The sequence below is a fragment of the Arthrobacter paludis genome (genome assembly GCF_056782315.1).
Map to the genome: position 1 here is coordinate 1 of NZ_JBXAEW010000002.1, position 111,948 is coordinate 111,948.

The window sequence follows — 111,948 nt, forward strand, 5'->3', positions numbered from 1 at the left end:
TGTTAGCGGCCATGGAAAACTGCCCGTAGGTGGCCAGGGAATTGCCCGCTGACGGCCACGGGGACTGCCCGCGTATGGCCACGGAAACTGCCCATTTGTGGCCGGCTGGTTTGCCCGCATTGCTCGTTAGCCCTGCCGTGTTCTGAGGACGGCGGGGGCCTCTTCCCGGTTGGATGTCGGTGTCGAATCGAATCCGCAGCAGGAAGAGGCCCTGAATGAAGGATGCCCTAGAAACCGTGAATATTCTTGCCACCTACGACCTCACCAGGTCCCTACGCAGCACCGCGGAGATCCACGGGTGCTCCCACCACACCGTCGACCGGCTCGTGAGGGCCCGCGATGCCGGCCGTGCCCCCGGCGCGGGTCCGGAACGGCCCAAGGTCACCGACGACTGGGACGCGAAGATCGAGGAATGGGTCGACAAGTCCCGGGGCCGGATCCGCGCCGACGTCGTGCACGACAAGCTCGTGTCGATGGGCTACGCCGGTTCGGAGCGCTCGACCCGCCGTGCCGTGGCGACCGCGAAGGACGCCTACCGCCGCGGGAGGCGGCGGGTGCACCGGCCCTGGATCACCGAGCCCGGCGGCTGGCTGCAGTACGACTTCGGCGACGGACCGGTCATCGGCGGGGTCAAGACGGTGCTGTTCGTGGCCTGGCTCGCATGGTCGCGGTACCGGATCGTGCTCGCGCTGCGCGACCGGACCGCCCCGAGCGTCTTCGCCGCCCTGGACCGCACCTTCAGGATCATCGGCGGGGCCCCGACGTACGTGCTGACGGACAACGAGAAGACGGTGACCACGATGCACGTGGCCGGGGTGCCGGTGCGCAACGAGGCGACCGTCGCGTTCGCGAAGCACTACTCGGTCGAGGTCCTCACCTGCCAGCCTGCCGACCCGGCGTCGAAGGGCGGGGTGGAGAACGCGGTCAAGGTCTCCAAGGCCGACCTCGTGCCCAAGGACACCAACCTGCGCGGCTCCTACGCCTCGTTCGCCGAGCTCGAGGCGGCCTGCCAGGCGTTCATGGACCTGGTGAACTCCCGCGAGCACCGCACCACCCGCCGCCGGCCCGTGGATATGCTCGCCGACGAGGCCCCCGCCCTGCACCGGGTCCCCGACGCCGCGCACACGATCGCCTACGGGACGGGCCGGAAGGTGCCGCCGAACACGCCGATGGTCTCCTACGAGAACGCCCAGTACTCCGTCCCGGCCCACCTGCTCGGCGCCGAGGTCTTCATCCGCCAACACGGCACCGGCGCCGACGCGAGGGTCGTGATCGTCCACGCCGGCCCCGACGGTGCCCTCGAGGTCGCCCGGCATCCGGTGGCCGCGCCCGGGTCCCCGGCGATCGACGACTCCCACTTCCCCGACCACGACCCGGCCAAGGTCCCTGGGGACCACACCCCGGTGCCGCGCTCGAAGGCCGAGGCCGAGTTCCTGGGCATCGGCGCGGGCGCGAGGTCCTGGCTGCTCGAGGCCGCCGCCGCGGGCGCGCACCGCATCAACGCCAAGATGGCCGAGGCCGTCGCCCTGGCCAAGATCGCCGGGACCAACGAGGTCGACAAGGCCCTCGGCCTCGCCGCGGTCCACCACCGCTTCGCCCACGGGGACCTAGCCTCCCTGCTCACCGCCGCCGGGCACCGGCCCGGGCTGCGCACCGCCGACGAGGGGACGTCCCTGACCCAGGGCACCGCCGGCTGGGCGGGCCTGGGCGCCACCACCTCCGGGAAGGAGCACCCCTGATGGGCATCGCCACCCCGAACACCACCGCCCCGGCCCTGCCCGAGGACCTCGCGGCGCTGATGCGCCAGCTGAAGATGCCCCACGCCCGCGCCGTCGCCCCCGAGGTGCTGGCCACCGCCCGCGCCCAGCGCTGGGAACCGGCCGAGACCGTCAAGGCCCTGCTGGCCGAGGAAACCGCGGGCCGGGCCCGCTCCATGCTCGCCACCCGGCGCAAGGCCGCCGGGTTCCCCACCGGCAAGACCTTCGCCCTCTGGGACGAGACAGCCTCCTCGATCCCGGCCCCGACCCAGCAGGCCCTGCGGACCCTGGAATGGATCCACCGCAAGGAGAACCTCGTCGTCTGCGGACCCTCCGGCACCGGCAAGACCTTCTTCCTCGAGGCCCTGGGCCAACAGGCCGTCGAGGAAGGCAAGCGGGTCGCCTGGTTCACCCTCGAGGACCTCGGCGCGCTCATCCGCGCCCACCGGGCCGACGACACCGTGACCAAGGCCGTGGCCCGGATCCTGCGCGCCGACCTCGTCGTGATCGACGACATCGGCCTGCTTGCAGTGGCCACCGACGCCGCCGAGGGCCTCTACCGGGTCGTGGACGCCGCCTACGAGAAACGCTCCGTGGCCGTGTCCTCGAACCTGCACCCCGCCGGCTTCGACGAGCTCATGCCCAAGACCCTGGCCACCGCCACCGTGGACCGGCTCCTCCACCACGCCCACGTCTGCCAAACCACCGGCGACTCCGTCCGACTCACCCAGGCCCTGGCCGGAAAGGGAGTCATGCCACTGACCTAGACACCACCAGTGGCCGGCACCAACCACCCGTCCCGCGGGCAAACCAGCCGGCCACCAGTGGGCACTTTCCCTGGCCACCAGCGGGCAGAACCGCTGGCCGCCCACGGGCAATTCCTACTGGCCGTTGACAATCGTGGCCGTGCTCGTGGCGACCGGGTGGTTCGGACCCGACGCGGAGGTGCGGGGTCTGGCCTACCGGGCCCTGGCCGAGTTCGTGGTGGGCCCGATGCTGGTGGCGGGCCTCGCCAGCCTGGCCACCGGGATCCTGCTGGGGCTCGGCACGTCGTGGGGCCTGCTGCGGTACTGGTGGGTGGCCACCAAACTCATCCTGAACGTCGGCCTGTGCATCGCCATCGTCGCCGTCCTCGCCCCCGGCATGGCCGAGGTCGGACGGTATGGCGAGGCCCTGCCGACTCCGGACCCGGTGGACAACCCGCGCATCGCCACACTGTTCTTCCCGCCGGCGGTCTCGCTGACGGCCCTCGCGTTCGCCGTCGTCCTGGCCGTCGCGAAGCCGTGGGGCCGGATCCGACGGGCCGGGCCAGGACGCTGACCAAGGAGAGTGGAACGACCATGGCCACGTACACCTACGACGTGTTCTGCAGCCTCGACGGCTTCGGGGTCGCCACCGGCGACTGGGGCGGCTACTGGGGCAAGCAGGGGCCCGAGCTGCTCGAACGCCGCGCCGGCCTCTACGCCGGCGACCAGCGCATCGTCTTCGGCCCCGCGACCTACCGCCTGATGGCGGGATTCGCCCGCACCGTGGAACTCGATCCGTGGGTGGAGCGCATGCTCGCGCTCCCCAAGACGGTCGTCTCGACGTCGATGGGGGCGGGCGACGAGCCGCTCCTGCCCGGCACGACCGTCGTCGCCGGCGACGCCGTGGAGGTCGTCGCCCGGCTCAAGGAGGAGTCGGAGGTTCCCTTGCGGTCCCACGGCAGCCTGTCGATGAACCGGGCCCTCCTGGCCGCCGGGCTCGTCGACCGGCTCCAGGTGACGATCTTCCCGGCCATCACGGGATCCACCGGCCGGGAACCGGTTTTCCGGGGTGCCGCCGACTTCGACCTGGAGCTCGTCGACTCCCGGGTTCTCGACGGGCGCACCCAGGAGCTGACGTACATCCCGACCCTGCACCGCGCCGGCGCCGGGTGAGCGGACTAGGCCGGGCTGCCCGCGCTGTCCGGGCTGTCCCCGGCCCCGGCGCGGGCGGACTCGAGCCGCCGCCGGGCCCCCTCGAGCCACTGCTCGCAGCGGGTGGCCAGCGCCTCGCCCCGCTCCCACAGGGCCAGCGACTGCTCCAGGCTCGCCCCGCCGGCCTCGAGGCGGCCGACGACCTCCACGAGCTCCTCGCGGGCCTGCTCGTAGCCCATGGCCTCGACGTCGGCATTGGCGTCGGATCCGGGCACCGGCGCGGCGGCCTGTTCGGACGGGTTGCTGCTCATCGGGTGGTCCCTTCGGTCGTGGCGCCCTCGTCGGCGCGCTGGGTCTTCGCGCCCCGCTCGGGCGCGGCGGGATGTTCGGTGTCGGCGGCTCGTCCGTCGGCGGTCGCGGACAGGCGTCCGCGGGCCACGCGGATGGCCAGGGCGGTCCCTGTGGGAGCTTCGTCCGGGGCGCGGACGACCGCGCCGTCGTCCGCGCGCTGGACCACCGCGTAGCCGCGGTCCAGGGTCTGCTGCGGCGAGAGCGCCCGCACCTGCGCGCGGAGGTGGGCGACCTGGTCGGTGCCGCGCGCGACCGCGGAACGGATCGCGTGCAGCGCCCGCCCGCGCAGCCGCTCCAGGTCCTCGGCGCGCCCCGCCACCATCGTTTCCGGCTGCGCCAGCACCGGCCGGCTGCGCAGGGACTCGAGGCGGTGGCGCTCCCGCTCGAGGTAGTTCAGCACGGCGCGGTCCAGCCGGATGCGGGCCTGTCCGATGCGGTGCAGCTCCTCGTTGACGTCGGGCACGATCCGCTTCGCCGCGTCCGTCGGCGTCGACGCGCGCAGGTCGGCGACGTCGTCCAGGATCGGGCGGTCGGCCTCGTGCCCGATCGCGCTGACCACCGGGGTCGTGGCGGCGGAGACGGCCCGGACCAGTTCCTCCGAGCTGAACGGCAGCAGGTCCTCCAGGGCCCCGCCGCCGCGGGCGATGACGATGACGTCCACCTCCGGGTGTCCGTCCAGCTCCCGCAGGGCCCGCACCACCTCCGGGACGGCGTTGACGCCCTGGACGGCCGTGTTGCGCACCTCGAACCGCACGCCCGGCCAGCGCAGGGCCGCATTGCGCAGCACGTCCTTCTCCGCGTCGGAGTCGCGGCCCGTGATGAGGCCGACGAGCTGGGGAAGCACCGGCAGCGGCCGCTTCCGCGCGGGGTCGAAGAGCCCCTCCTCGCCCAGGGCCCGGCGCAGCCGCTCCAGCCGCGCCAGCAGGTCGCCCAGCCCCACGGGCCGCAGGTCGGAGGCGTTCATGGACAGCCGCCCGGTCTTCAGGTAGAGGTTCGGCTTCACCCGGGCCACGACCCGCGAGCCCACCTCAGGCCGCGAATCCAGCCGGCGCATGACGGACGCCCAGACCGTCACGGACAGCGAGTACTCGACGTCGACGTCCCGCATCGTGAGGTAGGCGTGGCCGTTGCGCACGTTGGCCTCGAGCAGCTGGCCCTCGATCCAGGCCTCCGGGGACCGCTCGATGTGCCGCTTGAGGTTGTCCGAGTACAGCCGCAGCGGCCAGGGGGACTCCGGTGAGGTCTGCGCGGCCGTCGGTGGCAGGGACGACGGCCCGCCCTGTGCCCCTTCGCTCGGCTCCACGTGTGCCCCTTCCCGGGCCGGTGCCTCCGGCCACCCTTCATTGTTACCAGTCCGATGGGACACTTGAGGCGAGGCGCCCCGGAGGGGGACAACCGACACGCGGAGAGGGGCTGTGGATGGCCGGACGCGACGCCCGCACCGGGCCGGTGCGGCTGCTGCGGGCCGGGGCCGCCGCCGTCGTCGTCATCGCCGCCGCGCTGCTGGCGGGACTGGCCACCGCCGGCCACGCCGTCGACCGCCTTGCCCACACCGACGGCCCCGCGCGGCGGATCGCCGCGCCCGTCGCGGAGGACCCCGCCGCCCGCCGCGCGCTCTCGGCGACGCTCACGGACGCCGCCCTGGACCGCCTCCCGGAGCGCCTGCCCGTGCCCGGCTTCCTGCGCGGGATGGTCCAGGACGCGGTTGGCGGCGCCGTCGCCGGCGTCCTCGACGCCCCCGGCTTCTCCGCCGCGTGGGGCGAGTCCGTCGACGCGACGCGCGAGGGCTATGTCCGGCAACTGGCCGCCGTGCACGACGGTCGGGCGTCCGGCGCGACGGTTGTCCTCGAACTGGCCCCGCTCGCGGACCTGGGGCGGGAGCGGGTGCGCGAGGCCGCGGACCGCCTGGGGCTCGGCGCCGCCGCCGACGCCCTGCCGGAGCCCGGCGCCACGCGCGTCGAGTTGGGGGTGCCCGACCCGGCCGCCGTCCCGCCGCGGGCGGCCGCGGTGGCCGTCCACGAGTCGGCCCGTTGGGAGGCCTACGCGGCCGGCGCCGCCGTCCTGGCGCTCGCCGCGTTCCTGCTGGCCGGCCGGGCCCGGTGGCCCGTGCTGGCCCTCGGCGGGGGAGCCGCCGCCGTGCTCGGGGCCGCGGGCTGGGCCGCGGCGCGCTCGCTGGCGGCGGGGGACGACGGCGGCGCCGGCGCCGGGCCCGGCCCGGGCGGGGGAGGCGCCCCGCTGGACGTGCTTGCCGACGTGGCGGCGCGCGTCGTCGCCCGCGGGATGTCCGCGTACTTCGCCCCCTACGGGCTCTGGTTCGCCGTCGGCGGACTGGCCGTCTGCGTGGCCGCCGCTGTGATCGGCGTCCTCAGCCGATTCGCGGCCCGCCGGTAGACTGGCCATATGCCTTCCACCTCCACCGTTCCGGTTTCCGTGCCCATGCCGCGCGTCCCGCGGACCCGCCGCACTCCGGAGGAGGTCGCCGCGGCCATCCCCGTCGAGGGCGAGCGCAAGGTCCTGCTCGCCGCCCCGCGGGGCTACTGCGCCGGCGTGGACCGGGCCGTCATCGCCGTCGAGAAGGCCCTGGAGCACTACGGGGCCCCCGTCTACGTCCGCAAGCAGATCGTGCACAACAAGCACGTGGTCTCCACCCTCGAGGAGCGTGGCGCCATCTTCGTCGAGGAGACGGACGAGGTGCCCGAGGGCGCCCTCGTCGTGTTCTCGGCCCACGGCGTGAGCCCCGCCGTCGTCCAGTCCGCGGCGGACCGCAACCTGCAGACCATCGACGCCACCTGCCCGCTCGTGACCAAGGTCCACCGCGAGGCGGTCCGCTTCGCCAAGGCGGAGAACGAGATCCTGCTCATCGGCCACGAGGGCCACGAGGAGGTCGAGGGCACGTACGGCGAGGCGCCCGAGCACACCACCATCGTCAATAACCCGGAGGAGGCGCGCACCGTCCAGGTCCGCGACCCCGAGCGGCTGATCTGGCTGTCCCAGACGACGCTGTCCGTGGACGAGACCATGGAGATCGTCTCGATCCTGCGCGAGCGCTTCCCGAACCTGCAGGACCCGCCCAGCGACGACATCTGCTACGCGACCTCCAACCGGCAGGCGGCGATCAAGAAGATCTCCCCGCAGGCCGACCTGGTCATCGTGGTCGGCTCCGCGAACTCGTCGAACTCCGTGCGCCTCGTCGAGGTGGCGCTCGAGTACGGGGCCAAGGCCGCCCACCGGGTCGACTACGCGAACGAGATCGACGAGACGTGGTTCGAGGGCGTCGCCTCCATCGGCGTGACCTCCGGCGCGTCGGTCCCCGAGGTCCTGGTCCGCGAGGTCCTGGCCCTGCTGGCCGAGTACGGCTACGGCTCGGTCGAGGAGATCGTCACGGCCGAGGAGGACATCCTCTTCTCGCTGCCCAAGGAGCTGCGCGCCAAGCTGCGCGAGGACGGGGACGCGTCCCGGGCCCTCGGCGGGCGCGGCGCCCGGCCCGCGAACTAGCGCGGGCCGCGGCCGGGCTTCCGCCTGCGACGCGTCTCACTTTCGTGATCTTTTTGTGACATTTGGAGGGCGTTCGGACTAGGCTGGCTCCCCGATGCCTGACTCTTTGACTCACACGCCTGCCCGTCCGTCCCCCGCCGCGACTGCCGATCCCGTGTTCGTCGATGGGACCGGCCGACGCCTCCGGCGGGTGAAGCGGGCCGGGTTTGCGGTCCTCGGTCTGGTGGCGGCGTACGTGCTGCTCATGTCCTTCGCCTTCCTCGGCCGGTCCTCGGTCGCCGCACCGGACCTTCCTGCCGCGGCCGAGGCAGCCGCCGCCCAGGCCGGGCAGGACGACGCCGAGGAGGGCGGTGGCAAGGCCGCGCCCGGCGACGGAGGTTTCGACCTGGCCCCCGAGCCCGTGGACCCCGACTCGGTGGAGCCCGGCGCCAAGCAGGGGGCGTCGGCCGACGACGTGGCTCCGGCGCCGGCCGCCGACCCCGCGAAGGACGGCGGCAACACCGCGACCGGGAGTCGTGCGGACCGCTCGGGGGATGACGCCACGGAGCGCGGCGGCGCCGTGGACGGCTCCGCCGACGGCGCGGGGACCTCCGGGGACACCGGCGCCGTCGACACCGGCCCGTCTGCGGAGGCCCCTGAGGCGGTCGATGGCACTGGGGGTTCCGACGCCGGCGCCGCGGATGGTGTGGTGGCCGGCGGGGACTCCACCGACATCGTCCCGGCGGCCAGTGTTGTCGGGCCCACGCACGGGAAGCGGGACGCGGCGCCGGGCTGGAACGACACCGCCTCCGGCCGTGCCCTCGCGGGTCCGGCCGATCCATCCGCCCCGGGGCGCCCGTGAGCAGGGGCCGCCGTCGGGCCAACGTCGGCGGCGTGGGGGCCCACTGGTTCCTCATGCTGGCGATCCTGTTGACCCTCGGGATGGCGTTGGCGGTCCAGGGCTACACGACCCACATGGCCAGCATCGAGGATCCCCCCGCCCCGACGGACACCTCCGCGGAACGCGTCCCGCGCGAGGTCACGGACGGCGGACCGATCGTCGACCCGCGGGGCGACCGGGCCAGCACCGCGGCCCCGGCGGGAGGCGCCGTCGCCTTGACCTTCGACGACGGACCGGATCCGCTGTGGACGCCGCGGATCCTGGATGTCCTGCGCGAGCATGACGTGAAGGCCACGTTCTTCGTGACCGGGACCGCAGCGATCGAGCATCCGGATCTGGTGCGTCGGATGGCCGCGGAGGGCCACGAGATCGGGATCCAGACGCTGACGCACGCGGAGCTGTCCGAGGCGCCGCCGTGGCGGCGGCAACTGGAGATCCGCGGGGCCCAGAAGGTGGTCGCGGGACTGACGGGGCAGTCGCCGAGCCTCCTGCGCCCGCCGAACGTCACCGACAACGAGTCCGTGACGGACGGGCAGTGGTCCGCGATGCAGGCCGCCGCCGACGAGGGCTACCTGACCGTGCTCAGCAGCCTGGACAGCGGCGACGAGATCCGTCCCGGCGCGGACGCGATCGCGCACCAGCTGACGAAGCCGGACGCCAAGGGCAAGGTCGTCCTCATGCACGACGGCGGCGCCCACCGGTCCCAGACCGTCGAGGCGTTGGAGACCGCGCTGTCGGGCCCGGCCGAGGCCGCGCAGCGCTTCACCACGGTCGGGGACGCCATCGGCGTGGACAGCACGACGCCCGCACCGTTCGGCGACGTCCTCACCGGCCAGGCCTTCGTCGTGGGCATCAAGTTCACGGATGCCGTGGTCACCGCCATCTCCTGGGCGCTGGTGATCGCGGGTGCCGTGACGCTGATGCGCGCGCTCCTCGTGGTCGGGGTCGCCGCGCGGCACGCCCTGGCCGTGCGCCGCCGACGCGCCGCCGAGATCGAGCGCGGCTGGTTCGAGCTCCCGCTCCGTCCGGAGGTGGCCGAGCCCGTCAGCGTCATCGTCCCCGCCTACAACGAGGCCGCGGGCGTCGAGGCGACCGTCAGGTCGATCGCGGCGTCGACCCACCCCGTGGAGGTCATCGTCGTCGACGACGGATCGACCGACGACACCGCCGAGATCGTGGAACGACTTCAGCTGCCGTCGGTCCGGCTCGTGCGCCAGGAGAACGGCGGGAAGCCATCCGCGCTGAACACCGGACTCGGCATGGCCCGGCACGACATCATCGTGATGGTCGACGGCGACACCGTCTTCGAACCGGACACCGTCAACGCCCTGGTCCAGCACTTCACGGACCCGCGGGTGGGCGCCGTCTCCGGCAACACGAAGGTCCTCAACCGCGGGGGCATCCTCGGCGCCTGGCAGCACATCGAGTACGTCGTCGGGTTCAACCTGGACCGCCGCCTCTTCGACGTGGCCGAGTGCATGCCGACCGTCCCCGGGGCGATCGGCGGGTTCCGCCGCGAGGCCCTGGAACGTGTCGGCGGGGTCAGCGACGACACGCTCGCCGAGGACACCGACCTGACCATGGCCCTGTGCCGGTACGGCTGGCGGGTCGTCTACGAGGACAGCGCCATCGCCTGGACGGAGGCCCCGGCCAGCCTCGCGGCGCTGTGGAAGCAGCGCTACCGGTGGTGCTACGGCACGCTGCAGGCGATGTGGAAGCACCGCGGAGCGGTCGCGCAATCCGGCGCGGCAGGCAAGCTCGGCCGCCGGGGGCTCGGCTACCTGCTGGTTCTGCAGGTGCTGCTTCCGCTGTTCGCCCCGGTCGTGGACGTCTTCGCCCTGTATGGGCTGTTCTTCCTGGACCCGGTGCGGATCGCCGTGATTTGGATTGGGTTCCTGCTGGTCCAGCTCGGGATGGCGGCCTACGCGTTCCGGCTCGACCGCGAGCCGTACCGCGCGCTCTGGACCCTGCCGCTGCAGCAGTTCGTGTACCGCCAGCTCATGTACCTCGTGGTCATCCAGTCCATGGTCACGGCGCTCGCCGGAGTGCGGCTGCGGTGGCACCGGACGGAACGCTACGGCACGCTCAGCGTCCCGGCCGCGGCCCGAGGCGGGAGGCAGCCGGAACGCCTGCCCGCCGGTTCCCGGTAGCCCGGCCCGCCGGCGCCTCCGCGACGACCCGCTGACCCGCGGCCCGGCGCCGGCGGTCGTCGCCGGCGCGAGTGGCCTGCCTTGCGCCAGCGGCGGTTCCAGCACCGCCTATCCGACTCCGCACCGCCGCTCCGGCGGGGCCCCGCTTTCCCGACTCCGCACCGTCGGTCCTACGCGGACCTGTCGTCCGACCGATGACGAATGGATGGGGCCGGCCGCGACGGTGCCTCCACAGTCGTCGGACTGCGGGATCGATGCACACACGGGACGCATCCTGCCCACGAATCTGCCTCCTCGCGCCACGCTGTCTCCGTGAGATATGCGGAGTGGAACGGACACGTCCTCGTGACAGGCAACGACCAGCGGTGGGTCCGGGCCCACCAGCGGGGAGAACTCGTCAGGCTGCGGCCCGGCTGCTACTTCCCGGCCTCCCAGTGGGGAGCGCTTCCGCCGTGGGATCGCTACGGACTCTGCATCGCGGCATTGTCGAACGCCCGCCCCGAAATCGTCTACTGCCGGGAGACTTCGCTCTTCCTCCGGGGCTTGCCCACAATGGGCGTCCCGAGGGAGATCCACGTGGTTGCCACAAGCCGGGGGCGCGTCGGGACGACTCCCCCCGCGGGACGCAGGTGCGCACCCGGCCGCCAGACGGAGGCCATCGGATATCCCGTGCGGCGCCATCTCGACCCGGGAATCCCACCGGAGCGGCTGGGGCGCTACGGTGTCTTGCCGGCGGAAGTCAGCGCACTGGACGTCGCCGCTGGAAGGGATCTCCGTGCGGGGGTTGTGGCGCTGGATGGAGTCCTGCGCGCTGGTGCTTCTTCCTCCGCCACCGCGGAAGGCCTCCGTGCGGGCCTCGGCCTGCTCGCTACACGCGCCGCGCGTGACCGTGCGATGAACGCCCTCGATCTTGCCGATGCCCGGTCGGAGAGTGCGGGCGAGTCGCTCAGCAGGATCGGCATGCACGTGCTCGGGTACGCGCCTCCCGACCTGCAAGTGGAGTTTGGTTCCGCTGGCCGGTGGTACCGTGCCGACTTCTACTGGCGTGGGGCCAACCTCATCGGGGAGTTCGACGGGGCGGCCAAGTATCGCGCCGCAGAGTTCCGCAACGGCCGGACCGAGCTCGACGTCCGCCGTGACGAGAAATGGCGCGAGGAGTGGCTGAAGCGTTCGGGGTGCAGGGTTTTCCGTTGGCGCTGGTCCGAAGCGTTGGACCTCGGCACCTTCGACACGGTCCTCGCCGGGAACGGGGTGCCCCGACGGAGCGTGGCTTGAGCCGCTGCTGGTTCGTCCGCGTCCCGTGGGCCACGATGGGGCCCATGACGACGGACATGACCAAGCGGATCCCGCACTCCTACCTCCAGGAGGCGCGCGATGCGATCGTCTGGAAGCTCGACGGCCCGGGGGAGCGGGAGGCACGGTAGTCGGTGACTCCGACCGGGACGGACTTCCTGGGCCTGGTGAAGCACCTGGCCTACATCGAGCTCGGCTACTTCGGCGAAGTGTTCCAGCGGGAGACCACAGACGATGTTTCGTGGCTGGACGACGCCGAGGACAACGCGGACCTGTGGGCCACAGCCGAGGAGACCCGCGAGGAGATCCTCGCGCTGTACCGGCGCGCGTGGGCCCACGCCGACGCTGCCATCAGCGACTTGCCCCTCGACGCCCCGGGCACGGTGCCGTGGTGGTCCGAGGAGAAACGCCGCGTGTCCTTGAAACGCATCATCATCCACGTGCTCGGCGAGACGTGCCGGCATGCCGGCCACGCGGACGTCGTCCGCGAGATGCTGGACGGACGGGGCGGCCTCAACCCCCAGAACCCGAACCTTCCCGGGAACGACGCCGAGTGGTGGTCGGCGTACAGCACCCGGCTCGAATGCGCTGCGGAGAAGGCCGTGGATCGGTCCGACACCCCGTGGTAGTGGGCGCCCGGTTCAAACCGCATCGCTTGTCCGACCGATCCCCGTCGGTCCGGCGCGATCCTGTCGTTTGACCGAGGACGAATCGGAGGCAGGGGAGGGGCCGGACCCGCCGAGCGACGGGCGGGGGCGCGGTCAGACCGTGCGACGGGCGGGGGCGCGGTCAGGCCGTGCGACGGGCGGAGGGGCGGTCAGGCCGTGCGACGGGCGGGGGCGCGGTCAGGCCGAGCGGCGGGCGGAGCCGGAGCCGGAGCCGGAAGCGTCGGCGTCCTCGCCGCCGGCGGCCGCGAGGTCTTCGGGGGAGGGGTGCCGGCCCGCCCCGACCTCCGGGGCCGCGTCGACGAGCTCCGGCCGCGACGGCGTCGCCGCGTCCAGCAGCTCGGTCGCGGAGAGGACCCGCGGCGTGGACTCCAAGGCGGATGCGGCGAGCGGCTCGCGGCCCCCGTCGGAGCCCAGACCCGGGTCGAGGTCGCGGATCCGGCGCGCCGAGGGCAGCACGCGGGACTCGAGGGCCCCGACGAACGAGTTGTACTTCTCCACCGAGGACTTCAGGGAGCTGCCCAGCTTCGTGATGTGCCCGCCCATGGTTCCGAGCCGCTGGTAGAGCTCGCGGGACTCGTCGAACAGGGCCCGGGCGTTCTCGGTGAGCAGCTCCTGCCGCCACGCGTACGCCAGGCCCTTGAGGATCGACAGCAGCGTGGACGGCGACGCCAGGGCCACGTTCTTCGAGAACGCGTGGTCCAGCAGCCCCGGGTCCGCGACCAGGGCCTCCGCCAGGAACGACTCGGCCGGCAGGAAGCACACCACCAGCTCCGGACTCCCGGGCAGGGCCGACCAGTACGCCTTCGACCCGAGGGCGTCCACGTGCGAACGCAGCGCCTTGGCGTGTGCCGCCAGCAGCTCCCTGCGCCGGTCCAACAGGTCGGGCTCGGCCTGGACGTCCAGCTCGTGGGCGCGCAGGTAGGAGTCCAGCGGGACCTTGGAGTCCACGGCCACGGTCTTCTGTCCGGGAAGGGACACCACGAGGTCCGGGCGCTGGCCCGTGGACGTCGTGGCCTGCTCCGCGAAGTCGACGCGGTCCAGCATGCCGGCGGCCTCCACGACCCGACGCAGCTGGACCTCGCCCCAGGTCCCGCGGGACGCCGTGTTCCGCAGGGCCCCGGCCAGCGTCGACGTGGTCCGCAGCAGGGCCGCGTCCTGCTCGGCGGCGGCGGCGAGCTGCTGGCTCAGCTGGCCGAACTGCTCCACGCGGTCGCGCTCCAGGACCGCGACCTGGCCCTGGACCTGCCGCAGCCGCTCCGCCACCGGGGCCAGCGCCTGCAGCACCGACGCGTCCTCGCGCGCCCGCTCGGTTCCCTCGGCGATCCGCTCGTGCAGGACCCGGTTCTCCGCGCGGGCGGCCGACAGCTCCGCCGCCGTCCGGGCCAGTTCGCGGGCGCCGCCGTCGTACTCCTCCCGCACCTGCGCGAGCCGGTGCCGCACCCCGTACCACCACGCCGCCGCCGCGCCCGCCAGGGCGCCGAGCGCCAACGCCAGAACCGCGACCAACCACACCGAAGCATCCATGCCCCCACTGTGCCAGCGGCCCCCGACGGTTTGGGGCAGCGCGCGCCGTGGCCCGTGCCACGGCGGGATGAACCGGGAGCCGCCGCGGCGGTAGACTCGTCTCCCGTGGCTCTTACTATCGGAATCGTCGGTCTGCCCAACGTCGGCAAATCCACCCTCTTCAACGCCCTGACGCGCGCCCAGGTGCTCGCCGCGAACTACCCGTTCGCGACCATCGAGCCGAACGTGGGCGTCGTCCCGCTGCCGGACGAGCGGCTCAAGGTGCTGGCGGGGATCTTCGGCTCCGAGCGCATCCTGCCCGCGACCGTGTCCTTCGTGGACATCGCCGGCATCGTCAAGGGCGCCTCCGAGGGCGAGGGCCTGGGCAACAAGTTCCTCGCCAACATCCGCGAGGCCGACGCGATCTGCCAGGTCACCCGCGCATTCGATGACCCGGACGTCGTGCACGTCAACGGCGCCGTGAACCCGGCCGACGACATCGAGACCATCGCCACCGAGCTGATCCTCGCCGACCTGCAGACGATCGAGAACCAGATGCCCCGGCTCGAGAAGGAGCTGCGTGGCAAGAAGATCGAGCAGTCCTTCATCGACGAGGTCCGCAAGGCCCAGAAGGTGCTCGAGAACGGCAAGACCCTGTACGCGGGCGCCGCGGAGGCCGGCGTGGACCTGGCCGAGATCGCGCCCCTGCAGCTGATGACGACCAAGCCGTTCATCTACGTCTTCAACATGGACGAGGCCGGGCTGGCCGACGAGGCCCTGCGCGCGCGGCTGTCCGAGATGGTGGCCCCGGCCGACGCGATCTTCCTGGACGCCCAGTTCGAGTCCGAGCTGGTGGAGCTGGAGGAGGACGAGGCCGCGGAGATGCTCGCCGAGGCCGGGTACGAGGAATCCGGCCTGGACAAGCTGGCCCGCGCCGGGTTCCACACTCTGGGTCTGCAGACGTACCTCACGGCGGGCCCGAAGGAGGCGCGCGCCTGGACGATCCCGCAGGGCGCCACGGCCCCGCAGGCCGCCGGCGTCATCCACACCGACTTCCAGCGCGGGTTCATCAAGGCCGAGGTCGTCGGCTACGAGGACCTCGTCGAGGCCGGCTCGATCGCCGCGGCCAAGGCCGCGGGCAAGGCGCGCATCGAGGGCAAGGAGTATGTGATGCGCGACGGCGACGTGGTGGAGTTCAGATTCAATGTGTAGTCGCGTTCCGGGTCAATCTCTGGGGTGACCTCTGCGGCCCGCGAGGGCATGCGCGAACGTTGCGTACAACTTGTACAAGTCGTACGATAGACGCATGACTTCAGTGACTCTTTCCCAGTTCCGTAGCCAGCAGAGCGACTACATCGCCGCTGCGCAGCGTGAGCCTGTCGAGATTACCTCCCGTGGTGCGGGTCGTCGTGCTGTCGTCGTGTCGCCCGAGTTTTTCGACCGTGCCGTGCAGGCGCTGGAGGACCAGGCCGACATCCGCGCGGCAGCGGAAGCCCGCGAGGAGCCCCGTATTCCCTTCGAAGATCTGATGGAAGAGCTTGGGCTTTGATCCCGGGCTGACGTGACGTACCGGATTATCATCGCGCGGGGAGCCGCGAAGACTTTTCGTGGGCTTCATCCGCAGGTTGCCGCACGCCTGAAGGTTGCGATTAGAGAGCTCGCAGAAGATCCACGCCCGCCCGGAAGTCTGCAGCTGAGCGGCGGTGACGGCGAGCTCCGCATTCGCGTCGGCGACTACCGGATCGTCTATGACGTCCAGGATGATGAGCTTGTGGTCCTGGTGCTGCGAGTCGGTCACCGTCGGGAGGTGTATCGATGACGCGTCGAAGCGAGCCCGCCGAAGGCAAGCTGGCTGAGATGGTGATAGACGTCGTTGCGCACACGGATCTGACAGCAGGCGACGTCGCGAGGCTTCGCCGATTCTGGCCGCACCGTTCTGGACGAAGCTCGGCTATGAGCCCACGGGTGAAGCGGTGCCGTACGTTTCTGCGAGTGTGGAGTCGACCGCTCGAATCTGGGCGCGGCCAGGGGCCGAAGAAACCCGGGCAGTAACGCACGCCCACTCGTGCGGCGGTGGCGGCGAACGGTGAGGTGAGCTCGTCCATCGTTCGTCCGTAGCGACCTTTTGGCACGTAGTCGTGGGTTCGCGACCAACGTCGCCGTCATCAATCCGTGGGGCGACGAGGTCGCTTCCTGAGTACGGGACCTGAGATGCAGAACGCGACCGGCGACTCACGCAGGTGAGTTGCGATGACCGATTTCGTCGAATACCGGCCCGGTCCGGAGCCGCCATTCCGTGCGTCGCGCTCGCCGCTCCCGGTGCGGAGTGCCGCGATCAGTGACGCCCGGGCCTCGCTGCCGTGCTGGCCGCACGCGGTGGCGGGCGGTCCGGGATGCGGAGCCGGGCACCTCGATCTCCAGCGTGCTCAACGCCCGCCGGGCCGGACGTCAGACGTGCGTGCCGACGTTGACCACCCGCCCGGACGAATCGCGGTAGAAGAACCGGTGCACGCCCCACTCCTCCCTGGACAGGGGGTGCACGATCTCGAGGCCCGACGCGACGGCGGCGGCGTGGGCCGCCTCGACGTCGTCGACGAAGACCGTGACGTCCGGGTTGACCGGGGCCGTCGCGTCCCTGGTCATTAGCCCGATCTGCCGGCTGCCGTCGTCCACCAGAAACGCGACCCAGCCCAGGTCCATCGCCACGCGCATCCCGAGCACGCCCGCGTGCTCGTTGAGGGCGGCGGCGAGGTCGTCGACGGTCAGGATGGGGGCGATGCGTTCGATCCTCATGCGGCGACCCGACCATCCCGGGGGCGCCCGGTCAAGGGCGCGCCCCGGTCTCGATCCACCGGCGGACGCTCGCTACCATCGGGCGCATGGGCATCAAACTGGAGAACGTCGGCATCGCCGTGGGCGACCTCGAGGCGGCAATCGCGTTCTTCACCGACCTCGGGCTGACGGTCATCGGCCGCGACACGGTCAGCGGCGAGTGGACGGACACCGTCGTCGGCCTCGACGGCAACCACGCCAGGATCGCGATGCTCCAGACCCCCGACGGGAACGGCCGGCTGGAGCTCTTCGAGTACCTCCACCCCGAGGCGATCGAGACGGAGCCGACCCGCCCGAACGAGATCGGCATGCACCGGGTCGCCTTCTCCGTCGACGACCTCGACCGGGCCCTCGAGACCGCCGCCAGGCACGGGTGCCGGCCCCTGCGCGGGGTGGCCACGTACCGGGACCTCTACCGGCTCACCTACCTGCGCGGCCCCAGCGGGATCCTGGTGATGCTCGCCGAGGAACTGAAGAACGCCTGACGCCGGTCGCCGCCGTCGACCCCGCGCGCCGCCGTCCACGGCTCCCCGGCACCGCACCCTTGTGCCCGCGCCCCGGGCTTGGTAGACGGGGACCATGCGACTGGAGAACATCATCTGGGACGCGCGCGACCCCCGCCGGCTCGGGACCTTTTGGGCGGAGGCGCTCGGCGCGCAGCCCATGACGGACGAGCCGGCCGGGTTCGAAGCGCGGCTGGAGCTGGGCGGGGACGCCTTCCTGGACCTCGGCTTCCAAGCGGTGGCTGAGCCGTCGGACGCGCCCGCCCGGCTGCACCTGGACCTGGCGGGAGGGGAGCGTCAGGCGGAGGTCGTCGAGCGCCTGCTCGGGCTCGGCGCCACGCACGCGGACATCGGGCAGGGCGACGTGCCGTGGGTAGTGCTGGCGGACCCGGAGGGCAACGCGTTCTGCGTGATGGAGGACCGGCCCGCGTACCGGGGCAGGGCGCCGATCGCGGCCCTGCCGCTGGACAGCGCGGACCCGGCCCGCGACGCCGCCTTCTGGGCGGAGGCCACCGGGTGGGTCCTGGCGGACGACGGCGGCGGCGGCTTCGCCGCGCTGCGCCACCCGGCCGGCGTCGGTCCGCTGCTGGAGCTGTGCCCGGAGCCGGAGCCCAAGCGCGGCAAGAACCGCATGCATCTGGACGTCCGGCCGGGGCCCGGCGACACCGGCGCGCCGGCGCGGGTCCGGGCCGCCGGCGCCACGCTTGTCGCCGACGACCCGGACCTGCCGTGGACGGTCTTCACCGACCCTTCCGGCAACGAGTTCTGCGTCCTCGCCCCGGAGCGGTAGGGCCCGCATCGGCAGGCCGGCGTCGGACGGTCAGTGCGCCGGGGGAGGCCCGAGGAGGGAGGACGACGGCATCCAGCCCGTGACGCCCTCCCCGTCGACCGTGCCGTACGTCCACGTGCTGTACCGCCCCCGGACCAGGACCCTCGAGTCGTGGGGCACGGTGGCGAGGACGGGGTGCCCGGTGGAGGCGCCGGAGCGGACCTCGACGCCCGTGGTGGTGTACTCGATGGACTCGAAGGGGACCTCGTCGAGGTAGTACGTGGGGAGCCAGCCGTACCGGCCCTCGAACCAGACCTTGGAGAACTTCGAGTACCGGCCCACGGCCTTCACGTGGGACTCCGCGGGGACCGAGGCGATGACCGCGGAGTCCCACGACCCGCCGTCGCGCAGGTTCAGGGTCCGTGCCGTGAAGTGGTCGACGGCCTCGGGGTAGGGCGGGCCGAAGCCGACACCCGCCGTCGTGAGTCCGCTGGTCGAGACCCAGCCGACGAGGCCGAAGTGGTCGATCTTGCTCCAGGTCGATTACTTGCCGAGCAGGACCGCCTCTTCGTAGACCTCGATCTCGCCGATGACCTCGTCCTGCTGGCTGGCGCGCGCCAGCACGGCGAGATCGAAGGTGTCGGTGCGGACGGTGTCGCCGACGGCCGCAGCGGGCGGCGGGGCGGTGACGTGGCTGGCCGGCGCTCCGGCTCCGGACGCCGGCACACGCCCGATTGGAGCCCCGCCGTCGGCGATGGTTCACTGAGGCCCATGACGGACACCACCGAGCCCCGCGTCGTCAGCGCCTCCCGCGAGGTCGCCGCCGACGCCGCCGCCATCTTCGAACTCATCGCCGACCCCGCCCGCCAGCCCGAGTGGGACGGCAACGACAACCTCGCCGCGGCCCCGGCCGGCCAGCGCGTCACGGGGGCGGGACAGTCGTTCACCATGACCCTGACCAGCGGGCAGGACCGCGAGAACCACGTGGTGGGGTTCGAGGAGGCCCGGCGCATCGCCTGGCGCCCCTCGGAGCCGGGCGGGGAGCCGTTCGGCCAGGAGTGGGCCTGGGACCTCGAGCCACTGGACGGCGGCCGCACCCGGGTGACGCACACCTACGACTGGACGCACCTGGCCGACGAGAAGCGCCTGCGCCGGGCCCGCGCCACGACGTGCGAGATGCTGCGGGAGTCGATCGACCGCCTGGCCGCCGTCGTCGAGCGTGGCTAGCGCCCGCCGCGGCGGCGCGGGGGAGGGCGACGGCGGCGCCGCAGCGGGGCCGCCCGAAGGCGGCGTGGACGCTCCCGCGGGGCCGTCCCGGCTCGCCCGACAGGTGCGGGAGTTCCACGGGCGCGTCGGCGCCGACGTGCGCACGGTTCCCGAGCCCGCCCCCGAGGGCGCCGTCCGCCGGTGCGAGTTCATCGAGGAGGAGGCCCGGGAGCTGCGCGAGGCCGTGGAGGCCGGCGACCTCGTCGGGATCGCCGACGCGCTGGGCGACCTGGCCTACGTCGTCTACGGCTCGGCCCTGCACTTCGGGATCGACCTCGACCGCGTGACCGACGCGATCCACGCGTCCAACATGACCAAGGAGCCCGCCGGGAACGGGAAGGCCGTGAAGGGACCGGACTATCGGCCGCCGGACCTCGACGCCCTGTTTGGGGCCCACCGCGCCCCGGGGGAAGGTCGTCGGCGCGACACGCCCAAGACGGAGAATATTTCTTCGGACTGCTCGGTGAATACCAATCGGTAACGTGGTGCCGCCCTGCCGCCCCTCCGGCGTGAAAGAAACCCTTGATTTCCGCGGATCCGCGCCATCGCGGTCATCGAGCGGCGGAAAGTGACCTACCTCACCTAAAGTTTCGACTCAGTAACGACGTGATCTGAAACGTGATTTTTATATCCAAGCGCGGGATCGCCCGATAAGGTGAATGTGAAGCGCGCCACTCCCGGTGGTGTCGCCGACCCGGCCCACACCGGGTGCCATCCAAGAGAAACCCACACTTGCTTTTGAGGAGGCGGAATGCGTTTCAAGCGTGTTTCGAAGGCCGTGGCGCTCGGCGCCGCACTGACGCTGGCCGTGAGCGCGTGCTCACCCGGCGGACCGGGGGAGACGCAGCAGTCCGAGCAGGGCCAGGACCAGGCCCAGGGCCAGGGCCGGTTCACGGTGGAGCCGGAGAACTCCGGTTACGCGGACCTCGGCGACGTCCAGACCAAGGACGACACCATCAGCTACTCGGTCGGCGAGGACGAATTCACCAGCTACAACGGCTTCACGCCCGAGGCGTACAGCACGTACAACTCGATCGTCGTCGACCGGATGCAGCAGAACTTCTCCTACTTCGGGACGGACGGCGAGGTCCACACGAACGAGGAGGTGGGCTCCTACGAGGTCACCTCGGAGGACCCGCTGACGATCAAGTACACGATCAACCCGGACGCCAAGTGGTCCGACGGCACCCCGGTCACCACCGCCGACGCGGTGCTGGCGTGGGCCCATCAGAACGCCAACCTGGCAGTCGGCGGCAAGCCCATCTTCAACTCCGTGTCCGCGGACCTGGGCGACGACATCCCGAAGGGGCCGGAGGGGGCGCCCGACTCCAAGGAGTTCACGGTCACCTACGCGGAGCCCAACCCGGACTGGGAGCTCCAGACGCTCCTGCTGCACCCGGCCCACGTGGTGGCCGAGCAGGGCGGCCTCAGTGTCGAGGAGTTCGTGCAGGCGGCCCGCGAGGGCGACGCCCAGGCCCTGAAGAAGGCCGCGGACTTCTGGAACACCGGCTGGGACACCGCGCCCGGCAAGCTGCCCGACCCGGAGCTCGCGCTGTCCAACGGCCCCTACGTCTTCAAGTCGTGGGAGCCGGGCCAGTCCATCACGCTGACCGCCAACGAGGAGTACTGGGGCACGCCGCCGGCCACGAAGCAGATCACGATCCGCTTCGCCGCGGCCGACACGCACGTCCAGGCGCTCGAGAACGGCGACCTCGACGTCGTCGACCCGCAGGCGACGGTCGATACCGTCTCGCAGCTCGAGGGGCTGGGCGACCAGGTCCAGCTGCTTCGGGGCGACACCCTGACGTGGGAGCACCTGGACTTCAACTTCGCCGAGGGCAACGCGTTCGGCGAGAGCCGGGAGCTCCGCGAGGCCGTGGCCAAGTGCATTCCGCGCCAGCTGATCGTGGACAACCTCATCAAGCCGGTGAACCCGGAGGCGGAGGTCATGAACCTGCGCGAGGTCTTCCCGTTCCACGACAACTACGACGAGATCGCCGAGGCCGCCTACGACGGCAGCTACGACGAGGCCGACGTCGAGGGCGCGAAGCAGATCCTCGAGGAGCAGGACGCGGTGGGCCAGGAGCTGCGGATCGGCTACAACTCGCCGAACCCGCGCCGCGCCCAGGAGGTCTCCCTGATCACCTCCTCGTGCGAGGAGGCCGGCTTCAAGGTCACCGACGTCGGCAGCGGCGAGTTCTTCACCAAGACGCTGCCCAACGGCGACTACGACCTCGCCCTGTTCGCGTGGGCCGGCTCCGGCCAGATCACGTCCGGCGAGAACATCTACGGCACCGGCAAGCCGCAGAACTACGGGCAGTACTCCAACCCGGAGGTGGACGCCGCGTGGCAGAAGCTGGTGACCAGCATGGATCCGGAAGTCCACAAGGAGCAGCAGAAGGAGATCGAGCGGCTGCTCTGGGAGGACCTCGCCGTCATCCCGCTGTTCGCGCACCCGGGCGTCACGGGGGCCGGGTCGGACATCATGAACGTCCGGCAGACCGCGACCCAGAACCAGAGCATCTGGAACGCGCACCAGTGGGTCCGCGCCGAGTAGCGGCCCCCTGACCCGTCCTCGCGACGGCCTGTCCGACCGCGGGGGCCCGGGCTAGACCCGGGCCCCCGCGGCGCGACAGGCGGCCGCCAGCTCGAAAGGCAAGACCCACAGTGCTGAGATTCATCCTCCGCCGACTCGGGGCCTCCGTCATCATCCTGTTCGGGGCCTCACTCCTCCTGTACGTCCTCGTGGTGAACTCCGGGGACCCGCTGCAGGACCTGCGCGAAAGCAACGCCGAAAACCGCGACGAGCTGATCCGCAGGCGCATCGACTTCATGAACCTGGACCAGCCGTGGTACCAGCGCTACTGGACGTGGCTCACGGGCGTCGGCCAGTGCTTCGTCCTCCGCTGCGACCTTGGGACCAACCGCTCGGGCCAGGAGGTCACCGACCTGCTCGCCAACGCCGCATCCTCCACACTGCGGCTGGTCTTCCTCGCCACCGTGCTCGCCGCCATCTTCGGCATCCTGATCGGGCTGCTCACGGCCATCCGGCAGTACTCCGGGCTCGACTACTCGGTGACGTTCCTGACCTTCCTCTTCTTCTCGCTCCCGGTGTTCTGGGCCGCCGTGCTCTTCAAGGAGTACCTGGCGATCGGATACAACGACTGGCTCCGGGAACCCGGCTTCCCGCCGGGCCAGATCGTCCTCATCGCGTTGCTGGCGGGGTTCCTCGTCCAGGTGTTCCTGGCCGGGAGCCTCCGGCGCCGCCTGATCACGTTCGCCGCGACCGCCGCCTTCGTCGGCGTGGCGCTGCCGTACCTCGACTGGCTCAACTTCTACCGCTTCCCGCAGTTGGGCTACGGACCCATCCTCGTGCTGGGCGCGGCCGTCGGCCTGTCCGCCACGATCATGACGGCGGGCCTGCGCGAGCGCCGGGTGCTGATTCCCGTCGGCGTCACGTGGGCCATCGGCGCCATCGCCTACTGGGCGGTGTTCGGGCCACTGCAGGACCCGTCGTGGTGGCTCCTGCTCGTGCTCGTCATCCCCGTCGTCGGCGTTCCGATCGCGGCGGCACGGATCTGGGGCGGACACGTGCGGACGCGGGCCCTGATCGCCTCCACCGTGACGTCGCTGACCATTGCCTTCCTGACGGTCCTCGACCACCTGTTCCGGGCCTGGCCCGGGTTCCTGGAGCTGAAGCCGCGGCCGATCTCCACCATCGGGTCCGAGACGCCGAACTTCGACGGCACGTTCTGGGAGCAGTTCCTGGACAAGGGCGCGCAGCTGCTGCTGCCCACGCTCCTGCTCGCGGTGATCTCCCTGGCCAGCTACTCGCGGTACACGCGGTCCTCGATGCTCGAGGTCGGGCAGCAGGACTACATCCGCACCGCGCGGTCCAAGGGCCTGTCGGAGCGCACCGTGATCCTCAAGCACGCGTTCCGCAACGCGCTGATCCCCATCGCGACGATTGCCGCGTTCGACTTCGCCAACCTCATCGGCGGCGCCGTCATCACGGAGCAGGTCTTCGGCTGGAAGGGCATGGGCGAGCTGTTCCTCACGGGCCTGCGGGCGGTCGACCCCGCCCCGGTGATGGCCTTCTTCCTGGTGACCGGGACAGCGGCCGTGCTGTTCAACATGCTGGCCGACATCTTCTACGCCATTCTCGACCCAAGGATCAGGGTATGACGCACATCATGCAGACCGGGCGGCACGCGGAGCCCGACGATCCGCGTCTCCACAACGACATGGAACTCGCGTCGCTGGCCGAGGTCGAGGACGCCAAACTCCGCTCCACCACCGAGAGGTCCCTGAGCCAGGGGCAGCTGGTCCGGCGCCGCTTCTTCGCGCACCGCGGCGCCATGGTCTCCACCGGCGTGCTCGCGGTGATCACCATCCTCGCCTTCTCCTCGATCGGCTTCGCCGGGATCCCCGGCTGGTGGGACCAGGAGTACACGCAGGCCGGGCTCGTCGTGGACGGCGGCGTCCCGACCCTCAGCGTCGTTCCCACCTGGCTCGGGGGAGCGGGCCTCGTCTGGGGCGAGCATCCGTTCGGGCAGGACTCCGTCGGCAAGGACTACTTCGCGCTGGTCATGCGCGGCACGCAGCAGTCCCTGATCATCGCGCTGCTCGTGGGCCTGGTGGCCACGGCCATCGGCTCCGTGATCGGCGCCGTGTCGGGCTACTACCGGGGATGGATCGACGCCGTCCTGATGCGCGTGACGGACCTGTTCATCGTGATCCCGCTGCTCGTCCTGGCGGCCGTTCTCGGCCGTATCGCGGGGGGCTCGAACGTCGTGGCCCTGGGCGTCGTGCTGGGCCTGGTCACCTGGACCGGCCTCGCCCGGCTCGTCCGCGGCGAGATCCTCTCGCTGCGGGAGCGGGACTTCGTGGCGGCCGCGCAGGCCATGGGGGCGGGACCCGGACGCATCATCTTCCGGCACCTGCTGCCGAACACGGTCGGCGTGATCGTGGTGAACGCGACGTTCGCCATCGCCGCGGCGATCCTGCTCGAGACGTCACTGAGCTTCCTCGGCTTCGGCGTGCAGCCCCCGGACTCCTCCCTGGGCCTGCTCATCAGCCAGTACCAGAACGCGTTCACCAACCGGCCGTGGCTGTTCTGGTGGCCGGGCGTCATCATCCTGGCGATCGCCCTCAGCGTGAACTTCATCGGCGACGGCCTGCGCGACGCGTTCGACCCCCGGCAGGGCGGGCGCAAGAAGCGGCGCATGGCCACCCTCAAGGACAGGAAGGCCAAGCGATGAGCCTGGAATGCGAAGTGCACACGGACGCCCCGGCGGCCGCGGCGCCGGCCCTGCGGTTCGAGGACCTCGACGTCGTCTTCCAGACCGAGTTCGAGGACGTCCACGCGGTCAAGGGGCTGTCGCTGGAGGTCCGGCCCGGGGAGGTCGTCGCGCTGGTCGGAGAGTCCGGGTCCGGCAAGTCGGTTACCTCGACCGCGGCCATGGGGCTGCTGCCCGGCAACGCGCGGGTGACCGGGCGGGCCGAGGTCGACGGCGTCGACGTCGTCACGCTGGCCCCCGCCAAGGTGCGCGCCATGCGCGCGACGAAGATCGCCATGGTCTTCCAGGAGCCGATGACGGCGCTGAACCCGGTGCTGACCGTGGAGGACCAGCTCACCGAGTCGCTCGAGCTGCACGGCATCGCGTACGGCGACGACGCGCGGCGGCGGGCCGTCGGGCTGCTCGAGACGGTGGGCATCCCCGACGCGGCCCGGCGCATCAAGCAGTACCCGCACCAGTTCTCGGGGGGACAGCGCCAGCGCATCGTCATCGCCATGGCGATCTCCTGCGACCCGACCGTCATCATCGCCGACGAGCCGACGACGGCCCTGGACGTCACCGTGCAGGCCGAGATCCTGGACCTGTTGCGCGAGCTGCGGGACCGCCTCGATGCGGGCATCCTGCTGATCACGCACAACATGGGCGTCGTCGCCGACATCGCGGACCGGGTCGCCGTCATGCTCCAGGGCCGCCTGGTCGAAACGGGCACCGCCGACCAGGTGATGAACCACCCACAGCACCCCTATACGCAGAAGCTCCTCGCCGCCGTCCCCCACCTGGGCAAGGGCCGCCACGACGACGAAGCCGGGGAGGCGCCCGAGGCCACTCCAGAGGCCGACCGCCGGCCCGTGCTCGAGGCCCGCGACCTGGTCATCGAGTACTCCATGCGGGGCAAGACGTTCCGCGCGGTGGAGGGGGTCTCCTTCCAGGCCTTCCCCGGGGAGATCCTCGGGATCGTCGGCGAGTCCGGCTCCGGCAAGTCCACGGTCGCGAAGGCCGTGCTCGGGCTGCTGCCGGTCGCGTCCGGCGAACTGCGGGTCCACGGGCAGAACCTGGCTGCCCTCCGGGGCAGGGCCGCCCGGACGGCCCGCGAGCGGATCGGCGTCGTTTTCCAGGACCCGGCGGCGTCGCTGAACCCCCGCTTCCCGATCGGCGACTGCATCGTCGAGCCGCTCGTCGTGCACCGGCGCGGCAACCGGCGCACGCAGCTGCGGCGGGCCGAGGAGCTGCTGGACGCGGTGCGGCTGCCCCGCAGCGTCGTCAACCGCTATCCGCACGAGCTCTCCGGCGGCCAGCGCCAGCGCGTCAGCATCGCCCGCGCGCTCAGCCTGGAACCGGAACTGCTCATCGCCGACGAGCCCACGTCCGCGCTGGACGTCTCCGTCCAGGCGGCCGTGCTGGAGATGCTCGCCGACCTGCAGGAGCGCTTCGAGTTCGCGTGCCTGTTCGTCAGCCACGACCTGGCCGTCGTCGACCAGCTGGCGCACTCGGTGCTGGTCATGAAGGACGGACAGATGGTCGAGTTCGGTCCGACCCGCCGCGTGCTCCACGCGCCGGAGGACCCCTACACCCAGCGCCTGCTGGCGGCGGCCCCCGTTCCGGAGCCGGGCGAGCAGCGCCAGCGCCGGGAGGAGCGGCGCCGCCTCCTGGATGAGGCGGGCGCCTCCTAGGAGGGCCCGGCGGCGGGGTTCCGGCCCCGCGCCCACAGACGGCCGGGGCGCCCTGTCGCCCCGGCGGCCTCGGGGGAGGAGGCGGCACCGGGTTCGGTCCCGGTGCCGCTTCCTGGCATCCGGCCGCCGCGCCGCGGAGGCGGCGCCGCCGTCGCCTGCGCGCCCTGTGTCCAGCGCCACGTCGCGCGCGAGTTGACGCTGGCGGTAGAATTGATTCTTGGGCCCAGCGTCGGCCCCGGCGCGTCCGCGCCAGACTGCCCCCACGGAAGCGAGTCCCAATCCTCCCATGACTGAGATCACCACCGCCCTGCGCGAAGACCTCCGCAACGTCGCCATCGTGGCGCACGTCGACCACGGCAAGACGACCCTGGTCGACGCGATGCTCTCGCAGACCGGTGCGTTCTCCACCCACGGGGACACCGGCGAACGCGTCATGGACTCGGGCGAGCTCGAGCGCGAGAAGGGCATCACCATCCTCGCCAAGAACACCACCGTGTTCTACTCCGGCCCCGCCGCCCAGGGCAAGACCATCACCATCAACGTCATCGACACCCCCGGCCACGCCGACTTCGGCGGCGAGGTCGAGCGCGGCCTGTCGATGGTCGACGGCGTCGTGCTGCTCGTCGACGCCTCCGAGGGCCCGCTGCCGCAGACGCGCTTCGTGCTGCGCAAGGCCCTCGCCGCGAAGCTGCCCGTCGTGCTGGTCGTGAACAAGACCGACCGCCCGGACGCGCGCATCGACGGCGTCGTCTCCGACGCCATGGACCTGCTCCTGGGCCTCGCCTCCGACCTGTCCGACGAGGTCCCGGACCTGGACCTGGACTCCGTGCTGAACGTGCCGGTGGTCTACGCCTCCGGCAAGGCCGGGCGCGCGTCGCTCACGCAGCCGGGCGACGGCGCGCTGCCGGACTCCGAGGACCTGGAGCCGCTGTTCGCCACGATCATGGAGCACGTCCCGGCCCCCTCCTACAACCCGGAGGAGGTCCTGCAGGCGCACGTGACCAACCTCGACGCCTCCCCGTTCCTGGGCCGCCTCGCGCTGCTGCGCATCTTCAACGGCACCCTGCGCAAGGGCCAGCAGGTCGCGTGGGCCCGCCGCGACGGCGAGCTGAAGCAGGTCAAGATCACCGAGCTGCTCGCCACCAAGGGCCTGGAGCGCGTCCCGGCCGAGTCCGCCGGCCCGGGCGAGATCGTCGCCGTCGCCGGCATCGAGGACATCATGATCGGCGAGACGCTCACCGACCTCGAGAACCCGCGGCCGCTGCCCCTGATCACCGTCGACGACCCGGCCATCTCGATGACCATCGGCATCAACACCTCCCCGCTGGCCGGCAAGGTCAAGGGCGCCAAGGTCACCGCCCGCCAGGTCAAGGACCGCCTCGACAAGGAGCTCATCGGCAACGTGTCCCTGCGCGTGCTGCCGACCGAGCGCCCGGACGCGTGGGAGGTCCAGGGCCGCGGCGAGCTGGCGCTGGCGATCCTCGTGGAGCAGATGCGCCGCGAGGGCTTCGAGCTCACCGTGGGCAAGCCGCAGGTCGTCACCCGCACCGTCGACGGCAAGGTCCACGAGCCGATGGAGCGCATGACCATCGACGTGCCCGAGGAGTACCTCGGCTCCGTCACCCAGCTCATGGCCGCCCGCAAGGGCCGCATGGTCAACATGACCAACCACGGCACCGGCTGGGTCCGCATGGAGTTCACGGTCCCGGCCCGCGGCCTGATCGGCTTCCGCACGCGCTTCCTCACCGAGACCCGCGGGTCCGGCATCGCGGCCTCCCTCGCCGACGGCTACGAGCCGTGGGCCGGGGAGATCGAGTACCGCACCAACGGCTCCATGGTGGCCGACCGTGCCGGCGTCGTGACGCCGTTCGCGATGATCAACCTCCAGGAGCGCGGCACGTTCTTCGTGCAGCCGACCTCCGAGGTGTACGAGGGCATGATCGTCGGCGAGAACTCGCGCGCCGACGACATGGACGTCAACATCACCAAGGAGAAGAAGCTCACCAACATGCGCTCCTCCACGGCGGACTCCTTCGAGAACCTCACGCCGCCGCGCACGCTCACGCTCGAGGAGTCCCTCGAGTTCGCGCGCGAGGACGAGTGCGTGGAGATCACCCCGGAGGCCATCCGCATCCGCAAGGTGATCCTCAACTCGAGCGACCGCCTCAAGGCCGCCCGGGCCCGGGCGCGCGCCTAGCCCCATGGCCGACGACGGCGGCGTCCTGGCCGTTCTCACGGGGCTCATCGCGGCCGTGCTGGCCGGCCTGCTGGCGGCGGTCCTCGGGACGATGCTGCACGGGCAGCTGCTCTACGTCGGGACGACCCCCGTGCCGTGGGGCGCGGTGTTCGCGCTCGTGCTCGCCGGGGCCCTGTGCACGCTGGCGGCCCTCTACGCCGAACGGGTCTGGGTCGCCGGGGCGGCCGGGATCGTCGCCTACGCGGCCGTCGCGGCGGTGTCCCTCGACGAGTTCAACCGGATGGTCGTCGGCCTGGGCCGGTTCGGCGCGCTGCCCGGCCCGGCCCTCGCCGGGGCGATCTGGACGTACGGGATCGTCGTCACCACGCTCGTCGCCCTCGTCCTCGCGGCCCGGACGCTGCGCCGGTAGCACCGCCCCCGAGCGCCGCGGCGGGCGCCGCGGCCCGGACGCCGCCGCGGGCCGCGGCGTCAGCCCGCGGTCTGGTCCAGGTGGTGCGCGATGAACAGGCTCGTGGCGACGCCGCCGTCGCCGGCCGGGCGCAGCGCGTATTCCGACACGACCTCGCGGATCCGCCCCAACATCTCCTTCTGGTCCGCCTCGGTGAGCTTCAATCCCACGCGCAGGACCTGGATCTCGTTGGGCGCGAGGCCGTCGATCTCCTGCAGGAACGTCTCGAGCAGGACCGGCGCGGCGTCGGGCAGGCGCGTGTTCCAGGACATCCGGGTCGCCTTGTAGGGCACCTCCTTGGCGCCGCGGTTGCCGCGCCGGGCCGGTTCGGCCTCCAGGAAGCCGGTGGCGAGGAGCGTCCGGACGTGGTGCAGGGAGGTGGCCGGATTCAGGCCCAGGACGTCCGCGATCTCCTTGTTGGTGCGCGGCTTGTGCAGGCAGAGCCGCAGGATCCGCAGCCGCAGTGGCGAGCTCAGGGCGCGCGCGCGTGCTTGCAGCTCCTCGTCCGTTGCCATATGTTCAGCATACGGTAAAAAACCGGACTGATTGACGAAGTCAAATCGCATCGCAAGGAATCCATGGCCGCTTCCGGGTCCCGCACGTTCCCGGGGGGCCGGGAGCCCGCCGGGGGCGGGCCCCGGACCCACCGCACCGCGCCCCGCTGGCGCGTGCCCGGGGGCCGGAACTTCCTGGTCTTCTGGACGGGGCAGACCCTGAGCCAGTTCGGCGCCCAGCTGGGCGCCGTGGCCCTGCCCGTCCTGGCCGTCGTGCTGCTGGGCGCGACCGAGTGGGAGGTCGGGCTGCTCACGGCGGCCAACACGGCCGCGTTCCTGCTGATCGGGCTGCCGGCCGGCGCCTGGGTGGACCGCTGGATGAAGCGCCCCGTGATGATGCAGGCGGACCTGGTCCGCGCCGCGGCGATGCTGGCCGTTCCCGTCCTCTGGTTCACGGGCGCCATGGAGCTGTGGCACCTGGTGCTGGTCGCGTTCGTGGTCGGGCTGTCCAACGTGTTCTTCGACGTCTCCTACCAGTCCTACATCCCGCACCTGGTGGACCGGGACCGGATCTCGGACGCGAACGCCCGCCTCGAGGCCACCGGCCAGGTGTCGCGCCTGGCCGGCCCCGCCGTCGGCGGCGCGCTGCTGGCCGTCCTGGCCGCCCCGGTCCTGTTCATCGGGCAGGCCATCGGCTACCTGGTCTCGGCCGCGTGCCTGTGGCGGGTCCGCGACCGCGAGGTCCCGGCGGCGCGCGAGCGCGGACACCTGGTCGCCGACATCCGCGAGGGCCTGGCCTACGTCCTCCGGCACCGCCTCATCCGGCCGATCGCCCTGAGCACGGCCATCGTGAACTTCTTCTCGACGATCGTCTTCACGCTCCTGCCGGTCCTGGCCCTGCGCACGCTCGACCTCGAGGGGCTGCACCTCGGCCTCGTCTACTCCACGGGCGCGGTGGGCGGCCTGATCGCCGCGGCCGTGACCCCCTGGTTCGCGGAGCGCGTCGGCGAGGGGCCGTCGCTTCCGATCGGCATCGCGCTGACGGTGGCCGGCATGGCGGGCTTCCCGCTGTCCCTGCTGGCCGGCGGCACGCTGGACGGCTTCCTGGTCCTGGCCGGGGCGATGTTCGTGATGACCGTCGGCGTGCTGGTCTACAACATCATCCAGGTGAGCATGCGCCAGCGGATCTGCCCGCCGCGGCTCATGGGGCGGATGAACGCCTCCATCCGGTTCCTGGTCTGGGGCGTGCTCCCGCTGGCCTCGCTGCTGGGCGGCCTCCTGGGCGAGGTGGCCGGGCTCGGCCCGGCCCTGTGGATCGGCGTCGCGGGCGCGGGCGCCGCCGTCGTGCCGCTCATGCTCTCGCCGCTGCCGCGGCTGCGCCGCCTCCCGGACTCCGTCGAGGAGCCCGCGCCCGGGGGCGGCGACGGGGACGCCGCGGCGGCCCGCCGCCCCGGACCGGCCGGGCACCGCGCGGAAGGTGGCCGAGCCGGGGCCGGCCGGAGGCCCGCGGGCGCGCCGCACGGCGGGGACGGGCGGCGCCTGGACCGGCTGCCCACGCCGCCGGTGCACGAGCAGGACACCGTCCGGTACGTCACCGGGCGCATCGCGGAGGACCTGAGGCGCGGGCCGCGCACGGCGTTCGAGGCCGGCCCGCACGCCGCCGACGTCCCGGAGGGGACCGTTCCCGGGCAGCACCTGCCGGAGGCCACCGCCCCCGTGGCCGACACCGACCGCATCCCGACCGTGCGCAAGGCCGGGCCGGACGCGGCCCGCCGGGCCCGCGGGGGCACCGCGACGGGGGAGCGGCAGGGCGGGGCCGGGCGCCGGGGCCCGGACGGCGGCCCCGACCGGGAGGGCTAGCGGGCCCGGCGCGCCGGGGGCGGCGGCACGCGCTTGGCGTGCGTGACGTCCGCTACGGGCACGCGGACCAGGCCGGAGCGCGTCCGGATGGCTACCTCGGGGCCGTCGCGGCCCTCGAATTCGCCGAGGGCGTCGGTCAGCGGGGCGCCGCCGTCGTCCGCCCGGCGCCGGTAGCGCACCACGATCCGCGTCCCGTGCGGCAGCCCCGCGAAGAAGTCCCCGGCCATGCGCCGATCGTAGCGCGGCGCCAGCCGGGGCCCGGCACCGGCCCGGAAAGGACTAAGCTGGTGCGGAAGGACAGGGCCCCGCCCCGGGGCGCGAACCACCCAGCGAAGGAAGGCACCGGGTACCGTGACGTACATCATCGCCCAGCCGTGCGTAGACGTGAAGGACAAGGCCTGCGTCGAGGAATGCCCGGTCGACTGCATCTACGAGGGTGAACGCTCGCTGTACATCCACCCGGACGAGTGCGTCGACTGCGGCGCGTGCGAGCCCGTGTGTCCGGTGGAGGCGATCTACTACGAGGACGACGTCCCCGACGAGTGGGCCGACTACTACAAGGCCAACGTGGAGTTCTTCGACGAGCTCGGCTCGCCCGGCGGCGCCGCGAAGGTCGGCAACACGCACACCGACCACCCGCTGGTCTCCGTGCTGCCCCCGCAGAACCAGGACTAGCGGCGCGCATGCTGACGCTGCCCGACTACCCCTGGGAATCGCTGCGCCCGTACCGCGAGCGGGCCGCCGCCCACCCCGGCGGGACGGTGGACCTGTCCATCGGCACCCCGGTGGACCCGACGCCCGACGTCGTCCGGCGCGCGCTGCGCGACGCCGCGGACGCCCCCGGCTACCCGACCACGCACGGGACGCCGGCGCTGCGCGAGGCGATCGCCGACTGGTACGCGCGGCGGCGCAACACGCCCGGCCTGGACCCCGAGCACATCATGCCGACCGTCGGGTCCAAGGAGCTGGTCGCGTGGCTGCCGCTGCTGCTGGGGCTCGGCCCGGGCGACGTCGTCGTGCGCCCGGTCGTCGCCTACCCGACCTACGACATCGGCGCCCGGCTGGCCGGCGCCCAGGCCGTCGCGGCGGACAGCCTCGACGAGCTGCCCGAGACGGTGCGCTCGCGCGTCCGGCTCGTGTGGACCAACTCGCCCGGCAACCCCACGGGGATCGTGCGGACGACGGCGGAGCTCGCGGCGCTGGTCGCCGACGCGCGCGCCATCGGCGCCGTCGTGGCCTCCGACGAGTGCTACGCCGAGCTCGGCTGGGGCCCGTGGGAGTCCGGCGTGCCCGGCATCCTGGAGGACGCCGTCTCCGGCGGCGACCACCACGGCCTGCTGAGCGTGTACTCGCTGTCCAAGCAGTCCAACGTGGCCGGCTACCGGGCCGCGTTCGTCGCCGGCGCCCCGGACCTGATGCCGAACCTCGTCAACAACCGCAAGCACGCGGGGATGATCGTGCCCCGGCCCGTCCAGGAGGCCATGCGCGCCGCCCTGGGCGACGAGGCTCACGTGGCGGCGCAGAAGGACCTGTACCGCTCCCGGCGGGAGCGCCTGCTGCCCGCCCTGGCCGCGTTCGGGCTCGACGTGCGGCACTCGGAGGCCGGGCTCTACCTGTGGGCGACGGCCGGGGAGGACACGTGGTCCACCGTGGGCCGGCTCGCCGGGCTCGGCATCGTCGTCGGGCCGGGAAGCTTCTACGGGGAGGCCGGCGAGGGCTTCGTCCGCGTGGCGCTGACGGCCGCCGACGAGCGGGTCGACGCCGCCGTGGAGCGGCTCGCGGGCGTCACATCCGCCTGAGCCGGGTTCCCCGGATTAGTGGCGGGCCCCGCGCTGGCGGTAGCGTGGCCTTGATTATTGCTTTGTAGGAAGAGCATCCGTCCACGGGTGAGGAGAAAACATGACGGCTCCCCAGTCTGCCCGGCTCGCGTATAACGGCACCGAGCTCGAGCTTCCGGTCGTCCCGGCCGTCGAAGGCAACAACGGCTTCGACGTCGCCAAGCTGCTGAAGTCCACGGGGACGGTCACCTACGACCCCGGCTTCATGAACACCGCGGCCACCAAGTCCGCGATCACCTATATCGACGGCGACGCCGGGATCCTCCGCTACCGCGGGTACCCGATCGAGCAGCTGGCGCAGAACTCCTCGTTCCTGGAGACCTCCTACCTGCTGATCTACGGCGAGTTGCCGACCCCGAGCCAGCTGGAGGAATTCGACCAGAAGATCCGCCGGCACACGCTCCTGCACGAGGAGCTCAAGGGCTTCTTCGACGGGTTCCCGCGCGACGCGCACCCGATGCCCGTGCTGTCCTCGGCCGTGTCGGCCCTCTCGACCTGGTACCAGGACTCCCTGGACCCGTTCAACGAGGAGCAGGTGGAGCTGTCCACCATCCGCCTGCTGGCCAAGATGCCGGTCATCGCCGCCTACGCGCACAAGAAGTCCGTCGGGCAGGCCCTGCTGTACCCGGACAACTCCATGAACCTCGTGGAGAACTTCATGCGGCTGAACTTCGGCATCGCCGCCGAGCCGTACGAGCTGGACGAGGACATGGTCCGCGCCCTGGACCTGCTGCTGATCCTGCACGCGGACCACGAGCAGAACTGCTCGACCTCGACGGTCCGCCTCGTCGGCTCGTCGAACGCCAACATGTTCGCCTCCGTCTCCGCCGGCATCAACGCCCTGTTCGGCCCCGCCCACGGCGGCGCCAACGAGGCCGTCCTGAAGATGCTGCGCACCATCCAGGCCCAGGGCATCAAGCCCGAGGACTTCATGGAGAAGGTGAAGAACAAGGAGGACGGCGTCCGCCTGATGGGCTTCGGCCACCGCGTCTACAAGAACTACGACCCGCGCGCCAAGATCATCAAGCAGACCGCGCACGACATCCTCGGCAAGGTCGGCGGCAACGACGAGCTGCTCGAGATCGCCATGCGCCTCGAGGAGAAGGCCCTCGCGGACGACTACTTCATCGAGCGCAAGCTGTACCCGAACGTCGACTTCTACACCGGCCTGATCTACAAGGCCATGGGCTTCCCGGAGAAGATGTTCACGGTGCTGTTCGCCATCGGCCGCCTCCCCGGCTGGATCGCGCAGTGGCGCGAGATGATCCAGGACCCGGGGCTGAAGATCGGCCGCCCGCGCCAGGTGTACGTGGGCGAGGGCGAGCGCCGGTACCCGCAGAACTAGGTCCGGACCCCGCGGTCCTCCTCCGGGCCCGCCCGGGCACCGCGGTGCCGCACCCGCCGTCGGCGGCCGTCCCCCGTGGGGCGGCCGCCGACGGCGTTAAAAGGGGGACGGGACGGACGGGTGCGCCGGGGCGGGGACGGGTTTACCCTTGAGGAGGGGGCCCGGCGTCCCGCACCGGCGCCGGAGACACCACGCTGACGAGGAGGGGCCGGCGGATGTATGTGCGCACCGGAGACGGCTGGAAGGTCTCGGCCGGGACCCACGGACAGATGCTCATGGCCCTGTACCTTCGGGACCTCGCGGACATCCAGCACCCCGTGCCGCCCGTGGTGTGCCCGCTGGCGCCGCACGTGAAGCCCGCGGCCGCCGCCGAGATCCCGCACTCGGCCCAGGCGGAGCTGCGCCAGGAGTGGCACGACTGGTGGCAGCGGCTGATCCGGCAGGGGCCCGCCGACGACGGCGAGGTCGAGCCCCCGCCGTTCGCCTCGTTCGACGACTCGCCCACGCTCCAGCGCCTGATGCGCGCCCACTACGGCAGCGCGACTGCGTGGGCGCGGCAGCGCGCGTTCGAGTACGGCGCCCTGGCCCGCTCGGAGGAGGCCCACGAGAACCTCCAGGTGCTGGAGGAGATGCTCGCCGAGCGCCGGTTCGCGCCCGAGCGGGACGGGGAGCGGCCCGTGGAACTGACCCTGATCGAGCTGCCGCTGGCCGAGCCGCGGGCCTGGTTCGTCGAGCCGCACACGGTGATCCTCGACCAGTCGCTCAACGGCGACCGCGACCTGTTCCTCAGCTACATGGGCCCGATCGTGGAGATGCTCTAGCCCTCGCCGGAGGCCCGGGCGAGGGTCACGACGACGGAGCGCGGCTCGGTCGGGCCCGGCACCCACTGGTCCTCGGCCCGGCTCCAGACCAGCCCGGAGTGGCCCACGGACGCGATCCGCTGCTCGGCCGCGCTGGCGACGGCCCACTGGGCGACCGCCCACCCGAGCGTGCCGTCGGCGGGCACGGTGACGGTGTTCCCGTCCACGCTGGTCCCGAGGTCCCCGAAGGCGGCCTCGAGGGCCGCCGCCGTGGCCGCGGGGTCGCCGGGCGCGTCCGCCCGGCGCAGCGTGCAGTTCAGGGCGGCGGGGGAGTGGCCGGTCAGGGCGGAGGCGTAGGCGCGGCCCTCGGGCTCGTGGTCGGCGTAGGCGTCGGGGTAGGCGCTGCGCTGGACCTTCTGGGCCGCCTCGGTCACGGGCATGGACCGGTAGTCGAACTTTGCGAGCTCCTGGTAGAAGCGGTTGGCCGCGTAGAGCGGGTCCATGACCTGCTCCTGCGTGCCCCAGCCCTGGGACGGGCGCTGCTGGAACAGCCCGCGCGAGTCCGGGCCGGCGTCGTCGCCGTAGTCGATGTTGCGCAGCTTCGACTCCTGCACGGCGGTCGCGATGGCGATCGTCGCCGCGCGGGCCGGCATGCCCCGGCGGACCGACACGGCCGCGATGAGGGCGGCGTGGTGCGCCTGGTCGGGCGCGAGGTCGTGCGTCTCCGAGCCGACGACGGCGGTGCACCGCTCCCGGACGAGGACCTGCTCCCGGTCCAGGAACACGGAGACGGCCCAGACGCCGCCGGAGACGACGACGGCGGCCAGCAGCAGGGCGAACGCCCCGCGCAGTCGGCGGCGCCGCCGCCCATGCGAGCGCCCCGCCCCCCGGCCGCGGCCGGAGGACAGGGCGAAGACGCGGTCGTGCGGGCTAGTTGGCATGCAGGGCCGTGTTCAGCTCCACGGTCTGCCCCTCCCGCGGCAGGGCCTCGATGGCCCCGGTGGTCGAGTTGCGGCGGAACAGCAGGTTCGGCACGCCGGAGAGCTCGAGCGCCTTGACGGTCTTGCCCGAGACCTCGACCCGCGAACCGGCCGTGACGTAGAGCCCGGCCTCGACCACGCAGTCGTCGCCGATCGAGATGCCGACGCCGGAGTTCGCGCCGAGCAGGACCCGCTCGCCGATGGTGATCTTCTCCTTGCCGCCGCCGGAGAGGGTCCCCATGATCGAGGCGCCGCCGCCGACGTCGGAGCCGTTGCCGACGACGACGGACGCCGAGATGCGGCCCTCGACCATCGAGGAGCCCAGCGTGCCGGCGTTGAAGTTCACGAAGCCCTCGTGCATGACGGTGGTGCCGGACGCCAGGTGCGCCCCGAGGCGCACGCGGTCGGCGTCGCCGATGCGGACGCCGGCGGGCACGACGTAGTCCACCATGCGCGGGAACTTGTCGACGCCGTAGACGGCCAGCGGGCCGCGGCGGCGCAGCTTGAGCCGGATGAGCTCGAAGCCGTCGACCGGGCACGGGCCCTGGGAGGTCCACACGACGTTGGTCAGCAGCCCGAAGATCCCGTCGAGGTTCTGGCTGTTCGGCGCGACCAGGCGGTGCGAGAGCAGGTGCAGGCGCAGCCAGGCGTCGCACGTGTCGGCGGGGGCGACGTCGAGGTCGATCTCCAGGCGCACGACCTCCTGGGTCGTGCCCCGGTCGGCATCGTCCGCGGCGGCCGCGGCCAGCTCGCCGTCGACCTTCGGCGCGTCGGCCAGCGTGCCCAGCACGGGCGCGGGGAACCAGACGTCGAGGACGGAGCCATCGGCGGCGCGGGTGGCCAGGCCGATGCCGGCGGCCGTGCGGACCGCGTTGTTCTGGGCAGGGGCGTGCTCGGTGGCAGGGGAAGTCATGACCCCATGGTACCGGCGGCCGGCCGCGCTACGCTGGTCCGGTGACTTCCCCGGATGCCGTGCCGCCCCTGCCCGCCCGCCCCCTCGCCGCGCGCCTCCCGGTGGCCGGCGACGTCGCCGAGCTGACTGCCGCGCTCGTGGACATCGAGTCCGTCTCCGGCGGCGAGGGGCCGCTCGCGGACGCCGTCGAGGCCGTGCTGCGGGGGCTTCCGCACCTGGCGGTCCACCGCGACGGCGACGCCGTCGTCGCCCGCACCCGCCTCGGGCGGCCCGAGCGCGTCGTGCTTGCCGGGCACCTGGACACGGTGCCGCTGCCCACGGTGCCGGGCTCGCTCGGGACGGTCCCGTCCGCGTGGGACGGCGACCGGCTGTACGGGCGCGGCACCACCGATATGAAGGGCGGGGTCGCGGTGCAGTTGGCGCTTGCCGCGTCCCTGACGGAGCCGAACCGGGACGTCACCTACGTCTTCTACGACCACGAGGAGGTCGAGGCCGCCAAGTCCGGGCTCGGGCGCCTGGTAGCGAACAGCCCCGAGCTGGTGGCCGGGGACTTCGCGGTGCTGCTCGAGCCCACGCACGGCACCGTCGAGGGCGGCTGCAACGGCACGTCGCGCTTCCTGGTCCGCACGCGGGGGCTGGCCGCCCACTCGGCGCGCGCGTGGATGGGGGAGAACGCGATCCACGCGGCGGCGCCCATCCTCGCCCGGCTCGCAGCCCACGAGCCGGCGACGGTGGACGTGGACGGGCTGGCCTACCGCGAGTCCCTGAACGCGGTGCGGATCGCCGGCGGCGTGGCCGGCAACGTCATCCCCGACGCGTGCGAGGTCGAGGTGAACTACCGGTTCGCCCCGGACAAGACCGTGGACGACGCGGAGGCCTACGTCCGGGACCTGCTGGACGGCTTCGACGTCGAGCGGACGGACGCCGCCCCGGGCGCCCGTCCGGGCCTGCGGCATCCGGCCGCCGCGGCGTTCGTCGCCGCGGTGGGGGCCGAGCCGAAGCCCAAGTACGGGTGGACGGACGTCGCCCGCTTCTCCGCACTCGGGATCCCGGCCGTGAACTTCGGCCCCGGCGACGCCCTGCTGGCCCACACCGACGACGAGCACGTCGAAGCCGACGCCGTGCGGGAGTGCCTCGCCGCGCTCACCCGCTGGCTGACGGCCTAGCGCCGGCCGGAGGCGCCGTCGTCGGCCGTGTCGTCGACCGGCTCGGCCGCGTCCTTGCCCACCAGCAGCGGCGCCTCCTGCTGCACCTTCAGGTGGCGGCGGCTGGACAGGCGCGTCGCGACGAGCTCGGCCAGCCGGGTCAGCCCGAAGTTGATCAGGATGAAGACCAACGCGGCGACCACGAGCGCCTGCAGCACGTTCGCGTTGCCGGTGCCGACCAGCTTCGCGTTGAACAGCAGTTCGTTGTAGTTGATGATCGAGCCGAGCGCGGAGTCCTTGAGGATCACCACGAACTGGCTGATCAGCGCCGGGAGCATCGCGATCAGGGCCTGCGGGATCTCGATGTTGCGCAGCGACTGGCCGCGCGTGAGGCCGATCGCCGTCGCCGCCTCCCGCTGGCCCTTGGGCAGGCCGTGGACGCCCGAGCGGATCAGCTCGGCCACCACGGAGCCGTTGTAGAGGGTCAGGCCGAGCACGACCGCGACGAACGGCGCGTCGGAGGGCGCCACGACCGCGGCCCGGGCCAGGAAGATCCAGAAGAAGATCATCATCAGCAGGACCGGCACGGCGCGGAAGAACTCGACCACGACCGAGCTCACCCAGTTCACCACGCGGTTGTGGGACAGCCGGCCCACGCCGAAGACGAACCCGAAGACCAGGGACGTGGCGATGGCCACGACGGCCGCCTTGAGCGTGTTCAGCAGGCCGGGGAGGACGTAGGCGTTCCAGACGCTGCCCTCGCCGAAGACGCTCCACTTGGCCGCGTCGAGCTGGCCGGCGTCGTTCATGGTCTTCAGGACCCAGGCGACCAGCGCGAGGACCAGCAGGACGCCGATGACGTTGACGATCAGGACGCGGCGCCGGGCGGCGGGCCCGGGGGCGTCGAAGAGGACGGACTGGGCGCTCATCGGGACACCGCCAGCTTCTTGGAGAGGTAGGTGGTCAGCAGGCCGACGGGGATCACCACGACGACGAAGAACATGGCCACGGTCAGGAAGATCAGGATCCCGACGTCGGCCCGGAACTCGATCATCGTCTTCATCAGGCCCGAGATCTCCGCCACCGAGCCGGCGACGGCGACGGTGGAGTTCTTCGTCAGCGCGATCAGCACGTTGCCCAGGGGGGCCACGGCGCCGCGGAAGGCCTGCGGCAGGATCACCAGCCGGGCCGCCGGCAGGAAGCTCAGCCCGATCGCCCGGGCGGCCTCCGCCTGGCCCAGGGGGACGGTGTTGACGCCGGAGCGGATGGCCTCGCAGACGAACGCGGAGTGGTAGAGGGTCAGGCCCAGCACCGCGATCTGGAAGAAGTTCATCTGGAAGTCGCCGCTGAGCTGGAGGCGGAACACGCCGAAGAGCACCAGCACGCCGAACGTCAGGATGATGGTCAGGGGCGTGTTGCGGAAGATGTTGACGTACGAGGTCCCGATGGCCCGGAAGCTGGGCACGGGGGAGATGCGCATCAGGGCCAGCACGGTGCCGAGGACGAGGGAGCCGAGCGCGGCCCAGAACGTCAGCTGCAGGTTCGCCCAGAACGCCGCCAGCATCTGGGGGCCGTACTGGTCCCAGAGGGACAGGTAGCCACTCACGGCTGCTCCTTAGGGTGCGGAGTGGTCCGTGGGGGCCGGGCGGGCCGGCCCCCACGGGCGGACGTGCGGCGCTAGGCGCAGGCGTCCGGCGTCGGCGGGTTCTTCTCGGCGTTCGGCTTGTAGCCGGTGCCCTCGGTGTTCGCGGTCAGGGCCTGCTCCCAGGCGCCCTCCTCGATCATCTTCTCGATGGCGGCGTTGACGTCCTCGCAGACGTCGTTCTCCTTGGGCAGGCCGACGCCGTATCGCTCCTCGGAGAACGTGTTGCCGACGACCTTGAACTTGCCCTGGTTCGCCTCGGTCGCGGCCAGGCCGGCGAGGATGATGTCGTCCGTGGTGACCGCGTCGATGCCGCCGGTCTCCAGCAGGCCCAGGCAGTCGGCATAGCCGGCCTGCTCGACGAGGTTGACGCCGGGGTACTCGTCCTTGACCTTCTGGGCGGAGGTGGAGCCGGTGACGGAGCACAGGTTCTTGCCCTCGAGGTCCTCGGGGCCCTTGATGGACGTGTCGTCCTCGCGGACCAGCAGGTCCTGGCCGGCGACGAAGTACGGGCCGGCGAACGCGACGCGCTCCTTGCGCTCGTCCGTGATCGAGTACGTCGCGAAGATCATGTCGACCGCGCCGGTCTCCAGCAGCGTCTCGCGGTTGGCGGAGGGGGCGGAGACCCACTCGATCTGGTCCTCCGCGTAGCCGAGCTCCCCGGCGACGTACTTGGCGACGTCCACGTCGAACCCGGTGAACTCGTTGCCCTCCTGGAAGCCCAGGCCGGGCTGGTCGTACTTGATGCCGATGCGGACGCCGTCGCCGCCGCCCTCGCCCTCGGATCCGGCGTCGCCACCGCCGCCGCCACAGGCGGACAGGGCCAGGGCGGACGCTGCGGCGAGCGCTCCGAACGCGTAACGGGATGTGCGCATGTGTTTCTCCTCTTCGGATGCCCGGGAGCCGTTCCGGCCCGGGGCGCGAGTGGTGGTTGGTTGGTTCTCGGCCGGTGGGTGCCGGTCAGTGGGTGATGAGCTTGCCGAGGAAGTCCTTGGCGCGCTCCGACCGGGGCTGGGTGAAGAACTCCTGCGGGGTGGCCTGCTCGACGATCTGGCCGTCGGCCATGAACACCACGCGGTCCGCCGCCTTGCGCGCGAACCCCATCTCGTGGGTGATCACGATCATCGTCATGCCCTCGCGCGCCAGGCCGACCATCGTGTCCAGGACCTCCTGGATCATCTCGGGGTCCAGGGCGGAGGTGGGCTCGTCGAACAGCATGACCTTGGGCTTCATGGCCAGGGCCCGCGCGATCGCCACGCGCTGCTGCTGTCCGCCGGAGAGCTGGGCGGGGATCTTGTCCTTCTGGTTCGCCACGCCCACGCGCTCCAGCAGCGACATCGCCAGCTTCTCCGCCTCGGCCTTCCGCATGCCCTTGGCCTTCATCGGCCCGAGCGTGACGTTCTCCAGGATGGACTTGTGGGCGAACAGGTTGAACGACTGGAATACCATGCCGACGTCGGCGCGCAGCCGGGCCAGGGCCTTGCCCTCCTCGGGCAGGCGCTTGCCGTCGATGTAGATGTCGCCGGAGTCGATGGTCTCCAGCCGGTTGATCGTGCGGCACAGCGTGGACTTGCCGGACCCGGAGGGGCCGAGGACGACGACGACCTCGCCGCGCGCCACCTCGAGGTCGATGTCCTGCAGCACGTGCAGGCGGCCGAAGTGCTTGTTGACGCCCGCCATCTTGACGATGGGTCCGTGCTGGTCAGACGCCGCCGGCGTTTCTGTACTCATGACACCCGACACTAGCGGATGTTACGTGCGACACACTGCGGGATGCGCCCGTTGTGGCAAGAATCTTTATCGGATGGTGACACGGACTTGACACCCGCCCTCGGGGGCGGCCGCGGGGGACTCCGCCCTCCGGCGCCCCCGGCAGTAGGGTGGTCCCATGCCAGAGCACCAGGCGCCCGGGGACGGCCCCGGGCCGCAGACGTATCCCGCACGGCGCAAGGGGTCGGTGGTCCTGCGCCGGCGCCAGGCCCAGATCGCGCAGGCGGACCGGTTCCTCCTCGACACGCACGGCCGGCGCGAGGACTTCACGCACACGGATCCCTGGCGCGTGCTGCGCATCCAGAGCGAGTTCGTGGAGGGCTTCGGCACGCTGTCGGAGCTCGGCCCCGCCGTGTCCGTCTTCGGGTCCGCCCGGTCCGCGCGCGGCTCGGACACCTACGCCCTGGCGGAGCGGATCGGTGGCCTGTTGGCCGCCCGCGGCCTGGCGACGATCACCGGCGGCGGGCCGGGGGCGATGGAGGCCGCGAACAAGGGCGCGTGCGAGGCCGACGGCGTCTCCGTGGGCCTCGGCATCGAGCTGCCGTTCGAGACCGGCCTGAACGAATGGGTCGACCTGGGCATCAACTTCCGCTACTTCTTCGCGCGCAAGACCATGTTCGTGAAGTACTCGCAGGGCTTCATCGTCCTGCCCGGGGGCTTCGGCACCCTCGACGAGCTCTTCGAGGCCCTCACGCTCGTGCAGACGGAGAAGGTCACCGGGTTCCCGATCGTGCTGGTCGGGACCGGCTACTGGAGTCCGCTGTTGGACTGGCTCCGGGACACGGTCGCCGCCGAGGGCGCGATCTCGCCGCGCGACCTGGACCTGGTCCGGCTGACCGACGACGCCCAGGAGGCCGTGGAGTGGGCGGCCGAGCACATCGAGGGCGTCCGGCACACCGAGGCGACGGGAGGCTGAGGTGGAGTTCGTCCTCCTGTTCCTCGGGGTCCTCGCCGTGGGCGGTGCCGCGTTCGCGACGGTGGGCACCCGGCGCTCGCGCGGGGCGTCCCGCCGGGAGCACGCCGGGCAGGACGAGGGCGGGGCCCCGCTGTTCGGGCTCGTCGAGCCCGTGGCCTCGCTCCCGCCCGTCCTGCTGCCGGAGCGCCCCGGCCCGGGCGACGTGCGCCGGGTGCGCTTCGCCGTCGCCCTCCGCGGCTACCGCTGCGACCAGGTGGACGCCGTCCTGGAGTCCCTCGACGCCGAAATCGCGCGGCTGAATGCCGAACTGGACGACGCGCGGTCGGGGTCCGTGATTAGGACCACGACGGAAAACCCGGAATAATACATGGTGCAGGTTGCGCCGCATCCGCACTGGTCGGACGCGGAACGACGTTGGATCGGCGGGGTGATCCCCGTTCACTCTAGAGAGGAATACTGCGCCAATGGCTGCGATGAAACCGCGAACCGGCGATGGGCCCATGGAGGTCACCAAGGAAGGCCGTAGCCTCATCATGCGTGTTCCGATCGACGGCGGCGGCCGCCTGGTGGTGGAACTGAACGCGGCGGAGGCGAACGAGCTGCGCGAGTGCCTGGTGGGTGTCACCGAGGACGCGTAGCGACCACGACGTGAGGGGCCCGGCGGGGGAATTGCCGGGCCCTTTGGCGTGCCCCGGCCCGGTGGCGGGCCGTGCCCCGTCCAGGAGGCTGTTCAGCGGGCCTTGACCGCCACGGTGAGGCCGGTGCCGGTCGGCACGGTCGCCAGGTGCAGGTCGTCCCGGTCGCGCAGGAGCCGGAATGCCTGGCGGGCGGCCACGGTGCCGGGCTGGCGGACGGCCGGCTGGGGAACCCGGTCGCCGTCGAGCGAGTCGTTGAGGACCAGCATCCCGCCGCGGCGCAGCAGGCGCAGGCCGTGGTCGACGTAGTCGACGAGGTGCGTCTTGTCGGCGTCGACGAACACGAGGTCGTAGGCGGCGTCCGTCAGGCGCGGCAGGACGTCGCGGGCCCGCCCGCAGATGGTGCGGGTGCGGTTGGCCGGGACGCCGGCCTCCTGGAACGCCGTGCGGGCGGCGTCCATGTGGTCCAGGTCGATGTCGATGGTCGTGAAGACGGCCGACGGGTCGAGGCCGCGCAGCAGGCTCACGCCGGAGACGCCCACGCCGGAGCCGACCTCCACCGCCGTGCGCGCCCGGGAGGCCGCGGCCAGGACGGTCAGCAGGGCGGCCGTGCCCGACCCGACGGGAACGACGCCCAGCTCGTGGCCGCGGGCCCGGGCGCGGACGACGACGTCGTCCTCCACGGGCAGGGCCTCCGTGTAGGACCAGCTGCTCTGCTTGTCGGAGCTCATGGGCGTGGGTGCGGTTCCTTCGGTGCGGTGGGGCGGATGCGGCCGGGTCCATCCTACGCCGCTCCCGTGCCGCGCGGCGGCCAGAGGGGCACTCCGGCCGTCGGCGGGCTCCGGGCGGGCACCCAGCCCATTCACAGGGTGGTCCGGCACACTGGATGGCGTGAAAGCCACCGCCCAGCCCGCAGCCCCCGTCGCCGCCGAGGACGGCGTGCCCACGTGGGAGGAGATCGTCGAGCGCCACTCGCCGAAGGTCTACCGGCTGGCGTACCGGCTGACCGGCAACCGGTACGACGCCGAGGACCTCACCCAGGAGACGTTCGTGCGCGTCTTCCGGTCGCTGCACAACTTCAAGCCCGGCACGATCGACGGCTGGCTGCACCGCATCACCACGAACCTCTTCCTCGACCAGGCGCGCCGCCGGGGCCGGATCCGCTTCGACGCGTTCGCCGAGGACGCGGAGGCCCGCGTGCCCGGCCGCGAGCCCGGCCCGGAGCGCAGCTTCGAGCACAACAACCTCGACATCGACGTGCAGGCGGCCCTGGACTCGCTGCCCGCCGACTTCCGAGCCGCCGTCGTGCTCTGCGACCTCGAGGGGCTCTCCTACGAGGAGGTCGCCGGGGTCCTGGGCATCAAGCTCGGCACCGTCCGCTCCCGGATCCACCGCGGCCGCTCGCTGCTGCGGGAGAAGCTCGCCCACCGGAACCCCTCCGCGCCCGCCGGCGTCGCGCGACCGAAGGTGGGGCCGGCCGTACCCGGAGTGCACTGATGCACTGGAGGCAGCGGGACGCGGACGCGTACCTGGACGGGGAGCTTGGGGACAAGCGGCGCGGCGCCTACGAGCGGCACGTCGACTGCTGCAAGGACTGCAGGGTCCAGCTCGAGGACCGGCGGCGGCTCAAGCGCCGGCTGGCCGCGCTGTCCGACCCCGCGGCGACCGCCCCGCTTCCCGACGCCTCCCTGGTGCAGCGCCTGACGGAGGGGCCCGTGTCGCCCCCGGATGGACGGGCCTCGAGGACGGCCAGCAGCCGCGGCCCCTCTGGCGCGCCGCCGCCCCCCTGCTGGCCGCCGCCGTCGTCGCCGTGCTCGTCGCCGGGGTCCTGGGGGCCGGATGGGCGCTCGGGGGCCCCACGGACGGAACGGACGACGACCCCTCGCGCGGCTGGGACGCCGCCGGCGTCGCCCTGTCCGGGGACGACCTGGGCCGCCTGCGGGACGCCGGGTGGAACTGCCCCCGCTTCGTCCACCTCGGGCTCGGGCTGGACCGCGCCACCGGCCGCCTCGTCGACGGCGAGGCGGAGGTCGTCCTGGAGTTCTCGGGTGCCGAGGGGAGCGTGGTCGTCGCGGAGCGCAGGGGCCCGTCCGGCGACCCGATGGCGGGCGGGCCGGCCGCCGCGTCTGACGGTGCCGCGGGGCCCGGGGGGCTGGAGCCCTTCGGGGTGTCGGCCCGGCGAACGTCCAGTGAATTCCGGCCGCGCACCACGACGCTCCGGCTGCCCACCGCCGAGTACTGGATCACGGCCGACCTTCCGGAGAGCAGCCGGGAGGCCATCGTGCACCGAGTCGTGGTCAGCGAGAACGCGCGGCTCGCGACCGGCCCGGAGGCCTCCGAGGACGCCGGCTGGGAACGCGTCGTGCGCGGCCTCACGCGTCTCATGGTGTTGGAGCCGGGCGCCTGAGCGCCCCGCGGACCCGGTAGGCTCTTCTTCGTGGTGTTCGGAATCAATGGTGGCGAGTTGCTCATCCTCGCCGTGCTGGCGGTGCTCATCCTGGGGCCCGACAAGCTGCCGACCTACGCCCAGCAGCTGGCCCGGCTGGTGAAGGAGCTGCGCCGCATGGCCACCGGCGCCCGCGAACAGCTGCGCGACGAGGTCGGCGACGAGATCGCCGACATCGACTGGCGCAAGCTCGACCCCCGCCAATACGACCCGCGCAAGATCATCAAGGACGCGCTGCTCGACGACTTCGACGACGCGGTGGCCGCCGCCAAGGAGCCGGCCCCGAAGCCGCGGGCGCTGCCCGCCCCGGAGCGCCCCGCCGTCGTGCCGCTGGCCGAGGGCGAGCCGGCCCCGTTCGACGCCGAGGCCACCTGAGAGCCACCCGCCCAGGGCCGTGAATTCCGCCGACGACACGGGTGCGTCCCCCGCTGGCCGAGCCGCGGTGTTCCGGGAACGTGCGCGGCTGCGGGGCGCGGGTGCGGGGGCCGGTGTGGCTGGGCGGCGGGGCCACGGACTAGCGCGGCGTGACGTCCAGTCGGCGGCCCGCCAGCCCGCGCGGGCCCGCGAGCGTCCGGGCGACCGACGCGATCTCGCGCGAGACCGGCGAGTCCGGGTCGGACAGCACGACCGGCCGGCCCGCGTCCCCGCCCTCGCGCAGCCGCGGATCCAGGGGGACGGCGCCCAGCAGGGGGACGTCGGCCCCGAGCCGCTCGGACAGCCGTCGGGCCACGTCCGCGCCGCCGCCGGAGCCGAACGGCTCCATCCGGGTCCCGTCCGGCAGCTCCAGCCACGACATGTTCTCCACGACCCCGACCACGTGCTGGCCGGTCTGCGCGGCGACGGCCCCGGCGCGCTCGGCGACCTCGGCGGCCGCGGCCTGCGGGGTCGTCACGACGAGGATGCCGGAGCCGGGGAGCAGTTGGCCGACGGAGATGGCGATGTCCCCGGTCCCCGGGGGAAGGTCCAGCAGGAGGACGTCGAGGTCCCCGAAGTGGACGTCGGTCAGGAACTGCTCCAGGGCGCGGTGCAGCATCGGCCCCCGCCACACGACGGGCCGGTTCGTGTCGAGGAACATGCCGATCGAGATCGCCTTCACCCCGTGGGCGACCGGCGGCAGGATCAGCTCGCCGACGCGCGTGGGGGAGGCGTCCGGGATCCCGAGCAGGCCGGGCACGGAGAACCCGTGCACGTCCGCGTCGACGATCCCCACGTTCAGCCCGGATGCGGCCAGCGAGCAGGCGAGGTTCACGGACAGCGAGGACTTGCCGACGCCGCCCTTGCCGCTGGCGACGGCGATGACCCGGGTCAGGGAGCCCGGGGCGGCGAACGGCACGGTGCGCCGGCGCAGGGACTCCGTCAGGGCCGTGCGCTGCTCCACCGTCATGACCCCGAGGTCCACGTGCACGCCGGAGACGCCGGGCACGCCGTCCGCGGCCGCGCGCACGTCCTCGACGATCGTCGAGCGCAGGGGGCAGCCGGCGATGGTCAGGAGGATCCGGACCGTGGCGGCGCCGCCGTCGTCCACATGGACCGACTCGACCATGCCCAGTTCCGTGATGGGCCGGCGCAGCTCCGGGTCCTGGACGCGCGCCAGCGCGTCCCGCAGCGCCTCGGCGGGGGAGGGATCAGGCACCGGCGCCGCCCTCCGGGCCCCGGCCGGACCGGGGCCCCTTGACCTTCGGGACCATGCCCGTCGCGTCGGTGACGCGCTCGCGCTTGCGCTTGGGCGACTTGCCGCGCAGGCGGATGTCCTCGCCCTCGTTCGACTCCAGCAGCTCCTCGAGGGCGCTGCGCAGCTCGGAGCGGACGTAGTCGCGGGTGGCGACGTCGCGCAGGGCGATCCGCAGGGCGGCGAGCTCCCGGGTGAGGTACTCCGTGTCGTGCAGGTTCCGTTCGGCGCGCTTGCGGTCCTCCGTGAGCGAGACCTTGTCCCGGTCGTCCTGCCGGTTCTGGGCCAGCAGGAGCAGGGGAGCGGCGTAGGAGGCCTGCAGGGACAGCATGAGGGTCAGCGCGGTGAAGCCCAGGGCCGCGGAGTCGAAGCGCAGGTTCGACGGCCCCCACGTGTTCCACGCCAGCCAGGCGATGCAGAACACGCTCATCCAGAGCAGGAACTGGGGGGTGCCCATGAAGCGGGCGAACCCCTCGGTGGCGCTGCCGAACGCGTCGGGGTTGGGCCGCCAGCGCGGGAACATGCGGTCCCGGGCCGCCAGGGGCGTGTCCAGCCCGGGGCCTTGCTGCTGCGGGTTCCGATCAGCCATTCACGACACCTCCCGGGGTCGGTTCGTCCTCGTCGTCGCGCGTGCGCCAGTCGTCGGGGAGCAGGTGGTCCAGCAGGTCGTCGACGGTGACGGCGCCGACGAGGCGGCCGTCCGCGTTGACCACCGGCATGGCCGTCAGGTTGTACGCGGCCAGGTTCCGGGCCACCTCGGCGACCGGCGCCAGGTCCGAGACCGGCTCCAGGTCCGTGTCGAGGATGGCGCCGAGGGGCTCCGGCGGCGCGCAGCGCAGCAGGCCCTGGATGTGTACGACGCCGAGGTAGCGGCCCGTGGGGGTCTCCAGCGGCGGGCGGCACACGAACACCGTGGACGCCAGGGCGGGGCTGAGCTCCTCCTGGCGCACGTACGCCAGCGCCTCCGCCACCGTGGCCTCCGGCGGCAGGATCACCGGCACCGGGGTCATCATCGACCCGGCGGTGTCCTCCTCGTACTCGAGCAGGCGGCGGACGTCCTTCGCCTCCTCCGGCTCCATCAGCTGCAGGAGGGCCTCCTGCTGGTCCTCGGTGAGCTCGTGGAGGAGGTCGGCGGCGTCGTCCGGGTCCATCTCCTCGAGGACGTCGGCGGCGCGCTCCATGTCCAGGGCGGAGAGGATCTGCACCTGTTCCTCGTCCGGGAGCTCCTGGAGCACGTCGGCCAGGCGGTCGTCCTGGAGCTCGACGGCGACCTCGAGGCGGCGCTTGTCGCTCATCTCGTGCAGGGCCTCGGCGAAGTCCGCGGGCTTGAGCTCCTCGTGGGCCGCCACGAACGTCGTGGCGGCCTGCGGCTCCTCGGGCGTGCCGTGGGCGACCTCGTCCCAGGCCACGAGCACGCGCTCGCCGCGGGCCAGTCGCCGCAGGGGACGGAACCCGCCGGGCTCGCCGCGGCGGATGTAGTAGTCGGAGATGGTCCAGTCGCCGCCGAACTCGCGCTGGAGGCCGATGTCCTCGACGACCCCGGCGCCGCTGCCGTCCTTGAACACGACGCGGCGGTCGAACAGCTCGGCCGCGGCGAGGCGCTCCGCGCCGCGCTGCTGGAACCGGCGGAGGTTGACCAGACCCGAGCAGATGACCTGGCTCGGCTCGATCGCCTGGACGCGCGTCATGGGCACAAACACGCGCTTCTTCCCCGGGACCTCGACGACGAGGCCCACGCACTGCGCGGGCTTGGCGGCCCCGCGGTCGAACACGACGACGTCCCGCAGCCGGCCCAGCCGGTCACCCAGGGGGTCGAACACGTCAAGGCCGAGCAGGCGGGCGATAAAGACCTTCCTCAACGAGCTGCTCACGCGCCCAGCCTACTGCCTGCCGTGCGGCCGGCGGCGAGGGTGGCCGGGGCCACGGCGCGGCACGGGAACCCCGGTTCACCAGCAGCGATAGGGGGCCCGCGCGCGCGTGCGCTCGGGCAGAATGGGAGCATGTCATCGCCATTCACGTCCAAGCCGTCCACCGAGGCGTCCGCACAGCTGCCCCGCGGGGAGGTGCTGGGGCGGTACACGTCCTACCTGGACGCGCAGAAGGTGGTCGACTACCTGGCGGACAACGACTTCCCCGTCACCAACGTGAGCATCGTCGGCAACGACCTCAAGATGGTGGAGCGGGTCACCGGGAAGCTCAGCTACCCGAAGGTCGCGATGGCCGGCGCGGCCCAGGGCGCCATGTTCGGCGTGTTCGTGGGCCTGCTGTTGAGCCTGTTCACGCCCAGTGGCGGGCTGGCCCAGATCCTGTCCTCCGTGGGCCTGGGCATGGCGATCTGGATGCTCGTCGGCGTGCTCGGCTACTCGTTCCGGCGCGGGCGGCGCGACTTCGCCTCGTCCAGCCAGGTGATGGCCGGGTACTACGACGTCGTCGTTGCCTTCGAACACGCGGCCAAGGCCCGGCAGGTCGCGTCCAAGCTGCCCATGGGCCCGAACCAGGCGCAGCACGTCAGCCCGGCGTGGGCGCCGCCGCAGGAGGCGCAGGCCCCGGCGGCCCCGGCGGGCCAGGACGCACGGGACGGCGGCGAGGCGGCGCCCGCGAACGGCGGGACCCCCCGGCGCAGCGGGTACGAGGACCTGCCCGACGGGCGGCCGCAGTTCGGCCTCCGGCTCGGGCAGGACCAGGCGTCCGGAGGGCGCCAAGCGGCGGAGGCCCCCGCGGGCGGGGCGGAGCCGGAGGCCGCCGACGGCGGCGCGGACGGCCGGCGGCGGGACGAGCCCGAGGGCGAGCCGCGGGAGGACCCGCGCGACGCCCACGGCCCGCACGCCACCTCCGGGGATCCGGACACGGACGACGACGGCGGCCGCCGCGGCGCCTGAGCGCCGCGACGGCTGAGCGCCCAGGCGGCCGCGGCCGGTCCGGCTACGCCGGGTGGTGGCCCTCCGCGGCGGCGATCCCGGCCATCCAGGACTCCACGTCCTCCGGGGTGCGGGGCAGGGCGGCGCTGAGGTTCTCGCACCCGTCGCGCGTGATGAGCACGTCGTCCTCGATGCGCACGCCGATGCCGCGGTACTCCTCGGGGACGGCGAGGTCCTCGGCCTTGAAGTAGAGCCCGGGCTCGATCGTGAAGACCATGCCCTCCTCGATGGTCCCGTCGAGGTAGAGCTCGCGCTTGGCCTGCGCGCAGTCGTGCACGTCCAGGCCCAGGTGGTGGCTGGTGCCGTGCGGCATCCACCGCCGGTGCTGCTGGCCCTGCTCGGACAGGGCCTCCTCCAGCGGCACGGGCAGCAGGCCCCACTCCTCGAGGCGCTCGGCCAGGACCCGGATGGCGGCGGCGTGCACGTCGCGGAACCGGTTGCCGGGCCGGGCGGCCTCGAAGCCGGCGTCCGCCGCGTCCAGCACGGCCTGGTAGACGCGGCGCTGCACCTCGGAGAAGCGCCCGTTGACCGGGACGGTGCGCGTGATGTCCGCGGTGTAGAGCGAGTCGGCCTCGACGCCGGCGTCGAGGAGCAGCAGGTCGCCGGGCTCGACGCGGCCGTTGTTGCGGATCCAGTGCAGCACGGTGGCGTTGTTGCCGGCCGCGGCGATCGTGTCGTACCCGAGGTCGTTGCCCTCCTCGCGGGCCTTGGCGAAGAAGGCGCCCTCGACGACGCGCTCGCCGCGGTCGTGGGCGATGGCGCGGGGGAGGGCCCGGACGACCTCGTGGAAGCCCTGGACCGTGGCGGCGACGGCGATGCGCAGCTGGTCGACCTCCCACTCGTCCTTGACCAGGCGCAGCTCGGACAGCGCCTCCGTGAGCTCGCCGTCCAGCGCGTCGGAGGCCTCCAGGTCCACGCCCGTGTTGATCCGGGACGTGTCCACGAGCGCCTCGACGTTCAGGTCCACCTCGCGGACCAGGCGGATCCGGACCCCGCCGATCTCCACCGCGCCGGCGTCCTTGGTGATGGCGACCTCGAGCGCGGACAGGTCGGCGGTCGGGATCCCGGTGCGGGCGGCGATCTCGCCGAGCGTCGGGCGCGGGCCGATCCAGAACTCCCCGGAGCGGGCGTTGGAGTAGAACTCCTCGGAGTCGCGGCCGGCGAGCGGCCGGAAGTAGAGCGTGGCCTGGTGGTGGCCGCCGCCGTCGCCCTGCCCCTCCGCGGTGGGCTCCAGCACCAGCACGGCGTCGGGCTCGTGGTCGAGCCCCAAGCCGGTCAGGTGCGCGAAGCCCGAGTGCGGCCGGAACCGGTAGTCGGTGTCGTTGGAGCGGGTCTTCAGCGGGCCCGCCGGCACGACGAGGCGCTCGCCGGGGAAGCGCCCGGAGAGGGCCCGGCGCCGTGCCGCGGCGTGCGGGGCCACGGCGTCCGGGACGGGGATGGAGGTCGACGGCGGGGCCCAGTGCGCGCCCATGAACTCCTTGAACGCGTCGGACGTGGGGCGCTGGGAGCGGTTCCCGACCCGCTCCTCGAGCGGCTGGTCGGTTCCGTGGGTGGTGGAATCAGTCATCACGGACCCATCGTCGCACCAGCGGCGGCGGCGGCCAACCGGCTGCGGGAGGGCGGTGCCGGCCCCCGCCCCGGGCGGCGGGCCGCGTTGCGACAGGACTCCCGCCGGGCGCGGCGATCCGGATTAGGCTGGGGGCCATGCTGATCGACCTGCACACCCACTCCAACGTCTCCGACGGCACCGAGCCGCCGGCGGACGTGGTGGCGCAGGCCGCGAAGGCCGGCCTGGGGGCCCTGGCGCTCACGGACCACGACCAGACCGCCGGATGGGAGCCCGCGGCGGCGGCCGCCCGGAGGCTGGGCATCGGGTTCGTCCCCGGCATGGAGATCTCCTGCAAGACGGCCACGGGCATCAGCGTCCACCTGCTGTCCTACCTGCACGACCCCGGGCACCCGGGCCTGCTCGCGGAGATCGACAAGGCCCGGCACGCGCGCGTGCACCGCGCCCGGCGCATGGTCGAACTGCTCAGCGAGGACTTCCCGATCGACTGGGAGGCGGTGAACCGGCACTCCAGCCCGGGCGCGACCATCGGCCGGCCGCACATCGCCGACGCGCTCGTGGCCGCGGGCGTGGCCTCCGACCGCACGGAGGCGTTCGCGACCGTCCTGACCAGCCAGTCCCGCTACTACGTCGGGCACTACGCCGTCGACCCCGTCACCGCCGTCGGCCTGGTGCGCGCGGCGGGCGGGGTGCCGGTCTTCGCGCACCCGGTCGCGTCCCTGCGGGGGCGCGTCGTGGCCCCCGCCGTGTTCGACGAGATGATCGACGCCGGCCTGCTCGGCGTGGAGGTGGACCACCGCGACAACCCGGAGGACGGGAGGCGGTTCCTGCGCGACCTCGCCCGCCGCCACGGCCTGATCACCACCGGGTCCAGCGACTACCACGGGGCGGGCAAGCCCAACGTGCTGGGGGAGAACACGACCGAGCGGGCCATGCTGGTCCGGATCCTGGAGGCGGGAACCGGCAGCGCCGCCGTCGGGCTCGACGGGCTCTAGGGGACGACGGCGGGCCCTCCGCCGCCCCCTCCGGCACCGGGCCGGCGCCCGCGGTGCGCGCGGTGTGCCCAGTGCCACACCGTCGCCCCCGCCACCGCCCGATGCGCGCCACGGCGCGGGTCCGGCCGCCCCGCGAGCGCCCTGCGCAACCGGTTCCCGGGGTGCGCCCCGGCCCCTCCCGGGTCCCTCGGCGGTTCCGGTGCTACAGTGGAAAAGCGGTGTTGCCCTGAGCAACGACTTGTCGAGCACGGTTCCGAGCGGAGCCTCGGCGACACCGGTTCCACGACGGGCCCACGCGGGCCCGCAGACTGGACACGGCAATGCCCCGCCGACCGCGGGCGCCGCCGTGGCAGCCGCGCACACGGCGCGGCGGACCGGTCCGGCATCGACGCCGGGTGGAACGCGCGCCTTGAGTGTGTCCCCCACCGGACAACGGCGGCCCGGAGCGGGCCGCGAGCAATGGAGCCCTCGCGGGCCGGCGCGCCTGATGGGGCGGCGTGCTGCCGGTGGCGCGCCCCCGCTGGAGGAGGAGACGCATGCCACCTGTAACGGGTGAAACGCCGCTGATGAGCGGCTGGCTGATGATCGGCCTGCTGGTGCTGTTTTTCGGCGGCACGTTCGTCATGTCCCTAATGATCAGTAAGAAGAAGGAAAACGCCGACGGCTACATGACCGCCGGCAACAACATCGGATTCGGGATCTCGGCCGCGTCCATGACCGCGACGTGGATTTGGGCCGCGTCCATGTACGCGTCGGCGACGTCCGGCTACACGTACGGCATCTCCGGGCCGATCCACTACGGCCTCTGGGGCGCCCTGATGATCCTGTTCATCTACCCATTCGGGCGCCGCATCCGCAAGGTCGCGCCCAAGGCCCACACCCTCGCCGAAGTCATGTACGTGCGCCACGGGCGCTCGTCCCAGCTGATGCTCGCCGGCTCCAACGTGCTCGGCAGCCTGATCAGCCTCACGTCCAACCTCATTGCGGGAGGCGCCCTCGTGTCGCTGCTCTCGCCGTTCACCTTCCAGCAGGGCATCCTCGTGATGGCCGCCGGCGTGCTCCTGTACACGCTGTGGTCCGGCTTCCGCGCGTCCGTCCTGACCGACTTCGCGCAGGTGCTCGCCATGCTCGGCGCCGTCGTCGTCATCATCCCGGTCGTGTTCTTCGCGGCCGGCGGCCCCGACATGTTCGTCCAGGGCGCGGCCAACCTGACGCCGCAGCAGGGCAACTTCTTCTCCTCGGAGGCGTTCATGAACCAGGGCGCCCCGTACATCGCGGCCGTCCTGGCCTACGCGATCGGCAACCAGACCATCGCGCAGCGCCTCTTCGCCGTCCGCGAGGACCTCATCAAGCCCACGTTCGTCACCGCGACGATCGGCTACGGCGCCACCATCATCGGCATCGGCATGCTCGGCGTGATGGCCCTCTACCTGGGCCTGGACCCGCTGAACGGCGACACGAACAACCTGATCCCGCAGATGGCCGGCACGTACCTGGGACCGATCATGCTCTGCCTGTTCGTCATCATGATCGTGGGCGCCCTCGCCTCCACGGCCGACTCCGACCTGTCCGCGCTGTCCTCCATCGTCATGGCGGACATCTACGGCCAGTCCAAGGGCAAGGGCAAGGCCAACCCGAAGACGATGCTGTTCATCGGCCGCGTGAGCATGGTCCTGGCGATCGGCGCCGGGCTGTTCTTCGCCACCGCCCAGTTCGACATCCTAGACCTGCTGGTGTTCGTCGGCGCGCTGTGGGGCTGCCTCGTCTTCCCCGTCATCGCGTCCTTCTACTGGGAGAAGGTCACCAACGCCGCGTTCACGGTCGGCACGCTCGCCGCGATGGCCGCGTTCCTGCCGGTGCGCTTCGGGTGGGTCGCGCTCGACGGCGCGCTCGGGTACGTCGTGGACGTGGTGTCGATCGTCGGCGTCGGCGTCGTCGTCGGCCTGATGTCCTTCGGCTTCTTCGGGGGCAAGGTCGCCAAGATCGTGGGCGCCGTCGCGGCCCTCATCGCGGCCCCGTTCGCGTTCGGGCAGCTGCACGAGTACACGGTGCTGAGCGGCTCCCTCGTGGCCTACGCCGTCTCGACCGTCGTGTGCTACCTGATGTCGGTCCGCTCGAAGCGCAGCTTCGACTTCCGCTCGATCGCCGAGCGGACGGGCAACTTCGAGACCCCCGAATCCGTCCAGGCCGCCGCCCAGTCGGCCGGCAAGTAGACCAAGGAGTCCTCCATGGAACCGTTCTTCCTGACGCTGTACGTGCTCGTGTGGCCGGTCGTCGTCGCCGGCGTCCTGTTCACGGTCTCGCGCTCGTTCTTCCGCGAGCTGGCCGAGGCCAGGCGCGAGGGCCGGGACATCATCTGACCGGCGCCTGACCGGCGGCGCCAGAGCGCCGCCGGCCCGCGGGGCCGTGGCCGCCTCGTCCTCCACACCGCTACCCGTGGAACCGGGTCCCCCGTTGCTGGGACTCGGTTCCACGGGTAGTGTGCGTGGGGACACAGCCGCCGGCCCCGAGGACCCCACCGCGATGCAGAGCCAGCCCGCCGCCAACCACAGCGAACTCACGCCCCTCCGCTTCCTGGAGCGGTCGGCCGAGGTCTACCCGGAGAAGGCGGCCGTGCTGCACGGCGCCCGGTCCCTCACCTACCGGGAGTTCGCCGCCGAGGTGCAGCGCCTGGCCAAGGCGCTCGCCGCCCGGATCGCCCCCGGCGACGCCGTGGCCTTCCTCGCCCCGAACGTGCCCGAGCTGCTCGTCGCCCACTACGCCGTGCCGCTGGCCGGCGGCGTGCTCGTCGCCCTGAACACGCGCCTGTCGCCGCGCGAGGTCGACTACATCCTGGGGCACTCGGAGGCGCGCCTGCTGTTCGCCGACACGGAGCTGCTCGCCACGGTCGACGGGGTCCGCGGCCGCGTGCCCGGGCTCGGGGGCGTCTACGCGATCGACGACGCCGAGTGGGCCGGGGACCGGCCCGGCGTGGCCGTGGACGGGACGTATGGGGACTTCGCCGCGGCCGGGGAGGGGCCGGACCTGCCCTGGGGCGTCGCCGACGAGCGGGCGCCCATCACCCTGAACTACACCTCGGGGACCACCGGCCGGCCCAAGGGCGTGCTCTACTCCCACCGCGGCACCTACCTGAACGCGCTCGGCGAGGCCCTGCACAACGGGTTCACCGCGTCCACGCGCTACCTGTGGACCCTGCCGATGTTCCACTGCAACGGCTGGTGCACGCCGTGGGCCGTCACCGCGGTCGGCGGGACGCACCTGTGCCTGCGCGCCGTGCGCGACGAGCCGGTCTGGGACGCGATCGACGCCCTCGGCGCCACGCACCTGTGCGGGGCCCCGGTGGTGTGCAGCACCCTCGCCGACTCCCCGCGCGCGCACCGCCTGGAGGCGCCGCTGCGGATCACGACGGCGGGGGCCCCGCCGGCCCCGTCCGTCCTCGAGGCGCTGGAGGACCTGGGCATCGACGTCGTCCACGTCTACGGGCTCACCGAGGTCTACGGCCCCTACACGATCTGCGAGCGGCAAGACGCCTGGGCCGGGCTGCCGGCCGGCGAGCGGGCCGCCTTGGTCTCGCGGCAGGGCGTCGGGATGGTGCAGGCGGAGTCCGCGCGCGTCGTGGACCCCGGGCTGCGGGACGTCCCCGCGGACGGCGAGACGCTGGGGGAGATCGTCCTGCGCGGCAACAACGTCATGATCGGCTACCACAAGGACCCGGAGGCGACGGCGGCGGCCTTCGCGGGCGGCTGGTTCCACACCGGGGACCTCGGCGTCATGCACCCCGACGGCTACATCCAGGTGCGGGACCGCGCCAAGGACATCGTCATCAGCGGGGGCGAGAACATCTCGACCATCGAGGTGGAACAGGCGCTGGCCTCCCACCCGGACGTCCTGGACGTCGCCGTCGTGGGCGTGCCGCACCCGAAGTGGGGCGAGCGGCCGGTCGCGCACGTGGTCCTGGCCACCGGGGCCGCCGTCGACGCGGACGGCCTGCGCGCCCACGCCCGGGAGCGGCTCGCGCCGTTCAAGGTCCCCGACGAGGTGCTGCTCTCCGACGCGCTGCCCCGCACGTCCACCGGCAAGGTCCAGAAGCACGTCCTGCGCGGGCTGGCCCCCGCGGCCCCGGCGGCCGGCTCTGCGGGGCCGGTGGCCGGCTAGACGGGTCCGGGGGCCGGCTCGGCGGGCCCGGCGGACCGGACCAGCTCGGCGCCGGGGAGCCTGCGTCCCATCACCTCGATGGCCTGCGGGTTCGCGTCGACGCAGACGAAGCGCCGGCCGAGCCCGGCGGCCACGGCGCCGGTGGTGCCGGAGCCGGCGAAGAAGTCCAGGACCCAGTCCCCGGGCCGGGAGCTCGCGGCCACGATGCGGCGGAGGATCCCCTCGGGCTTCTGCGTCGGGTAGCCGGTCTTCTCGCGCCCGGTGGGGGAGACGATGGTGTGCCACCAGACGTCGGTGGGCAGCTTGCCGCGGGCGGCCTTCTCCGCGGTCACGAGTCCGGGCGCCATGTACGGCTCGCGGTCCACCTCCGCCGAGTCGAAGTGGTACCGCGCCGGGTCCTTGACGTACACGAGGATGTTGTCGTGCTTGGCGGGCCACCGGCCCTTGGCGCGAGCCCCGTAGTCGTAGGCCCAGATGAGCTCGTTGAGGAAGCACTCGCGGCCGAACACGGCGTCCAGCATCACCTTGGCGTAGTGGACCTCCCGGTAGTCCAGGTGCAGGTACAGGGTCCCGTCGTCGGCGAGCAGCCGCCACGCCTCGCGCAGCCGCGGCTCCAGGAACGCCCAATAGTCCGCGAACGCGTCGTCGTACCGGGACAGGGCCCCGCGCACGGTCGCGTAGCTGGCCCCCTTGAACCCGATCCGGTCGCCCTCGCCCTCGGCGGCGCGGACCATGCGCGTGGACTGGCGCCGCTGGGCCCGGCCCGTGTTGAACGGCGGGTCGATGTACACGAGCGTGAACGCGCCGTCCGGCAAGCGGGGCAGGACGTCCGCGTTGTCCCCGTGCACGAGCAGGTCCGGCCCGTCCGCGCGCCACAGCGGCGCGTCCCCGACGCCGGAGGGGGCCCCGGCCGTCCGGCCGGGGCCCCCGAGGTCCGCGGGTTCCACTAGTCCTGCTGCTCGGGCCGCTGCACGACCTCGCCGTCGCGCCGGCGCGTGCGCGTGCGGCGGCGGCGCGGCTTCCGGGCCCCCGCATCCTCGGCCGGGGGCTGCGAGCGGTCCTCGCCCGTGGCCTCCTTCGTGGGCCGGTCGGAGCGGCCCTTGCCGTGGCCCGCGCGTCCCGCGCCGTCGCGCCCGCGGCGCTCGCCGTCGCGTCCGCGGCGCTCGCCGTCGCGTCCGCGCCGCTCGCCGTCGCGTCCGCGGCCGCCGCCGGGGCGCCCGCCCCCGCGCGGCTTCGCGCCCGTCTCGCCGAGGTCCTCGAGCTCCTCGCCGGCCAGGCCCTCGAGAACGCGCTTGTGGCGGGGGAGCCGCCCCTTGGTCCCGGCGGGGATGTCCAGGTCGGCGTACAGGTGCTCGGAGGAGGAGTACGTCTCGCGCGGCTCGGCCTGGTCCAGGCCCAGGGCCTTGTTGATCAGGCCCCAGCGCGGGACATCCTCCCAGTCGACGAACGTGACGGCCGTGCCCTTGTTGCCGGCGCGGCCGGTGCGGCCCACGCGGTGCAGGTAGGTCTTCTCGTCCTCGGGGCACTGCAGGTTGATCACGTGGGTGACGTCGTCGACGTCGATGCCGCGCGCGGCGACGTCCGTGGCCACCAGCACGTCGACCTTGCCGTTGCGGAACGCGCGCAGCGCCTGCTCGCGGGCGCCCTGGCCGAGGTCGCCGTGGATGGCGCCGGCCGCGAACCCGCGGTCCATGAGCTCCTCGGACAGCTTCGCGGCCGAGCGCTTGGTCTTCGTGAACACGATGGTGCGGCCGCGGCCCTCGGCCTGCAGGATGCGGGCGACGACCTCGTCCTTGTCCAGGTGGTGGGCGCGGTAGACGACCTGGCGGATGTCCTTCTTGGTGATGCCCTCGTCCTCGGGGTCCGCGGCGCGGATGTGCGTGGGTTGGGACATGTAGCGGCGGGCCATGGAGACGACCGGGCCGGGCATCGTCGCGGAGAACAGCATGGTCTGGCGGATGGCCGGGACCGCGGCGAGCAGGCGCTCGACGTCGGGCAGGAAGCCCAGGTCCAGCATTTCGTCGGCCTCGTCCAGGACGACGATGCGCACGTTCTTCAGGTTCAGGTGCCGCTGGCGGTGCAGGTCGATCAGGCGCCCGGGCGTGCCCACGACCACCTCGACGCCGGCGGCCAGCTGCTCGATCTGCGGCTCGTACGCACGGCCGCCGTAGATCGTGGCGATGCGGGCGTTGCGCTGCTTGCCGGCCTTTTCCAGGTCCGCGGCGACCTGCACGGCCAGCTCGCGGGTCGGGGCCACGATGAGCGCCTGCGGGGCGCCGGGCGCCGGGAGCTGGTCGTAGCCCTCGTCGCCGGGGCCGACGACGCGCTGCAGGGCCGGGATGCCGAAGCCGAACGTCTTGCCCGTTCCGGTCTTGGCCTGGCCGATGATGTCGTGCCCGCCCAGGGCCACCGGGAGGGTCATCGCCTGGATCGGGAAGGGGTGGGTGATGCCGGCCGCGGCGAGGGAGTCCACGATGTCCTGGCGGACGCCGAAGTCGGCGAACGACTGCTCGGGCAGCTCGTGCGGGGTCTCGTCGGTGCTGAGGGTCTCGTCGACGGTGATTTCCTCGGTGCCGGTGTCGGCATGGAGATGGGTTTCGGGGCTCAAAGGCGTGCCTTTTCATATCGGGCGCCGGGAACGGGCGTGCTCGACGTCCCGCGCGGGGACGGAGACCGCCGCGGACGCGGCGCTTCCAGCGGAAGCCGATCGTGGGCTTGCCGGCGCGCGTCGTGCGCGCCCAGGGGCAGGTTCGCTGGGGCATCCTGCCGGAAAACTGTGTGTCGGTACGACCGGGCATCCAGGTTGACGCTTCCAGTCTACCGTGTTGCGCGCCTGTGACGGCGCGCACGCCGCCGCATGGCTACACTGGGTGAACCACGGGAGCCCGCGACACGGGCTGAGAGGGCACTGCCGGAGACCTCCGGCGCGGGTGCCGACCGTTGAACCTGATCCGGGTCATGCCGGCGGAGGGAAGGGAGAAGCTCAGTGCGCTGCATCGTCGTCGGGGCCGGGATCGTCGGCCTGTCCATCGCCTGGGAGCTGTCGCGCCGCGGCGCCGCCGTCGTCGTCCTCGACCCGGCTCCCGCCACCGGAGCGACCCGCGCCGCGGCGGGGATGCTCGCGGCCGTGACCGAGTTCCACTACCAGGAGCGGGGCCTGCTGCCGCTCTCGCTCGACGCCGCGCGCCGTTGGCCGCGCTGGGCCGCGGACCTGGCCGCGGCCACGGGGCGCGACCTGGGCCACCGCGGCGCCGGAACGCTCGCCGTCGCCGCGGAGGCGGGGGACCGCGCCGCGCTCGCGGACCTGGCCGCCGCCCAACGGGCCGCCGGCCTGGACGTGGAGGAGCTCACGACGCGCGAGGCGCGGCGTGCCGAGCCGCTGCTGAGCCCCCGCATCGCCGGCGCGTTCGGGGCGCCCGCCGACACGGCGGCCGACCCCCGCCGGGCCGCCGCGGCGCTGCAGGAGGCGCTGCGCGCCGCCGGCGCGGAGTTCGTGGCCGCCTCCGCGACGCGCGTCGCCGCCGGCACCGCCCCCGTCGTGGAGTACGACGGCGGCTCCCTGGCCGGCGACCACGTCGTGCTGGCGTCGGGGCTCGGGCGGCCGCGGCTGGCCGGGCTGGACGGGGCGCCCGTGCTGCCCGTGCGGCCGATCCACGGGGACATCCTGCGCCTGGCCGTGCCGGCGGGGACGCCGGCCCCGGGCGGGCGGACGGTCCGCGCCCTCGTCGACGGGCGCGGCCTGTACATCGTCCCGCGCGCCGACGGGGAGGTGGTCCTCGGCGCGACCGAGCGCGAGGACGGCCGCGATGCCGTCTCGGCCGGCGGCACCCACCGCCTGCTGCGCGACGGGATCCGCGTCCTGCCGGCCCTGGGCGAGTACGACCTCGTCGAGTCGCTGGCCCGGGCCCGCCCCGGCACGCCGGACAACCTGCCCCTGCTCGGGCCCCTCGGCCCGGGCGTGAGCGCGGCCCTGGGCTTCCACCGCCACGGCGTGCTGCTCAGCGCCGCGGCCGCCGCTGCCGCCGCCGACCTCGCCGCGGGCACCGCCCCGGCCACCGACCTGACCGCATTCGACCCCTGGAGATTCTCGTGACCGAAACGACCACCGCGCCCGCGGGCGCCCTGACCGTCAACGGCGAACGCCTGGACGCGGCGCCCGCGACCGTCCTCGAGCTCGTCGCCGCGCGCACCGGCCGGGCCCTGGCCGCGGACGGCACCCCGACCGCCGGCGGCCCGCTGGGCGTGGCCGTCGCCCTCAACGGGGCCGTCGTCGCCCGCTCCCGGTGGGCGGCGACGCCGCTGTCCGCCGGCGACGCGGTCGAACTGCTCACGGCGGTGCAGGGTGGCTGAGGCGACGGCCGTGCTGGCCGACCCGCTGGTCGTCGACGGGGTCGCCCTGGCCTCCCGGCTGATCACCGGCACCGGCGGGGCGTCCAGCCCGGCGGTGCTCGAGGACGCGCTGGTCGCCTCCGGGACGGAGCTGACCACGGTCGCCATGCGCCGGCACGTGCCCGGCCAGGGCGAGGACCTGTTCGCGCTGCTGACCCGCCTCGGCATCCGCGTGCTGCCCAACACGGCGGGCTGCCACACGGCCGCCGAGGCGGTGCTCACGGCCGAGCTGGCGCGCGAGGCGCTCGGCACCCACTGGGTGAAGCTGGAGGTGGTGGCCGACGACGAGACGCTGCTGCCGGACCCCGTCGAGCTGCTGGACGCCGCCGAGCGGCTCGCGGCCTCGGGGTTCGCCGTCTTCGCCTACACGAACGACGACCCGGTGACCGCGGCCCGCCTCGAGGACGCGGGCTGCGCGGCCGTGATGCCGCTGGGCGCCCCCATCGGGACGGGGCTGGGGATCCTCAACCCCCACAACATCGAACTGATCGCCTCCCGCGCGTCCGTGCCCGTGGTCCTGGACGCCGGCATCGGGACGGCGTCCGACGCCGCCCTGGCCATGGAGCTCGGCTGCGACGCCGTGCTGCTGGCGACGGCGGTGACCCGGGCGCAGGACCCGGCGACGATGGCCCGCGCGTTCCGGCACGCCGTGGAGGGCGGACGGCTCGCGCGCCTCGCCGGGCGGATCCCGAAGCGGCCGCTGGCGCGGGCCTCCTCGCCCCTCGAGGGACGGGCGGAGCTCTAGTCCCCGTTGGCGCCGTTGCCGTTGGCGCCGTTCTGCTCGCCGCGCTCCTCGACGATCCGGAACAGCAGGTGGCGGCGGTCGATGTCGGCCTCGACCAGCTCGGCCCGCACGGCCATGCCGGCCGGAGTCCCGCCCTCGTAGCGCGCCGAGATCGCCGGGATCTTCAGCTGGAGCGTCCCGAACGGACCCCGGCCCTCCCCGCGGGCGCGCTCCGCCTGCCCGGGCGCCGGGCCCGCGACGGTCACGGCGTCGAACACCTCGCCGACCCGGTCGGCCAGCAGGGCGGTCTCGACGGCGTCGAACACCGCGTTCTCCACGCGGGACGCGACCGCGTTGGAGGACTGCATCAGGCCCGGCAGCCCGGGCAGGGCGGCCCGCACGCCGTCGGGGACCGGACGGCCGTTCGCCGCGTGCTCGCACACCAGCAGCACGAAGCGGTCCACGAGCCGGCGCAGCGGGGCCGTGGCGTGTGCGTACGGGGCGCCGATCGCGGCCTGGAGCGTCTCGGCGGGGGCGTCGCCGTCGAACGCGGTGTACCCGGCGCCGCGGAACAGGGAGGTGGCCGCGTGCATCAGCGCCATCTGCTGGGGCTGCGCCACGTCCAGGGAGCGCAGGAACGTCCCGTAGGGCGTGTTGCGCGGCCACGGGCTGCCCAGGGCCTTGGCCTGGCGGCGGAACGTGGCCAGGGCGTCGGCGTCGGGCGGCGGCATGGTCCGCAGGATCCCCACGCCGGCCTCGAGCATGATGCGGGCGGCCTCCATCCCCGTCATCAGGGAGATCTGCGCGTTCCAGTCCTCGACGGGGAGCGGGGCGCGGGCCACCAGCCGGTAGCGCCCGCTGCGGGCGACCTCGACCTCCTGCTCCGGCAGCCGCAGGGAGGCGCCGCCGCGGCGCTGCTCCTGCCCGATCCGCTTCAGGCCGACCTCCCGCAGCAGGTGCAGCGTCTCGTGGGCGGTGCCCGTGTCGATGGCGGACTGGGCCTGCGCGTAGGTGAGGCGCTCGCGGCTGGCGACCGTGGCCCGGCGCAGCCCCGTGGTGCGGACCGCCCCGTCCGCGTCGAGGCCGAACGTCCACACGTAGGCGCCGCGCTTGACGCCCGGCAGCAGGCTCCCGGCGTCCGAGCCGATCGAGTCCGGGTGCAGCGGGATCTTCCCCTGCGGCAGGTAGAGGGTCTGCCCGCGGCGGCGCGTCTCGGCGTCCAACGCCCCGCCGGGCCGGACGAAGGCCGGGACGTCGGCGATCGCGTAGCGGACGGTGTACCCGTCGCCGTCGCGCTCGATGTGCACGGCCTGGTCCAGGTCGGTGGAGCCGGGCGGGTCGATCGTCACGAAGGCGACGCCCGTGGCGTCCTCGCGCGGAAGCTCCAGGGCCTCGATCGCGTCGCGGGCCTCCTCCTCGGCGTCGGCCGGGTAGGAGCCCGGCAGCCCGAACTCCTCGGTGACGCTGGCGAGGGCGGCCTCGAGGCGCGTTTGGCGGGCACTGGCGGTGAGGTTCATCGGCTGGTGCACCATGGCCCGAGCCTACGGGTCCGGCGGCCGCTCCGCGATAGTGTGGGCGCATGAACGCCCCGAGTGCCCCAGCCCCGGACGGCGCCGACCGCGCCCGCTTCGAAACGGCCCTCTACGGCCTGATCGCGTACCGGGAGCTCACGGCGTTCGAGCGGCTCTCCTCCGACGCGCGGTTCTCCCCGACGCTGGCCGACCGCACGGCCCTGGCCCGGCTGGCCGCGGCCGAGTTCGCCCACTACGAGCTGGTCGCCGCGCGGATCGCCGCAGGGGGAGGGGACCCGGTCGCGGCCATGGAGCCGTTCCGCGGGCCCATCGACGAACTGCACGAGCGCACCCGGCCCGGGGACTGGTTCGAGTCCCTGATGAAGGCCTACGTGCTCGACGCCGTCTCCGGCGACTTCTACCTGGCGCTCGCGTCCGCCCTCGACGGGCCCGCGTGGGACCTGGCGGGGGAGGTCCAGTCCACCGAGGAACAGACCGGCTGGGTGCTTCGCCGCCTGCGCGGGGCCATCGCCGACGACCGGCCGCTGGCCTCCAGGCTCGCGCTCTGGGGCCGGCGGCTGCTGGCCGAGGCGCTCATGCAGGCCCGCCGGGTCCGGGAGGAACTGGGGTTCCCGGACGACGAGCTCGGATCGGCCCTGGTCGAGGCCCACTCGCGGCGCATGGCCGACCTCGGGCTGACCGCCTAGCCGACCGTCCGGGGCGCCGGAGGGGACGGCCGGGGTTCCCCGCGGCCGCGGCGGCGGGCAGGATGGGCGGGACAGCACCCATCCCCGGCGAGGAGGACCCCATGGCCGCCGAACCCCTGACCGACGAGCAGATCGAGACCGCCCTGCGGGACCTGCCCGACTTCCGCCACTCCGGCGGCGCGCTCGTGGCCGCCTACCGGTTCGGCTCCGCCCCGGACGCCGTGGCCTACCTGGGCGCCCTGGTCCAGGTCGCGGAGGAGCGCAACCACCACCCGGACGCCGACTGGCGCTACGACACCATCGGGCTCGCCATCAGCAGCCACGACGCCGGCGGCAAGGTCACCGGCAAGGACGTCGCGCTCGCGGGCGAGGCCGCGCGCCTGGCCGCGGAGTCCGGGGGCCGCCCCGCCCCGGACAAGGCGCCCGGCCAAGGCTGAACGCCCGGACCCGGCGCGGCCGGGTCGCGCGCCCCGCACCGGGCCGGCATCCCGGGCCAGGGCGCCCGCCGCGCCGGGCGCCGCGCGGGGGCGCGCCAAGGCCCCGCCCGGCGTGCCGGACGGGGCCCTCGACAAGCAGTGCTACGAGTGCGCGAAGCCGATCGGGCGCTGCGTCTCCGCGCCGATCTCGACGTAGCCGATCACCCCGGCCGGGACGATCACGGTGCGGCCCTTCGCATCGGTCAGCTGCAGTTCGCTGCCCGAGTGGAGCGCCTTCGCGACGGCCTCCTGCACGCGGTCTGCGGAGTCCTGGGACTCGATGACGACCTCGCGGGCGACGTTCTGGATTCCAATGCGCACGTCCACGGCGCGGCTCCTTTCCTCGGCGGTGCGGGCGCCACGCGGCGCACGGCGTTGTTCCGTCACCGAGACTATGTCACTCGCCGCGCGGCAGGCGACCGATTCCGCGCCAAGCTAAACGGAACGCCAGGTCGGCGGCCTGCTCCAGCGGGACGCCGCCGTCGTCCGCCAGCCACGCGCGGGCGGCGGACTGGGCCATCCCGGAGAGCGCCCGGCCGACCAGCAGCGCCTGGGGGCGCGGCAGGGACGTGTCCCGGACGACGACGTCGGCGATGGCCGCGGCGAACGTGGCCTGGAAGTCCTCGAGGCGGGCCGCGACGTCGGGGTCGTTCACCAGGTCCGACTCGAAGACGAGGCGGTGCGCCCGGCTGTCCTGGGCCGTGAACTCGAAGTAGACGCGGATGGTGGCGCGCACCCGCTCCCGGTTCTCGTCCGTGGAGGCGATGGCGCTTCGCACGAGCTCCGCGAGGGCGGCCAGGTGCTCGTCGAGCAGCGCCAGGTACAGCTCCCGCTTGCCGGGGAAGTGCTGGTAGAGGACGGGCTTGCTCACGTGGGCGGCCTCGGCGATCTCGTCCATCGCCGCCCCGTGGTAGCCGTTCGCGACGAAGACCTGGTGGGCGGCCCGGAGCAGCTGGCTGCGGCGCTCCTGCCGGGGCATCCGTTGGGTCCGCGCCGCGCCGCGCCGCCGCTTGTCCTCCACGTGGTGCCCTCCCTGCCGTGCCGTGGCCGCCAGTCTACTCTGCGGTAACGGCTCCGCGGTCCCCGCCGGGTCCTAGAGTGGTGTCATGCAGACCACCACCGACTCCCGCCCCGCTCCGCTCGTCGCCCCCGGCCCCGAGCTGACCGCGGACGAGCTGCGCCGCTACTCGCGCCAGCTGATCATCCCGGAGGTCGGGATGGAGGGGCAGCGGCGGCTGAAGAACGCGCGCGTGCTCGTCATCGGCGCCGGCGGACTCGGCTCGCCCGCGCTGCTCTACCTCGCGGCGGCAGGGGTCGGGCGGCTGGGCATCATCGACGACGACACGGTCGACGACTCCAACCTGCAGCGCCAGGTCATCCACGGGATGGACGACGTCGGCCGGCCCAAGGCCGAGTCCGCCCGCGACGCGATCGCCGCCCTGAACCCGCTGGTCGACGTCGTCCTGCACCAGGTCCGGCTGGACCGGGACAACGCGCTGGAGGTGTTCGCCGGGTACGACCTGATCCTCGACGGCACCGACAACTTCGCGACCCGCTACCTGGTCAACGACGCGGCCGCCATCCTGGGCAAGCCGTACGTGTGGGGCTCGATCCTGCGCTTCGACGGGCAGGTCAGCGTGTTCTGGGCCGGGCACGGACCCACCTACCGGGACCTCTACCCGGAGGCGCCGCCGGCCGGGACCGTCCCGTCCTGCGCCGAGGGCGGCGTCTTCGGGGTCCTTTGCGCGCAGGTCGGCTCCGTCATGGTCGCGGAGGCCATCAAGCTGATTACGGGCATCGGGGAGACGCTGCTGGGGCGGGTGCTGATCCTGGACTCCCTGGGCATGAACTGGCGCGAGATCGCCCTGCGGCCCGACCCGGAGACCGTGCAGCCGACCGAGCTGCTCGAGGACTACCCGGCGTTCTGCGGCATGCCCGCGGCCCGGGAGCGGGAGCTGCCGACCGTCGGGGCGGAGGAGCTCAAGGCCATGCTGGACGCCCGGGGCGCCGGGGGGCCGGACTTCCTGCTCGTGGACGTGCGCGAGCCGGGCGAGGCGGAGATCGTCTCCATCGACGGCGCGGAGCTGGCGCCGCGCGGGCAGGTCCTCGGCGGGGACATCGTGCTGCCGAGGGACCGGCCGATCGTGCTGCACTGCAAGTCCGGAGGCCGCTCCGGCGAGGTCCTGGCTCACCTGCTGGACGCGGGGTACCGGGACGTGCGCCATCTCGGCGGCGGCATCCTGGAGTGGGTCGAGCGCGTCGAGCCGGGCAAGCCGGTCTACTAGTCGCATCCGGCCGGCGCCCATCCGCCTCCGGGCCGGCCCGCACCGCGGTGGCCGGCCGCCGGGGCCCAGCGGAATCGTTCGTAGATATCCGGCGATTTCGGGAATCGCTCTGAGGTATTCCGGCCCCGCAGGGGTTTCCGGCCGATGACGTGAGAACGATTGCCGATATTCCCGATTAAGTACGAATGATCGGCCTTCGGGGGCCTTGAACTACCAACGATCCGGCCGGGGATCTGCCGGGGGACCCGCGGGTGGGCCCGGGGCTCCCGGGCAGACCGGCCCTAGCTGGCGGCCTGGCGGTCCTGCGGGATCGGGCACTGCGCGGCGGGCTTGTGGGCCGAGGACTCGGCGGAGGTCTTGGCGCCGGTGCGCTGCGGGGCCGCGTCCAGCTCGATGCCGAACAGCGCGGACAGGGCGTCCTCGACGTCCTGGTGGCGGCCCTCGAGGGCGAGTTCGCGCGCCCGGACGGTCGGCACGTGCAGGAGTTGGCGCATCATGCGCCGCATGGCGAACTCGACCTCCTCGGCCGCGGCCGTGCACCCGTGCTGGGCGCGCACCTTCTGGACCTCGGACTCGAGCACGCGCTGGGTGTGCCGGCGCAGCGCCACGATGGCGGCGTCGGCCGAGCGCTGACGCTGCTCGGCCTCGAAGCCGTCCGCGGCCTCCGCGACGATGCGGCGGGCCTCGCGCACGGCCTCGGCCTGCTCGCCCGGCGCCGCCATGCGCACGGACTCCAGCGTGATGAGCTCGACGCCCGGCAGGTCCTCGATGGCCGGATCGAAGTCGTGGGTGAGCGCCAGGTCGATGGCCACGAGCGGGCGTCCGCCCCGCTCCAGCCCGGCCAGCTCGGCCGTGCCGATCTGGCGACCGCCGCCGCTGCAGCCCACGAGGACGTCGGCGGAGGCCAGCGCGTCGGCCAGGGAGGCGTCGTCGACGGCGGAGCCGCCGCGCGTGGCGGCGAAGGACTCGGCGCGGCCGGAGGACGAGTACACGCCGATGTGGCCGGCGCCGCGCTGGCGCAGCAGCGCCATGGTGGCCCCGGCGTAGGCGCCGGTGCCGAAAAGCAGGACGTTCTTGCCGGACCAGTCGGCGTCGCCGAGGTCCTCGGCCAGGTCGAGCGCGACCGAGACGATCGACATGCCGCGCCCGCCGAGCGCGGTGCGGGTGCCGACCTCCTTGGCCGTGCGCGACGCCGTCTGGAAGAGCTTGGTGAGGGGCCCGGTCGCGGTCCCGGCCTGCTGGGCCTCGATGAGCGCGCGGCGCACCTGCCCGGCGATCTCCCGCTCGCCGACGACGGCGGAGTCCAGTCCGGAGCCCACGGCGAAGAGGTGGTCCACGGCTCCGCGGCCGGACTTGGTGGCCAGCGCCCGGGAGACGAGGTGCTCGTCCAGACCGGAGGCGGCGGCGATCTCGGCGATGACGGCCTGGCGGGCGGCCTCGACGTCGTCCTCGCCCGGGGCCTCGCAGTAGACCTCGTAGCGGTTGCACGTCGCCAGGACCACGGCGCCGTTCACGGGGGCCGTGGAATCGAGCACAGCGGAGGCGACCCCGGAGGCCCCGGCGCTCAGCCGGGCCACGGTCTCGAGGTCGATATCCGAGTGAGAGGCGACAAGCGATACGAAAACCACAGTGGGTCCATCGTACCAATGAGCGGAAGTGGGTCCGGGCTTTTCCCAAGGTCGCGGCCGGTGGCGTTGGCCACCCGCCGGCCCCGGTGATTACCGGTTCCGCCCGCGAGTTGGCAGAATCGGGGCATGACGTTGAGCGCAAGCCATCCGCTGATGGACGGCCGGACTGCAGATTCCCCCCTGGTTGCCGCCTACCGCGGCGCGACGCCCTCGCGCCGGCCGGTGTGGTTCATGCGGCAGGCCGGGCGCTCGCTGCCCGAGTACCGCGCGCTCCGCGAGGGCATCGGCATGCTGGACTCGTGCCTGAAGCCGGAGCTGGCCGCCGAGATCACGCTGCAGCCGGTCCGCCGCCACGACGTGGACGCGGGCATCTTCTTCTCCGACATCGTCATCCCGCTGCGCCTCGCCGGCGTCGACGTCGACATCGTGCCCGGCGTCGGCCCGGTCCTCGGCAGCCCGGTCCGCACCGCCGCGGACGTCGCCGCCCTGCCGGCCCTGGACGACGCCGCGCTGGAGCCCATCCGCGAGGCGGTCCGCCTCACGGTCGCCGAGCTCGGCACGACGCCGCTGATCGGCTTCGCCGGCGCCCCGTTCACCCTGGCCGCCTACATGGTCGAGGGCCGCCCGTCCCGCGACCACCTCGGCCCGCGCACCATGATGCACGCGGACCCGGACGCCTGGCGCGCCCTGACCGAGTGGGCCGCCGACGCGTCCGGCGCGTTCCTGCGCGCCCAGCTCGAGGCCGGCGCATCCGCCGGCCAGCTGTTCGACTCCTGGGCCGGCAGCCTCTCCCTGGGCGACTACACGCGCCACGTCGCCCCCGCCTCGGCCCGCGCGCTCGGGCACGTGGCGGACCTCGGCGCCCCGCTGGTGCACTTCGGCACCGGCACCTCGGAGCTGCTCGCGGCGATGCGCGACGTGGGCGCCGACGTCGTCGGTGTCGACTACCGCCTGCCGCTCGACGAGGCGAACCGCCGCCTCGGCGGGTCGGTGCCCCTGCAGGGCAACATCGACCCGGCGCTGCTGGCCGCGCCGTGGGACGTCCTGGAGGCGCACGTGCGCTCCGTCCTCGACGCGGGCGCCGCGGCCCCCGGCCACGTCGTCAACCTCGGGCACGGCGTCCCGCCGGAGACCGACCCGGCCGTGCTGACGCGCGTGGTCGAGCTCGTGCACTCCGTCGCCCCCGGCGAGGCGGCGGCGGGGTAGCCGCCCCACCCCGAAGACCCACCGACGCGCCGCCACGGCGCACCCCCCGGAAGGATGGTCCCCGTGCCACACCGCCGGCCCGCTGCGGGCCAGCCCAGCGCTCCCGCCGCCCGCGCCGCCGTCGTCGGGGCCGGAGTCGCCGGCCTCGTCGCCGCCCGGGAACTGGCGGCGCTCGGCTTCGCCGTCGACGTCTTCGAGGCCGGACCGCGGCCGGGCGGTCCCGTCGCCCCGCACACCATCGACGACCTGGTGCTCGACGCCGGCGCCGACTCCTTCGCGACCCGCAACTCCGCCGTCGCCGACCTCGCGACCGAGCTCGGCCTCGGGGACGCGCTGACCACCCCGCGGCCCGGCGGCGCGTGGCTCCACGCGCCGGGCGCCGACGGCCGCGCGGCGGCCCGGCCCCTGCCCCAGACCGGTGTCCTCGGCATCCCGGGCGACCCCGGTGCCGGCGACGTGCGCGACGCGCTCGGGCCCGACGGCGCCGCGCGCGCGGCCCGGGACCTGACCGACCCCGTGGACCCCGCCCTGGCGCGCGAGCCGCTCAGCCTCGGCGCCCTGGTGCGGGCCCGCCTCGGCGACGCCGCGCTCGAGCGGCTCGTCGCCCCCATCGTCGCCGGCGTCCACTCCGCGGACCCCGACACGCTGGACGCCGACGCCGTCGCCCCCGGGCTGCGGGACGCCATGCTCCGCCACGGCTCGCTGTGCCGGGCCGCGGCCGCCCAGCGCGCCGCGGCCCCGGCCGGCTCCGCCGTCGCCGGGATCTCCGGGGGCATGCACCGGCTCGTCGGCGCGCTCGTGGCCGACCTCGCCGACCGCGGCGCCGCCCTGCACCTGGACGCCCCCGTCACCGCCCTGAGCCGCGACGGCGACGACTGGGCCGTCGCGGCACCGGGCGCGACAGGGCCCTACCGCCGCGTCGTCGTCGCCACGGACGGCCCCTCCGCCGTCGACCTGCTCGCGCCCCTGCGGGCCGGGCTGGGGGAGATGCGGCCGGCGCCGGGCGCCGGCGTCGCGCTCGTGACGCTCGTCGTCGACCGGCCCGAGCTGGACGAGGCTCCGCGGGGGACCGGCGTCCTCGTCGCCCCCGGGACGCCGGGCGTCACCGCGAAGGCGCTCACCCACGCCACCGCCAAGTGGGACTGGCTGGCCGACGAGGCCGGCCCGGGCACCCACGTGCTGCGGCTGTCCTACGGCCGGCTCTCCGGGGCGGACTCCGTCCTCGCCGGCGCCGACGACGCGACGCTCATCGCCTCGGCGTTGGCCGACGCCGGCACCCTGCTCGGGGTGCCCGTCGGGGCGGAGGACCTGCTCGGCTCCGACGTCGTGCGCCACCGCGCCGCGCTCCCGTTCGCCACGACCGGCCACCGCGACCGGGTGGCCGCGGTCCGGGGGGCGCTGGCGGAGCTGCCCGGCCTCGAGGCCGTCGGGGCGTGGCTCTCCGGCACCGGCCTCGCCGCCGTCGTCGCCGATGCCCGAGCCCGCTCCTCCGTCAGCGCCAGCTGACCCACCGACACCGAACCGAACCGCCCGCAGAGAGAGGCCCGCACCGTGACCGCGAACCCATCGAACAGCCCCGTCCTCGCCGACCGCGCCCAGGAGGGCGGCGTCCTCTACTTCAGCCTGTGGACCGTCTTCAAGCGCGACTCCGACCGGGACCGCTCCGCCGGCGCCGCCGAGTTCGACGCCCTCACGGAGGAGCTGGCCGCCGACGGCACGGTCCTGCGCGGCATCTACGACGTCTCCGGCATGCGCTCCGACGCCGACGTCATGGTCTGGCTGCACGGCCCCGCCGCCGAGAAGCTCCAGGAGGCCGTGCGCCGCATCCGCCGCACCGGCCTGTTCGCCGAGACCACGATCGTCTGGTCCTCGATGGGCGTGCACCGCGGCGCCGAGTTCTCCAAGGACCACTGGCCCGCCTACGCCAAGGGCATCGACCCGAAGGAGTGGATGACGGTGTACCCGTTCGTCCGCTCCTACGACTGGTACACGCTGGACCCGGCCGAGCGCGGCAAGATGCTGCGCGACCACGGCATGCTCGGCCGCGAGTTCCCCGAGGTGCTCGCCAACACCGTCGCCGCGTTCGCGCTCAACGACTACGAGTGGATGATCTGCCTCGAGGCCCCCGAGCTGATCGACCTCGTCGACATGATGCGCCACCTGCGCTACACGGACGCCCGCCACCACGTGCGCGAGGAGGTCCCGTTCTACACGGGCAAGCGCATCGACGCCGCCGCGGTCGCCGAGGTCCTGCGGTGACCGCCCCCGCGCCGGCCGACCCGGCGGGCCGCATGGCGCCCAAGGCGTACGACGCCGTCCTGCTCGCCTCCTTCGGCGGCCCCGAGGGCCAAGACGACGTCCTGCCGTTCCTGCGCAACGTGACACGCGGCCGCGGCATCCCCGACGAGCGGCTCGAGGAGGTGGCCACGCACTACCGGGCCAACGGCGGCGTCTCGCCGATCAACGCCCAGAACCGGGCGCTGAAGGCCGCCATCGAGGCCGAGCTGGCCGCGCGCGGCATCGGCCTGCCCGTCTACTGGGGCAACCGCAACTGGGGCCCGTACATCCCGGAGACGCTGCGCGCCATCCACGACGACGGGCACCGCCGCGTCCTCGCGTTCACGACCAGCGCCTACTCCTGCTACTCCAGCTGCCGCCAGTACCGCGAGGACCTGGGCATGGGGCTGCGCGAGACCGGCCTCGAGGACACCCTCGAGGTCGACAAGGTCCGCCAGTACTTCGACCACCCGGGCTTCGTCGAGCCCTTCGCCGAGGGCCTGGCCGCGGGGCTCGCGGACGTCCGCGCCCAGCTCGCGGCCCGGGGCGAGGAGGGGGCCCCGGTGCGGATCGTGTTCACCACGCACTCCATCCCGGTCTCCGACGCCGAGGCCGCCGGCCCGCGCGACCTCGCCGCGGAACTGGACGCCGACGTGTACACCGCGCAGCACCTGGCCGTCGCCCGGGCCATCCTCGAGCGCGTGCCCGAGGCGGGCGGCGCCGAGCACTCCCTGGTGTTCCAGTCCCGCTCCGGCGCCCCGCACATCCCGTGGCTGGAGCCGGACATCAACGACGCGCTGGCCGGATACGCCGAGGCGGGCGCCCGCGGCGCCGTCGTCGTGCCGATCGGGTTCGTCTCCGACCACATGGAGGTCGTCTGGGACCTGGACACCGAGGCCCGCGACACGTGCGCCGAGCTGGGCCTGGCGTTCCACCGCGTCCCCACCCCCGGCACGCACTCCGCGTTCGTCCGGGGCATCGTGGACCTCGTCTCCGAGCGGCTCGCCGGCCCCGACGGCGGCCCGCTGCTGCCCGGCCGGGCCAGCGCCGCCGACCTCGGCCCCTGGCACGACGTCTGCCGCCCGAACTGCTGCGTGAAGCCGATGCGGGACGGGACCGTCCGCCCGACCGTGGCGGCCGCCGACTCCGAGATCGGGACGCAGCCGTGACCGGCGCGTTCCGCATCGGCACGCGCGGCTCCGCCCTGGCCACCACCCAGACCGGCACGGTGGCCCGGGCTCTGGAGGCCGCCAGCGGCGTCCCGGCCGAGACCGTCCTGGTCCGCACCGAGGGCGACGTCGTCTCCGGCCCGCTGGCGCAGATGGGCGGCACCGGCGTGTTCGCGGCCGCCCTGCGCATGTCCCTGCTGGAGGGCGCGTGCGACGTGGCCGTCCACTCGCTCAAGGACCTGCCCACGGCCCACCCGGACGGGCTCGTGGTCGCCGCGACCCCGGAACGCGAGGACGTCCGCGACGCCCTGTGCGCCCGGGACGGCCTGACCCTGGCCCAGCTGCCCGCGGGAGCGAGCGTCGGCACCGGCTCGCCGCGCCGCGCCGCCCAGCTGCGCGCGGCCCGGCCAGACCTGGAGATCGTCGACATCCGCGGCAACGTGGGCACGCGGCTGTCCCGGGTCCGGGGCCTGGACCCTCTCGAGGACCACGGCGTGGGCCGCGAGAAGTTCGGGGACCTGGACGCCGTCGTCCTCGCGGCCGCGGGCCTGCGCCGGCTCGGCTTCGAGGGGTACGCGACGGAGCTGCTCGGCCCCGAGACCATGCTGCCGGCCCCGGGCCAGGGCGCGCTGGCCGTCGAGGTCCGCACCGCCGGGACCGGCCACGACGCCGTCGACGCAGCGCTCGCCGCGATGGACAACCCCGCCACGCGCCTGGCCGTCACCGCCGAGCGGTCCCTGCTGGGCCGCCTCGAGGCGGGCTGCGCCGCGCCCATCGGCGCCCTCGGCACGGTCGACGGCGGGCGGCTGCGCCTCGAGGCCGTCGCGTGCGCGCCGGACGGGTCCGCCGCCTTGCGCCGGGAGCGCACCGCCGAGCTCGACACGGCCTCGACCGGCGCCGCCTCGCTGATGGCCGCCGCGGCTCTGGGCGTGGCCCTGGCCGAGGAGCTGCTCGCCGAGGGCGCGGCCGAGCTGACCGGCCTGGCCTAGCCGTGGCGGCGGGACGCGGGAGGCCCCTGGCCGGCCGGAGCGCGGCGGTGCTGCGCAGCGCCGACCGGGCCGGCGGGCTGGCCGCCGAGCTGGCGGCCCGCGGTGCCGTGCCCGTGCTCTGCCCGCTCATCGACTTCGAGCTTCCCGAGGACACGGGGCCGCTCGACGCGATGCTGCGCGGTCTCGCCGCCGGCGAATACGCGTGGCTCGCCCTGACCAGCGTCACGACGGTGCGGGCGCTGCGCGAGCGCGCCGGGGCCCTGGGCCTGGACTGGCCGGCGACCGGCGGCGCCCGCGTCGCCGCGGTCGGCGACGCCACCCGCGCGGCGGCGGAGGCCGAGGGCCTGGCCGTGGAACTCGTCCCCGTCGCCGAGGCCACGGCCGCGGGCCTGGTCCGCGCGTGGCCCCGCGCGCCGCGGCCGGGCGGTGCCGAGCCGGGCCGGCCCCTGCCCGACGGCGCCCGCCGCGTCGCCCTGCCCGCCGCCGACCTCGCGTCCCCCGTCCTGCGCCGCGGACTGCTGGAGGCGGGGTGGGTCCCCGAGCCGGTGGTCGCGTACCGCACGGTCGACGCGCCCGCCGACCCCGCCCGCCGGCTCGGCCCGGACCCGGCGCCGGGAGCAACCAGCGCCGTCGCCGCCGCGTCCGGGCCACTGCCGGAGGGGGCCGACGCCGGCGCCCCCGCCGCGGAACGCCCGCGCACGGTCGACCCGGCCGGCCTGGCCGCGGAGCTGGCCGCCGGACACTTGGACGCCGTGCTGCTGACCTCACCGTCCATCGCCCGGGCGCTGCACCGGCTGGGAACCCCGCCGCCCGCGGACACCGCCGTCGTCGCCATCGGCGGGCCGACCGCGGCGCAGGCCGCGGAGCTCGGCTGGGACGTCGCCGCGACGGCCACCGAGGCCAGCCCCGCCGGACTGTGCGACGCTTGGGAGCGCGCCCTGGCCGAGAAGACCACCCACCCCGACACCCCGAGGAGCCGCCCGTGAGCTTCCCCCACCACCGCCCGCGCCGCCTGCGGACCACGCCCGCCATGCGGCGGCTGGCCGCCGAGACGCACCTGGCGCCGCAGCAGCTGATCCTGCCCGCGTTCGTGCGGGAGGGGCTCACGGAGCCGAACCCGATCAGCTCGATGCCGGGCGTCGTCCAGCACACGCCGGACACGCTGCGCCGCGCCGCGGCCGAGGCCGCCGGGCTGGGCCTGGGCGGCATCATGCTCTTCGGCATCCCGGAGGAGCGCGACGCGACCGGCAGCGCCGGCACCGACCCGGACGGCGTGCTCAACCGCGCCATCCGCGACGTGCGGGCCGAGGTCGGCGACGCCCTCGTCGTCATGTCCGACGTCTGCCTCGACGAGTTCACCGACCACGGCCACTGCGGCGTGCTGGACGCGTCCGGCGGCGTCGACAACGACGCGACCCTGGAGATCTACGCGGAGATGGCCGTCGTGCAGGCCGAGTCCGGCGCGCACATGCTCGGGCCCTCCGGGATGATGGACGGCCAGGTCGCGGTCATCCGCCAGGCCCTCGACGCAGCGGGGCACCAGGACACCGCCGTGCTGGCCTACGCGGCGAAGTACGCCTCGGCGTTCTATGGGCCGTTCCGCGAGGCCGTGGACTCCCAGCTGGCGGGGGACCGGCGCACCTACCAGATGGACGCGGCGAACCGCCGCGAGGCCCTCGCGGAGGTCGAGCTGGACCTGGCCGAGGGCGCTGACATGGTCATGGTCAAGCCGGCCATGTCCTACCTGGACATCGTCGCGGACGTCTCCGCGATGTCCCCGGTCCCGGTCTCCGCGTACCAGATCTCCGGCGAGTACGCGATGATCGAGGCCGCGGCCGCCAACGGCTGGATCGACCGCCGGGGCGCCGTCCTCGAGTCCGTGCTCGGCATCCGCCGGGCCGGCGCCGACACCGTGTTGACGTACTGGGCCGCCGAGATCGCCGGCTGGCTCAAGGAAGGGAAGTAGATGGCCTCCTCCGCCGAACTGTTCGAGAACGCCCGCCAGCTGATGCCCGGGGGCGTCAACTCGCCCGTGCGGGCCTTCGGGTCCGTGGGCGGGACGCCGCGCTTCATGGTCGACGCCGAGGGCGCGTACCTCACGGACGCGGACGGCGCCCTCTACGTGGACCTGGTGTGCTCGTGGGGACCGGCCCTGCTGGGGCACAAGCACCCGGCGATCCAGGAGGCCGTGCACGCCGCCGTCGACCGCGGCCTGTCCTTCGGAGCCTCCACGCCGGACGAGTCCCGCCTGGCCCGGCTGGTCATGGACCGGGTCCCGGGCGTCGAGCGGATCCGCATGGTCTCCACCGGCACCGAGGCCACGATGACCGCCGTGCGCCTGGCCCGCGGCTACACCGGGCGCGACCTGGTCGTGAAGTTCGCCGGCTGCTACCACGGACACCTGGACGGGCTGCTCGCCTCGGCCGGGTCCGGCGTCGCGACCCTGGCCATGCCCGGCTCCGCCGGCGTCACCGCGGCGACCGCGGCCGAGACGCTGGTCCTGCCGTACAACGACCGCGCCGCCGTCGAGGCCGCGTTCGCCGAACACGGGGCGCGGATCGCCGCCGTCATCACCGAGTCCGCGCCCGCCAACATGGGCGTCGTGCCGCCGGCGGAGGGCTTCAACGGGTTCCTCAAGGAGACGACGGCGGCGCACGGCGCGCTGCTCATCCTGGACGAGGTCCTGACCGGCTTCCGCGTCTCGGACGCCGGCTACTGGGGGCTGACCGGCCGCGCCGAGGGCTGGAACCCCGACCTGTTCACGTTCGGCAAGGTGATCGGCGGCGGACTGCCCACCGCGGCGCTCGGCGGGCGCGCCGAGGTCATGGACCACCTGGCCCCGACCGGGCCCGTCTACCAGGCCGGCACGCTGTCCGGGAACCCGGTGGCCATGGCCGCGGGCATCGCGCAGCTGACCCACGCGACGGCGGAGGTCTACGCCCACATCGACGCGGCCGCCGCCACGGTGCGCACGGCCCTGTCGGACGCGCTGGCCGCCGCGGGCGTCGACCACTCGATCCAGACCGCCGGGAACCTGTTCTCCGTCGCGTTCGGCACCTCGGCGACGGGCGTGCACGACTACGCGCAGGCCCAGGCGCAGGAGGCGTGGCGCTACGGGCCGTTCTTCCACGCGATGCTCGAGCAGGGCGTCTACCTGCCGCCGAGCGTGTTCGAGGCCTGGTTCCTCTCCGCCGCGCACGACGACGAGGCGATCGGCCGGATCACGGACGCGCTGCCCGCCGCGGCCCGCGCCGCCGCGGCGGCCCGTCCCGCGTAGCGGAGCCGGCGCCCCGCCGGGCCCGGCCGCGGACGCACGGAAGCCCCGGAACCGAAGCGGTTCCGGGGCTTCCGTGCGCGGGGGCTACTTGGTCGGCGTGACGTCGCCGTTCGGCCACGTCTCGGTGATGTAGTCCTTGACCTCCTGCGAGTGCAGCAGCTCGTCCAGCTTCGTGATCGCGGGCGTCTTCTCGCCGGCGCGCCAGGCCAGGAAGTTGGCGTACGGGTTGTCGGCGCCGATGGACTCGACGATCAGCGCGTCCTCCGTGCTCATCCCGGCCTGCAGGATGAAGTTGCCGTTGATGATGGCCAGGTCGACCTTCGGGTCGTCGACGAGCTGGACGAGGATCTCGGGCTGGTTCTCCTCGAACTTGAGGCCCTTCGGGTTCTGGGCGGCGGTGAGCGTCAGGGCCGCGGAGTCGTCCTCGATGTCCTTGAGCAGGCCGGCCTCCTCGAGCATCTTCAGCGCGCGCGGCTGGTTGCCCGGGTCGTTGGTGATCGCGATGGTCGCCCCGTCCGGGATCTGCTCGACCGACTCGTGCTTGCTGGAGAAGGCGGCGTAGGGCTCGATGTGGACGCCCTCGCCGTGCTCGAACTCGTAGCCCTTCGTGGCCACCTGGTCCTTGAAGAACGGCTCGTGCATGTAGTAGTTGGCGTCGATGCTGCCCTCGTCGAGGGCGACGTTCGGCAGCTGGTAGTCGTCGAACTCCTGGATCTCGAGGTCGATGCCGGCCTCCTGGGCCAGGTTCTGGTCGATGAACTCGAGGATCTGGGCGTGCGGGACGGGGTTCGCGCCGACCGTGACCACGACCGGGTTCTCGGGGTCGGGAGACTGGGCCGAGGGCTCCCCGGACCCGGCACCGCACGCGGTCAGGGCGAGGAGGGCGGTCAGGCCGGTGGCGGCCAGGGCAAGGTGCTTGCGCATGCGGTGGTTCCTTGTTCTCGAGGTGGGTGACTGCGTGGGCGGGAGGCTAGCGGTGGTCGGCGCGGCGGGTGAGCCAGTCGCCGACGAGCTGGATGGCCTGGACGATGAGGACCATGACCACGATGGTGACGACCATGACACCGGTGTCGAAGCGCTGGTAGCCGTAGTTGTAGGCGAGGCGGCCCAGGCCGCCGCCGCCGATCAGGCCGGCCATCGCCGAGTAGCCGACGAGCATGACCAGCGTGGTGGTCACGCCGGCGAGCAGGCCCGGCATGGCCTCGGGCAGCAGGACCTTGCGCACGACCTGCATCCGGGTCGAGCCCATGACCGTGGCCGCGTCGACGGTGCCCGAGGGGACCTCCCGCAGCGCCGTCTCGACCAGGCGCGCGAAGAACGGGACCGTGCCGATGACCAGCGAGACCGTCGCGGCGATCGGGCCGATCGAGGTGCCGACGATCCAGCGGGTGAAGGGGATCAGGGCGACCATGAGGATCGCGTACGGGATGGAGCGGGTGATGTTCACGATCACGCCGGAGAGCAGCGTGTTCAGCCACGGCACGGGGGCCAGGCCACCACGGCGGGAGGTGTGCAGCAGGACGCCCAGCGGCAGGCCGATGGCCACCGTGAACACGCCCGAGATGACGATCATCTGGACGGTTTCGACGAACGCCTCGGGCAGCGCGCGCGTGATGCCCGGGTTGGTCCCCAGGGAGGTCAGCCAGTCCATGCTCAGGCTCCCTTCACGGTCGTGGTGATGCCGAGACCGCGCAGGTGCTCGACGATGGGACCGGCGTCCGTGCCGGCGGGCAGCTGCAGGCGCAGGTGGGCGAAGCGGTCGCCGGCCAGGTCCTCGACGGTCCCGGCCAGCAGGTTCACGTCCAGCCCGAAGCGGCGGGACAGGTCGGAGACCACGGGGGTGTCTGCCCGGCCGCCCGAGTAGAGCAGGTCCAGGACCGCCCCGCCGGTGGGCTCCGCGGCGGCCTCGCCGGGCAGCGGCAGCAGGGCCTGGGACAGCCGGCCGCCGGCCGAGACGACCTCGCCCAGGGCGCCGTGCTCGACGATCCGGCCGGCCTCCAGGAGGGACACCGAGTCGCAGATCCGCTTGACCACGTGCATCTCGTGCGTGATGACGAGGACGGTCAGGCGCAGGCGGTCGCGCAGGTCGCGGATGAGGTCGAGGATCTCGCCGGTGGTCTTCGGGTCCAGCGCGGAGGTCGGCTCGTCGCACAACAGCACGTCGGGGTCAGCGGCCAGGGCCCGGGCGATGCCGACGCGCTGGCGCTGGCCGCCCGAGAGCTGGGCCGGGTAGGCATCGGCGAAGTCCTCGAGGCCGACCAGGCGCAGCAGTTCGGCGGTCTTCGCGGCGGCCTCGGCCTTGGGCGCGCCGGCGACCTCGAGCGGGTAGGCGACGTTCTCGGCCGTCGTGCGCGAGGACAGCAGGTTGGCATGCTGGAAGACCATGCCGATGCGGCGGCGCGCCGAGCGCAGGCTGGAGGCGGAGACGGTGGCCAGGTCCAGGCCGTTGACGACGACGGAGCCGGCGGTCGGACGGTCGAGCAGCGTCAGGCAGCGCACAAGGGTCGACTTGCCGGCGCCGGAGTGGCCGATGATGCCGTGGACAGAACCCTGCGGGACGGACAGGGAGACCCCGTCCAGGGCGGCGACGTCGCGGCCGCCCTGCCGGTAGACCTTCCGGAGGTCGGACACAGTGATCACGGGGCAACCTCGGTGGGGGAGAAGAAGGGGGAGAACATTACACGCCATTTAACCACCGTCGAAGATTCGGCGGCTAATCGGCGTCACATTCCGGTTCGACCGCCGCACTCGATGCCTGCGGGCCCCCGAGTCGAACGATTCGCTCCCGGCGGGCGATTCCGGCGAAGATCACGCGTCTTCCCCGAGGCCCCCTGGACGCCCATGTTGCGCGCCACTCGTGTGACTTACGGCACAGTGGGCGCCCGGAGTGGCCACGAGCCGTCGACGGCCGCGGCCGGGTCCTTGCGCCGCAGGTACTCCTGGAGGCTGGCCGCCTGTTCCGCCGCCCAGCCGGCCTGCGCGTCGTGCAGGGCCAGCGGGTCGATCAGCAGCTCGCCCGGGTACCGCTGCGCCTGGGCCAGCGCGACGCCGACCGTGGCGGCCGCGTCCCCGCCGGAGGTGTGGGCCCCGTCCAGCGGCACGCCGTAGAACTCGCACAGGTGTCCCAGCGTCCGCTTGCCGCGCCGGTACCGGTCCACCTGCTTGTCGATGATGTACGGGTCGATCACCGGGGCGGGCGCCGGCGCGTCGACGCCGTGGCGGGCGGCCTCCCGGGCCAGCACGGTGAAGTCGTAGCACGCGTTGAACGCGAGCACCGGCATGGTCTGGAACAGGTCGGCCAGCAGCGCCCCGATCTCCCCGACGGCCGTCGGCGCATCGGCGCCCTCCGCGCGGGCGCGCGCCGTGGTCACGCCGTGGATGGCGCTGGCCCCGTCCGGGATCTCTACGCCCGGGTCCACGAGCCAGTCGCGGCGGTGGATGACCTCGTGCCGGCCGTTGACGATCAGGACCGACGCGGTGACGATGCGTGCGGTCTCGGGATCGCGGCCGGTCGTTTCGAGGTCGAAGGCCGCGCGGGGGAGTTCATGCCAGTTGCCCATGGGGACCACGCTACCGGCAGCCGGGGACGGTTCGGCGCCGCCGGTCCCGCCCGGGGCCCCGGCTAGGGGCGGAGGCCGAAAATGAACTCCTCCGCGTGCCTCACCGCCTTGTGGAAGGCCCGGTTGCGCAAGGAGGCCTCCTCGCCGCTGGCGCCGGCGCCCGGCTGGACGTAGGCCGTCGGGCCCGGGTGCAGCACCCAGATGTCGCCGGAGGGCGGCAGGTAGAAGACGCCGAACGAGCGGTGTTCCGGATCGTCCGCCCACATCGGCACCACCGCGACCGCGGCGCCGGTGTCGACGTTGATCCATTGGGCCCTGGGCGACGGCGGGTCCTGCGCCTCCGGATCCAGGAACGGGGCGGTCCCCGGTCCCCAGCGCTCCTCGAAGCGCTCGTGGAAGGCGGGCAACAGCGAATGGTTGTAGGGGCGCCATGCGCTCATGCGGACTCCTGGGCACGCTCGGGCTGCGGTGCCGCGGGCCCGGGCGAGCCGGGCCCGCGGCACCCGGGTGGGGGGATGGGTGGCCCGGGATCCCGCCCCCGGGCCGGGTCCCGCGCCGGAGGGGTCGGCGGGTGCCGCGGGAACTGCCGGGCAGGCGATGGGCGGAGCCGTTCGCTCTCTGCCCCTCGTCGGCATCGCGGCCGGACCGCCGCCCCCGTTCGGGGGCCGGCTAGCCGGGGCCGGCGGCGGCGGGCGGGGCGGCCCGGGCGGCGGTGGGGCGCGGGGGCCGGTGCGGCCGCGCACTGCGCTGCGTCATGGTCTTCTCACTCCCGGAACAGGTCCAACAGACGACTGGGTGCTTCCTCTGATGCAGATGATCTATATTCGTGAGTGCATGTTTTTTATAGCGCGAGATCGAGAAGCGCGCAAGGGCCGACCGGTGGCCGCCGCGGGCGGCACCGGGACGGACCGGAGGGGAGAGGCGGAACGGGTGGAGCGGGAACGGCCGGAACCGGAGCGGGGCATCTACGGCATCTCCGTGGCGGCGGAGCTGGTCGGCCTCGCGCCCCAGAACCTGCGCCAGTACGAGCAGCGGGGCCTCCTCCGTCCGGCGCGCACCGCCGGCGGGACCCGCCTCTACAGCGAGCGCGACCTCGTGGCCCTGCGCCGGATCCGCCAGCTGCTGGACGAGGGCCTCAACCTGGCCGGCATCGCGCACGTGCTCCGGCTCGAGGAGTCCAACCGGCGGCTCGAGGCGACGGTCGAGGACCTCCGGGAGCCCTAGCGGCGCCTACTCTGGGGCCATGCGCAGCGACTACGCCGAGGCCGTCCTGGACGTGGCCTGCATGGTCCCGCCCGGGCGCGTGCTGGCCTACGGCGACGTGGCCGAGCTCCTCGGGGCCGGCGGCCCCCGGCAGGTCGGGGCGGCCATGGCCGGAAGTGGCGGCGCGGCGCCCTGGTGGCGGATCCTGCGCGCCGACGGCACGCTGCCGCCGGCCCTGCGGGCGGAGGCCGCGGCACACTGGGAGGCAGAGGGCACCCCGCGGCGGGGCGGGCGCGTCGACATGGCCGCGGCCCGCTGGGCGCCGGGCCCGGACGCGCTCGCCGCCGTCGCGGGCGTCGCGGACCGCCTGCCGCCCGCCCCGAACCGTCGGCGGCGCGTGGTTCCATAGAGGACGTGACTGCCGCCCCCACCCTCCTGGCCGACCCGCGCGCCCGCGTCGCCGCCCTCGCGCCCGGCCACGGCCCCGTCCTCGTCCTGGGGGCCCCGGGCACGGGCAAGACGACGGCCCTGCTGGAGGTCGTCACGGCGCGGCTGAGGGCCGGGCTGGACCCGGACGGGCTGCTCGTCCTCGTCCCGTCCCGGGCCGGCGCCGCCGACCTGCGCGACGCGCTCTCCGCCGCCGTCGACGCCACCTTCTCGGAGCCGGCGGTGCGCACGTGGTCCGCGTACGCGTTCGACCTCATCCGCCGGGCGCGCCTGCGTGGCCTCCTGCCGCACCTGCCGCGCCCGCCGCGCCTGCTCTCGGGCCCCGAGCAGGACACCCTGATCGGCCAGCTCCTGGCCGGACACGCCGCCGGCCTCGTGCCGGGACCGGCCTGGCCGGCGAGCCTGGGCGAGGCCGTGGGCACGCGCGGTTTCCGGCAGGAGGTCCGCGAGCTCTTCGACCGGATGGCCGAGCACGGGCTGCAGCCCGGGGACCTCGAGGCCCTCGGCGCGGCCTGCGGCCGGCCGGAATGGACGGCCGCCGCCCAGCTCCACCAGGAGTACCGCGACCTGCTCGACCTCGGCAGCGCCGAGGCGTTCGACCCGGCCGGGCTCATCACGGCCGCCGCGGACCTGCTCGCGGCGTTCCCCGACCTGCTCCACGACGAACGCGACCGGCTGGCCCTCGTCGCGGTCGACGACCTCCAGGAGGCCAACCCGGCGCAGCACCGGCTCCTGGCCCTGCTGCGCCGCGACGCCGACCTCCTGGCCTTCGCCGCGCCGGACAACGCCGTCCAGGGCTTCCGCGGCGCCCGCCCGGACCTGTTGGCCCGCTTCGACGCCGACTACGGCACGGACGCCCGCCCCGCCACGGTCCTCGAGCTCGCGGAGTCGCTGCGCATGCCGGCCTCCGTCGCCGCGGCGTGGGGACGGATCGCCCGCCGCATCCCCGTGGCCGCCGGCGGGACCGGGCGCCGCCTCGAGGTGCCCGCCGACCGGCCGGAGGGCCGGGTCGAGGCCCACCTCGTCGACTCCCCGGTGCACGAGCTGCGGCTCGTGGCCCAGCGGGTGCTCGAGGCCCACCTCATGGGCGGGGTGCCGCTGGAGGAGATCGCCGTCGTCGTCCGCAACGGCGGCCAGGTGCGCGACGTCGCCCGGCACCTCGGCGGCCAGGGCGTGCCCGTCGCCGTGCCCCCGGCCGAGACGGCGCTGCGCGACGAGCCCGCGGTCCGCCCCCTCCTCGAGCTGCTGCGCCTGGGCCTCTGGCTGCGCGACGCGGACGACGGCGGCGCCGGAGCCGGGAGGGCCGACGGCGGCGCCGGGCCGGCCACCGACGCGGCCGGCATGGAGGCCCTGCTGCTGGGCCGCTACGGCGCGTCCTCGGCCCTGGACGTGCGCCGCCTGCGGCAGGCGCTGCTCCGCGACGAGCGGGCCGCCGGCGGGCGCCGACGCAGCGACGACCTGCTCGCGGGGCTACTGGTGGACCCCTGGGTCCTGGAGCCGCTGGGCCGGGAGGCCCGCGGCGCGCGCCGCCTTGGGCGGATGCTCGACGCGCTCTCGAAGGACCTGGCCCGACCGGACGGCAATGCCGAGACCGCCCTGTGGGCGCTGTGGGAGGCGTCCGGCATGTCGAAGCGCTGGCGGGAGGCCGCCCTGGCCGGCGGCGCGGCCGGGGCGCGCGCCGACCACGACCTGGACGCGGTCATGGCCCTCTTCCAGGCGGCCGAGCGGTTCGTGGACCAGCTGCCCGGATCGACGGTCGCCCAGTTCGCCGAGCACGTCCTGGCCCAGGAGCTGCCGATGGACTCCCTGGCGGGCCGGGGCGGGACCGGCCCCGCCGTCGAGGTCCTGACCCCCGCGGCGGCCGTCGGCCGCAGCTGGCGGCTGGTCGTCGTGCCCGGGCTCCAGGAGGGCATCTGGCCGAACACCCGGCTGCGCGGCGAACTGCTGGGCAGCGGGGCGCTCGCCGACGTCGTCGAGCACGGCCCCGGCGCCCTGGCCGGGCGGTCGGCCGCGACCCGGCTGCGCGCCGTCCGCGCCGACGAGCTCCGCCAGTTCGCCGCCACCGTGTCCCGCGCGTCCGAGGCGCTCGTCTGCATTGCCGTGGCCTCCGAGGACCTGCAGCCCTCGGCGTTCCTGGACCTGGCCGCACCCTGGACGGGGGCGGGACCGCGGCCCGTGACCGCCGTGCCGCGCCCACGGACCCTGGCGACGCTCGTCGCCCTGCTGCGCCAGCGGCTCGAGGCGGCGCTCGCGGCCACCAGTGGCGGCACGCCCGCGCCGGGGCCGCACGCCGAGGCGGCGGACGCCGCGGCCGTGCTGGCCCGGCTCGCCGCCGAGCCGGTCCCGGTCCGGGGCGCCCACCCCGCGTCCTGGTGGGGTCTGGCCCCCTCCAGCTCCCACGCGCCCGTCGCCCCCGCCGAGGGCCCGGTGCGCGTGTCGCCGTCGCGCGTGGAGGCCGCGCTCGAGAACCCGCTCAACTGGTTCGTGCAGGCCGCCGGCGGCGAGGCGGCCACCGACTTCGCCCGCAGCCTCGGCACGCTGGTCCACGCGATCGCCGAGGAACTCCCCGACGCGACCGGCGACCAGTACGCGGCCGCGCTGGACGCCCGCTGGCCGTCCCTGGACCTGCCCGAGAACTGGGAAACCGCGAGGGACCGCGAGCGCGCCGAGTCCATGCTGCGCAAGCTCGCCCAGTACGCGATCCTGATGCGCACGTCGGGCCGCACCCTGGCCGGACGGGAGATCGAGTTCGACGCGGAGGTCGCCGGCACCGGGCCGGACGGCCGGCCCGCGTCCGCACGCCTGCGCGGCGTCGTCGACCGGCTCGAGGTCGACGGCGAGGGCCGGCCCTACGTCGTCGACCTGAAGACCGGCCGCTCCCAGCCGGCAGGCAAGGACGTCGAGCACAATCCGCAGCTGGGCAGCTACCAGGCCGCGGTGCTCGCCGGGGCCCTGGGCGACGGGGTGCCCCGCGTCCCGGCCGGGGCCGCGCTGGTCCAGTTGGGGACGACGGCGAAGACCCCGCGCGAGCAGGCCCAGCCGCCGGTGGGGGAGGAGGACTGGGCGACGCCGATGGTCCTCGAGGCCGCCGGCCTCATGGGTGCGGCCGACTTCCTGGCCCGCCACGACGCCTCCCGGTCCGGACGCGGCCCCGGCTGCCGGCTGCCGTCCGTCTGTCCGCTGTGCAGCGAGGGAAGGCAGGTGACCGAGCCGTGAGGTTCGCCCCCGAGGAACTGGCGGAACTGCTGGGCCAGCACCGGCCCACGCCCGAGCAGGCCCGCGTCATCGGTGCGCCGCTCGAGCCGCTGCTCGTCGTCGCCGGCGCCGGCTCCGGCAAGACCGCGACCATGGCGGACCGCGTCGTGTGGCTCGTCGCCAACGGCCACGTCCGCCCGGACGAGGTGCTGGGGGTGACGTTCACCCGCAAGGCCGCCGGAGAGCTCGCGCAGCGGATCCGGCAGCAGCTGGCCCAGCTCGCGGCGAGCGGCCTGGTGGAGTGGGACGACGACGGCCCGCTCGAACCGACCGTGTCCACGTACCACGCGTACGCCAACACGCTGGTCCAGGACCACGGCCTGCGCATCGGCGTCGAACCGGACACCGTCCTGCTCGGGGCCGCCCAGTCGTGGCAGCTCGCGGCCTCCGTGGTGGAGGAGTACGACGGCGACCACGCGCACCTCTCGGCCTCGAAGGCGACCCTGATCTCCGCCGTGACGACGTTCGCCGGCGAGTGCGCGGAGCACCTCGTGGAGCCGTCCGGGGCCCGGGCCTGGCTGGACGGGCTGGTCGGACGGCTCGCCGCGCTGCCCTACCGGGCGGGCAAGGGGGCGGCCCCCGCGCAGAAGGCCACGGACCTGCTCGACAAGCTGCGCACCCGCTCGACGGTCGCCCTGCTCGCCGAACGCTACGCCGCGGCCAAGGACCGCCGCGGGGCCATGGACTACGGGGACCTCGTCGCGCTGGCCGCCCGGATCGCCCGCACGGTCCCGGCCGCGGGGGAGGCCGAACGGGACCGGTTCCGGGTCGTGCTCCTCGACGAGTTCCAGGACACCTCCCACGCGCAGATGGTGCTCTTCTCCAGCCTGTACTCCGGCGGGCACGCCGTGACCGCCGTGGGCGACCCGAACCAGTCGATCTACGGTTTCCGCGGCGCCTCCGCCGGGCAACTGTTCCGGTTCCCGCAGGAGTTCCCCGCGGACGACGGCGCGGGTGGCCTCCGGCCCGCCGATACGGCCTACCTGACGACGGCGTGGCGGAACTCCGTCAACGTCCTCAAGGCAGCCAACGCCGTCTCCGCGGCCCTGAACCGGCCGGAGCCGAGCGCGGGCGCCGGGCCGGCCCGGGCCGCCGTCCCGCCGCTCGTGGCCAGCCCGTTCGCCGGGCCCGGCCGCGTCGAGCTGACCCGGCACGCCACCGGCGCGGACGAGGCCGCGCACCTGGCGGACCGGATGCTGCGCGAGCACCACGCGCACCGGTCCTCCCACGGGGAGGCGCCGACGATGGCCGTGCTCTGCCGGACCCGCGGCCAGTTCGCCCCCGTCGCGGAGGCCCTGACGGCCCGCGGGATCCCGTACGAGATCGTGGGCCTGGGCGGGCTTCTGGGCATGCCGGAGGTCACCGACCTGGTGGCGACCCTGCGCGTCCTCGTGGATCCCGCCCGCTCCGACGCCCTGGTGCGCCTGCTGGCCGGCGCCCGGTGGCGGATCGGCCCGGCGGACCTCATGGCGTTCTCGGACTGGTCCCGCTTCCTGGCCCGGCGCCGGGAGGCCGCGCTGCGCGAGCGCCGGACCCTCGACACCGAGACGCCCGAGACCGCGGACGCCGCGAGCCGCGCGGAGGCGCGCTCCGAGATCGCCGAGGCAGCGAGCCTCGTCGAGGCGCTGGACCACCTCCCGCCCGAGGGGTGGACGAGCGCGGACGGGAGGTCCCTCACGGACGCCGCGCGCGAGCGGCTGGCCCGCCTCCAGGCCGAGGTCCGGCGCCTGCGCGCGTTCACGGAGGACGACCTCACGACCCTCGTCGGCGAGGTCGAGCGGACGCTGAACCTCGACATCGAGGTCGCCGCGCGGCCCGGGACCGGGCTGCACGCGGCCCGGCGCCACCTGGACGCGTTCGCCGACGTGGCCGCCGGCTACGCGTCCACGGCGTGGCGGACCGACCTGTCCGGCTTCCTTTCCTGGCTGGACGCGGCGGCCGCCCAGGAGGGCGGGCTGGAGGTCGTGCAGCAGGAGGCGACCACGGGCGCCGTGCAACTGCTGACCATCCACGCGTCCAAGGGCCTGGAGTGGGACGTCGTCGCCGTCGCCGGGCTCAACGAGGGCGTGTTCCCGTCCGCCTCGGACAACCGGTGGACGTCCGGGGACAGCGCGCTGCCCTGGCCGCTGCGCGGGGACCGGCACGACCTGCCGCAGTGGGACACCGACCAGGAGTCCCTGTACGACGCGCTCGAGGCGGAGGCCGGGTTCCGCGCCGACGTCCAGGCCCACGGCGAGGGCGAGGAGCGGCGCCTCGCGTACGTCGCCCTGACCCGGGCCAAGCACCTGCTCCTGTGCACGACCACCGTGTGGACCGGGACGCGCACGAAGCCGACGGCGCCGTCCGTGTTCCTGCGGGACCTGCTGCCGCTGGCCGACGGGCCGACGCCGGCCGCGGTGCGCGGCACGTGGGTGGACGACGGCGACGCGCCGGAGCGCAACCCGCACCGGGAGGTCCCCGTGACCGCGCTCTGGCCCTACGACCCCCTCGAGGGCCCGGAACGGGTCCGCGGAGGGAAGCCCGAACGCCGGCCGCCGGGCCGCCGCGCCGCCGTCGAGGCCGCCGCCGGGGAGGTCCTCGACCGGCTCGCCGCCGGGCCCGTGGCGCCCGCGACGGCGGCCGGCGCCGCCTGGGACCACGAGGCGTCGCTGCTGCTGGCCCGGCACCGGGCGGCCGCCGCCACGCCGGAACGCCCGGGCCTGCCCGCCCACGTGCGCGCCTCCCTGTTCGTGGACCTGGCCACTGATGCGGGGCAGGTCCTGCGCCAGCTCCGCCGGCCCGTCCCGCGCCGCCCGGGCGTGGCGGCCCGGCGCGGCACCGCGTTCCACGCCTGGGTCGAGGAGCACTACGGCAGCACGGGCATGCTGGACCTGGGGGAGTTCCCCGGCGCGGCCGATGCCGCCGTCGACGAGGCCTACGGCCTGGCGGAGATGAAGGAGGCCTTCCTGGCCAGCGAGTGGGCCGACCGGCAGCCCGAGGCCGTCGAGGTTCCGCTGGAGACGCGGATCGGACCGGTGACCGTGCGCGGACGGATCGACGCCGTCTTCCGGGGCCGCGACGCCGAGGGCCGCGAGGCCTGGGACCTCGTGGACTGGAAGACCGGGCACGTGCCGACGGGCGCGGAGTTGCGCGCCAAGTCGCTGCAGCTGGCCGTCTACCGGCTGGGGTGGTCGCGGCTGCGCGGCGTTCCGCTCGCGTCCGTCGGCGCCGCGTTCTACTACGTCGGGGCGGGCAAGACCGTGCGTCCCCACGACCTGGCCGACGAATCGGCCCTCGAGGAGCTCCTGGCGACCTCACTCGCCGCCGGCGGCGCCCCGGACGCGACCTAGGCGCGGGCGTCCGCGCCGCGCGTCCCGGCCGCCGGGCCGGGCCGGAAGTGGCCTACGTGCCGGTCGCGTCCCGCTCGTCGCGGGGCCGCCCGATCTCGATCACCGGAATCGCGGAGGTGGGCGCCTCGGCGGGGGTGGTGGCTCCGGCGGGCCCGGTCCCGGGGGCGGGGGTGTCCGCGTCCGCGGCGGGCGCCGGGGTGGGCGGGGGATCGTGCGAGACCAGGAAGGCCGGCGTGTCGTCGTCCGCGCCGTCCCGGTCGTCTCCGCCGGGCTCGCCGCCGTCCCGGTCGTCTCCGCTGGGCTCGCCGCCGTCCCGGTCGTCTCCGCTGGGCTCGCCGCCGTCCCGGTCGTCCGCGTCCGGTGCGCCGTCGTCGTCCGCCCCGGACGGCGCCTCGCGCGGCGCGTCCCCGGACACCGCCACGGCGGCGGGTCCCGCGGCCGCCGCCGGAGCCTCCGCGGCCCCCTGGCGGTCGGGACCCTGGCCCCCCGGGTCCGGCAGCGGGGCGTTGAAACTCGGGGGCTCGACGACGGAGATCGGCTGTCCTCCGTACTCGGCGATGTCCTCGTCGAGCTCGTGGAGCATCTCCTCGGCCTCGGCGATGCGCTCGGCGTCGTTGGTCGCGATCCCGCGCGCCAGCCACTGGGCGAGCGCGAACTCCGCGGCGAGGGCGGCCCGGCGCATGATGTGCGGGTCGGCGCCCTCGCGGGCCTTGGTGTAGGCCTCCGACACGGCGTCGGCGAAGGACTGCTCGTGCACGGCGGCCAGCCAGGCGAAGTCGTCCGCGGGATCCCCGATGCGCAGGTCGGTCCAGCCGGTCACGGCCACGACGCGGCCGTTCTCGAGCAGCAGGTTCTCCTCGTGCAGGTCGCCGTGGACCACCGTCGGGTGGAAGCGCCACAGGGCGACGTCCTCCATGGCGTGCTCCCAGCGGCGCAGCAGCCGGGGCGGGATCCGGCCCGTCGTCGCGGCCTGGTCGAGCTCGTTCAGGCGGCGCTGCCGGAACTCGTTCGCGGTGTAGGAGGGCAGGTCGGCGCGGTCGACGACGTCCTCGGGGAGCCCGTGGATGGCCGCGATCGCGCGGCCGACGTCCTCCGCGGTGCGCCCGCCCGCGGCGACCATGGAATCCAACCCGAGCACGGTCCCGGGCAGGTGGCTGTAGACGAACGTGCGCAGGGTGCCCTGGCGGACGGTCCCGGCGACCGAGGGCATCCGGAATGGCAGCTGGGCGCGGACGCCGGGGGTGAAGGAGCGCAGGGCGGACAGCTCCGTCTCCAGGCGCATGCTCGCCTCGTCGTGCCGGGGCGAACGGACCCGCCAGCGGTTGCGCTGGGCGTCGACGATCACCGCGGAATCGAAGTCGTCGGCATCGTCGGGCAGGGACGCCACACCCGTGGGCGCGAGCCCGGGCACCGCGGCGGTGGCGATGGCGGCGAGTTCCATGGGAGAGCGTTTCACGCCTCCCACGGTAAGCCGCGCCGCGCCGCCCGCCCGGGCGCGGGCGCGGCGAGTCGCCAGACCGGCGTCCCGCGACCGGGTGTGACGGGCGCGATCGGTCCCCGGTGGCGCTTCCCACAGGGCCCGCGCCCGGTGTGCGGCCCGCAGCCCGCCGCCGTACCGTAGGGGGCATGGATCCCAGCCCGTCCGCCGCGACCGTACCCCGCCACCGAGCCGCCCCCGGGCCGCTGCCCGGGCTCCCGCTGGCCGACCCCGGCTTCGACCGCGCCTGCGAGCAGCGCCTGGACGACGCGTGGTTGCCCGGCCTGCTGGCCGATCCCGCCACCCGCGTGCTCGTCCTCTCCGGCGGGCGCGCGCCCGTCCGGGACGGGCGGCTGGCGCTGCTGCCCGTGGACGTCGCGCCGCCCGGGGCCACTCCGGTGTACCTCGGCCGCAGCGGGAACAGCGAGGTGGTCCTCGCCGACGTCGCCCACCCGCCTTCGGCGTGGCCGGGGGAGGACGACGCCGGCGCCCCCGAATGGCTCGGCCTGCGGGACGTGGCGGCCGGGCTCCCCGCCGCGGACGCCGGGCTGTTCACGGCCGCGGCCGCGATCGCCGCCTGGCACGCCTCCCACACGCACTGCCCCCGCTGCGGGGCCCCGACCCGGGCGGCGCAGAGCGGATGGGTCCGCGTCTGCACGCAGGACGGCACCGAGCACTTCCCGCGCACGGACCCGGCCATCATCGTGGCCATCACCGACGACGCCGACCGGCTGCTGCTGGGCGCCAACTCCGCGTGGGGAGGCCACCGCTTCTCGACCCTGGCCGGCTTCGTGGAGCCCGGCGAGTCCCTGGAGGCCGCCGTCGTCCGCGAGGTCGCCGAGGAGGCCGGCATCGCCGTCGTCGACCCGCGCTACGCCGGCTCGCAGCCGTGGCCGTTCCCGCGCTCGCTGATGCTCGGCTTCTTCGCGCGCGCCACCGGCACGGAGACCGAGCCCGACGGGCGGGAGATCGTGGCCCTGCGCTGGTTCACGCGCGAGCGGCTCGCCGCCGAGGCCGCCGACGGGACCATCGCCCTCCCCGGGGCGACGTCGATCGCCCGGCACCTGATCGACGCGTGGTACGGCGGCCCCGTCCCCGAACCCGCGCGGCTGGAGAACTGAGGGGCATGGCCACCATCGAGGAGAGGATCCTGTCCGGGCTCGACGCCGAGCAGCGGCAGGTCTCCAGCACCCTGAACGGCCCGCTGTGCGTGCTCGCCGGCGCCGGCACGGGCAAGACCCGCGCGATCACGCACCGCATCGCCTACGGCGTCCACACCGGCGTCTACAAGCCGAACCAGGTCCTGGCCGTGACGTTCACGGCCCGCGCCGCCTCGGAGATGCGCAGCCGCCTGCGGGACCTGGAGGCCCCCGGCGTGCAGGCCCGCACGTTCCACGCGGCCGCCCTGCGCCAGCTGCAGTTCTTCTGGCCGCAGGCCATCGGCGGGCAGCTGCCCAACATCATCGACCACAAGGCCCACCTCGTCGCCGAGGCGGCGCGGCGCCTGCGGATCACCACCGACCGGGCCTCGATCCGCGACCTGGCCGCCGAGATCGAATGGGCGAAGGTCTCCATGCACACGCCCGAGGGGTACGCGGAGGCCGCCCGCGGCCGGACGGCCCCCGCCGGCCTGGACCACACCACCGTGGCCCGGCTCTTCCAGTCCTACGAGGACGTCAAGACGGACCGGCACGTGATCGACTTCGAGGACGTGCTGCTGCTGACCGTGGGCATCCTCGACGAGGACGAGCGTGTCGCCGCCCAGGTGCGCCAGCAGTACCGGCACTTCACGGTCGACGAGTACCAGGACGTCTCGCCGCTGCAGCAGCGGCTGTTGGACCTGTGGGTCGGCGGGCGCGGGGAGCTCTGCGTCGTCGGGGACTCCAGCCAGACGATCTACTCGTTCACGGGGGCCACGCCGTCGCACCTGCTGCGCTTCACCGAGCGGCACCCAGAGGCCCCGGTCGTGAAGCTGGTGCGCGACTACCGCTCGACGCCGCAGGTCGTGCACCTGGCCAACCGCATCCTCGGGCAGCGCCGCCCCGACCCGCGCCTGCCGGGACGGGACACGGCGGTCTGGCCGGAACCGCTGGAGCTCATCGCGCAGCGGCCGGCGGGCCCGGAACCGGTCTTCACCGAGTGCTCCGACGACGAGGCGGAGGCCGCGGACGTCGCGGCCCGGATCCGGGGGCTCGTCGACCGCGGGGTCGCGCCGGCCGAGATCGCCGTCCTGTTCCGCACCAACGGGCAGTCCGAGGCGTTCGAGCAGGCCCTCGGCGCCGCCGGCATCGGCTACCGGCTCCGCGGCGGCGAGCGGTTCTTCCAGCGCCGCGAGGTCCGCGACGGCATCCTCGCCCTCCGGGCCGCGTCCCGGGTCCCGTCCGAGGACCCGGTGCCGGCCCAGGTGCGCGACGTGCTGGCCTCCCTCGGCTACTCCGCGGAGGCCCCGGCCTCCAGCGGCGCCGTCCGCGAGCGCTGGGAGTCGCTCTCCGCCCTCGTGGCGCTCGCCGACGAACTCGCCGCCGCGCGCGCCGGGCGGGAGACCCCGTTCTCGCTGGTCGAGTTCACGGCGGAGCTCGACGAGCGCGCCGCCACCCAGCACGCGCCCACCGTCCAGGGCGTCACGCTCGCGTCCCTGCACTCCGCCAAGGGCCTGGAGTGGGACGCCGTCTTCCTCGTCGGGCTGAGCGAGGGGCTCATGCCGATCTCCTTCGCCGAGGACCAGCGGGCCGTCGACGAGGAGCGCCGCCTGCTCTACGTCGGCATCACCCGGGCCCGCGAACACCTCCACCTGTCCTGGTCGCTCTCCCGGACGCCGGGCGGGCGGGCCAACCGGCGCCCGTCCCGGTTCCTCGACGGGCTGCGCCCGGGGGCGCCCTCGCGCGGCGCCGGCGCCGGCAGCCGGCCGGCCCGCCGCGGCCGGACCGCGGGCCCGCCCGTCTGCCGCGTCTGCGGGACGCTCCTGGGGTCGGCGGCGGAACGGAAGCTGCGCCGCTGCGCCAACTGCCCGCCCGACTACGACGAGGCCGTGTTCGAGCGGCTGCGCGAGTGGCGGCTGCGCACCTCGCAGGAGGCCGAGGTGCCGGCGTTCGTCGTCTTCACGGACGCGACGCTGATCGCGATGGCCGAGGCCAAGCCCGGCGACGCCGCGGCCCTCGCCAAGGTGCCCGGCGTGGGCCGGAGCAAGCTGGAGCGGTACGGGCGCGACGTTCTGGACATCCTCACGGCCGGGGCGGACCCGGCCTAGGGCCGGGCCGCCGCACCGCCGCCCTCAGGCGGCCCGGACCGTCCGGCAGGAGCACCCGGGCCGCGGCTCGACGGCGCGCCGCACCGTCCCGCCCGTCGCGAGGTCGAGGGAGAGGATGCCGCCCACGCTCGCGGGGACGTTGACGCCGTCGACGAGCATGAGCACCTGGAGTGCGGCGATGCCCGCAACGGCCGTGGCCAGGGCCGTCTCCACGCGCGCAGCCGGTGTCCGCTCCGGATCGGCGGGGGCCGCCGGCAGGGCCGTGTCCGGGAGGCAGTCCAGGCACGCCGTCGCTCCGGGGACCACGAACGGGCCGACGTCCGCGCCGGCGTCGCCGACCAGGACCCGCAGGTGCGGCGCCGCCGACCCCGCCAGGTGCGCCGACCAGGTCGGCGGGAGCCAACCGTGGGCGACGGCGACCACGGCGTCCGGGGCGGTCCCCGCCCCGGGCCGGCCGGCGGGGTCCCACGCGCAGAAGCGCGTGTACGGGTGTCGGGCGGCCAGCCGGGACAGGGCCGCATCCAGCAGGGGGTGCCCCAGGTCGGCGTCGCGCAGGGGACCGGTGCCCAGGTCCCCGGCGCCGACCGTCCCCGCCGCGTGCAGTTCCAGGGAGCCGATCCCGGCGGCGGCCAGCAGGTCCGCGACCTGGAGCGCGCACCGGTCCAGCCCCGCGACGCGCACGGTGCGCCGGGGGCGGCGGCCCACCGGCCCGCCGGCGTGGCTGGCGTAGGCGGCCGACCACTGGGCGATGTCGGGGGCCAACCGGTCTCCGCGCGCGCCGCCGGCGCCCCGGCCCGGGCCGGGGTCCTCGACGAGTGCCGGTTCCAGGGCCCGCAGGAGGCGCTCGCGCTCGCCGTCGGGCAGGTCGGGGCGGGGTGGCCGGCCGACCGACATGTCCTCCACAAAGGCCAGCTGCCGGGCGTCCAGGCCGCGTATCCACAGGCCGCCGGGGCCGGTGCCGAGGCAGACGGAGCCGTCGGCTAGGGTGATGAGCCTGAATCCGGGATTGATTCCCATGGTGGGCCTCCACATCTGTCCATCCGTTCCCCCGGACCAGCCATGGTGGCACGCCCCTCCGGGCCCGTTTCCCTTATCCACAGGGGCCGGGACGTGGGGCCCGAGGAAGCCCGAGAAAGGGAGTGGCGAGATGCCGGCGACACCGAAGGTGCGGGAGTTCACGGCCGTCGACGGGTTGCGCGTGCGGGTCCAGCGGTCGGCCCGCCGCAGCCGCACCGTCCAGGCCGTGTGGCGGGACGGCGCCGCCGTCGTCATGGTCCCCGCCCGCCTCAGCGCGGCGGAGGAGGAGCGCTGGGTCGAGACCATGGTCAAGCGCCTGCGCGACGGGCGCCGGCCCGGCCGCCGGCCGGGCCGGACGGACGAGGAGCTCATGGAGCGGGCCCGGAGGCTGAACGAGCGGTACCTCGGGGGCCTGGCCAGCCCCGTGTCGGTCCGCTGGGTGTCGAACCAGCGCACGCGGTGGGGGTCGGCGACGCCGACGGAGGGCACGATCCGGCTCTCGGACCGGCTGCGGGAGATGCCGGAGTGGGTGCAGGACCACGTGCTGGTCCACGAGCTGGCGCACCTCGTGGAGCCCGGGGGCCACCACGCCGCGTTCCGGGCCCTCGAGGGCTGCTACCCGCGGACGGTCGAGGCGAAGGCCTACCTCGACGGGGCGGCGTTCGCCCTCAACCGGTGGACGGGCTCCGCGGGCTCACCCGACGAGGCCGAGGGGGAGCCGGGGGAGTACTGAGGCGCGCTGGCCCGGGGAGGCCGAGGGGCGGAGCTAGGGGCGGTCCTGCGGCCCGGCGCCGTCGTCGGGTCCGTTCCCGCCGGGACCGCCACCGCCGGGCTCGCCGGCGTCGCCCGTCCCGGGCCCGTCGCTGTCGCCCTCGTCCCGGTCCGTCGTGTCGGCCGGCTCGTCGTAGCCGCCCGAGAGCAGCTTGCCCAGGGCGGCGTCGAGTTCGTCGTCGCTCGCCTCGACCAGGGCCCGCCGGGTGCCGAAGCCCTCCGGGTCGTCCAGGTCCTCGGCAGTGGGCATCAGGTCCGGGTGCTCCCACACGGCGTCGCGGCCCTCGATGCCGCGCTGTTCGAGCAGCACCGCCCACAGGCGGGCCGCGTCGCGGAGCCGGCGCGGGCGCATCTCGAGGCCCACCAGCGACGCGAACGCCTGCTCGGCGGGGCCTCCGGCGGCCCGGCGGCGGCGGAGCATCTCCCGCAGCGACGGGCCCGACGGGAGGTTGGCCGCCGCCGCGGCGACCACCTCGTCGACCCAGCCCTCGATGAGCGCCAGGGCCGTCTCGAGCCGCGCCAGGGCGGCTTCCTGCGCGCCGGTCCGCTGCGGGGAGAACAGGCCCTCGGACAGCGCGGACTGCATGGACTCCGGGTTCATGGGGTCCATCCCGCGGACCGCCTCCTCGATGCCGGAGACGTCGATGTGGATGGCGCGGGCGTAGTCGTCGATCGCGCCGAGCACGTGCGAGCGCAGCCAGGGCACGCGCGCGAAGAGCCGCGTGTGGGCGAGCTCGCGCAGGGCCAGGAACAGCAGGACCTCCTGCTCGGGCAGGTCCAGGCCCTCGCGGAAGGCCGCGACGTTGGACGGGACCAGGGCGGGCTGGTCGCCGGCGAGGGGCAAGCCGATGTCCGTGGCGCCCAGCACGTCCTTGGCGAGCGTGCCGACGGCCCCGCCGAGCTGCATGCCGAACAGGGCCCCGCCCATCTGCTGGAACATGCCCTGTGCGCCGCCGAGCATGGGCTTGAGCTCCTCGGGCATCTGGTCGCGCAGGGCGTCGGAGAGCGCGCGGGAGACGTTCTCCGCCACGGGCTCCGTGAGCGTCTTCCACGTCGGCATCGTCTTCTCGACCCACTGGGCCCGCGAGTAGGCGGCGAGGTCGTGGGGCTGCGCCTCGAAGGCGGTCGCGGAGTCCAGCCACAGGCCGGCCAGGCGGCCCGCGTCGACCAGGGCCGCGCCGCGGGATCCGCTCACGGACGGGTCGTCGCCCGCGACCGCCTGGCGGGCCGTGTCCTGCGCGAGCTTCCAGTTCACCGGACCGGTGGACCCGCTGGCCATGGCGCCCATCATGGCCTGGGCCTGGCGGAGCATCGCGTTCATGGCCTCGGGGTCGTTGCCGCCGCCGAGCGCCTCGCGCAGCTGTTCCGGCAGGTCCTTCGGGTCGATCCCGCCGGGGACCTGGCCGCCGAACATCCGGGCAAACATCTCGGAGAACGGATCGTTCCCTCCGGCGTCGCCGGGGTTGTCTGGACGGTCGTTGGAGTCGCGGTCAGCCATGCACTTACGGTACCGCGCCCCCGCCCCGCCGTCCCGGCCCCCGGGCCCCGGTTCGCTCACGGCAAAGGGGGCGGCCGCCCACCGGTAGTCTGGAGAGGCCGTCCGGCGGAAGGAACCACCACCTGTGAACCACCCGAGCCAGCCCGCAGCCCGTGCGCTGCGCCTGCGCCGCGGCCTCGTCGCCGCGACCGGCACGGCCGCCGTCCTGGCCTTCGGGGCCCTGGCCCTGCCCACGCCGTACGTCGTCTACGCGCCCGGCCCCATCCTCAACACCATCGGGGAGCACGAGGGCGAGCCGCTCCTGACCGTCGACGGGCGCGCCAGCTACCCGGCGGACGGCGAGCTGAACCTGACCACCATCTACACCCTGGGCGGCGGCCAGGACCGGTTGCCGTTCTTCCGCGTCGTCCAGGCCTGGGCGGACCCGGCCCAGGACGTGTACCCGGAAGAGGCCGTCTACCCGCGCGGGACCACCGACGAACAGATCTCCCGGCGCAACACCGCCCAGATGGACAACTCGCAGCACGTCGCGGTCGCCGCGGCGCTGACCGAGCTCGGCATCGACTACGGGACCACGCTGGTGGTCCGTGGCTTCGCGACCGGGGCCAACAGCGACGTCCTCGAGGAGGGCGACGAGCTCGTCGCCCTCGACGGCGAACCGATCACGGACCTCGACGGGCTCAAGCAACGGCTCAACGCGGCCGGCGCGCGACCCAGCACGCTGACGGTGCGCCGCGACGGCCGGGAGCGCGGACTGGAGGTCGCCACCACGGAGGGCCCCGAGGGCGAACGCCAGCTCGGCGTCTTCCTCGGCACCGACTACTCCTTCCCCTTCGACGTCGGATTCACCCTGGAGAACGTCGGCGGCCCGAGCGCCGGGATGATGTTCTCGCTGGGCATCCTGGACACGCTGACGCCCGGCGACCTCACCGGCGGCCACCGGATCGCCGGCACCGGGACCATCACCCCGGACGGCCGGGTCGGCCCCATCGGCGGCATCGCACAGAAGCTCGTGGCCTCCCGCGACGCGGGCGTCGACGCCTTCCTGGCGCCCCGGGGGAACTGCGGCGACGTGGCCGGACGGATCCCGGACGGGCTCGACGTCGTCGCCGTCGACACGCTCGACGAGGCGCGCAGCGCCGTCGAGGCCATCGCCTCCGGCACCGACCCCGCGACGCTGCCCGGCTGCCCGGCGTAGCGCCCGTGACACGCCCCGGTTCGGCGCGCCGCCCGGGGGAAGGCAGAATGGGAACCAGGACCGTCGCCTGCTCGTTGCGGTGGTCAACACGAGACCTTCGAGGATGAGGCCTAACTGTGACATTCGGTGCTGACAATCCGTTCGGACGCCCCCGCGGCTCCGGCGGTTCCGACGAGGCGGGCGGCGGACAGCGCCCCGGGGAGGGCCGGCCGCGCAGACCATCGCCGCTGTTGCCGACGATCGTCGTCATCGGCGTCCTCGTCGCGGCCTTCGTCTTTTTCGCCAACATCTACGCGGACGTCCTCTGGTTCAGCCAGCTCGGCTATTCGAGCGTCTTCTGGACGGAGAACCTGACCAAGGCCGCCATCTTCGCCGTCGCCTTCGCCGTCATGGCGGGCGCGGTCTGGGCCAGCCTCGCCGTCGCCCACCGCACGCGCCCCGTCTACGCGCCCGACGCGCAGCTGCAGGACGCACTCAGCCGCTACCAGTCGCAGCTGGAGCCGATCCGCCGCCTGCTGATGATCGGCATCCCGGCCGTGCTCGGCGCCTTCGCCGCGACCGCGGTGACCAGCCAGTGGCAGGAGGTCCTGCTCTTCTTAAACCAGGTCCCCTACGGCCAGGCGGACCCGGAATTCGGCATGGACCTGACGTTCTACATGGTCACCCTGCCGTTCCTGGGGCTCGTGCTCGGCTACCTGGTCTCGGTGGTGCTCATCGCCGGCATCGCCGGGGTCCTGACCCACTACCTCTACGGGGGCATCCGGATCGAGGAGCGCGGCGGCGTCGTCGTCTCCCGGGCCGCGCGCATCCACATCAGCGTCGCGGCGGGCCTGTTCCTGCTGTTGCAGGCGGGCAACTACTGGATCGACCGCTACTCCACGCTCCTGGACCAGGACGGCCGCGTCGCCGGCGCCCTGTACACGGACGTGAACGCCGTGATCCCGACCAAGACCATCCTGGCCGTCGCCGCGCTCCTCGTGGCGCTGCTGTTCGTCGCCGGCGCCGTCATGGGCCGCTGGAAGCTGCCGATGGTCGGTGCGGCCATGCTCGTCGTCACCGCCGTCGTGGCCGGCGGCGTCTACCCGTTCATCGTCCAGCAGTACCAGGTCGGCCCGTCCGAGAAGACCCTGGAGCGCCCCTACATCGAGCGCAACATCCAGATGACGCGCGAGGCGTACGGCTTCGACGACGTGCAGGTCACCGACTACGACGCGACGACGGACACGGCGCAGAACGCGCTCGCCCGGGACAGCGCGACGACCGCGAACATCCGCCTGCTGGACCCGCAGCTGGTCTCCGACGCGTTCGCCCAGCTGCAGCAGTTCCGCACGTACTACCGCTTCGCCGAGACCCTCGACGTCGACCGGTACGACATCGACGGGCAGAGCCAGGACACCGTCATCGCGGTCCGCGAGGTCAACGTCGACCCCAACGACTCGTGGGTCAACCAGCACGTCACCTACACGCACGGCTACGGCGTCGTCGCCGCGTTCGGCGCCAAGGTCGACGTCGGCGGGCGCCCCGACTTCATGCTCGGCGGGATCCCCGCCACCGGCGAGTTGACGGACGAGGTCGACTTCCAGCCGCGCATCTACTTCGGCGAGAACTCGCCCGAGTACTCCGTCGTCGGCGGCCCCGAGGACTGGGAGCCGCGCGAACTCGACCGCCCGCAGGGCGGCGGCGACGGCGCCGACTCCCAGACGACGTTCGAGGGCGACGGCGGCCCGAACGTGGGCAACTTCTTCAACCGCCTCGTCTACGCGCTCAAGTTCGGCTCGACCGACCTGATGCTCTCCGACGCCGTGAACGAGGAGTCGCAGATCCTCTACGACCGCCACCCGCAGGACCGGGTCAAGAAGGTCGCCCCCTACCTGACCGTGGACCAGAACGTGTACCCGGCCATCGTGGACGGGCGCGTGAAGTGGGTCGTCGACGCGTACACGACGAACGACTCCTTCCCCTACTCCACGGCGCAGCAGCTCGAGCCCGCCGTCCGCGACTCGCTCACCGGCGCGGCGCAGACGCCGCTGACCGGCCGGATCAACTACATCCGCAACTCGGTCAAGGCGACCGTCGACGCATACGACGGCTCGGTGGACCTGTACGCGTGGAACCCGGAGGACCCGCTGCTGCAGTCGTGGCAGAAGGTGTTCCCGGCGACCGTGAAGCCGATCGAGGAGGTGACCGCGGACCTGATGGCCCACGTGCGCTACCCGGAGGACCTGTTCAAGGTCCAGCGGGAGCTGCTGGGCACCTACCACGTGACCAACCCGGACGACTTCTACGAGGCCAACGACGCCTGGGTGGTCCCGAACGACCCGACCGAGCGCGACCAGCCGGTCAAGCAGCCGCCGTACTACCTGTCGATGCGCATGCCGGAACAGGAGGAGGAGACGTTCTCGCTGACCTCCACGTTCATCCCGGTCACGAGCGAGGGGTCCCAGCAGCGCAACGTGCTCTACGGCTTCCTCGCCGTGGACGCGGACGCGGGCGACCAGGCGGGCAAGAAGGCCGAGGGGTACGGCACGATGCGGCTGCTCGAGCTGCCGAAGAACACCGTCATCCCCGGACCCGGCCAGGCCCAGCAGAACTTCGACTCGAACACCACGGTGTCCCAGCAGCTGAACCTGCTGCGCCAGGGCGCGTCCGAGGTGCTCAACGGCAACCTGCTCTCGGTCCCCGTCGGCGGCGGCATCCTGTACGTCCAGCCGGTGTACGTCCAGTCGACGGGCGAGACGTCCTACCCCACGCTGCGGAAGGTCCTGGTGTCCTTCGGCGACAAGGTCGGGTTCGCCGACTCGCTCTCCGAGGCGCTCGACCAGCTCTTCGAGGGCGCCTCCGGCGCCCGGACGAGCGAGGGCTCCGGGGTCAGCGGCAACGGCGGCGGGGCCGACGGCGGGCAGGGCGGCCAGGGAGGCGAGACCCCGGCGCAGACCAGCGCGGAGGAGCGCCTGCGCGATGCCCTGCAGGACGCGAACACCGCGATCCGCGAGGGCCAGGCCGCGCTCGCGGAGGGCGACTTCGCCGCCTACGGGACGCAGCAGCAGCGCCTGGAGCAGGCCCTGCAGCGCGCGCTCGACGCGGAGGAGGAGATCGCCGGCGGCGCGGCGCAGGACGACGGCGGGGCCGCCCCGCAGGAGTCCGCTCCGCCGGCCGAGGGGTCGGCCCAGCCGTCCCCGGAGGGCGGCCAGGGCTAGCCGATTTGGAATCCGCCCCGCGGCGCCCTAGAGTGGGAAGCACGCCGCGGGGTGGAGCAGTTCGGTAGCTCGCCGGGCTCATAACCCGGAGGTCACAGGTTCAAATCCTGTCCCCGCAACGGAAGCGAAGGCCCCGGCTCGGATCACCGAGCCGGGGCCTTCCGCATGCCGCGACCCTTTCCGGCCGCGCGGTCCGGGTATCCTGACCGTGAAGCCTGTCTTTGAGAGGATGCACCGACGTGAAGTCCGGAACAACGAAGTCCGCGGCCGCGCCGGCCACGCGCTGGCGGCGGATCGGGGTCGCGGTGGCCGCCGCCGTCGTCCTCCTCGCGGTCGCCGTCCTGGCGGCCCGCTGGCTCGTCACCCTCCCGGCGGTCGAGGGCTTCCTCGAGCAGTACCCGGGCCGGACGCCCCTGCCGGAGGCCGCACCGGTGGGCTTCCCCGCCTGGCTGGGCTGGCAGCACTTCCTCAACGCGTTCCTGCTGGTGCTCATCGTCAAGACCGGCTGGGCCGTGCGGACGACGGCGCGGCCCGCCGCGCACTGGACCCGCAACAACCGGGGCCGGTTCCGGACCAAGAACCCGCCCAAGCGGATCAGCATGGACCTGTGGCTGCACCTGACCCTTGACGCCCTGTGGGTGCTGAACGGGCTCGTGTTCATCGTGCTGCTGTTCGCGACCGGCCAGTGGATGCGGATCGTGCCGACCAGCTGGCAGGTGTTCCCGAACGCGGCCTCCGCCGCCCTGCAGTACCTGTCGCTGGACTGGCCGCTGGAGGACGGCTGGGTGAACTACAACTCGCTGCAGCTGCTCACCTACTTCGTTACCGTGTTCGTGGCCGCGCCCCTGGCCGTCGCGACGGGCCTGCGGATGTCCGAGGCCTGGCCGAAGCGCGCCGCGGTCAACCGCGCCTTTCCCCTTGAGGCCGCCCGCGCCGTCCACTACCCGGTGATGCTCTACTTCGTCCTGTTCACGATCGTGCACGTGGCCCTCGTCCTGGCGACCGGCGCGCTGCGCAACCTCAACCACATGTACGCCGCCCGCGACGACGCGTCCTGGGTGGGCTTCTGGATCTTCGCCGCGTCGCTGGCCGCCATGGTCGCCGCATGGTTCCTGTCCAAGCCGGTGTTCATGGCGCCGGTCGCGTCGCTGACTGGGAAGGTCAGCCGCTAGCAGCCAACGAAGGGGGAGCGTGCCGTGTTCGGAACGACCGAGGACCAGCAGGACCTGATCGACACGGTGCGCCGGTTCGCGGCCGAGCGCATCGCCCCGCACGCCCTCGAATGGGACCGCACGCACGCGTTCCCGCTCGACGTGCTGGCCGAGGCGGGGGAGCTGGGCCTGGGCGGAATCTCCGTGGGGGAGAACGACGGCGGGGCCGGCCTGGCCCGCCGCGACGCCGTGCTGGTCTTCGAGGAGCTCGCCAAGGCGGACCCGACGATCGCCGCCTACATCTCCATCCACAACATGGTCGCGTGGATGGTGGGCGAGTACGGGGACGACGACCAGCGGGCCCGGTGGCTGCCGGAGCTGGTCCCCATGACGGCCCTGGGCGCCTACTGCCTCACCGAGCCCGGCTCCGGGTCCGACGCCGCCGCCCTGGCGACCAAGGCCGTGCGCGACGGCGGCGACTACGTCCTGACCGGCACCAAACAGTTCATCTCCGCGGCCGGCGCCGCGGCGGTGTACATCGTCATGGCGCGCACGGGCGGCCCCGGCCCGGGCGGCATCTCCGCGTTCCTGGTGCCCGGCGACGCGGCCGGCCTCGGCTTCGGCCCACTCGAGCGGAAGATGGGCTGGAACGCTCAGCCCACGCGGCAGGTGCTCCTGGACGGTGTCCGGGTCCCCGCGGCCGCCCTGCTGGGCGGGGCTGGGGAGGGGTTCCGCATCGCGATGCACGGGCTCAACGGCGGCCGGCTGAACATCGGGGCGTGCTCGATCGGCGGCGGCCAGGCCGGCCTCGAGGCCAGCGTCGCCTACGTGCGCGGGCGCAGCGCATTCGGCGGCCCGCTGGCCGAGAAGGACACCGTGCGGTTCGCGCTCGCGGACATGGACACGGAGCTGGAGACGGCCCGCGCCCTGCTGTGGCGGGCGGCGGACGCGCTGGACGCCCACCACCCGGACGCCCTGCGGCTGTGCGCCATGGCCAAGCGCGTCGCCACCGACGCCGGCTACCGGGTCGTGGACTCGGCCCTGCAGCTGCACGGCGGCTACGGGTACCTGGCCGAGTACGGGATCGAGAAGCTGCAGCGGGACCTGCGCGTTCACCGGATCCTGGAGGGGACGAACGAGGTCATGCGGCTCATCGTGGCCCGGATCCTGCTCGAGGACCGCCACTACGGATAGGCCGATTTGGAGTTGCGCACCGCGTCCGGTAGAGTCATGTCCTGCGCCGCGGGGTGGAGCAGTTCGGTAGCTCGCCGGGCTCATAACCCGGAGGTCACAGGTTCAAATCCTGTCCCCGCAACGAGAGAAGGTCCCCGGCCCGGTTCACACCGGGTCGGGGACCTTCGCGTTTAAGCGCCGGGGGCCGGCGGACCGAGCCTACGCGCCGTGGTAGGTGGATTCCTCCGTGGTCGCGGCGGACTCGTTGGCCGCGCTGCCCAACTGGGCGGGGGAGGCCCCGGCCTTCAGGGCGGCGAGGCGGGCCTCGACCTCGGTCTGCTCGCCCAAGTCCTCCAGCGACTCGAACTGCGCGTCCAGGCTGGAGGCGGCCAACTCGTTGGCGCCGAGCACGCGGGCCTCCTCCCGCCGGACCTTCTCCTCGAAGCGGGACACCTCCGAGGCGGGGTCCATGATGTCGATGCTCTTGAGCGCCTCGTGGACCTGGGTCTGGGCGTGGGCGGCCTTGGCGCGAGCGACGAGCTCGTCGCGCTTCGAGACCAGCTCCTGGCGCTTGGACTTCATCTGGTCCAGGCCCGTCTTGAGCTTGGCGACGATTTCCTCCTGGGAGGCGATCGTCGGGGCCGCGCCCTTGGCCTCCCGCTCGGACTGCATCTGCCGCTGGATGGCCACCTTGGCCAGGTTGTCGAACTTGGCCGCGTTGGCCTCGTCCCCGGCGCCGCGGAACTCGTCGGCCTTGCGGGACGCCGCCAAGGCCTTACCGCCCCACTCGCGGGCGGCCTCCTGGTCCTCGCGCTGGTCCTGCTGGAGCATCCGCAGGTTGCCGATGGTCTGGGCCACGGCCGTCTCGGCCTCCGCGATGTTGTTCGTGTAGTCGCGGACCATCTGGTCCAGCATCTTCTGCGGGTCCTCCGCCTCGTCGAGCATCGCGTTGATGTTGGCCTTCGCGAGTTGCGCGATGCGTCCGAAAATCGACTGCTTCACCACGGTGTCCACCTTCCCTTGTGCTTGCCGGTCCTGTTCCAACCGCTTCCCGACCGCCGCGCGGTCAGAAGTTTCCTCCGCCGCCGCCCCCGCCGAAGCCGCCGCCCCCGCCGAAACCCCCGAAGCCGCCGCCACCGAACATCCCGCCACCGTGGCCGCCGTGGTGGCCGCCGCGCAGGACGGAATCGATGAGGATCCCGCCGAGGATGGCCCCGGACATTCCGCCGCCGAAGCCCCCGCCGAACCCGCCGCGGCGGCCGTACCCGCCGTCGCCGGGCCCGCCGAAGCCGCTGACGTCGGATTCGGCTTCGCGCGCCGCCTCGTCGGCCAGGTGCGCCGCCCGGTGGGCCGACTCGAGCGCCGCCACGGGGTCGCTGCCGCCGAGGCGGACGGCCTCGTCGAGGTGCCGCTCGGCCTCGGCCAGCCGGGTTCGGGCGGTCGGGCCCACCCCGCCCCGGCGGGCACGGACGAAGTCGCTGGTGCCCGCGATGCGCACCTGGGCGGTGCGGAGGGCCGCCTGCAGCTGGTCGGCCGCGCGGCGCCGGCGTTCCTGGTCGCCGCGGATGGCCGCCAGCGGGGCGTCCAGCCGCTCGTTCGCGGCCTCCAGTTGGCGCAGCAGGCCCACCGGGTCGACTCGTCCGGCAGCGAGTTCGGTCTCCACGCGCTCCAGTGCGGACTCGGCGCCCGCGACCGGGCCCGCCAGCTCGGGCCGCCCCGGAAGCAGGGCGCGCGCTGCCGCCAGGTCCTGGCGCGTGTCGGCCACGACGGCGTCCAGGTCGCGGCGCGCGGAGGCCAATCCGGTGCCGGTCTTGCCGATGGCGTCGAGGAGCACGCCGCTTTGGTGCAGGGACTCCTCGCCGGCGCGGATCGCGACGGCCGCCTCGCCCCCGGCGCCCGCGTCCAGTTTCTCCCGCGCCGTGGCCATGGCCGTCTGCGCGAACTCCAGCCGCTCGCCGGCCTGCTCGATGTTGTCGCGGACCTGGGTCAGGGCTTCGTCCGCGTAGTCCCGGGCCAGCCGGTCCAGCTCCAGGCGTGCCGTCTGCAGGCGCTGCCGGGCCTCGGGGAGGCCGGCCTCGAGGGAGGCGATCGCCTCCGGCGCGCGGCGCTCCAGTTCGCGCAGCGCGTCGAAGTCCTCGCGGTGCTCCTCGAGCGTGTCGTTGACGGCCTCGCAGCGGCGGATGATCTCGCCGAGCCAGGCGCGCTGTTGCTCCTCGGTGTCCGGAATGTGGTCGTCGAGCTGCTGCTGCAGCCGGAACGACTCCGTCAGGTGCCGCTTCGCGGCCTCCACGTCCGCCGTGTAGGGCCGGATCGCCTCCTGGCCGAACTGGGCCATCGCGAAGCCGAGCTCCTGCTCGCTGGACTTGATCGCGTCGTCGGCCGCGACCAGCAGCGAACCCGCGCGCGTGCGCAGCTCCTCCAGAGACAGCCCGGCGAGCGGGTCCGGGGGCGGCCCCGCCGGCGCGCCGGCCGGGTGGGGTGCCGGTGGCCGCCGGTCGCCGCGCCGGCGCCCCTTCCAGATCAGGTAGGCCACGGCCCCGCCGGTTACGGCGACGCCGCCGAGGACCCAGGGGCCGACGCCGCCGCCGTCGTTCCCCGCGGCGGCTCCGCCGGACGCGCCCGCGCCGTCCAGCCCGCCGTCCGAGGCGTCCTCGATGCCGGCCGCGGCCGCGACGGCGGCGTCGGCCCAGTCGGCCGACGCGATCGGGCCGGCGGGCAGCTCCCGGACCGCGTACTCGGACCAGATCGCCTCGTCGAAGGGAGCGATCTCGCTCGTGTTCTCGGACTTCAGCCGGGCCTGCCGGGCCTCGGTCGCGAAGGCCAGGATGGTGTCGCTGGGCCCGAGGCCCTTGTCCTGCGCGACCTGCTGGACCCACTGCTCCATGTCGGCCGGCTGGGTGAACTCGTCGACGTAGACGACGAAGAGGGACTGGCCGGTCGAGGTCCGCAGGTCGGCGATCGCCTGGCGGACGCGGTCCTCGTCCGCAGGGGACAGGGCATCGGCGGAGTCGACGAGGAACTCGCCCGCCGGGATCTCGACCGGCGGCTCCGCGGAGGCCGCGGGGGCGAACGCGCACGCCGCCACGACGGCGGCGGCACCGGCCCCGGCCGCCCGCCTGACGATGGATCGCATGGGTCACCCTTCAGCATCGTGGGCCGAACGGGCCCGTGATGCCCGATTCTAGGGGTGGCCCCGGGGGGCGTCCACCGGATCCGCCCGTTCCCGGGCGCGTTCGGGCCATTCACAGGTGGCGCCCAGCTAAACCTGTCGTGGAACATAGTCCGGCTTGCCATAGTGGGACCCAGGCATTTCCCGAGAAAGGACAGCAGGCGATGAGCGACCAGCACGAAAACCAGCCCGGTGCCACACCGCACGACGGCGGCACGGGCGGGCCGGACGTGCCGCCGCGGCCGCAGAACCCGCCGCAGCGTCCCGCCGGCGATCCCACGACCCGCTTCCCGGCCGCGGAGCAGCACACGGCACAGTACCCGCCCTACGGCCAGCACTACGGAGAGCAGCACTCGGCGTACGGAGCCCAGGGGCAGCCGGCGGCCTTTGGCCCCGTGGCCCCCGAGCGGCGGCGGGACCGCCGCACGTTCGGGGCCCCCGTCCTGGTCGCCGGGATGCTCGCGGCGGCCCTCGTGGGCGGCGGCGCGGCCATCGGCGCCGACTACCTGATCGACGGCGGTGCGGAGCCCGTGGTGTCGCAGACCGCCGGCAGCACCGAGGGCCTCGTCATCAACAACCCCGAGAACGTCACGGCCGTGACGGCCGCCGCCGCGAAGGCCTCGCCCTCCGTGGTCACCATCGAGGTCTCCGACGGCCGCGGCAGCGGCTCCGGCTCCGGGGTGATCCTCGACCCCGAGGGCCACATCCTGACCAACACCCACGTCGTGACCATGGGCGGCGCTTCCGGCGACGCGAACGTCACCGTGCGCACGGCCGACGGCGGCGTGCACCAGGCGAGCATCGTCGGCACGGATCCGCTCTCCGACTTGGCCGTCATCAAGATCGACGCCCAGAACCTGACGCCCATCGAGACCGGCACCTCGGGCGAGCTCAACGTCGGCGACCCGGTCGTCGCCATCGGCGCGCCCCTCGGCCTGTCCGGGACGGTGACGGACGGCATCGTCTCGACGCTGAACCGGACGATCTCCGTCGCGTCGTCCGCCGTACCCGAGACCCCGACCGAGGGCCAGGACGGCGGCGGGAGCGGCGGCGACCGGTTCAACTTCGAGTTCCCCGGCCAGGAGAACCAGTCGGGACAGGGCAGCATCTTCCTCAACGTCATCCAGACGGACGCCGCCATCAACCACGGCAACTCGGGCGGCGCGCTCGTGGACATCAACGGCAGACTCATCGGCATCAACGTCGCCATCGCCTCGCCCAGCGAAGAGAGTGGCAGCATCGGTGTCGGCTTCGCGATTCCGATCGACTACGCGCAGCGCATCGCCCAGGACCTCATCGAGGACGGGTCCGCGTCCCACGGCCTGCTGGGGGTCACGGTCCAGGCGCAGTCCCCGGACATCGGCAACCAGCGGTCGTCGTTCAGCGTCGGGGCGGTCGTCCGCGAGGTCGTCCCGGACTCGCCCGCCGACCGCGCCGGGCTCCAACGCGGCGACGTCATCACCGGCGTCGACGGGCGGCCCATCGGGGACAGCAAGTCCCTGACGGCGGCGGTGCGCGAGCACGCGGCCGGCGCCAAGGCCGAGCTCACCGTCGAACGCGACGGCCAGGAGCGCCAGGTCGACGTGACGGTCGGCGAATCCACCGGGAACTAGTCGATCCCGGCCGCGCGGGCTACAGTTAGTGGGTATTAACTGAAATCCCGCGGGCCGGGCGGCTAGAGTGGTCAACGGCCCAGCCGGGCCGCCCACGTTTCCCCGGTGGAAAGGCGATCAATGAGCGATCCGTTGAAGGTCCTCGTCCTGGTCAAGCACGTCCCCGACGCCCAGTTCGAGCGCCACCTCACCGGACCCGGCCACACGATGGACCGGTCCGAGAGCATCCTGTCCGAACTCGACGAGTACGCGGTCGAGGCAGCCCTGCAGCTCATCGAGTCCCAGGGCGGCCCGAAGGCCGGGCACACGGTCACGGCCCTGACCATGGGCGGCGACGCCGCCGTCGCGGCCGTCAAGAAGTCGCTCCAGATGGGGGCCACGGACGGCGTGCACCTCAACGACCCGGCCCTCGCCGGCTCCGACGCCGCGGCCACGTCCCGCGCGCTCGCCGCCGCCGTCGCCCACCTCGGCGGGTTCGACCTCATCGTCACCGGCATGTCCTCCACGGATGGAGAGACCTCGATCGTGCCCGCGCAGCTGGCCGAGCGGCTCGGCCTGCCGCAGCTGACCCTCGTCTCCACCCTGGCGCTCGGCACGGACGGGACCGTGACCGGCCGCCGCGACGGCGACGACGCGTCCCTCACCGTCTCGGCTCCGCTGCCGGCCATCGCCTCGGTCACGGACCAGTTCGACGAGCCCCGCTACCCGAACTTCAAGGGCATCATCGCGGCCAAGAAGAAGAAGATCTCCACGCTGACGCTGGCGGACATCGGGCTCGGCCCCGTGGACGTGGGCCCCTCGGGCTCCTGGACCGAGGTCGTCGACGCCCAGGCGCGCCCGGCGCGCGAGGGCGGGACCGTCATCACCGACAGCGGCGACGCCGGCGTCAAGCTGGTGGACTTCCTCGCCGACCGCAAGCTGCTCTAGGACCCGGGAGGACCACCATGGCCACGATCCTCGTCTACATCGACCACCCCTCGGCGGAGCCGGGCAAGGCCCAGCGCGAGCTGCTGGCCCACGCGGCCCGCCTCGGCACGCCCGCCGCCGTCGCCGCCTCCCCGGTGGACGACGCGGCCCTGGCGGCGCTCGGCGCCCTCGGCGCCACCGAGGTCCACGCCCCGGAAACCGACCTGACCGGGGCCCTCGTCGCGGGACCGGCCGCCGCCGTCGCCGCCGCCGCCCGCGCCACGGGCGCCGCCGCGGTGCTGCTGCCGAACACGGGGGACGGCAAGGAAATCGCCGCCCGCGTGGGCCTCAAGCTCGACTCGGGCGTCATCACCGACGCCGTCGCGGTCGACGGCGACCTCACCGTGGAGAAGTCGGTTCTCGCCGGCTCCCACACCACCCGGGCCCGCGCCGCGGGGACCCCGGTGATCACGGTCAAGCCGAACACCACCGAGCCCGCCGAGGCGGGGGAGGGGACGGCCGCGCGCGTACTGCTCGACGCCGGCGAGGTCGGACCGGCCGCCACGGTCACCGGGCGCGAGGCCAAGCCCGCCACCGGGCGCCCGGACCTGCAGGCCGCGCGCGTCGTCGTCGCCGGCGGGCGCGGGGTCGACGGCGACTTCGCCGCCGTCGAGGAGCTCGCCGACGCGCTGGGCGCCGCCGTCGGCGCGTCCCGCGCCGCCACGGACGCCGGGTGGATCGGCCACGACTACCAGGTCGGGCAGACCGGCAAGACGATCTCCCCGCAGCTGTACATCGGCGCGGGCATCTCCGGCGCCGTCCAGCACCGGGCGGGCATGCAGACGGCGCAGACCATCATCGCCATCAACAGCGACCCGGACGCGCCGATCTTCGAGCTGGCCGACCTCGGCATCGTCGGGGACCTGCGCGAGATCCTGCCCCAGGCCGCGGCGGAGATCCGCCGCCGCCAGGCCTAGCCGGTGGCGCGCTTCGATCCCGCGTCCGAGCGGGTGGACCGGGTCCTGTGCTTCGCGGCCCACCCCGACGACCTCGACTTCGGGGCCGCGGGCACGGTCGCGGCCTGGACGGCCGCCGGGATCCACGTCGAGTACTGCATCATGACCGACGGCGACGCCGGCGGCTTCGACCCGGCCCACCGCGAGCGCATCGTCGAGATGCGCCACGACGAGCAGCGGCAGGCCGCGAAGACCGTCGGCGTCGGGACCGTGCACTTCCTCGGGCAGCGGGACGGCTTCCTGGAGCCCTCCCACGAGGTGGTCCGCGAGGTCGTGGCGCTCATCCGCCGGGTGCGCCCCGACGTCGTCCTCGCCATGCACCCCGAGCGCGACTGGGAGCGCCTGCAACGCTCCCATCCCGACCACCTCGCCTGCGGCGAGGCGGTGGTGCGCGCCGCGTACCCGGCGGTCGAGAACCCCTACGCGTACCCCGAGCTCGCGGCCGAGGGCCTCGAGGCATTCCGGCTGCGCTGGCTCTGGCTCTATGGCGGCCCGGAGGAGCGGGAGAACCACTGGGTGGACATCACCGAGACGTTCGGCGCCAAGGTCGAGGCGTTGCGGCACCACCTGAGCCAGCACCCGGACGTGGACCGCATGGAGGCCTACGTCAGGGCGAACCTGGCGGCCAAGGCCGCCTCCGCCGGATTCGGCCAGGGGCGTCTGGCCGAGGCGTTCCACACGGTCGAGGTCAACGCCGCGGACACGATCGCCGGCTTCTAGGGGGCACCGGACGCAGCACGCGCCGCCGGCATGGGCCGACAGCGCGTCGACGGGAGCCGGCCGGGGCGGCCGGCCGGGGCGGCGCTACTCCGTCTCGGGCAGGGGGATGCGCTCGACGGACTGCGCCGTCGGCTGCTCGGAACCCTCCGTGGGCTCGAGGGACAGGGCGAGGGTGGAGATGTCGTCCAGGGCGTGGAACCCGGCCTCGCCGGACGTCTCCCCGCGCTCGAGGAGCTCGAGCGAGGAGAACTCGCCGGTGCCCGTCCCGACGAGCCACAGCTGGTACGTCGAGCCC

The 111,948-nt window shown here is 73.8% G+C and carries 105 protein-coding genes, 2 tRNA genes and 1 riboswitch (1 of these 108 only partly in view); of the genes, 71 read left to right on the forward strand and 36 right to left on the reverse strand.

The window, feature by feature from the left end:
* Nucleotides 1-215 precede the first annotated feature (215 nt).
* From istA to AC1Q5D_RS01520, 4 genes are all read left to right on the forward strand, one after another.
* On the forward strand, nucleotides 216-1,739 hold the full coding sequence (gene istA / locus AC1Q5D_RS01505; protein WP_481736794.1) for an IS21 family transposase: 1,524 nt from the start codon (nucleotides 216-218) through the stop codon (nucleotides 1,737-1,739).
* Nucleotides 1,739-2,524: an IS21-like element helper ATPase IstB gene (istB, locus tag AC1Q5D_RS01510; RefSeq protein ID WP_481736795.1), complete on the forward strand. Its 786-nt coding sequence runs from the start codon at nucleotides 1,739-1,741 to the stop codon at nucleotides 2,522-2,524. Before istA ends, istB begins: the two co-directional genes overlap by 1 nt.
* Nucleotides 2,525-2,663: 139 nt before the next feature.
* The gene (locus AC1Q5D_RS01515) at nucleotides 2,664-3,077 is read left to right on the forward strand and encodes a hypothetical protein (RefSeq protein WP_481736796.1); all 414 of its coding nucleotides are present in this window, start codon (nucleotides 2,664-2,666) and stop codon (nucleotides 3,075-3,077) included.
* A 20-nt stretch (nucleotides 3,078-3,097) separates the two neighbouring features.
* Complete coding sequence (locus tag AC1Q5D_RS01520; protein WP_481736797.1) at nucleotides 3,098-3,676, forward strand: dihydrofolate reductase family protein; 579 nt, start codon at nucleotides 3,098-3,100, stop codon at nucleotides 3,674-3,676.
* 5 nt (nucleotides 3,677-3,681) lie between these two features.
* Here the strand turns inward: AC1Q5D_RS01520 and AC1Q5D_RS01525 are convergent, their stop codons facing one another.
* Both AC1Q5D_RS01525 and xseA read right to left on the reverse strand, forming a co-directional pair.
* Complete coding sequence (locus AC1Q5D_RS01525) at nucleotides 3,682-3,966, reverse strand: exodeoxyribonuclease VII small subunit (RefSeq protein WP_481736798.1); 285 nt, start codon at nucleotides 3,964-3,966, stop codon at nucleotides 3,682-3,684.
* Complete coding sequence (xseA, locus tag AC1Q5D_RS01530; protein WP_481736799.1) at nucleotides 3,963-5,309, reverse strand: exodeoxyribonuclease VII large subunit; 1,347 nt, start codon at nucleotides 5,307-5,309, stop codon at nucleotides 3,963-3,965. Before xseA ends, AC1Q5D_RS01525 begins: the two co-directional genes overlap by 4 nt.
* 116 nt (nucleotides 5,310-5,425) lie before the next feature.
* Between xseA and AC1Q5D_RS01535 the strand changes: the two genes are divergently transcribed.
* From AC1Q5D_RS01535 to AC1Q5D_RS01560, 6 genes are all read left to right on the forward strand, one after another.
* Entirely contained in the window at nucleotides 5,426-6,397 is a 972-nt protein-coding gene (locus AC1Q5D_RS01535; RefSeq protein ID WP_481736800.1) for a hypothetical protein, read from the forward strand.
* 9 nt (nucleotides 6,398-6,406) lie between these two features.
* On the forward strand, nucleotides 6,407-7,501 hold the full coding sequence (locus tag AC1Q5D_RS01540) for a 4-hydroxy-3-methylbut-2-enyl diphosphate reductase (protein ID WP_481736801.1): 1,095 nt from the start codon (nucleotides 6,407-6,409) through the stop codon (nucleotides 7,499-7,501).
* 190 nt (nucleotides 7,502-7,691) lie between these two features.
* Complete coding sequence (locus AC1Q5D_RS01545) at nucleotides 7,692-8,342, forward strand: hypothetical protein (RefSeq protein ID WP_481736802.1); 651 nt, start codon at nucleotides 7,692-7,694, stop codon at nucleotides 8,340-8,342.
* 32 nt (nucleotides 8,343-8,374) lie between these two features.
* Nucleotides 8,375-10,531, forward strand: coding sequence for a bifunctional polysaccharide deacetylase/glycosyltransferase family 2 protein (locus AC1Q5D_RS01550; RefSeq protein ID WP_481736803.1), 2,157 nt, complete (start codon nucleotides 8,375-8,377; stop codon nucleotides 10,529-10,531).
* 312 nt (nucleotides 10,532-10,843) lie between these two features.
* Nucleotides 10,844-11,806, forward strand: a complete 963-nt coding sequence (locus AC1Q5D_RS01555) for a hypothetical protein (RefSeq protein WP_481736804.1) — start codon at nucleotides 10,844-10,846, stop codon at nucleotides 11,804-11,806.
* 152 nt (nucleotides 11,807-11,958) lie between these two features.
* Entirely contained in the window at nucleotides 11,959-12,453 is a 495-nt protein-coding gene (locus AC1Q5D_RS01560) for a DinB family protein (protein WP_481736805.1), read from the forward strand.
* A 216-nt stretch (nucleotides 12,454-12,669) separates the two neighbouring features.
* On the opposite strand, the gene AC1Q5D_RS01565 is transcribed toward AC1Q5D_RS01560, so the two are convergent.
* Complete coding sequence (locus AC1Q5D_RS01565; RefSeq protein ID WP_481736806.1) at nucleotides 12,670-14,016, reverse strand: DNA recombination protein RmuC; 1,347 nt, start codon at nucleotides 14,014-14,016, stop codon at nucleotides 12,670-12,672.
* A 105-nt stretch (nucleotides 14,017-14,121) separates the two neighbouring features.
* Between AC1Q5D_RS01565 and ychF the strand changes: the two genes are divergently transcribed.
* From ychF to AC1Q5D_RS01580, 3 genes are all read left to right on the forward strand, one after another.
* Entirely contained in the window at nucleotides 14,122-15,207 is a 1,086-nt protein-coding gene (gene ychF / locus AC1Q5D_RS01570; protein WP_481736807.1) for a redox-regulated ATPase YchF, read from the forward strand.
* 94 nt (nucleotides 15,208-15,301) lie between these two features.
* Entirely contained in the window at nucleotides 15,302-15,544 is a 243-nt protein-coding gene (locus tag AC1Q5D_RS01575; RefSeq protein WP_481736808.1) for a type II toxin-antitoxin system Phd/YefM family antitoxin, read from the forward strand.
* 12 nt (nucleotides 15,545-15,556) lie between these two features.
* Nucleotides 15,557-15,814 (forward strand): type II toxin-antitoxin system RelE family toxin, encoded by a 258-nt coding sequence (locus AC1Q5D_RS01580; protein WP_481736809.1) that lies wholly within the window; start codon nucleotides 15,557-15,559, stop codon nucleotides 15,812-15,814.
* A 629-nt stretch (nucleotides 15,815-16,443) separates the two neighbouring features.
* Here AC1Q5D_RS01580 and AC1Q5D_RS01585 read toward each other — a convergent pair.
* On the reverse strand, nucleotides 16,444-16,788 hold the full coding sequence (locus tag AC1Q5D_RS01585) for a VOC family protein (RefSeq protein WP_481736810.1): 345 nt from the start codon (nucleotides 16,786-16,788) through the stop codon (nucleotides 16,444-16,446).
* 86 nt (nucleotides 16,789-16,874) lie between these two features.
* On the opposite strand from AC1Q5D_RS01585, the gene AC1Q5D_RS01590 reads away from it, so the two are divergent.
* Entirely contained in the window at nucleotides 16,875-17,312 is a 438-nt protein-coding gene (locus tag AC1Q5D_RS01590) for a VOC family protein (protein ID WP_481736811.1), read from the forward strand.
* A 94-nt stretch (nucleotides 17,313-17,406) separates the two neighbouring features.
* A complete protein-coding gene (locus AC1Q5D_RS01595; RefSeq protein ID WP_481736812.1) occupies nucleotides 17,407-18,120 on the forward strand; it encodes a VOC family protein in 714 nt (237 codons plus the stop codon).
* A 30-nt stretch (nucleotides 18,121-18,150) separates the two neighbouring features.
* On the opposite strand, the gene AC1Q5D_RS01600 is transcribed toward AC1Q5D_RS01595, so the two are convergent.
* Together AC1Q5D_RS01600 and AC1Q5D_RS01605 are read right to left on the reverse strand one after the other, a co-directional pair.
* Nucleotides 18,151-18,450, reverse strand: coding sequence for an SH3 domain-containing protein (locus tag AC1Q5D_RS01600; RefSeq protein ID WP_481736813.1), 300 nt, complete (start codon nucleotides 18,448-18,450; stop codon nucleotides 18,151-18,153).
* Between the two features lie 192 nt (nucleotides 18,451-18,642).
* Complete coding sequence (locus AC1Q5D_RS01605; protein ID WP_481736814.1) at nucleotides 18,643-18,825, reverse strand: hypothetical protein; 183 nt, start codon at nucleotides 18,823-18,825, stop codon at nucleotides 18,643-18,645.
* 45 nt (nucleotides 18,826-18,870) lie between these two features.
* On the opposite strand from AC1Q5D_RS01605, the gene AC1Q5D_RS01610 reads away from it, so the two are divergent.
* The 8 genes from AC1Q5D_RS01610 (at nucleotide 18,871) to AC1Q5D_RS01645 (ending at nucleotide 28,941) form a co-directional block, all read left to right on the forward strand.
* Complete coding sequence (locus AC1Q5D_RS01610; RefSeq protein WP_481736815.1) at nucleotides 18,871-19,326, forward strand: SRPBCC family protein; 456 nt, start codon at nucleotides 18,871-18,873, stop codon at nucleotides 19,324-19,326.
* 64 nt (nucleotides 19,327-19,390) lie between these two features.
* Nucleotides 19,391-19,846 carry a pyrophosphohydrolase domain-containing protein gene (locus AC1Q5D_RS01615; RefSeq protein WP_481736816.1) on the forward strand — a complete coding sequence of 152 codons (456 nt, stop codon included), beginning with the start codon at nucleotides 19,391-19,393 and terminating at the stop codon, nucleotides 19,844-19,846.
* 270 nt (nucleotides 19,847-20,116) lie between these two features.
* Nucleotides 20,117-21,922: an ABC transporter family substrate-binding protein gene (locus tag AC1Q5D_RS01620; RefSeq protein ID WP_481736817.1), complete on the forward strand. Its 1,806-nt coding sequence runs from the start codon at nucleotides 20,117-20,119 to the stop codon at nucleotides 21,920-21,922.
* 110 nt (nucleotides 21,923-22,032) lie between these two features.
* Nucleotides 22,033-23,550 carry an ABC transporter permease gene (locus tag AC1Q5D_RS01625; RefSeq protein WP_481736818.1) on the forward strand — a complete coding sequence of 506 codons (1,518 nt, stop codon included), beginning with the start codon at nucleotides 22,033-22,035 and terminating at the stop codon, nucleotides 23,548-23,550.
* On the forward strand, nucleotides 23,547-24,626 hold the full coding sequence (locus tag AC1Q5D_RS01630) for an ABC transporter permease (protein ID WP_481736819.1): 1,080 nt from the start codon (nucleotides 23,547-23,549) through the stop codon (nucleotides 24,624-24,626). Before AC1Q5D_RS01625 ends, AC1Q5D_RS01630 begins: the two co-directional genes overlap by 4 nt.
* Nucleotides 24,623-26,335: an ABC transporter ATP-binding protein gene (locus tag AC1Q5D_RS01635; RefSeq protein WP_481736820.1), complete on the forward strand. Its 1,713-nt coding sequence runs from the start codon at nucleotides 24,623-24,625 to the stop codon at nucleotides 26,333-26,335. The genes AC1Q5D_RS01630 and AC1Q5D_RS01635 overlap by 4 nt, the downstream gene beginning before the upstream one ends.
* 286 nt (nucleotides 26,336-26,621) lie before the next feature.
* Nucleotides 26,622-28,532 carry a translational GTPase TypA gene (typA, locus tag AC1Q5D_RS01640; RefSeq protein ID WP_481736821.1) on the forward strand — a complete coding sequence of 637 codons (1,911 nt, stop codon included), beginning with the start codon at nucleotides 26,622-26,624 and terminating at the stop codon, nucleotides 28,530-28,532.
* 4 nt (nucleotides 28,533-28,536) lie between these two features.
* A complete protein-coding gene (locus AC1Q5D_RS01645; protein WP_481736822.1) occupies nucleotides 28,537-28,941 on the forward strand; it encodes a hypothetical protein in 405 nt (134 codons plus the stop codon).
* A gap of 59 nt (nucleotides 28,942-29,000) precedes the next feature.
* On the opposite strand, the gene AC1Q5D_RS01650 is transcribed toward AC1Q5D_RS01645, so the two are convergent.
* A complete protein-coding gene (locus AC1Q5D_RS01650) occupies nucleotides 29,001-29,495 on the reverse strand; it encodes a helix-turn-helix domain-containing protein (RefSeq protein ID WP_481736823.1) in 495 nt (164 codons plus the stop codon).
* A gap of 63 nt (nucleotides 29,496-29,558) precedes the next feature.
* On the opposite strand from AC1Q5D_RS01650, the gene AC1Q5D_RS01655 reads away from it, so the two are divergent.
* Nucleotides 29,559-31,334 (forward strand): MFS transporter, encoded by a 1,776-nt coding sequence (locus tag AC1Q5D_RS01655; protein WP_481736824.1) that lies wholly within the window; start codon nucleotides 29,559-29,561, stop codon nucleotides 31,332-31,334.
* Here AC1Q5D_RS01655 and AC1Q5D_RS01660 read toward each other — a convergent pair.
* On the reverse strand, nucleotides 31,331-31,561 hold the full coding sequence (locus AC1Q5D_RS01660; protein WP_481736825.1) for a putative acetyltransferase: 231 nt from the start codon (nucleotides 31,559-31,561) through the stop codon (nucleotides 31,331-31,333). The genes AC1Q5D_RS01655 and AC1Q5D_RS01660 overlap by 4 nt on opposite strands.
* 124 nt (nucleotides 31,562-31,685) lie before the next feature.
* Between AC1Q5D_RS01660 and fdxA the strand changes: the two genes are divergently transcribed.
* From fdxA to AC1Q5D_RS01680, 4 genes are all read left to right on the forward strand, one after another.
* Nucleotides 31,686-32,009 carry a ferredoxin gene (fdxA, locus tag AC1Q5D_RS01665; RefSeq protein WP_481736826.1) on the forward strand — a complete coding sequence of 108 codons (324 nt, stop codon included), beginning with the start codon at nucleotides 31,686-31,688 and terminating at the stop codon, nucleotides 32,007-32,009.
* Between the two features lie 8 nt (nucleotides 32,010-32,017).
* Nucleotides 32,018-33,133, forward strand: coding sequence for a succinyldiaminopimelate transaminase (gene dapC / locus AC1Q5D_RS01670; RefSeq protein WP_481736827.1), 1,116 nt, complete (start codon nucleotides 32,018-32,020; stop codon nucleotides 33,131-33,133).
* Nucleotides 33,134-33,233: 100 nt separating this feature from the next.
* The gene (locus AC1Q5D_RS01675; protein ID WP_481736828.1) at nucleotides 33,234-34,517 is read left to right on the forward strand and encodes a citrate synthase; all 1,284 of its coding nucleotides are present in this window, start codon (nucleotides 33,234-33,236) and stop codon (nucleotides 34,515-34,517) included.
* 215 nt (nucleotides 34,518-34,732) lie between these two features.
* Nucleotides 34,733-35,338: a hypothetical protein gene (locus tag AC1Q5D_RS01680; RefSeq protein ID WP_481736829.1), complete on the forward strand. Its 606-nt coding sequence runs from the start codon at nucleotides 34,733-34,735 to the stop codon at nucleotides 35,336-35,338.
* Here the strand turns inward: AC1Q5D_RS01680 and AC1Q5D_RS01685 are convergent.
* On the reverse strand, nucleotides 35,335-36,168 hold the full coding sequence (locus tag AC1Q5D_RS01685; RefSeq protein ID WP_481737046.1) for a hypothetical protein: 834 nt from the start codon (nucleotides 36,166-36,168) through the stop codon (nucleotides 35,335-35,337). The two genes, AC1Q5D_RS01680 and AC1Q5D_RS01685, sit on opposite strands and share 4 nt — an antisense overlap.
* A 79-nt stretch (nucleotides 36,169-36,247) precedes the next feature.
* Nucleotides 36,248-37,210, reverse strand: a complete 963-nt coding sequence (gene dapD, locus AC1Q5D_RS01690; RefSeq protein ID WP_481736830.1) for a 2,3,4,5-tetrahydropyridine-2,6-dicarboxylate N-succinyltransferase — start codon at nucleotides 37,208-37,210, stop codon at nucleotides 36,248-36,250.
* A gap of 68 nt (nucleotides 37,211-37,278) precedes the next feature.
* Between dapD and dapE the strand changes: the two genes are divergently transcribed.
* Nucleotides 37,279-38,376 (forward strand): succinyl-diaminopimelate desuccinylase, encoded by a 1,098-nt coding sequence (dapE, locus tag AC1Q5D_RS01695; RefSeq protein ID WP_481737047.1) that lies wholly within the window; start codon nucleotides 37,279-37,281, stop codon nucleotides 38,374-38,376.
* On the opposite strand, the gene AC1Q5D_RS01700 is transcribed toward dapE, so the two are convergent.
* The 4 genes from AC1Q5D_RS01700 to AC1Q5D_RS01715 all read right to left on the reverse strand — a co-directional run bounded on the left by AC1Q5D_RS01700 (nucleotide 38,373) and on the right by AC1Q5D_RS01715 (nucleotide 41,686).
* On the reverse strand, nucleotides 38,373-39,284 hold the full coding sequence (locus AC1Q5D_RS01700) for an amino acid ABC transporter permease (protein WP_481736831.1): 912 nt from the start codon (nucleotides 39,282-39,284) through the stop codon (nucleotides 38,373-38,375). The two genes, dapE and AC1Q5D_RS01700, sit on opposite strands and share 4 nt — an antisense overlap.
* Nucleotides 39,281-39,961 (reverse strand): amino acid ABC transporter permease, encoded by a 681-nt coding sequence (locus AC1Q5D_RS01705; protein WP_481736832.1) that lies wholly within the window; start codon nucleotides 39,959-39,961, stop codon nucleotides 39,281-39,283. The genes AC1Q5D_RS01700 and AC1Q5D_RS01705 overlap by 4 nt, the downstream gene beginning before the upstream one ends.
* Before the next feature lie 71 nt (nucleotides 39,962-40,032).
* The gene (locus AC1Q5D_RS01710; RefSeq protein WP_481736833.1) at nucleotides 40,033-40,872 is read right to left on the reverse strand and encodes a glutamate ABC transporter substrate-binding protein; all 840 of its coding nucleotides are present in this window, start codon (nucleotides 40,870-40,872) and stop codon (nucleotides 40,033-40,035) included.
* A gap of 85 nt (nucleotides 40,873-40,957) precedes the next feature.
* The gene (locus AC1Q5D_RS01715; protein ID WP_481737048.1) at nucleotides 40,958-41,686 is read right to left on the reverse strand and encodes an amino acid ABC transporter ATP-binding protein; all 729 of its coding nucleotides are present in this window, start codon (nucleotides 41,684-41,686) and stop codon (nucleotides 40,958-40,960) included.
* A gap of 199 nt (nucleotides 41,687-41,885) precedes the next feature.
* Between AC1Q5D_RS01715 and AC1Q5D_RS01720 the strand changes: the two genes are divergently transcribed.
* The 3 genes from AC1Q5D_RS01720 (at nucleotide 41,886) to AC1Q5D_RS01730 (ending at nucleotide 43,321) form a co-directional block, all read left to right on the forward strand.
* Complete coding sequence (locus AC1Q5D_RS01720) at nucleotides 41,886-42,683, forward strand: LOG family protein (protein WP_481736834.1); 798 nt, start codon at nucleotides 41,886-41,888, stop codon at nucleotides 42,681-42,683.
* 1 nt (nucleotide 42,684) lies between these two features.
* The gene (locus AC1Q5D_RS01725; RefSeq protein WP_481736835.1) at nucleotides 42,685-43,047 is read left to right on the forward strand and encodes a DivIVA domain-containing protein; all 363 of its coding nucleotides are present in this window, start codon (nucleotides 42,685-42,687) and stop codon (nucleotides 43,045-43,047) included.
* 100 nt (nucleotides 43,048-43,147) lie between these two features.
* Nucleotides 43,148-43,321 (forward strand): DUF3117 domain-containing protein, encoded by a 174-nt coding sequence (locus AC1Q5D_RS01730; RefSeq protein ID WP_481736836.1) that lies wholly within the window; start codon nucleotides 43,148-43,150, stop codon nucleotides 43,319-43,321.
* 92 nt (nucleotides 43,322-43,413) lie between these two features.
* On the opposite strand, the gene AC1Q5D_RS01735 is transcribed toward AC1Q5D_RS01730, so the two are convergent.
* Complete coding sequence (locus tag AC1Q5D_RS01735; protein WP_481736837.1) at nucleotides 43,414-44,049, reverse strand: O-methyltransferase; 636 nt, start codon at nucleotides 44,047-44,049, stop codon at nucleotides 43,414-43,416.
* A gap of 160 nt (nucleotides 44,050-44,209) precedes the next feature.
* Between AC1Q5D_RS01735 and sigE the strand changes: the two genes are divergently transcribed.
* The 3 genes from sigE to AC1Q5D_RS01750 all read left to right on the forward strand — a co-directional run bounded on the left by sigE (nucleotide 44,210) and on the right by AC1Q5D_RS01750 (nucleotide 46,139).
* Nucleotides 44,210-44,815, forward strand: a complete 606-nt coding sequence (gene sigE / locus AC1Q5D_RS01740) for an RNA polymerase sigma factor SigE (RefSeq protein WP_481736838.1) — start codon at nucleotides 44,210-44,212, stop codon at nucleotides 44,813-44,815.
* Between the two features lie 313 nt (nucleotides 44,816-45,128).
* A complete protein-coding gene (locus tag AC1Q5D_RS01745; RefSeq protein WP_481736839.1) occupies nucleotides 45,129-45,725 on the forward strand; it encodes a hypothetical protein in 597 nt (198 codons plus the stop codon).
* Nucleotides 45,726-45,758: 33 nt separating this feature from the next.
* Entirely contained in the window at nucleotides 45,759-46,139 is a 381-nt protein-coding gene (locus tag AC1Q5D_RS01750; RefSeq protein WP_481737049.1) for a sec-independent translocase, read from the forward strand.
* Nucleotides 46,140-46,278: 139 nt separating this feature from the next.
* Here the strand turns inward: AC1Q5D_RS01750 and AC1Q5D_RS01755 are convergent, their stop codons facing one another.
* The 3 genes from AC1Q5D_RS01755 to AC1Q5D_RS01765 are packed head-to-tail and all read right to left on the reverse strand — an operon-like array spanning nucleotide 46,279 to nucleotide 49,304.
* Entirely contained in the window at nucleotides 46,279-47,397 is a 1,119-nt protein-coding gene (locus tag AC1Q5D_RS01755) for an Mrp/NBP35 family ATP-binding protein (RefSeq protein ID WP_481736840.1), read from the reverse strand.
* Nucleotides 47,390-48,022, reverse strand: a complete 633-nt coding sequence (locus AC1Q5D_RS01760; RefSeq protein WP_481736841.1) for a DUF1003 domain-containing protein — start codon at nucleotides 48,020-48,022, stop codon at nucleotides 47,390-47,392. Before AC1Q5D_RS01760 ends, AC1Q5D_RS01755 begins: the two co-directional genes overlap by 8 nt.
* Complete coding sequence (locus AC1Q5D_RS01765) at nucleotides 48,015-49,304, reverse strand: magnesium transporter MgtE N-terminal domain-containing protein (RefSeq protein WP_481736842.1); 1,290 nt, start codon at nucleotides 49,302-49,304, stop codon at nucleotides 48,015-48,017. Before AC1Q5D_RS01765 ends, AC1Q5D_RS01760 begins: the two co-directional genes overlap by 8 nt.
* Before the next feature lie 129 nt (nucleotides 49,305-49,433).
* Here AC1Q5D_RS01765 and AC1Q5D_RS01770 point away from each other — a divergent pair, with 129 nt between their 5' ends.
* Nucleotides 49,434-50,312, forward strand: a complete 879-nt coding sequence (locus AC1Q5D_RS01770; protein ID WP_481736843.1) for a YflT domain-containing protein — start codon at nucleotides 49,434-49,436, stop codon at nucleotides 50,310-50,312.
* Between the two features lie 43 nt (nucleotides 50,313-50,355).
* Here the strand turns inward: AC1Q5D_RS01770 and AC1Q5D_RS01775 are convergent, their stop codons facing one another.
* Nucleotides 50,356-51,918 carry an aminopeptidase P family protein gene (locus AC1Q5D_RS01775; RefSeq protein WP_481736844.1) on the reverse strand — a complete coding sequence of 521 codons (1,563 nt, stop codon included), beginning with the start codon at nucleotides 51,916-51,918 and terminating at the stop codon, nucleotides 50,356-50,358.
* Between the two features lie 137 nt (nucleotides 51,919-52,055).
* On the opposite strand from AC1Q5D_RS01775, the gene AC1Q5D_RS01780 reads away from it, so the two are divergent.
* From AC1Q5D_RS01780 to AC1Q5D_RS01795, 4 genes are all read left to right on the forward strand, one after another.
* Complete coding sequence (locus tag AC1Q5D_RS01780) at nucleotides 52,056-52,913, forward strand: PHP domain-containing protein (protein WP_481736845.1); 858 nt, start codon at nucleotides 52,056-52,058, stop codon at nucleotides 52,911-52,913.
* Between the two features lie 536 nt (nucleotides 52,914-53,449).
* Entirely contained in the window at nucleotides 53,450-55,126 is a 1,677-nt protein-coding gene (locus tag AC1Q5D_RS01785; protein ID WP_481736846.1) for a sodium:solute symporter family protein, read from the forward strand.
* Nucleotides 55,127-55,141: 15 nt separating this feature from the next.
* Entirely contained in the window at nucleotides 55,142-55,273 is a 132-nt protein-coding gene (locus AC1Q5D_RS01790) for a putative transporter small subunit (protein WP_481736847.1), read from the forward strand.
* 163 nt (nucleotides 55,274-55,436) lie between these two features.
* Nucleotides 55,437-57,068, forward strand: a complete 1,632-nt coding sequence (locus AC1Q5D_RS01795) for an AMP-binding protein (RefSeq protein WP_481736848.1) — start codon at nucleotides 55,437-55,439, stop codon at nucleotides 57,066-57,068.
* Here the strand turns inward: AC1Q5D_RS01795 and AC1Q5D_RS01800 are convergent.
* Complete coding sequence (locus AC1Q5D_RS01800; protein WP_481737050.1) at nucleotides 57,065-57,946, reverse strand: DNA-methyltransferase; 882 nt, start codon at nucleotides 57,944-57,946, stop codon at nucleotides 57,065-57,067. The genes AC1Q5D_RS01795 and AC1Q5D_RS01800 overlap by 4 nt on opposite strands.
* A 68-nt stretch (nucleotides 57,947-58,014) precedes the next feature.
* A complete protein-coding gene (locus tag AC1Q5D_RS01805; protein ID WP_481736849.1) occupies nucleotides 58,015-59,676 on the reverse strand; it encodes a DEAD/DEAH box helicase in 1,662 nt (553 codons plus the stop codon).
* Between the two features lie 259 nt (nucleotides 59,677-59,935).
* Nucleotides 59,936-60,058, forward strand: a riboswitch (TPP riboswitch).
* On the opposite strand from AC1Q5D_RS01805, the gene thiO reads away from it, so the two are divergent.
* The 3 genes from thiO (at nucleotide 60,055) to AC1Q5D_RS01820 (ending at nucleotide 62,202) form a co-directional block, all read left to right on the forward strand.
* Nucleotides 60,055-61,161, forward strand: a complete 1,107-nt coding sequence (gene thiO, locus AC1Q5D_RS01810) for a glycine oxidase ThiO (RefSeq protein ID WP_481736850.1) — start codon at nucleotides 60,055-60,057, stop codon at nucleotides 61,159-61,161. (Overlaps the previous riboswitch by 4 nt.)
* Nucleotides 61,158-61,418 (forward strand): sulfur carrier protein ThiS, encoded by a 261-nt coding sequence (gene thiS, locus AC1Q5D_RS01815; RefSeq protein WP_481736851.1) that lies wholly within the window; start codon nucleotides 61,158-61,160, stop codon nucleotides 61,416-61,418. Before thiO ends, thiS begins: the two co-directional genes overlap by 4 nt.
* A complete protein-coding gene (locus AC1Q5D_RS01820; RefSeq protein ID WP_481736852.1) occupies nucleotides 61,411-62,202 on the forward strand; it encodes a thiazole synthase in 792 nt (263 codons plus the stop codon). Before thiS ends, AC1Q5D_RS01820 begins: the two co-directional genes overlap by 8 nt.
* Here the strand turns inward: AC1Q5D_RS01820 and AC1Q5D_RS01825 are convergent.
* Complete coding sequence (locus AC1Q5D_RS01825; RefSeq protein ID WP_481736853.1) at nucleotides 62,199-63,713, reverse strand: ribonuclease catalytic domain-containing protein; 1,515 nt, start codon at nucleotides 63,711-63,713, stop codon at nucleotides 62,199-62,201. The two genes, AC1Q5D_RS01820 and AC1Q5D_RS01825, sit on opposite strands and share 4 nt — an antisense overlap.
* A gap of 47 nt (nucleotides 63,714-63,760) precedes the next feature.
* Here AC1Q5D_RS01825 and AC1Q5D_RS01830 point away from each other — a divergent pair, with 47 nt between their 5' ends.
* Together AC1Q5D_RS01830 and AC1Q5D_RS01835 are read left to right on the forward strand one after the other, a co-directional pair.
* Nucleotides 63,761-64,399 (forward strand): ferritin-like fold-containing protein, encoded by a 639-nt coding sequence (locus AC1Q5D_RS01830; protein ID WP_481736854.1) that lies wholly within the window; start codon nucleotides 63,761-63,763, stop codon nucleotides 64,397-64,399.
* A gap of 101 nt (nucleotides 64,400-64,500) precedes the next feature.
* A complete protein-coding gene (locus AC1Q5D_RS01835; RefSeq protein ID WP_481736855.1) occupies nucleotides 64,501-64,836 on the forward strand; it encodes a 4a-hydroxytetrahydrobiopterin dehydratase in 336 nt (111 codons plus the stop codon).
* Between the two features lie 141 nt (nucleotides 64,837-64,977).
* Here AC1Q5D_RS01835 and AC1Q5D_RS01840 read toward each other — a convergent pair whose 3' ends face one another.
* On the reverse strand, nucleotides 64,978-65,202 hold the full coding sequence (locus AC1Q5D_RS01840) for a DUF3107 domain-containing protein (RefSeq protein WP_481736856.1): 225 nt from the start codon (nucleotides 65,200-65,202) through the stop codon (nucleotides 64,978-64,980).
* Nucleotides 65,203-65,272: 70 nt separating this feature from the next.
* Complete coding sequence (locus AC1Q5D_RS01845; RefSeq protein ID WP_481737051.1) at nucleotides 65,273-65,854, reverse strand: TetR/AcrR family transcriptional regulator; 582 nt, start codon at nucleotides 65,852-65,854, stop codon at nucleotides 65,273-65,275.
* 127 nt (nucleotides 65,855-65,981) lie between these two features.
* Here AC1Q5D_RS01845 and moeB point away from each other — a divergent pair, with 127 nt between their 5' ends.
* Entirely contained in the window at nucleotides 65,982-67,160 is a 1,179-nt protein-coding gene (gene moeB, locus AC1Q5D_RS01850) for a molybdopterin-synthase adenylyltransferase MoeB (protein ID WP_481736857.1), read from the forward strand.
* A 281-nt stretch (nucleotides 67,161-67,441) separates the two neighbouring features.
* Here the strand turns inward: moeB and AC1Q5D_RS01855 are convergent, their stop codons facing one another.
* The gene (locus tag AC1Q5D_RS01855) at nucleotides 67,442-68,788 is read right to left on the reverse strand and encodes a glutamyl-tRNA reductase (RefSeq protein WP_481736858.1); all 1,347 of its coding nucleotides are present in this window, start codon (nucleotides 68,786-68,788) and stop codon (nucleotides 67,442-67,444) included.
* 126 nt (nucleotides 68,789-68,914) lie between these two features.
* Between AC1Q5D_RS01855 and hemE the strand changes: the two genes are divergently transcribed.
* The 8 genes from hemE to hemL are packed head-to-tail and all read left to right on the forward strand — an operon-like array spanning nucleotide 68,915 to nucleotide 77,706.
* Nucleotides 68,915-69,994, forward strand: coding sequence for a uroporphyrinogen decarboxylase (gene hemE, locus AC1Q5D_RS01860; protein WP_481736859.1), 1,080 nt, complete (start codon nucleotides 68,915-68,917; stop codon nucleotides 69,992-69,994).
* Nucleotides 69,995-70,048: 54 nt separating this feature from the next.
* Nucleotides 70,049-71,500: a protoporphyrinogen/coproporphyrinogen oxidase gene (locus tag AC1Q5D_RS01865; protein WP_481736860.1), complete on the forward strand. Its 1,452-nt coding sequence runs from the start codon at nucleotides 70,049-70,051 to the stop codon at nucleotides 71,498-71,500.
* Nucleotides 71,501-71,545: 45 nt separating this feature from the next.
* Nucleotides 71,546-72,253: a hydrogen peroxide-dependent heme synthase gene (gene hemQ / locus AC1Q5D_RS01870; protein WP_481736861.1), complete on the forward strand. Its 708-nt coding sequence runs from the start codon at nucleotides 71,546-71,548 to the stop codon at nucleotides 72,251-72,253.
* A gap of 32 nt (nucleotides 72,254-72,285) precedes the next feature.
* Nucleotides 72,286-73,440 carry a ferrochelatase gene (locus AC1Q5D_RS01875; protein WP_481737052.1) on the forward strand — a complete coding sequence of 385 codons (1,155 nt, stop codon included), beginning with the start codon at nucleotides 72,286-72,288 and terminating at the stop codon, nucleotides 73,438-73,440.
* Nucleotides 73,437-74,429 carry a hydroxymethylbilane synthase gene (hemC, locus tag AC1Q5D_RS01880; RefSeq protein ID WP_481736862.1) on the forward strand — a complete coding sequence of 331 codons (993 nt, stop codon included), beginning with the start codon at nucleotides 73,437-73,439 and terminating at the stop codon, nucleotides 74,427-74,429. The genes AC1Q5D_RS01875 and hemC overlap by 4 nt, the downstream gene beginning before the upstream one ends.
* Nucleotides 74,430-74,476: 47 nt before the next feature.
* Nucleotides 74,477-75,415, forward strand: coding sequence for a uroporphyrinogen-III synthase (locus tag AC1Q5D_RS01885; RefSeq protein ID WP_481736863.1), 939 nt, complete (start codon nucleotides 74,477-74,479; stop codon nucleotides 75,413-75,415).
* Complete coding sequence (gene hemB, locus AC1Q5D_RS01890) at nucleotides 75,412-76,395, forward strand: porphobilinogen synthase (RefSeq protein WP_481736864.1); 984 nt, start codon at nucleotides 75,412-75,414, stop codon at nucleotides 76,393-76,395. Before AC1Q5D_RS01885 ends, hemB begins: the two co-directional genes overlap by 4 nt.
* Nucleotides 76,396-77,706: a glutamate-1-semialdehyde 2,1-aminomutase gene (gene hemL, locus AC1Q5D_RS01895; protein WP_481736865.1), complete on the forward strand. Its 1,311-nt coding sequence runs from the start codon at nucleotides 76,396-76,398 to the stop codon at nucleotides 77,704-77,706.
* An 84-nt stretch (nucleotides 77,707-77,790) separates the two neighbouring features.
* On the opposite strand, the gene AC1Q5D_RS01900 is transcribed toward hemL, so the two are convergent.
* The 5 genes from AC1Q5D_RS01900 to AC1Q5D_RS01920 form a co-directional block, all read right to left on the reverse strand.
* Nucleotides 77,791-78,630: a MetQ/NlpA family ABC transporter substrate-binding protein gene (locus tag AC1Q5D_RS01900; RefSeq protein WP_481736866.1), complete on the reverse strand. Its 840-nt coding sequence runs from the start codon at nucleotides 78,628-78,630 to the stop codon at nucleotides 77,791-77,793.
* A 46-nt stretch (nucleotides 78,631-78,676) separates the two neighbouring features.
* Nucleotides 78,677-79,357, reverse strand: a complete 681-nt coding sequence (locus AC1Q5D_RS01905; protein WP_481736867.1) for a methionine ABC transporter permease — start codon at nucleotides 79,355-79,357, stop codon at nucleotides 78,677-78,679.
* Nucleotides 79,358-79,359: 2 nt separating this feature from the next.
* A complete protein-coding gene (locus tag AC1Q5D_RS01910) occupies nucleotides 79,360-80,346 on the reverse strand; it encodes a methionine ABC transporter ATP-binding protein (protein ID WP_481736868.1) in 987 nt (328 codons plus the stop codon).
* Nucleotides 80,347-80,570: 224 nt separating this feature from the next.
* The gene (locus tag AC1Q5D_RS01915; RefSeq protein ID WP_481736869.1) at nucleotides 80,571-81,266 is read right to left on the reverse strand and encodes an exonuclease domain-containing protein; all 696 of its coding nucleotides are present in this window, start codon (nucleotides 81,264-81,266) and stop codon (nucleotides 80,571-80,573) included.
* A gap of 62 nt (nucleotides 81,267-81,328) precedes the next feature.
* Nucleotides 81,329-81,706, reverse strand: coding sequence for a hypothetical protein (locus AC1Q5D_RS01920; protein ID WP_481736870.1), 378 nt, complete (start codon nucleotides 81,704-81,706; stop codon nucleotides 81,329-81,331).
* Nucleotides 81,707-82,196: 490 nt separating this feature from the next.
* Between AC1Q5D_RS01920 and AC1Q5D_RS01925 the strand changes: the two genes are divergently transcribed.
* The 4 genes from AC1Q5D_RS01925 to AC1Q5D_RS01940 are packed head-to-tail and all read left to right on the forward strand — an operon-like array spanning nucleotide 82,197 to nucleotide 89,500.
* Entirely contained in the window at nucleotides 82,197-82,490 is a 294-nt protein-coding gene (locus AC1Q5D_RS01925; protein ID WP_481736871.1) for a MerR family transcriptional regulator, read from the forward strand.
* Nucleotides 82,491-82,509: 19 nt separating this feature from the next.
* On the forward strand, nucleotides 82,510-82,878 hold the full coding sequence (locus AC1Q5D_RS01930) for an MGMT family protein (protein WP_481736872.1): 369 nt from the start codon (nucleotides 82,510-82,512) through the stop codon (nucleotides 82,876-82,878).
* Between the two features lie 5 nt (nucleotides 82,879-82,883).
* Nucleotides 82,884-86,132 carry an ATP-dependent helicase gene (locus AC1Q5D_RS01935; RefSeq protein ID WP_481736873.1) on the forward strand — a complete coding sequence of 1,083 codons (3,249 nt, stop codon included), beginning with the start codon at nucleotides 82,884-82,886 and terminating at the stop codon, nucleotides 86,130-86,132.
* Nucleotides 86,129-89,500, forward strand: coding sequence for an ATP-dependent helicase (locus AC1Q5D_RS01940; RefSeq protein WP_481736874.1), 3,372 nt, complete (start codon nucleotides 86,129-86,131; stop codon nucleotides 89,498-89,500). The genes AC1Q5D_RS01935 and AC1Q5D_RS01940 overlap by 4 nt, the downstream gene beginning before the upstream one ends.
* 52 nt (nucleotides 89,501-89,552) lie before the next feature.
* Here AC1Q5D_RS01940 and AC1Q5D_RS01945 read toward each other — a convergent pair whose 3' ends face one another.
* Nucleotides 89,553-90,956 carry a macrolide 2'-phosphotransferase gene (locus tag AC1Q5D_RS01945; RefSeq protein ID WP_481736875.1) on the reverse strand — a complete coding sequence of 468 codons (1,404 nt, stop codon included), beginning with the start codon at nucleotides 90,954-90,956 and terminating at the stop codon, nucleotides 89,553-89,555.
* A 170-nt stretch (nucleotides 90,957-91,126) separates the two neighbouring features.
* Between AC1Q5D_RS01945 and nudC the strand changes: the two genes are divergently transcribed.
* Both nudC and AC1Q5D_RS01955 read left to right on the forward strand, forming a co-directional pair.
* A complete protein-coding gene (gene nudC, locus AC1Q5D_RS01950) occupies nucleotides 91,127-92,098 on the forward strand; it encodes an NAD(+) diphosphatase (RefSeq protein WP_481736876.1) in 972 nt (323 codons plus the stop codon).
* Nucleotides 92,099-92,103: 5 nt separating this feature from the next.
* On the forward strand, nucleotides 92,104-94,224 hold the full coding sequence (locus tag AC1Q5D_RS01955) for an ATP-dependent DNA helicase UvrD2 (RefSeq protein ID WP_481736877.1): 2,121 nt from the start codon (nucleotides 92,104-92,106) through the stop codon (nucleotides 94,222-94,224).
* A 24-nt stretch (nucleotides 94,225-94,248) separates the two neighbouring features.
* Here the strand turns inward: AC1Q5D_RS01955 and AC1Q5D_RS01960 are convergent, their stop codons facing one another.
* Nucleotides 94,249-95,241 carry a hypothetical protein gene (locus AC1Q5D_RS01960; protein WP_481736878.1) on the reverse strand — a complete coding sequence of 331 codons (993 nt, stop codon included), beginning with the start codon at nucleotides 95,239-95,241 and terminating at the stop codon, nucleotides 94,249-94,251.
* 130 nt (nucleotides 95,242-95,371) lie between these two features.
* Between AC1Q5D_RS01960 and AC1Q5D_RS01965 the strand changes: the two genes are divergently transcribed.
* On the forward strand, nucleotides 95,372-95,974 hold the full coding sequence (locus tag AC1Q5D_RS01965) for a M48 metallopeptidase family protein (protein WP_481736879.1): 603 nt from the start codon (nucleotides 95,372-95,374) through the stop codon (nucleotides 95,972-95,974).
* Nucleotides 95,975-96,007: 33 nt separating this feature from the next.
* Here AC1Q5D_RS01965 and AC1Q5D_RS01970 read toward each other — a convergent pair whose 3' ends face one another.
* Complete coding sequence (locus tag AC1Q5D_RS01970) at nucleotides 96,008-97,510, reverse strand: zinc-dependent metalloprotease (RefSeq protein WP_481736880.1); 1,503 nt, start codon at nucleotides 97,508-97,510, stop codon at nucleotides 96,008-96,010.
* Between the two features lie 124 nt (nucleotides 97,511-97,634).
* On the opposite strand from AC1Q5D_RS01970, the gene AC1Q5D_RS01975 reads away from it, so the two are divergent.
* The 6 genes from AC1Q5D_RS01975 (at nucleotide 97,635) to AC1Q5D_RS02000 (ending at nucleotide 104,371) form a co-directional block, all read left to right on the forward strand.
* Nucleotides 97,635-98,708, forward strand: coding sequence for a YlbL family protein (locus AC1Q5D_RS01975; RefSeq protein ID WP_481736881.1), 1,074 nt, complete (start codon nucleotides 97,635-97,637; stop codon nucleotides 98,706-98,708).
* A gap of 230 nt (nucleotides 98,709-98,938) precedes the next feature.
* On the forward strand, nucleotides 98,939-101,905 hold the full coding sequence (locus tag AC1Q5D_RS01980; RefSeq protein ID WP_481736882.1) for a UPF0182 family membrane protein: 2,967 nt from the start codon (nucleotides 98,939-98,941) through the stop codon (nucleotides 101,903-101,905).
* Between the two features lie 45 nt (nucleotides 101,906-101,950).
* Nucleotides 101,951-102,024 (forward strand) — tRNA-Met (locus AC1Q5D_RS01985).
* Nucleotides 102,025-102,144: 120 nt separating this feature from the next.
* Nucleotides 102,145-103,077 carry a cytochrome b/b6 domain-containing protein gene (locus AC1Q5D_RS01990; RefSeq protein WP_481736883.1) on the forward strand — a complete coding sequence of 311 codons (933 nt, stop codon included), beginning with the start codon at nucleotides 102,145-102,147 and terminating at the stop codon, nucleotides 103,075-103,077.
* Nucleotides 103,078-103,101: 24 nt separating this feature from the next.
* Nucleotides 103,102-104,250, forward strand: a complete 1,149-nt coding sequence (locus AC1Q5D_RS01995; protein ID WP_481736884.1) for an acyl-CoA dehydrogenase family protein — start codon at nucleotides 103,102-103,104, stop codon at nucleotides 104,248-104,250.
* A 47-nt stretch (nucleotides 104,251-104,297) separates the two neighbouring features.
* Nucleotides 104,298-104,371, forward strand: a tRNA-Met gene (locus AC1Q5D_RS02000).
* A 77-nt stretch (nucleotides 104,372-104,448) separates the two neighbouring features.
* Here AC1Q5D_RS02000 and AC1Q5D_RS02005 read toward each other — a convergent pair.
* Nucleotides 104,449-105,234: a PspA/IM30 family protein gene (locus tag AC1Q5D_RS02005; protein ID WP_481737053.1), complete on the reverse strand. Its 786-nt coding sequence runs from the start codon at nucleotides 105,232-105,234 to the stop codon at nucleotides 104,449-104,451.
* A gap of 61 nt (nucleotides 105,235-105,295) precedes the next feature.
* Nucleotides 105,296-107,362: a TPM domain-containing protein gene (locus tag AC1Q5D_RS02010; RefSeq protein ID WP_481736885.1), complete on the reverse strand. Its 2,067-nt coding sequence runs from the start codon at nucleotides 107,360-107,362 to the stop codon at nucleotides 105,296-105,298.
* A gap of 200 nt (nucleotides 107,363-107,562) precedes the next feature.
* Here AC1Q5D_RS02010 and AC1Q5D_RS02015 point away from each other — a divergent pair, with 200 nt between their 5' ends.
* From AC1Q5D_RS02015 to AC1Q5D_RS02030, 4 genes are all read left to right on the forward strand, one after another.
* Nucleotides 107,563-109,011, forward strand: a complete 1,449-nt coding sequence (locus tag AC1Q5D_RS02015) for a S1C family serine protease (RefSeq protein ID WP_481736886.1) — start codon at nucleotides 107,563-107,565, stop codon at nucleotides 109,009-109,011.
* 120 nt (nucleotides 109,012-109,131) lie between these two features.
* Nucleotides 109,132-109,938 carry an electron transfer flavoprotein subunit beta/FixA family protein gene (locus AC1Q5D_RS02020; protein WP_481736887.1) on the forward strand — a complete coding sequence of 269 codons (807 nt, stop codon included), beginning with the start codon at nucleotides 109,132-109,134 and terminating at the stop codon, nucleotides 109,936-109,938.
* A gap of 17 nt (nucleotides 109,939-109,955) precedes the next feature.
* Nucleotides 109,956-110,894, forward strand: coding sequence for an electron transfer flavoprotein subunit alpha/FixB family protein (locus AC1Q5D_RS02025; protein ID WP_481736888.1), 939 nt, complete (start codon nucleotides 109,956-109,958; stop codon nucleotides 110,892-110,894).
* A gap of 3 nt (nucleotides 110,895-110,897) precedes the next feature.
* Nucleotides 110,898-111,653 carry a PIG-L deacetylase family protein gene (locus AC1Q5D_RS02030; RefSeq protein ID WP_481736889.1) on the forward strand — a complete coding sequence of 252 codons (756 nt, stop codon included), beginning with the start codon at nucleotides 110,898-110,900 and terminating at the stop codon, nucleotides 111,651-111,653.
* 84 nt (nucleotides 111,654-111,737) lie between these two features.
* On the opposite strand, the gene AC1Q5D_RS02035 is transcribed toward AC1Q5D_RS02030, so the two are convergent.
* Nucleotides 111,738-111,948, reverse strand: the end of a protein-coding gene (locus tag AC1Q5D_RS02035) for an anti-sigma factor (protein ID WP_481736890.1). 335 nt of this gene lie beyond the right edge of the window; the window shows 211 of its 546 coding nt (coding positions 336-546); its start codon lies off the right edge, out of view; the stop codon is at nucleotides 111,738-111,740.

What these genes read in the sequence shown, in the direction of transcription:
- istA (WP_481736794.1), top strand. Translation starts at nt 216, where the DNA reads ATGAAGGATGCCCTAGAAACCGTGAATATTCTTGCCACCTACGACCTC.
- istB (WP_481736795.1), top strand. Translation starts at nt 1,739, where the DNA reads ATGGGCATCGCCACCCCGAACACCACCGCCCCGGCCCTGCCCGAGGAC.
- AC1Q5D_RS01520 (WP_481736797.1), top strand. Translation starts at nt 3,098, where the DNA reads ATGGCCACGTACACCTACGACGTGTTCTGCAGCCTCGACGGCTTCGGG.
- AC1Q5D_RS01525 (WP_481736798.1), bottom strand. Translation starts at nt 3,966, where the DNA reads ATGAGCAGCAACCCGTCCGAACAGGCCGCCGCGCCGGTGCCCGGATCC.
- AC1Q5D_RS01535 (WP_481736800.1), top strand. Translation starts at nt 5,426, where the DNA reads ATGGCCGGACGCGACGCCCGCACCGGGCCGGTGCGGCTGCTGCGGGCC.
- AC1Q5D_RS01540 (WP_481736801.1), top strand. Translation starts at nt 6,407, where the DNA reads ATGCCTTCCACCTCCACCGTTCCGGTTTCCGTGCCCATGCCGCGCGTC.
- AC1Q5D_RS01565 (WP_481736806.1), bottom strand. Translation starts at nt 14,016, where the DNA reads ATGGATGCTTCGGTGTGGTTGGTCGCGGTTCTGGCGTTGGCGCTCGGC.
- AC1Q5D_RS01575 (WP_481736808.1), top strand. Translation starts at nt 15,302, where the DNA reads ATGACTTCAGTGACTCTTTCCCAGTTCCGTAGCCAGCAGAGCGACTAC.
- AC1Q5D_RS01585 (WP_481736810.1), bottom strand. Translation starts at nt 16,788, where the DNA reads ATGAGGATCGAACGCATCGCCCCCATCCTGACCGTCGACGACCTCGCC.
- AC1Q5D_RS01590 (WP_481736811.1), top strand. Translation starts at nt 16,875, where the DNA reads ATGGGCATCAAACTGGAGAACGTCGGCATCGCCGTGGGCGACCTCGAG.
- AC1Q5D_RS01595 (WP_481736812.1), top strand. Translation starts at nt 17,407, where the DNA reads ATGCGACTGGAGAACATCATCTGGGACGCGCGCGACCCCCGCCGGCTC.
- AC1Q5D_RS01610 (WP_481736815.1), top strand. Translation starts at nt 18,871, where the DNA reads ATGACGGACACCACCGAGCCCCGCGTCGTCAGCGCCTCCCGCGAGGTC.
- AC1Q5D_RS01620 (WP_481736817.1), top strand. Translation starts at nt 20,117, where the DNA reads ATGCGTTTCAAGCGTGTTTCGAAGGCCGTGGCGCTCGGCGCCGCACTG.
- AC1Q5D_RS01630 (WP_481736819.1), top strand. Translation starts at nt 23,547, where the DNA reads ATGACGCACATCATGCAGACCGGGCGGCACGCGGAGCCCGACGATCCG.
- AC1Q5D_RS01635 (WP_481736820.1), top strand. Translation starts at nt 24,623, where the DNA reads ATGAGCCTGGAATGCGAAGTGCACACGGACGCCCCGGCGGCCGCGGCG.
- typA (WP_481736821.1), top strand. Translation starts at nt 26,622, where the DNA reads ATGACTGAGATCACCACCGCCCTGCGCGAAGACCTCCGCAACGTCGCC.
- AC1Q5D_RS01645 (WP_481736822.1), top strand. Translation starts at nt 28,537, where the DNA reads ATGGCCGACGACGGCGGCGTCCTGGCCGTTCTCACGGGGCTCATCGCG.
- AC1Q5D_RS01650 (WP_481736823.1), bottom strand. Translation starts at nt 29,495, where the DNA reads ATGGCAACGGACGAGGAGCTGCAAGCACGCGCGCGCGCCCTGAGCTCG.
- AC1Q5D_RS01655 (WP_481736824.1), top strand. Translation starts at nt 29,559, where the DNA reads ATGGCCGCTTCCGGGTCCCGCACGTTCCCGGGGGGCCGGGAGCCCGCC.
- AC1Q5D_RS01660 (WP_481736825.1), bottom strand. Translation starts at nt 31,561, where the DNA reads ATGGCCGGGGACTTCTTCGCGGGGCTGCCGCACGGGACGCGGATCGTG.
- dapC (WP_481736827.1), top strand. Translation starts at nt 32,018, where the DNA reads ATGCTGACGCTGCCCGACTACCCCTGGGAATCGCTGCGCCCGTACCGC.
- AC1Q5D_RS01675 (WP_481736828.1), top strand. Translation starts at nt 33,234, where the DNA reads ATGACGGCTCCCCAGTCTGCCCGGCTCGCGTATAACGGCACCGAGCTC.
- AC1Q5D_RS01680 (WP_481736829.1), top strand. Translation starts at nt 34,733, where the DNA reads ATGTATGTGCGCACCGGAGACGGCTGGAAGGTCTCGGCCGGGACCCAC.
- dapD (WP_481736830.1), bottom strand. Translation starts at nt 37,210, where the DNA reads ATGACTTCCCCTGCCACCGAGCACGCCCCTGCCCAGAACAACGCGGTC.
- AC1Q5D_RS01700 (WP_481736831.1), bottom strand. Translation starts at nt 39,284, where the DNA reads ATGAGCGCCCAGTCCGTCCTCTTCGACGCCCCCGGGCCCGCCGCCCGG.
- AC1Q5D_RS01710 (WP_481736833.1), bottom strand. Translation starts at nt 40,872, where the DNA reads ATGCGCACATCCCGTTACGCGTTCGGAGCGCTCGCCGCAGCGTCCGCC.
- AC1Q5D_RS01720 (WP_481736834.1), top strand. Translation starts at nt 41,886, where the DNA reads ATGCCAGAGCACCAGGCGCCCGGGGACGGCCCCGGGCCGCAGACGTAT.
- AC1Q5D_RS01730 (WP_481736836.1), top strand. Translation starts at nt 43,148, where the DNA reads ATGGCTGCGATGAAACCGCGAACCGGCGATGGGCCCATGGAGGTCACC.
- AC1Q5D_RS01735 (WP_481736837.1), bottom strand. Translation starts at nt 44,049, where the DNA reads ATGAGCTCCGACAAGCAGAGCAGCTGGTCCTACACGGAGGCCCTGCCC.
- AC1Q5D_RS01760 (WP_481736841.1), bottom strand. Translation starts at nt 48,022, where the DNA reads ATGGCTGATCGGAACCCGCAGCAGCAAGGCCCCGGGCTGGACACGCCC.
- AC1Q5D_RS01770 (WP_481736843.1), top strand. Translation starts at nt 49,434, where the DNA reads ATGTCATCGCCATTCACGTCCAAGCCGTCCACCGAGGCGTCCGCACAG.
- AC1Q5D_RS01775 (WP_481736844.1), bottom strand. Translation starts at nt 51,918, where the DNA reads ATGACTGATTCCACCACCCACGGAACCGACCAGCCGCTCGAGGAGCGG.
- AC1Q5D_RS01780 (WP_481736845.1), top strand. Translation starts at nt 52,056, where the DNA reads ATGCTGATCGACCTGCACACCCACTCCAACGTCTCCGACGGCACCGAG.
- AC1Q5D_RS01785 (WP_481736846.1), top strand. Translation starts at nt 53,450, where the DNA reads ATGCCACCTGTAACGGGTGAAACGCCGCTGATGAGCGGCTGGCTGATG.
- AC1Q5D_RS01790 (WP_481736847.1), top strand. Translation starts at nt 55,142, where the DNA reads ATGGAACCGTTCTTCCTGACGCTGTACGTGCTCGTGTGGCCGGTCGTC.
- AC1Q5D_RS01795 (WP_481736848.1), top strand. Translation starts at nt 55,437, where the DNA reads ATGCAGAGCCAGCCCGCCGCCAACCACAGCGAACTCACGCCCCTCCGC.
- AC1Q5D_RS01825 (WP_481736853.1), bottom strand. Translation starts at nt 63,713, where the DNA reads ATGGTGCACCAGCCGATGAACCTCACCGCCAGTGCCCGCCAAACGCGC.
- AC1Q5D_RS01830 (WP_481736854.1), top strand. Translation starts at nt 63,761, where the DNA reads ATGAACGCCCCGAGTGCCCCAGCCCCGGACGGCGCCGACCGCGCCCGC.
- AC1Q5D_RS01835 (WP_481736855.1), top strand. Translation starts at nt 64,501, where the DNA reads ATGGCCGCCGAACCCCTGACCGACGAGCAGATCGAGACCGCCCTGCGG.
- AC1Q5D_RS01845 (WP_481737051.1), bottom strand. Translation starts at nt 65,854, where the DNA reads ATGCCCCGGCAGGAGCGCCGCAGCCAGCTGCTCCGGGCCGCCCACCAG.
- moeB (WP_481736857.1), top strand. Translation starts at nt 65,982, where the DNA reads ATGCAGACCACCACCGACTCCCGCCCCGCTCCGCTCGTCGCCCCCGGC.
- hemE (WP_481736859.1), top strand. Translation starts at nt 68,915, where the DNA reads ATGACGTTGAGCGCAAGCCATCCGCTGATGGACGGCCGGACTGCAGAT.
- AC1Q5D_RS01865 (WP_481736860.1), top strand. Translation starts at nt 70,049, where the DNA reads ATGGTCCCCGTGCCACACCGCCGGCCCGCTGCGGGCCAGCCCAGCGCT.
- AC1Q5D_RS01875 (WP_481737052.1), top strand. Translation starts at nt 72,286, where the DNA reads ATGGCGCCCAAGGCGTACGACGCCGTCCTGCTCGCCTCCTTCGGCGGC.
- hemL (WP_481736865.1), top strand. Translation starts at nt 76,396, where the DNA reads ATGGCCTCCTCCGCCGAACTGTTCGAGAACGCCCGCCAGCTGATGCCC.
- AC1Q5D_RS01900 (WP_481736866.1), bottom strand. Translation starts at nt 78,630, where the DNA reads ATGCGCAAGCACCTTGCCCTGGCCGCCACCGGCCTGACCGCCCTCCTC.
- AC1Q5D_RS01905 (WP_481736867.1), bottom strand. Translation starts at nt 79,357, where the DNA reads ATGGACTGGCTGACCTCCCTGGGGACCAACCCGGGCATCACGCGCGCG.
- AC1Q5D_RS01915 (WP_481736869.1), bottom strand. Translation starts at nt 81,266, where the DNA reads ATGGGCAACTGGCATGAACTCCCCCGCGCGGCCTTCGACCTCGAAACG.
- AC1Q5D_RS01920 (WP_481736870.1), bottom strand. Translation starts at nt 81,706, where the DNA reads ATGAGCGCATGGCGCCCCTACAACCATTCGCTGTTGCCCGCCTTCCAC.
- AC1Q5D_RS01930 (WP_481736872.1), top strand. Translation starts at nt 82,510, where the DNA reads ATGCGCAGCGACTACGCCGAGGCCGTCCTGGACGTGGCCTGCATGGTC.
- nudC (WP_481736876.1), top strand. Translation starts at nt 91,127, where the DNA reads ATGGATCCCAGCCCGTCCGCCGCGACCGTACCCCGCCACCGAGCCGCC.
- AC1Q5D_RS01955 (WP_481736877.1), top strand. Translation starts at nt 92,104, where the DNA reads ATGGCCACCATCGAGGAGAGGATCCTGTCCGGGCTCGACGCCGAGCAG.
- AC1Q5D_RS01960 (WP_481736878.1), bottom strand. Translation starts at nt 95,241, where the DNA reads ATGGGAATCAATCCCGGATTCAGGCTCATCACCCTAGCCGACGGCTCC.
- AC1Q5D_RS01965 (WP_481736879.1), top strand. Translation starts at nt 95,372, where the DNA reads ATGCCGGCGACACCGAAGGTGCGGGAGTTCACGGCCGTCGACGGGTTG.
- AC1Q5D_RS01970 (WP_481736880.1), bottom strand. Translation starts at nt 97,510, where the DNA reads ATGGCTGACCGCGACTCCAACGACCGTCCAGACAACCCCGGCGACGCC.
- AC1Q5D_RS02010 (WP_481736885.1), bottom strand. Translation starts at nt 107,362, where the DNA reads ATGCGATCCATCGTCAGGCGGGCGGCCGGGGCCGGTGCCGCCGCCGTC.
- AC1Q5D_RS02015 (WP_481736886.1), top strand. Translation starts at nt 107,563, where the DNA reads ATGAGCGACCAGCACGAAAACCAGCCCGGTGCCACACCGCACGACGGC.
- AC1Q5D_RS02020 (WP_481736887.1), top strand. Translation starts at nt 109,132, where the DNA reads ATGAGCGATCCGTTGAAGGTCCTCGTCCTGGTCAAGCACGTCCCCGAC.
- AC1Q5D_RS02025 (WP_481736888.1), top strand. Translation starts at nt 109,956, where the DNA reads ATGGCCACGATCCTCGTCTACATCGACCACCCCTCGGCGGAGCCGGGC.